Raw genomic sequence first — 99662 nt, 5'->3', positions numbered from 1 at the left:
TAATGACATTGCTCGCCGGGAGGCGAGCGACTGCCGGCACACTGATGAACAATCTAGTTCCAGGGTTGTCCCATCCAAACAGCGCCACCGATACTGTCGCGATCCGCTCCGGTAACAGTAGACATCACATTGACCTCTTCGCGCCAGCGCAATACGCCGATCAGTCCCATGATGAGGGCTTCCTTGAAATCCACCAGCACTTTATCAGGCACAACCACTTCCACATCGATCTCCTGTAACAAAGCAGTAAGACGCTCTATCAGGAATGTATTATGTGCGCCACCACCGGTAACGAGTATGCGCTTTTTTCCCTCTTGACCTTCAAGAAGCGCTACCAGGCTGGCATTGAGCTGCTCTGCCATATGCTCAACGAAAGTGCGCAACCCATCCTGGATGCTGTAGCCGGATTTGGCGGTCATGGGGAAGATCACATCGGTACCGAAATCATTGGCCAGGGATTTCGGATAAGGCATCTTGTAATATTCCAATGCATTGAGCTGTTGCAGCAGTTCCGGCTGCAGTTTTCCGGAGCGGGCGAAATCGCCATTGTAGTCGATGTCCTTTCCCAGTTTTTGCGCCATCATATTCATCACGCGGTTTGCAGGACAAACATCGAAAGCGATATACTCATCCGGTTTGCGGTAGCTCAGGTTCATGATGCCACCGATATTGAGGAAGAGATCATAATCGTTCAGCAGGAGTTTCTCACCAATAGGCACAATAGGAGCGCCATGTCCGTGCAGCGCCATATCGATAGCACGCAGGTCACTCACCACATTAATGCCTGTAGCTGCGGCGATGGAAGCGCCATCGCCCAATTGTGCCGTCATCTTTTTGGAAGGAACATGGAAAGTGGTATGACCATGGGATGCAATCAGCTGCACTTTGAAATCAAGGCCGTGCTTATTGATGAATTTATTCACTTCCCCGGCTGTATAATGGCCGTACTCCACATCCAGCAACTGGTAGTCAAGCGCTTTCAGGTTAATGGCATTCCGGAGTTTTTCCACCCATTCTTTTTCGTAAGGGTAAGTTTCACCCTGAATGATCTCATATTGCCATTTCCCGCCATTCTCCTGGAATTCGACAAAAACAATATCAAGCCCGTCCAATGCGCTGCCACTCATGAGGCCGAGTACTCTGTAAACCATATTTTTAGTATTTTAGAAGAAATTGGGTTGCCCTAATGAATTAGATTTGCTCATCAAAAATAACGCATGGTAATCAATCTAAGTGAACAGGATTCATTGCTCAGTACCTGGGTGAGTGAATTGCGTGACGTGCAGGTGCAGCAAGACAGGATGCGATTCCGCCGGAACCTCGAACGGGTGGGCGAAGTAGCTGCCTGGCGCATCAGCCAGCACCTTCCTTTTACGGAGCGGGAGATCCAGACCCCGATGGGCGTTTCCAACTGCCGCGTTCTGGAGGAACAGCCCGTACTGGCCACCGTGTTACGCGCAGGATTACCATTGCACCAGGGCCTGCTCAATTATTTCGACAAAGCCGATAATGCATTCATCTCTGCTTATCGAAAACATAACAGGGATGGCTCTTTCGAGATCAGTCTCGAATACGTGAGTTGTCCCGAACTGGAAAACCGTGTGATCATTATTGCAGATGCCATGCTGGCCACCGGTTCCTCCCTGGTAAAAACCATTCAATATCTTCGGGACGAAGGCCACCCCAGGGAGATCCATATCGTATCAGCTATAGCCTGTACCGTTGGGATCGAATATGTAAAAAGAACTGAGCCGCATGTAAAAATCTGGTGCGGCGCCATCGATGATGAACTTACCGCAAAAGGTTATATTGTGCCCGGACTCGGCGATGCTGGCGACCTGGCATTCGGTACGAAAGTTCAGATGTAAAGAAATTATTATAAGTCCCTGTAACGATCAAATTTAACCCCGTCATTCTTCTTTTTTTCGTACATTAGGTAGAGTGATTAACTAACACATGCGGATGAGGAAACTTTACACAGCTATGCTTGCAGTGCTACTGATGGAAACAGCCGCAGCACAGGATCCGAATTTTTCCCAGTTTTTCGTTTCGCCTCTTACATTGAACCCCGCCCTGACAGGTAAATTCAATGGCGATTTTCGTATTGCAGGTAACTACCGCGACCAATGGCCCGCTATCAGCAAGGCTTTCATTACTTCCACCGTTTCGCTCGACCTACCGATATTGCGTAACCGCATTTCAGAGCTTGATACCTGGGGAGTAGGCGTGGTAGCGATGACCGATAAAACAGCCAACGGAATTCTCAGCACCAATATGATCTCCCTCACCACCGCTTACCATAAAGGGATCGATGCTGACGGTCTTCACCAGATCGGTTTCGGATTCCAGGGCTCCTATTTCACAAAACGGCTCGATGGCACCAAACTGAATTTCGAATCAGAACTGGACGATCATGGCGGCTGGACCATCCCCAGCGGTGAAGCTGTTGATAACCGTGAGTTCAATATCGGTTACTTCGATCTCTCTGCCGGGGCGCTCTATAACGGCTCCACAGACGGATACAATAATTTCTATGTAGGTGTGGCAGGTTATCACCTCAACAGACCACGAGAATCATTCAGCACAGATAAGATCGAATACACGCTCAACCCAAGGGTCACCGCTCATGCAGGAGGCAGTTTCAGGCTTGCCGATAACACTCGCTATCTCTACCTGAGCGCACTCTTCAGCCGGCAGGCACAGGCCAACAACATCGTTGCCGGTGGCGCAGTGGGTTTCCAGATGAATGACGATGAAGAAAATCCAACCACCTTCTATGCTGGCGCCTGGACGCGCTTCAACAATGTGAATGATGCCGTGATCCCCTACCTGGGACTGGAATTCGGCGGATTCAGACTGGGCGCTTCTTATGATGTAAACATCTCTACATTGAAGACTGCTTCTCAAAGCCGTGGCGGTATTGAGATCTCACTGATCTTTGTGAAGAGACCTCCGGGATATAAAGGCATTCCCTGCCCGAGATTTTAATGAACAAGTACTAACGTTATCGAACATATGAAGATCAGTTCCTGATCTTCCCACTAACGTATTTATTTCCTTTCACATAAAAACGATACAGCCATTCAGCATGTTCACCCGCATAGTCCACGCCGATCCTGGGTGAAATGCCGATACCGGCCTTCTTCAATGTGAATCCATCGTCCCCGATATATACTTCATCTCCCTGAAGGCTGGAACCTGTATGCGTAGTGTACAATCCCAACGCCCGGCCCACATTGCCCGGCCCCTTTGTGAGGAAATACGGATCTGTCCGCTGCCCTTTCTTCACGCCAAAGCGGTTATACATGATCTCCTCTCCTTCCAGTGGTTCCAGCGCCCTGATCAGGATGGCATGAGGCACATCTTTCTGATTGGTGACCACATTGAACATCTGGTGAATGCCATAACAGAGGTACACATACGCAGTTCCCGGAAGTCCATACATCACTTCTGTTCTCTTGGTACGCCTGCCATTCCATGCATGCGAGGCCCTGTCTATAGTTCCGGCATATGCTTCTGTTTCCACAATGCGGCCTGCGGTAAGTTCTCCATCAAATTTTGTGACGAGCACTTTTCCCAGCAATTCTTTTGCAATCTGCACTACATCCGGTCGGTCGTAGAATGCTGCGTTCAACTTTTTCATCACTGGTAGCATCGATTGATTCAATATTTTAGTAGGTTTGAAGGATTATCCTGAAGCTGCGAATCAAAAATAACCATCTTGCTCAAAGAAATCGTAATCGCAATACAGTCCTATTTCAGGGCTCACAAGTTTATCAGCCAGAACCGGCTATGGAAATGGATCCTGATCCCCGGATTCATTTACCTGGTCCTTTTTGTGGTTGGCTTTTACTTTTTCTGGATCTCTTCGGATAATGCAGTCACCTGGCTCAGTCACCGCATCGGCATCGACCGCTGGCTGCACAATCAAAGCAGTGGTATCCTCAGCTTCTTCTTCCTGATGGGAGAGATCATGATCAGGTTACTGCTGTTGTCTTTCTACTTTTCTCTTTTCAAATACATTTTTCTCATCCTTGGCTCTCCGGTATTCGCCTATCTCAGTGAAAAAACGGATGCCATCCTCAATGGAAAGGATTTCCCTTTCAGCTGGCCTCAAGTATTGAGAGATATGGGCCGCGGCATTAAGCTCGCGCTTCGTAACATGCTCTGGCAAACAGTTTACATGGTCTGCCTGCTGATCCTCAGTTTCATTCCCGTGGTAGGCTGGATCGTTCCTGTATTCGCACTCTTTGTGGAATGCTATTATTACGGCTTCTCCATGCTCGATTACAGTTGCGAAAGACATAAACTTTCCGCTTCGCAAAGCATCGAATTCATCGGAAAGCACAAGGGCCTCGCCATCGGTAACGGTATCGTTTTCTATCTCATGCACCTCGTACTATTTGTGGGCTGGGTATTTGCACCTGCCTATGCCGTAGTTGCCGCCACCATCAGCCTTTATCACCAGGACAAGGAACCCGGCGTCTGACGCCCACATTTTTCCTATCTTGCCAGTCATGACTTCGAGCAAGATCTACCTGATCCCTTCTTTCCTGCATGAGTCCGCCACGCAGACCATCCCGGCCTATGTAACGGATGCAGTCCGCCAGTGCCAGTGTTTTTTTGTGGAGAACGAAAGAAGTGCCCGCCGCTTCCTGAAACAACTCTGGAAAGAAATGGTGATCGATGACTACCAGTGGTTCACGATCCACAAAGCCGAGGAAGCAGTACAGCAGGAGTTCAAGCAGGTACTTGCACAAAATAAGAATATCGGGATCATCAGTGAGGCCGGCTGTCCGGGTATCGCCGATCCCGGGCAATTACTCATCGGAGTGGCCCAGGCAGCCGGCGCCACGGTGGTTCCGCTCGTAGGCCCCAGCTCCATCCTGCTGGCATTGATGGCCAGCGGTATGAATGGACAACAATTCCGCTTCAACGGTTATCTCCCCATCGATACTGCCCAGCGCATCAAATCTCTGAAAGACCTGGAATCATCATCCATCCGTCAAAACTGTACAGAGATCTTCATCGAAACACCCTATCGGAACAATCAACTGGTAGAGACTATCCTCAAAACACTTCACCCTAACACACGTTTATGTATAGCCGCTGATCTCACTGCTGCTACAGAGTTCGTTCATACTAAAACAATTGCAGAGTGGAAGAAACAGGTGCCGGAATTGCATAAGCGACCCGTGATCTTTTGTGTCCAGGGGTAGCGGTTCTGGTAGCCGTGGGGGATAGGTGAACGCGGGCTGGAAAACAAACCAACGCGGGAGGATGTTTTTTGAGCATTTAAAGGGAGAGATGGGACGGTGGTAATTCTTTTGAGCTTCTTCGCTTATGTTTTCAAGGCCCTGTTCACCTATCCCTCCACGGCATGGTCACCTTGATGGGGTAAAACTTTTTAGCATTTCTTATTGATGTAACAGCGGGCTCACGGAGATGCAATAGCGCTATTCTTCATGAATTGTTTGTTGTGTGATGCAGAATGGTTGTAATGAAGGACCAGTGATCCTTATTAAAGTTTTCTGAAAGTATGGTAGACTGAATAATTCAAACACAGGGAAGTGAGGCAATATGAATTAACTGTTACATTCTATCCGAGTGACGCACTCTTTCCCCATCCTCCCCCACCAACAGTGTGTATGAAGTCCGGGCGAACCAAAATGTTGCACCCTGAAAGTGCTATGGGCTCAGGGTTATGAATAAACCCGGCCTATGAAATATAAGCGAAGCAGCTCAACAGCATTACTACTGCCCCATCTCTCCCTACAAATGCTCAAAAAATATCCTCCCGCGCTGGTTTATTTCATCAGCCGGTTTTATTCATAACCCTGAGCCCAAAAAAAATCACTGAGGACTGATCACATTCTCCAGGTTCGTCGGGTTCCGCACTTCATACACACTGTCCACAATATACTTCTGCCAGCCACGCCAGGGAAGGGCCCCGAGATAAGATTTGAAATGCACCTGTACGTTCATGCCCGCATTCTCGAGCAGTACCTTCGCCACAGATTCGCTCACTACACTGAACTCGAATTCATTACTTTGAACATTTGTGCGGAAACCGCTTTGGATAAGTTTTCCTTCATAGGTTTTCCATACATATCCTTTCTTTCCAAAAGTGTTGAGTATACCGCCTTTGGTGCCGGTTTCAAACACCCAGTAATAACGCACATATACAAAGATGCCCAAACCGATAAAGAGAACCCAGAAGATAATTTTCTTGACTTTGAACCTTCCTGCCATAAGGACTGTTATTTAGGCTAAAGTTAAACAATTCCTTTACCTTCATACATCTATATACCCATCAACTAATCGGTCTCTATGCGCATTGGAATAGTTTGTTACCCCACGTTCGGCGGAAGCGGCGTGCTGGCCACTGAATTGGGCAAGGCACTGGCTGATAAAGGTCACCAGGTTCATTTCATCACTTACCAGCAACCTGTTAGATTAAGCGAATTCAACGCCAATATATTTTACCACGAAGTACGAGTACCAACCTATCCCCTTTTCGATTATCCCCCTTACGAAACTGCATTGAGCAGTACAATGGTAGATGTGATCGTGAACAACAATATCGATCTCCTGCATGTACATTATGCTATTCCACATGCATCAGCAGCCTATATGGCCAAGATGATCCTGGAAAAGCAGGGCAAACGTATCCCGGTGATCACAACACTGCACGGTACAGATATTACACTGGTGGGCAGGGATAAGACCTTTGCGCCCGTTGTGACTTTCTCCATCAATGAGAGCGATGCCATCACAGCGGTGTCTAACAACCTGCGGGATGAGACCTACAAGCATTTTCACATCGGCAAGAATATTGAAGTGATACAGAACTTCGTGGATGTGAAAAGGTTTAATAAGAAACCAATCGATGCATTCCGCAAAGTGATTGCACCCAATGGAGAAAAGATATTGCTGCATGCTTCCAACTTCCGCAAGTTAAAACGCGTGGAAGACGTGGTGCATATTTTTGCGAAAGTGCTGAAGAAAGTGCCGTCAAAATTATTGCTGGTAGGCGACGGACCTGAAAGACCTGTTGCCGAATCACTCTGCCGCGAACTCGGCATCTGCGATGATACACGCTTTGTAGGAAAACAGGAGCAGATCGAGGAGATCCTTGCAGTATCAGACCTCTTCCTGCTCACTTCAGATTACGAGAGCTTTGGCCTGGCAGCGCTGGAAGCTATGGCAGCAGGGGTTCCCGTGATCTCTACCAATGCAGGTGGTCTGCCGGAGATCAATGTAAATGGCAAAACAGGTTTCCTCAGCAATGTGGGTGATGTGGAAAATATGAGCACACAGGCCATTGAATTATTATCGAACCCTGAGATGCTGAAACAATTCAAGGCTAACGCTTTCGCACATGCGCAACACTTCGATATTGACAGGGTGGTGCCAATGTATGAAGAGCTATACAGCAGATTCCTGAACTGATTTGAAATAACAGTAAAGAAAAATCCCGTTGCGGCTGAACCTGCAACGGGATTTTTTATGAAGTAGTTGACGGATTATCTTTTTCTTAACCAGGATTCCGGATTCTGGTTTGCTTTTTCCAGGGTGATGATGAATTCCACTTCACCATTACCGTCGTCATTATTTCCGGCCCTGCCAATCACCTGTCCCATGCTGATCTTCTGTCCTTTGCTAACCGAAGTGGAAGCCAGGTTACTGTAAACAGAGAAGTATTTACCATGCTGGATCATTACGGCCCAGTTACCTTCGATGTCAAAAACCGTAGTTACCTCGCCTTCATAGATCGCTTTTACGGGCGCTCCTGCATTGGTTTCGAGGGTGATGCCGGGATTATTCCCGCGAATCTTGGTGTCTTCAATGGTATAAGTACCAAAATGTAATTTCACCGTTCCTTTATCTACAGGCCAGGGGAGTTTTCCTTTTTGTTTTTCGAAACCTCCGGACAGTGCCATGCCTTCGGGTGTTGCTTCAAACACGCTCTCGGTACGTGCCGGCTCCTTCTTTGGTTCAGGAACAGGGGTAGTTTTGACCACCTCTGGTTCTGTGGCTGGTTGTGTTGTACCGGTTGCCGGCTGTTCCTTCCTGGCAGCGGCAGCGAGACGGGCCTTTTCCTTTTCACGCTCACGTTCCAGTTCTTTTTGTCTTTCCAGTCTGGCCTTCTCTTCGCGTGCCGCTTTTGCACGGGCCGCTGCGGCTGCGGCTTTGATCTCCTTATCGATCGCGGCGCGGATGGCCAGCCTTAGTTTTTGGTCTGCACGCTTCTTCATATCGATCTCTTTGGAGATCTCACGCTCGCGGGCTTTTATCTTTCCAAGGAACTCATCTTTTTCTTTTCGTTCAACCACCAATACACGCTTTTCTTTCTCTGCATCTTTCAACACTTCATCCTTTTCCCTGCGGCTTGCTTTCAAGCCTTCATTCTTCTCATTCAACAGGGCCTGCGTATTCAGGATGGTGCTGGCCTGTTGTTCCCGGTATTGGCGATAAGACTTCAGGTACTCGATCCGGCGGAGGGCATCGCTGAAACTATTAGCGGAAAAAATGAAATTGAGGAATTCGTAATTGCTGCGGTTCTTATAAGCGTATACCACACTTTTCTTGTATTGCTCCTTGAGCGTATCCAACTCCTTGTTCAGCCTGCTGATCTCATTGTAGTTCTGGGAGATGGTATTTTGAATGGAATGGATCTGATCATTGATATTACCGATGGCCTGTTGACGAAGCTTCAGCTTTTTCTGTATCAGCGCCAATTGACCCAGGCTGGCCTTTTTATTCTTTTTGGTATCGTTGAGTGTATTTCGCAGGTCATCGATCTCCCTCTGGATTTCAGCCTGCTTTTTCTTCAGGTCCTCGCTACTGTTTTGTGCGCTGGCTCCGAAGGCACACAGGAATACCACTGTAAAGGCAACCAGGATTCTTTGCATATCGATCGGATTTATTGATTAATGTGATAAGGTGGTAACGAATTATTGACGCTTATAATTACGTGGAATATTAAAAGGAAAGGTTAAATCTACATTAAAGTCCACCTGCTTGAATTGCATCACGATGTCAACCTTCGTTTTCTCCGATACGGTAATGCCTCTGTAGGTGGGGAACAGGAGTGCATTCTTGTTCACATAATCCCCGTATACAATGTTGCAGGTGCGGGCCCGAAGCACATCCGCATCGTCCAGTTTACTGTGGAGGAGACGGTAGTCATCGTTGGATACAGTGAGAAGATGCTTAAAGATATCGGTAGCACTGAGCAGGGAGATCGTTTTCTCATCCTTTCTGTAAGATACAATATTGCTGTCTATAAACACAGGATTGCCAATCAAAAGGGCCTGGAGCTCCTGGAATGTGAAGGGCACTTTAGCCAGTTCCTGGAGATAGGATACAGAACGAAGCTGTACCAATTTATCCAGTTTGTTGAGCACTTTCACACTATCAGGTGTTACCATGATGCGGAAGGCTTCGATACCAAGCAGGGCAGTAATGCTGACCCAGATGACGCTGTCCTTCTTGATACGGAGTGCAGCAGTGAAGTCTCTTTTCTTTCCATCATCTCCTGAAAAATCCACTTTCAATTTTGCGGAGAAAGTGTTGAAGTCTATCCGGTTTCTTTCGATGGCCTGGTAGATCTCGTGGATGAAGCGCATGGAATCTGCCTTTGCGTCCACAACGGGCACTACTGCTGCAGTATCTTTTTTACTGATGGCTGTCTGGATCCTTTTGGTGGAACGACAGCTGCTGATAGAGCCGGCGAATACCAAGGGAACCAATAACCAGAGAAAATATTTCATCAGATCCGAGAATTAATTATGATTTGCCGGTATGTCCAAAACCTCCGTCTGCACGCTGGGTAGCTGAAATGTTTTCAACAGAATCCCATTGTACTTTCGTATATGCAGCCACTACCATTTGCGCTATACGGTCTGCATGTTGAATGGTTTGCGGTTCTTTGGAAAGATTGATGAGGATCACTTTGATCTCACCCCTGTAATCAGAGTCGATAGTGCCGGGTGTATTGAGGCAGGTCAATCCCTGTTTGATGGCAAGTCCGCTTCGTGGGCGCACCTGGGCTTCATAACCTTCCGGCAGTTCGATGAACAAACCAGTTGGTATCAAAATGCGTTCCATTGGTTGCAGGGTAACAGGAGCTTCCAGGTTGGCACGCAGATCGAGGCCCGCTGCGCCGGGCGTACCGTATTCCGGCAGTTGATTGGAAGATTGATTAATGATCTTTACATTGATAGTTGACATCCGCAAATATACTACCCTTTGGTCAACAACACGTTTGCATAGGCCACCAATCCTTCTTCACGACCAACAAATCCCATCGTTTCTGTTGTGGTGGCTTTTACGGAAACATCGTCCACACTTATTTTCAGAATCCCTGCGATCACTTCCCGCATCTGTAGCGAATAAGGTTTGATCTTAGGAGCTTCAAGGCAGATAGACGCATCCACATTCACTATTTTGTAGCCGCGCTCCGAGATGAGCTCAAAGCAACGGCCCAGGAGGATCTTGCTATCGATATCCTTATATGCAGGATCATTGTTGGGAAAATGCATGCCGATATCTCCCAGCGCCAGTGCGCCAAGCATCGCATCACAGATCGCATGCAGCAATACATCCGCATCACTATGCCCCAGGGCTCCTTTATGATGGGGAATCTTCACCCCGCCAATCCACAAGTCCCTTCCCTCTGTCATCTGATGAAAATCTATTCCGAATCCGATCCTGTACATATCATTTTGATTAAGTCAAAAAAGAAGCGTCCTGAACAAGTCAGGACGCTTCAAATATATCTGATTTTTTGTTCTTACTCTTTATCGAGGTCAAACACGAGCCCGAAGCGGAGCGTGTTGGAGAGCGGATTCCTGTTCACTCCACTTCCTGAAGGGACCAGGTAAGAGAAGTTCAGTCCGAATACATTGTATTTAAGACCGAGGCCGAGTGTGAAATATTTCCGGTTACCCTTATCCTTGTTTTCGTAGAAATAACCTGCACGAACGAAGAACTGTTCGTTGTAGCCGTATTCAGCGCCAACAGAGAACTGGAACTCTTTCAGCTCTTCACTGAATCCATCGGGTGCATCACCGAAGGAGCTGAACCAGCTGCCTACAACGCTTTTGTCGCGGTACTTGGCAAGGATCGCTGAGTCCTGCTGAAAATCACCGGTTGAGATCGGAGGAGTAGGCACCAGCAGTTTATTGATATCGAGGCCGAAAGTAATTTTATTGGTTTCATCGATAGCAGCAGTGTAAGAAGCTCCGATACCAAGGTTGGCAGGGATATAATCTTTCTGTTTTGCATCGTTGGTATAACCGATCTTGGTACCCAGGTTGGAGAGAGCAGCGCCAAAGTTCCAACCCTGGCCATTCTCATTCACGCCAGTGTAGAAGAAGCTCAGATCGCCTGCAACAGCATGACCTGTTTTATATGTTGTACCATCCACTTCCTGGCCGGCAGCGAGATTGGAGTTGATATAACGAAGTGCGATACCCAAACCAATTTTATCAGACAACTTACGGCTATAACCGAAGTCCACACCAAATTCGCGGGGACGGCCTTCGCCGAGATCTGTTCCGCTGAAGTTGGTGAACTGGATATTACCCAGGCTGAAGTAGCGAACGGATGCAGACAACGCCTGCAGTTCATCCAGCTTTACATAGCCTGTAGCGGTAAGCAGGTATACATCGTTCAAACCAAGGTCTTTCAACCAGGGAGTGTACGTGAGACTGATACCGATATCGTTTTTGGTGAATGGAGTTTTGGCCAGGTTCCAGAAAGCCGAGCTCGCGTCTGGTGTGGTAGCTATTCCCAGGTCGCCCATACCGCCGGCTCTCGCGTCAGGAGAGATCCGTAAAAAAGGGACCGAGGATGTAACCGGATTTGGTGGTCTGTATTCTGTGTCCTGCCCCTGTGCCTGTATAGCTCCAACTCCTGTAATAAGAGATAATAAAGCAGCCAGCTTGAAAGTCTTTCGTTTCATAACGTAATAATCTGTTTTAAAGGTCTGTTTGTTTAATACTGCCTTCAACAATGCTGTTCGCAGTTTCTTATATTCAGGATCGGGATCTGTATAGCTTTGGTTAGAAGCTATTGTTGATGCAGTAAAGCGATAAACTAATGTCGGAGTAGAAGTTTTCTCAAATAAGGGAATGCTTTAGAATCTTATTAAAACGGGGCGAAAATACATGATTTTCAGAAAACGAAAAATCAATACATCTTACAATATATACAATTTCTCTAATTTTTGAGCCATTTTTCCATCCTGGGTTTTCACCTGCAGGCGGTAGATATACACCCCTCTTCCGATCTTACTGCCGAATTCATCTCGTCCGTCCCAATTAACTTCACTCGAACGGTTTCCGGTAGAAAATATTGTACGCTTTAGTGTTTTTACCAGCTTGCCTGATACGGTATATACCTGAACAGTAACCGCTAATTCCTCACCGGGTCTGTTATGGTTGAACCAGAAATGAGTATTTGTTGTGAACGGATTCGGGTAGTTCAAAACATGTTCCAGACTGAATTCTGCGTCGTTGACCACCCTGAACTCGAGGATCGTTTCGCTTGAATTATTCACGGCATCCCATGCTTTGATCGCCAGTGAATGTGGTCCCGGCGCCATTTCAGGCAACTGGAATCTTACGATCCCTCTTTTGTAATTATCCGTTTCGCTTTCATAGAACTGATTGAGTACGAAAGTCTTTTTTTGATCATTATCAAGGATGGCCACCAGGTCGTGCCCGATGCCTGTTCCCATAATATTGATACCGGAAGAATCTGCCAGTTTCACCAACAGTATTGGACTGGCATTGCTGATGCTGCCATTTACGAACTTCTCATCATTGAGCCAGGCACGCAGATGCGGGCCTTCCTTATCACCTGTGCCCGTACCCGAACCTCCCACGATGAACTCCCTGAACGCGCCATTGGCATCAGTTTGACCATTCTCAGCGTAAAAACTCATCTTCCCGTTCCCGAACTGATAATTGATATCCCTGGGTACCACAAAGCTGAAACTGAACTGGCCATTGGTCACCCTTGCCTTTCCTTTGAACAGCATATTCTGCTGTGTGAGAAAGGCTACAGGCTGGCTGCCGGGATCATTGCCCAGGGTCTGTTTTGGTTGGGGCTTATCGAATACGATCGGATATACGGTTCCGTTATAATCTGACAACAGGGTCCCGGCAGCATCTGTAACCTGCCCGCTGATGGTGTATTCAGAGAGTGCTTTGAGCGTATCCGGCGTGGCTCCCGGCGGATTACCGTTCACCTGCGTCACCTTTATTTTTTGTTGAGGGAATGCAAGGCGCAGCGCAGGATCCCCCAGGAGCGTGAATTTCCTGTTATTGATCACATCGGAATTGTTGGTATAGGTCAGGTTCTTGGCCTGTTTCACGGCCTCGCCCAACCTAAGGTAATTCCCATCCGGCTGCTGTTGCAAAGCAGTGGAAAGATAGTTCTGGTTCATGATGCGATTGCTGAAGCTCTGCACCAGCCGCGTGGTGGTCATTAAAGCGATGGCCCCTGTTTTTTCACGCAGCAGCAGGTCCTCACCCAGTGAGCTGATCAGCGGATTGTCGAACGAACCGAAATCACAGGTGCCTGTGATGAAGAGCGGTAATTTATCTGCATTGTTGAAACTGTTCACAATGTCCTGGTCCAGCACTGCTTCTTCCGCCAGCCTCCTGTTGCTGCCATGTCCTGTGTAGTTCCAGATCAGGTTGCCGCTGAACATCTTTGCACTGATGGCCTGGTTCACGGCGGGATAGCGGGCGCCTGCGGCATCGCTCTCCTGCGGGTAGGCATCGAGATAGATCTTGTCTGTATTGAAAACCGGGTTGGTGGTCTGAACGGCTTGCGTGATCACTTCCGCATCCTGCAGGTGCAGGTTGCCATCTTCATCATCTGCCACAAAACTGAGTTCGTTGCGCCAGGGCCCCAGTGCTTTCGGTGAGGTATATGCGATCAGTTTGTTGACATAGCGGGCTGCTTCCTGTTCATTGGAGGCGGGAATACGCCCGATGCCGATATCCAGCAGGTGAACACCGGGCTGTGCAATATCATCGCCATCATCCAGGAAGCCGAAGAAATCATCGGAAGTATAGGTGCCGAGCGGCTCCAACGACACGCCGCTTTCCCAGGCAGGAACCAGGTTGGTATTGTTGGTGATGCGGTTCTTATAATCGAAAGAAGCAGCTCCCAGCAATAACAAATAGGCTGGCCTTGCCAATGGATTGCCATTCGAACGGTCGTAGAACATCTTCACGAAATCACGCAGGGCAACAGGATCTGGAATGCCGGAAGAGAACTCTGCATACACCTGGTCTGGTGTAAAGATCCGGCTGCTGATACCATCACGCTGCTGGTGGAAATCCGCGATCCGCTGCGCCTGCCCTGTCATTCCGGGATCAGAGATGATAAGCATGTTCACAGGATCTGCCCCATGCAGGTCCTGGTTAACCACCCTGCCTGCAGCGACGGGTGTTAGCAGGCCACCGGGTTTGAAGGCGGCATATTCCTTTAACTGGCTGCAGGAATTTATGAATCGGACAGCGCTCCCACTAACGCCGCTGTTCATACGAATTGGTTGGGCAGGATCGGTAACATCCCAGACCTGTGTGGATGCATCGGCCTGGTCCACGAAAAACTCACCGGTATTGCCCGCTCCCACACTTGCCCAGTCCCTGAACAATAACTGCCCCCTGCCCTGCAAGCTGAGAGAGGCCGTGCCGAGGACCTCGAACCAATCAAGCCATCCCTGTGCATTGGCACTGCCGGGAGAGTAGGCGACTTCTACGCTCAGACCGCCACCCGATGGAAAAAAGTTTGTATTTGCCTCAACGGTCTGTGCAAAAAGATCGTATGGTCCTGTAGGCACTGCCGGCATGTTCATGTTGAGGATGGGATTTCCATTGAGGACGAAACTGAAATTGCTGCCGTTTCCAAATGATCTTGAAATGCACCTGGCGCGGAAGAGGGCGCTGGCAGGGGTAAGGCCGGGAAGATCAACGGAAAATGTGTGACGAAGTGATTTCCCTGGTATTTCGGAGAAATCATAACCAAACCAGTCTTTTCCGCTGCTGAGGATATTCACGGAATCGAGCTCATAGAAATATCTTTCTGAGAAATTGCGGATGGTAGTGTTGGGAGCTCCGGTGGTTGGCTGCACAGACACTCTCTTTCCGGTACCTCCAACAGTGAGGAAATAAAAAGATTGCTCGCTGTAAAGGTTCTTTACATGCCTGAAAGAGCGGTTGGCGGCATCCGGGACCCACTGGTGGGGTCCATTGGCGAAGAAGAGCAGGTAATCATTGTTATCCAGTACGCCATCGCCTCCATCTTCGGCCCAGAGGGCGATTTCCAGCAGGTCGTCGGGGCGGGGAGCACCAGGGTCTTCAGGGAGCATTCCTCCCCCATAACCGTAAAGCCGGACAGAGCCGGAGGGCATACCCTGCGGATTCAGGCCCAGTGTTTGCAGGAAGGGAATATCCAGCCGGTATACTCCCGGGCCGGGAATGGCAATTTTAAACCAATTGCCGGAAGCGAGTACCGAATGCGGTGCATAGGTCCGCTGGGCCAGTAACCGGGGAGGCTGGATAAGCAGTAATAACAGGCTGAGCAGGAATGTGAAGCAACGGCACATCTGATCAAAAATAGATCGAAATGGCCTATATTCGCAATCGCAGGTTACTGTTCCCTGAAAAATTGTTACCCTGTTAATAAAAACCTGCCTGAACGGTAAAAAAGTTTGCATTTTTTATACTGAAAGTGTACAATTTTTGCGTTGCATCTGCGTTTAACTTAATTGAACCAAAAGGCATAAAAGCTATCTAAAATGAACTTGAAAAACCTATTCATCCTGGCAACCTGCGCCGCTGCTGTAGCCAGCTGTAAGAACGACGCCAAGAAATCGGGTAAATCCGATGTGACCGGCTGGGCATACAACAGCAAGGAACAAGGTGGATACCAGGTATCCCGCGAGAAAGAACAACATACCGGCCCGGGCCTCGTGTTTGTTCAGGGTGGTACCTTCATGATGGGCGCTACGGAAGAAGATGTGATGAGCGACTGGAACAACGTTCCCGCCCGTAAGACGGTTAACTCCTTCTATATCGATCGTACCGAGGTAGCCAATATCCACTACCGCGAATATCTGTACTGGATCAACAATGTGTTTGATGCAGACGAATACCTGGCTGTTCGCGAAGGCGCTCTGCCAGACACACTCGTTTGGCGCAGTGAGCTGGCCTACAACGAGCCTTTGGTTGAGTATTATTTCCGCCACCCGGCTTACAATTATTACCCCGTGGTGGGCGTAACCTGGAAACAGGCATACGATTTCTGTCTCTGGCGCTCCGACCGCGTGAACGAGCTGGCCCTGGTACAGAAAGGATTCATCAACAAAACCACACTGAAAAATATTCAGGGGCAGGGTAGCGAAAGCTTCAATACAAAGTCTTACCTCATGGGTCTGACTACCCCTACTCCCGGCAATTCCGTTCGTTCCAAGAAGAACCCGCTGAAGAACCCCAACGGAACTCCGAGAACTACAGTAACCTTTGAAGACGGCATCCTGCTTCCCAACTATCGCCTCCCAACAGAAGCTGAATGGGAATATGCCGCCCTCGGCCTCGTTGGTCAGAACCCAAGCCCCAGCCGCAAAGAAGGAAAGCGCGGTGAGGAGTTGATCACCAACAAACAGGTTTTCTCCTGGAGCCAGAACGTGAACGGACTTCGTGATACACGCCGCGGCGCCTGGCAGGGTACCTTCCTCGCCAACTTCAAGAGAGGCAATGGTGACAACATGGGTGTGGCCGGTGGTTTGAACGACCGTGCCGTTTACACCGCACCGGTAACATCTTTCTACCCCAATGCATTCGGTCTTTATAATATGTCCGGTAACGTGAACGAATGGGTAGCCGACGTTTATCGCCCGATGAACTCAGTGGATAACGATGACGTTTCTCCTTATCGTGGTAACTACTATCAAAACGATTACAAGAATAAAGACGGCGAATTTGAAAAAGATTCCCTCGGCCGCGTAAAACGCGTTTATGCGACAGATGAAGAAAGCAAAACACGCCGTAACTACCAGAAAGCAAACGTGATCAACTACCTCGATGGTGACTCACTGCTCCTGGGTGTTAAATACGGTTATGGTGTTACTACCCTGATCTCCGACAAATCCCGTGTGATCAAAGGTGGTAGCTGGAACGACCGCGCTTACTGGCTCTCTCCCGGCACACGCCGCTACATGGAAGAAGATCAGGCCAGCAGCACTGTTGGATTCCGTTGCGCCATGGATCGCGTAGGCAGCCCTGAAGGCAACGGCCGCAAAACTGGTATCGACTACCCCACCAGGAGGCAGAACACAAGAAAAAGATAAGTTCATTTAAGATAATAAAAGAGCCGTCTGAAAGGACGGCTTTTTTATTTCCTACATTTGCTACCATCGTATTTTCTTATGATCACTATCCCCGAATTATACAAAATATACCAGCAGCACCCTTCCGTGCAAACAGATACCCGCGCTCTCAAAGCCGGAGACCTTTACTTCGCATTGAAGGGACCCAATTTCAATGGCAACGATTTCGCCCAGGCCGCGCTGGAGGCGGGAGCAGCATATGCTATCGTAGACGAACCACCTGCCACTCCCAATGAGCGCATACTCATTGTGGAGGATGTTCTCTCTGCTTTGCAGCACCTGGCCAAATACCACCGGGAACAATTTGATATTCCATTCATCGCCATTACCGGGAGTAACGGCAAGACCACCACGAAAGAACTGGTAAGCACTGTACTGGCGGCGAAATACAAAACTTATACTACCCAGGGCAATCTCAATAATCATATCGGTGTGCCGCTCACCATCCTGCGTATCAAACCAGACGCGGAGATGGCCGTGATAGAAATGGGCGCCAACCACCAGAAAGAGATCGAAAGTTATTGCGCATATACCCTGCCCACTCACGGCATTATCACCAATGCGGGCAAAGCACACCTGGAAGGGTTCGGCGGCATCGAAGGAGTAAGAAAAGGAAAAGGGGAATTGTACGATTTTCTGCGCGCCAATAACGGCACCGCTTTCGTAATGTGGGATTACGATTACCTGCAAACGATGAGCCAGGGCATTCCTTCCATTATCAAATACGGAACTGCCAACGCCGGCCTGACAGGTAATGTGGCGCAAAGCGAGCCCTTTCTCTCCGTGAATATTACCAGCGGACAGCCATTCACCATTCAATCGAAACTGGTGGGCGCTTACAACCTTCCGAATATCCTGGTGGCTGTAGCTGTTGGGCAATATTTCGGCGTCACCAATAAAGCCATTCAAGCAGCCATCGAAAATTACACGCCCGGCAACAGCCGCTCACAATTAATGACAATCGGCACCAACAGTTTCATCCTCGATGCCTACAATGCTAATCCCAGCAGCATGCGAGCCGCTATCGAGAACTTCGCCTCGTTAAAGGGGGATGATAAAGTATTGATGCTCGGCGGGATGATGGAACTCGGTCCCGAAAGCCTGCAGGAACACCAGCAGATCATCGATCTCATCAAAAAATATGATTGGAAAGCGGTAGTACTGGTAGGTTGGGATTTCAGGAAACTGGAACATCCCTTCATCAGCCTTGAAAATTCAACTGCAGCAAAAGAGTGGCTTGTCCAACAAAATTTCGAGCATACCATACTGCTCATCAAAGGGTCCAGGAGCATGCAGATGGAGAAAGTATTGTAATGTTCAGCCGGAGGCTGGTTTGAAGAAATTATCAAGGCTTCTTACTGCTTCCATGGCGTCAATCATCTTTTGCTTTTTCTCTTCCTCCCATTGTTGACGGATTTGCTGCAGTGCTGTCTTCTCTTCAGGCGGCGCTTCTTCTATTCTTTTCGCATCGAAAAAATTCAGCGCAATATGCGCATCATTCAGATCACCCAACTGCGTGGTAAGCGATTCCATTTTTGCATCATTCTTCCATTCCCAAAATGGATATTTAAAATGAAGGTCTGACTCCAGGATCTTCTTCACATACACCAGATCTTTCAGCACTTTGCGAATTGCATGCAATTCCTCTTCATGTTCCAGCGCCAGCAACAGTATATGAATTGTAGCCACCTTCCGCTGAATGAATTGCCGAACCATCTCTTCAGTGAGTTCAGCTGGCAGCCCTTCTTCAATCTCCTTCACAGACTTCCTCACCGCAATATCTTCAATATGCAGCACCAGCAACTCCTTTGCCGTGAACAGCTCATGATGCAATCCTCTTATGAAACCTGGAATTTCTTCTTTGTATTCTTTCAGTCTTTCAATCACCAACTGAAGGTCTCTAACGGTGCCGCAGGACCGATATAGCAATTTCAAATCATCCGGTATCTGCAATGAACGTACTTCCTCCTGCATCAGCCTCACAAAAGCCCGCAATTTCTTATAAGCCACCCTCAGATCATGGATCAGGCCCACATCAAAGCCACCCGGAATTTTCCGGCTGTTATTCGCTATGATCTTTCCATAGCTTCTCACCACTTTTGCGAGTTTCTGCTTCTTCATGGTGTTACGTTTTATTTCGCAGCCGCCAGTCGCTCGCGTCCCCGCGAGTGACGATTATTCCGTCGCCTCCGGCGACACAGTACTCGCCAGAGGCGAGCAAACAGAAGTCACTCGCCGGGAGGCGAGCGACTGGGCACACCTTGTAAAACTCAATCTTCCAGCGCCTGCAATATATCCGCCAGAATATCATCCACCTTTTCCAATCCAACTGAAATTCGTATAAGCCCCGGCGTTATATTCACTGCTGCACGCTCCGCATCGGTGAGCTTGGCATGCGTAGTACTGGCAGGATGCGATGCAATGCTTCTTGTATCTCCCAGATTGGCCGTCAGCGTCAGCATTTTGAGTTTGTTCAGGAAATTGCGGCCGGCTTCCAGTCCGCCTTTCAGCTCAAAACAAACGATACCACCGCCATTGTGCATTTGCTTTTTAGCGATCTCGTGTTGCGGATGGCTGGGTAACCAGGGATATTTCAGAGAAGCAATGGCAGGATGATGCTCTAATTTCTGTGCCAGGGTCAGTGCATTGGAAGCGTGGCGTTCCATGCGCACGTCCAGGGTTTCCAGGCTCTTGCTGAGCACCCAGGCATTGAAGGGAGACAATGATGGTCCTGTGCTTCTGCAGAACAGGTAAATTTCTTTGATGAGGTCTGCACGGCCTACGATCACACCGCCCAGTACGCGCCCCTGTCCATCCATCCACTTGGTAGCGGAATGCACCACCAGGTCGGCTCCGAATTCAATGGGGCGCTGCCCGATCGGCGTGGCAAAACAGTTATCTACATTGAAAAGAAGATTGTATTTTTTTGCGAGGGCAGACGCCTTCTCCAAATCCACCAGGTCCAGCCCAGGATTGGTGGGCGTTTCCACGAAGATCATTTTGGTATTCGGACGAATCAGCGCTTCCCAGGTTTCTGGCTTGCCCGCATCGAAATAAGTATACTCGATCCCGAATTTGGGAAGATATTTGGTGATCACAGTATGCGTACTCCCGAAAATGGCATTGCAAACAAGCAGATGGTCTCCCTGTTTCATCAGCGCCATGAAGCCGGCGAAGATGGCGCTCATACCGGATGCAGTGGCATAGCCAGCCTCCGCGCCTTCGAGTGCACAAACCTTATCGGTGAATTCCTTTACATTGGGATTGCTGAACCGGCTGTAAATATTGAAGTCGGTTTCATCGGCAAAAGTGGCGCGCATTTCTTCTGCATCATCATAGCAGAAGCTGCTGGTGAGGAACATGGGAGTGCTATGTTCCATTTCATTGGTGCGCTCTGTCTGGATACGGATTGCCTTCGTTATGGGATGTTGGGACATACGTTGATTTTATTGGATGTTTTGATCATTCACACGAACCGACCATTTGAGTGAACCGCCGGCGCGGCGGAGGGTTTCAGCCACTGAACAATATTTGTCCATGGAAAGTTCGGCAGCCTTATAGGCTTTCTGCGGATCGATCTCGCCCTTCAGTTCAAAAACAATATGCACATTGGCCCAGAGTGAGGGTTCTTTTCCTGCTTCTCGCTCTCCTTCTATCTTCATAGAGAATCCTTCCAGGTTCTGGCGCTGTTTCTTGAGAATGGAAACGATATCGATACCGCTGCAGCCTCCCAGGCCCATCAGCAGCAACTGCATCGGACGGGCCCCGAAATCGGATCCGCCGCCTTCCGTGCTGTTATCGATATGAACGGTATGACCATATGCGTCCCTGGCTTCAAAACCGTAATCGCCTTTTACCCTCTCCAATTCAATTTTTATCATGGTAAAGATTTTTGCAAATGTAATTCATGCAGGCATTTACTTTGCAACCTGAATCAGTATTGACCGAATGCAGACTTTTCACTTTAACCAACCGTTTACATTGGAGTCCGGACAGGAACTGCCGGAGCTCACTATTGCCTACCATACCTATGGAACCCTGCAGCCCCACAGCAAGGTGGTATGGGTCTGCCATGCCCTCACGGCCAATTCTGATGTGGCCGACTGGTGGAAAGGTGTTATCGGCCAGGGAGAACTGATCAATCCCGACGAATACTTTATTGTTTGTGCTAATATCATCGGCTCCTGCTACGGCACTACAGGCCCGCTGAGCATCGATCCCCGCACAGAAAAGCCTTATTTCCACCAGTTCCCGCTCATTACCATCCGGGACATGGTGAAGGCGCATATCCTCCTTCGTCAACACCTGGGCATCCAATCCATCTACCTCCTCATGGGCGGCAGTATGGGTGGCTACCAGGCCATGGAATGGGCCGTTGCCGAGCCATCGGTGATCAACCAGCTTTTCCTGCTGGCCACCAGCCCCACCGAAAGCGCCTGGGGCATTGCTGTGCACACCACACAGCGACTGGCCATAGAAACGGATGCCACCTGGAAAGAAGAACGTCCGGACGCAGGCGCAGCAGGCCTCAAAACCGCCCGCGCAGTGGGAATGCTCACTTACCGGAACTACGGCATCATGGTGAAACACCAGACAGATCCCGATCACTCCAAGCTCGATAATTTCCGGGCATCCTCCTATATCCAGTACCAGGGAGATAAACTGGTAAAAAGATTCAATGCATTTTCCTACTGGAGCCTTACCAAATCAATGGATACGCACAATCTTGGTCGCGGCCGTGAAGGCGATGTGGAAGCAGTGCTTCAGCAGATACAACAACGCACACTCATCATCGGCATCAGCAGCGATATCCTCTGCCCCGTAGAAGAACAGCGTTTCATGCAAAGACAATTGCCCAACGCTTCCCTGATAGAGATCGATTCCGCATATGGCCACGATGGTTTCATGGTAGAAGGGAAACTGATCTCGGCCGCATTGGACAATTGGTTGAAAAAACAATATCGATAATATCACTATTCACCTGATGAAAAATTAATAACTGAACTTCGCAGCTTGATAAGCTGTTCCTCTTTTTTTGGTAATTTTATAACATGCCGGCAATTGATCAGCCGGTTCAGCCCAACCAATGAAACCAAACCCGACTGTTTGAGAACGGAAACCTGCGATATCGACAAAGAGCTATTCGTGCGAATTGCGGATGGTGATGAATCGGCTTTCATACAACTCTTCCATCAGTATGTTCCCCAGATAAGGCCAGTCATTGCTACACTTACCAGAACTCCCGAAGTGGTGCCTGACCTGGTGCAGGATATCTTCCTTCGCATCTGGGTCCATCGTGAAAAACTTACAGATGTTCAAAATCCACGCAGTTGGATCTTCTCCGTCGTTTATTACCAGTGCTTCAATTTCCTGAGAAAACAATCCCTGAGAAATAAGGTAGAGCCCAGGCTGGCTATTATACCAGATGATGTATCCGCTGCAAACCTGAAAGAATCTCCTGACTCCCTGCTCCTCTTCAATGAAACCAGGAAATTCATCCAACAAGCCATCGATAGCCTTCCTCCCCAGGCAAAAAAAATATATCTGCTAAGTCGCGAAAAAGGTTTGAAGATCGATGAAATTGCCAACAGCCTCGGGCTGGCGCCCAAAACCGTGAAGAACACGCTTACCCGCGCCTCCGGTTCGATCCGGCAATTCCTGGAACAAAAAGGAGTGTATCTTCCCTTGGTCCTGGTTTATTTCGAAACAAATTTTTTTCTATAGGGACTTTCCCTTCACCCGCGTGTCTACTGAATCAGACTACCCATAATGAACAAGGAAGCAGTAAAAGCCATATTGGAAAAAGTATTCCGCCAAGAAGCAACTCCTGATGATTATTCTATGCTGATGGAGTGGATCCGCTCCGACGAGGGATATGAATTTTCTGATCTGATCACGGAATCCATAGCCGCACATGGCAACAGGAATGCAGCCTCAGATGACATTCCCTATGATCATGAATACTGGAACAGCCTTTGCAAGGAAATCCTCAGCAGGGAGATCTATTCCATCGGACTTCCTTTCCCTGCTCCAGAAAAGAAAGTTGTGAAGCTCAGATCACGCAAATGGTATTGGGCAGCTGCCGCCAGCATACTGGTATTGCTTTCCGCAGCTACCTGGACCTGGTTCAATAATAAAAGAACTGAACCTGTCAAAACAACTCAAATTGCAGCAACTCCGGATTTTCAGCCCGGTAAAAATAAAGCTGTTCTGGTGCTGGCAGACGGAAGCAATATCATACTTGATAGTGCAGGCAACGGAAAGATTGCTGTCGACAGCGGGATAATGGTCAATAAGAATGGAGGCAGACTGGAGTATTCACAGGCAGGTGAAAACAACTATAGGAGCAATCAGTACAATATACTGAGTACACCAAGGGGAGGACAATACCAACTTGTGTTACCCGATGGCTCTACTGTTTGGCTGAATGCTGCTTCGAGTATCAAATACCCGGTTGCTTTCCCCAACAACGAGCGGATAGTAACAATTACAGGCGAGGCATATTTTGAAGTAAAGAAAGATGTAACCAGACCTTTTATAGTGAAAGGTAGTGGGCAGGAAGTGCAGGTGCTGGGAACTGCTTTCAATATGAATGTATATGAAGACGAGCCATTGAAAAAGATCACACTGATCAATGGCTCCGTTCAGGTACAGGGGTTACAAACACACACTGGTAAAGGCCTTCAGCTTCCCGTAAAAAAGGAATTACTTAAACCCGGGCAACAGGCAAAAGTGAACCGTGTAAATAATCAGATGGAAATAGTTGACGTGGATACTGATGAAGCCACAGCCTGGAAGAACGGATATTTTTATACCAGGGAGGTAGATCTCGGAGAACTGATGCGTCAGATAGGCCGTTGGTTCGACGTTGAAGTGGACATCTCACAACTACCCGCGAATAAAGTAAAACCATTACCTACTTTTTCCGGCCGCTTAAATAGAAATCTTACTCTTTCCCAGATAGTAAAGATATTGGAGCTGAGCGATGTAAAATTACAAATAGAAGGGAAGCAGATTACCATACTACCATAGCAATATCAGCAGAACCGGACTCCTTTGGCAATAAAAAAACCAGAAGCGTTAGTGGCGCCTCTGGTAGCGATTTGGCTATTGCTGAAGTTTTTTGAGCATCCTTCAATTATAAACCAAAACAAAGCAAAAGTATGAAACTTTCCTGCAGTTTCCCTGCCAGACTTGCACGCTGGCGGATTAACCATTCATTTCTTCGCATTATGAGATTGACCACTGTACTACTGCTGAGTACCTGCTTGTATGCACAGGCCACAGTGCATGCTCAGCGGGTGACCATTTCCCTGAAGAACTCCACACTGGAACAGGTCTTTAAAGAAATAACCAGGCAAACCAATTACCAATTCTTTTTCCGCGATGAATTCCTGCACAATATGAACAGGGTGAACGTTCAGGTAAAGGATGAAGATTTCAAAAATGTACTGGAATACTGTTTCAAAGACAAACCCCTTAGCTTTTCCATTGTCAATAATATTATTGTTGTACGAAGAGCCCAACCCGTTCATATTCCCAGGATCAGCCTGCATCTCCCCGGAAATGATGAAATCAATGAAGAAGTGCTGCCGGATATCAGGGGCTTTGTCAATGACGCAATAACCGGGAAGCCTCTTGAGGGCGCCACCGTTCAGGTGAAAGGAAGCCCCGTTTCAGTGATCACCAATTTCGAGGGAGAATTCACAATCAAAAATGTAGACAGTAAGGCAACGCTCATTGTTTCATACGTGGGATATGCAACTGCTGTGGTAGAGCTGAAAGGGAAGTTGAACGTAACTATCAACCTCAGCCCGGCAGTATCACAGATGAACGAAACCGTGGTGGTTGCCTATGGCAAATCCAAAATAAGGGATATCACCGGCAGCATCTCCAGCATAAGTACGCAGGACATTAAGAATGCTCCTATGGGCGCTTCGCTCCAAAGCCTTATCCAGGGCCGGTCTGCGGGTGTGAATGTTAATATACAATCAGCCTCCCCTTCCTCTCCCGTAAGCGTAGTGATCAGGGGAGCTTCTTCTATTTCCGGAAGCAACCAACCTCTGTGGGTCATTGATGGCGTTCCCGATTATTCACAAACATCTTCCGGCAATATTTCCAACACTCTCTTCAATCTCAACATCAACGACGTGCAAAGCATCGAGATCCTGAAAGACGCATCAGCAACAGCCCTGTATGGATCAAGAGCCGCCAACGGAGTTGTGATTGTAACTACCAAAAGAGGCGCAGAAGGCGCAAAACCTGCCATCCAGTTTACTACACGTTGGGGACTGCAGGTGCAGAACTTCAATGGATACAAATACATGGAAGCGGAAGAATACAAACGCTTTGCCGATCGAGCCGCCAGGATCGAGGCATTCGGAAGAGGCGCTTTTGATTACTTCACACGCCTCTACCTGGATGAACAGGCTTTCATGCAAACCAACTCCAGTGAGTTTGACAAGAACAGCTTCCAGATCCTGCCCGGCGCCTACTACGAAGGCAATACCAACTGGCAAAAAGAAATGACGCATAACCCCTGGAACAAACAATATGATCTGAGCCTGAGAGGCGGCGCCAAAAACCTCGCTTACTATGTTTCTCTCAATCATAAACAAGAAGAAGGCATCATAAAATCGGGCGATGCCAAAAGCTTTGGCGGACGCATCAACCTCGAAGCCAAATTGCGCAAAGGCATCAAGTTCGGCCTGAATATGAGTGGTAACTCAAGGCAGGTAGACGATAAGGACTATATGCTGGGTGTACTGAAAAAGATCCGGCCGGATATTCCACCCTATAATGAAGATGGTACAATATTCACCAGGGATGCTTATACGGAAAATCCATACACTACATTGAAGAATACAAGGTACACCAATTCACAGGCATTTATCGGGCAGCTTTTCCTGGAACTGGACCTGATGAAGAACCTCGTACTCAGAACCGCATACAGCACCCAGTTTGTAAAAGGAGAAAACCTCAACTATACCAGGAGAGGAAGTACTTTCAATTATGATGGCACCAGAACGCGTGACGACTCAAAGAATACAACCAATAGCTGGGAGAATACACTCACCTATGCAAAAAACTGGGGCAATCATGATATCACAGCTATGGCGGGTTTTTCCATGGAAAAATATTCCGCCAACAATTTCGGGATGACGGCCACCAATTTCCCGGACGATGATGTACTGAACAATTTCACATCAGGCGCTGTACGCGGGGCACTTACCGAAAACAAGAGCGGTAATGCACTTTTATCGCAATATGCGCGGGCACATTATAAATTTAAGGACAGGTATATTATTTCTGGGACCATCCGCCGCGATGGATCCAGCCGTTTTGGCCCGGATAAACGCTGGGGCACCTTCCCTTCAGCTGCCGTTGCGTGGATCATAACAGAAGAAGAATTCTTCAAAAAATCCAAACTCAGCAATTTCATTTCCTATATCAAACTGAGAGCATCCCGCGGTCTGGCAGGTTCACAGAACCTCGGTAATTACGACTGGAGAACAAATGTAGGTTCCAGCCGGTACAATGAAATCCCGGCAATCGCTCCCAGCTCAGTTGGCAACACAGAACTGCAATGGGAAGAAGCAGAACTTACTGATTTCGGGATCGACTTCGGCTTATGGGATGAAAGGATCCGTGGCACTTTTGGAGTATACCGGAAAGTCACCAATCACCTGATCTATTCCCAACCCCTGCCACCCAGCTCTTCCTTCGCCAGCATCAGCTCCAACGTAGGTTCCGTGAAAAACAACGGTGTTGAATTTGATGTAACGGCCGATGTGATCAAAAAGAAAAACTTCAACCTGCAGGTAGATGCAAATGCCTCCACCAATATCAACCGCATCATGAAAATAAACGGAGTGGTGAAAGAATTGCTATTTCCCAGCACCTACACTGTTTACATGAAAGCATTGGAAGGGCAAAGAACCGGTCAATGGTTTGGATACAAAACAGCCGGACGGCTTTTTGTTTCCCCTGAAGAAGTGATTGCACTAAAAGGAAGAAGCGCTACTGGCGGACAAACCAATTACCGCGCTAATTATGAGAATGCAGGCGATCTTATCTTCATTGATCAGGATGGCAATGGTGTGATCAATGCCGATGACCGTACTTATCTCGGAAGTGCAGACCCAAAATACTATGGCGGCTTCGGAGTTACTGCCAACTATAAGGCATTCCGCGTGAACCTTACCTTCACATACGCGTATGGACATAAGCGTTTATGGAAAATGCCGATGGATGATGTGGGTTATGTAGGCAACTACAATCACGCCAACAAGATTGCCGGTAAAAGCGCCACCTTGCTAAGCCCATATGATGCCATCATTCCGCGCATGACGCACTACGGTGATGGCGGCAACGGAACTTTTTCCGATTTCTGGTTGTATGATGCAAGCTATATTCGTTTGAATGCACTCAACCTGGTGTACAGAGTTCCATCCAATCTCTTCAGAAGTTGGGTAATCCAGGGCATCGATCTTTCTTTCCAGGCATCCAATCTCTTCACCATCACCAAATATCCCGGATTCGACCCACAGGGTAACTGGTCTTCCTCTGCCATCGGTACAGGAATGGGCGTAGACAATAGCACCTATCCGTCTGCCAGGAACTTCAACTTTGCTGTACTCTTCACTTTCAAATAGGCGCAGTTCAAAAACTGAAATTGAAATACCAAACTCACTACTAATGACAAAGACCATCTATCATATATTACTCGCCACGCTGGCCACAGGATCTGTGAGCTGTAATAAATTCCTCGACGAAAAACCATATTACGCACTCACAGATGACAATGCCATCACCAGTCTCAGCAAAGCCAGGGCTGCTATCGGTGGCGTATATGCGACCTTCCAGGGAGATAACTGGGCCGGCAGTACCTATATCGCACAGGCTTCTAAATCTGGATTCGTAAAATGGGTAGTTTCCGACTACGATATGGCCTATACGCAATTGAGCAGAACAAGCGCTGAGCCATGGACAAGCTTCTACAAAAGCCTGAATGCGGCCAATTTTGCTGTGAATGGCATCGATGCTCTCTCTTCTTCCATCATTTCGGACGACGAAAAGAAAATGCTCGTGGCAGAAGGCCGTTGCCTTCGCGCCTGGGTACATTCCAATATCCTCTGGAACTATTGCCACTGGTGGGCTGACGATGCAGATGAGTATGGACTCTTGTATAGAGATGAAGTGATTAACCTGAAAAACATTCAGAAGGCAAGGATCTCCGTGGGAGAATCTTACCAGAAAATATTTGAAGACCTGGATTTTGCTATCGCCAATTTACCAGCCTTCAAAAGCTCCAGGTACGTGTCTAAAGAATTTGCACAGGTATTGAAAGCAAAACTTTTACTGTACAGGGGTGGATATCGCAACAATGCTACGGAACTGAACCAGTCGCTTGCCCTGGTGAATGATGTGCTGCAGAATCATGCAGCCGCATTTACCATGGAAGCCGACCTGGCCGAAGTGTACAAACAATCATGGGATTCCAAAGAATGCCTGTTTGCACGCTACCTCGAAAATGATGGCACCAGAACTAATAAGGGTGGATATTATTATACCTACTACCTGTCTCAGATAGCGGGCACTACTCTTCCGCTTGCACCCAATGCCACACTCACGGCGGGTTTAAACTTTGGGCTCGACTGGTTCCTGCAAGATCCCCGCTGGCCTGTTGTAACAGGCCCTGTAAGAGCAGGAGAAACCTGGGATAATACCTACCGGCATACTTTTAAAAAAGTAGCGCGCTATGGCGCTATCGAAGGGAAAACAGTAAACGATGAGAAATATGCAGCCTACTATTTTCGCTTTCCTGAATTATATCTCATGAAAGCAGAATTGATTGCCCGTACCGGTGGCTCGGTAAATGATGCTCTGGCGCCATTGAATGAAATGCGTTCCAAAAGGACCAACCCGGTTCTACCTCCATTGAGCGCAGCCACCATGGATGATTTCATGAACCTCCTGTTCAGGGAGATCTTCACAGAGAACTTCATCGAGAACGGCAGTGAGTTCTTTGCATCGCTCAGGTTCAATAGCCAGGGCAAACGCTGGATTGAAGTGATCAAAGACAAAACGTTGGAGGAAAACAAGATCTGCTGGCCGATTCCGGATGCAGAAGCCACCAACAACAAATTAATGAAACAAAACCCAGACATGTAATCGCTTAAAATTCGAATTTCTATGCGTACAAAAATATTATACAGCAGTTTGTTCCTGGTAGCGCTTGCATTCACATCCTGCTCGGATGAAAAAAAAGAAATGCTATTGCCTTACCCGACTGATATCAATTTTGAAGAACTTGATCCGGGCAGGCTCACTTACAAGATCCCCGACGCGCCATTCACAGCAGGTGACGATAGATCTGGTAAGATCACTATCAATGTAAAAAAAGAATCAGACGGCAGCTTCAAAGGATTCGCCATTTCCACTAAAACCTGGAGGTCCTATCCCTGGAGCCTCAGTTATACCTTCGGCAATCCCGCACTGAGCGGACCTCAGCGGCAGGCAGCCATCGATTCAACTATCTTTTCAGTATATACTGCACCCGCCCCCACTCAAACCGGTACTTACCTGGTGGGTAATACCGATGGCGGCGAGGCCAGCATCTCCTGGGCACAACCCAAAGTAGTGGAACATATCCTTGCAGCCAATAACACTTACCAGTACCTGCTGGCAGCCAATGGCTCCATTTTCTCCGGCACCTTCAACGCAACAACTCAGGAATACAGTACCACCGGCTCCAAAGTGCGCAATCCGAATAATCCGAATACTGCTACAGGTATGTACGGTATATTCTTTTTGCCAGGGCCCAATAATACAATCGTGAAAAGATTATCCGGAGAAGAAGTGCTGGGTAAAAGAGCAGCAGGCCATGATGCAGCTGAAGCCGCCAGGGCAGCCAACAAAACAGAAGAGCAGGCAAAAGCAGACTCTGCCACCGCATATGCAGCTTATGCAAAAGCCAATATCAAATTAACTGTTACTGGCTTTGTTGATACTAAAATAACGGGCTCCGTTGATTTCTACCTGGCTGCCCAACCCAATGTAATTCCATCCAATCCTGCCTGGAATTTTGTGATGGACAACTGGAACAAAGTAACGCTGAGCGGACTGGGCGAAGTGAATAAACTGGTATTCACTGTAACCTCTTCCAATCCAGACATGCCATCTTACTTCTGTTTGGATGGTTTCAGATTCCGCAAATAATTAATAATCCACATAAAAAAATTCCCATGACCAGATACCTTTCGATTCCAATACTCGCTATCCTGATCTGCATTGCAGCATTCAGGACCTCAGCGCCATTGGTGATCAAAGCCCAAATTAACGGTACAACTGATGGCCAGAAAGTTTACCTGAAATACGCAGACGTATCCTCCGATATGATCGATAGCGCAGTGGTTACAAACGGGCAGTTCTCATTCAATACCAAACTAACATCGCCACGGTTCCTGTCAATCATCCTTCAGAACGAAAAAGAGCCCTATCGCAGCAAAGGACTCAACCTCATGGCATCTGAAGGCACAGTTCAGATCAGCGGAAACCTCGATGGACTGAAACAATCTTATGAATTGCGGGAAAGCGGGGCGCTTGCAGACGGCGTTACCATTTCCGGCTCTCCTCTTCATGATGCTTACCTGAAATACTATACACGTAAATGTGTATTCGATAAGGAAAGGGATTCACTATTCATGAAAGCTTATATTCCCTATCTCAATCCCGGCAAAGGAAAACAGAAAGGGCCGATGCAAACTGGTATCGACATTGTAAGCAAGATCGATAAAGTTTCCAACGAGCGAACTGCTTACATCATGCAGTATGTTGGAAAGAACAAACCTTCCGACCTGCTAGCCTTCATTGCTATGCAAGGGATAAATCAAAGCAATATCACCACCGCGGAGATCGACAAACTGGTTTCCCATTTTAAAGGATACTCTTCTGAAAGCCCCTTCTACAAAGGATTCCTGGATAAGGCCGCTATCACAAAAAAGACTGCCATCGGTTCCAGCCTCCTGGATTATACCTTACAGGATATAGATGGAAAAGACCGGAAGATCAGTGAATTTGCTGGCAAGGGAAAATATGTGCTGCTGGAATTCTGGGCATCCTGGTGCGGCCCATGCCGTGCGGACATCCCGCATATCAAAGAAGCGTATGAAGCATATCACCCCCAGGGATTTGATATAGTCAGTGTTTCACTTGATGAAAAACATGATGCGTGGATCAAAGCCATCAAAGAAGAACAACTGGAGAACAAATGGCCACAGCTGGTGGCAAAGGCTGCATTCAAAAGCGATATCGCAAAAGAATACAGGATCAACGGCATTCCCGCCTGTCTTTTATTCGATCCCAACGGAAAACTCGTTACCAGGAATATGCGCGGAAGCTGGATGGATATGATACTGATCAAACAGTACGGCAACCATTTTCCTCATTAAGCTTTGCAGTTTAACCATAAAAAAGAGAGGGCGTACTTGTGACGCCCTCTTCGCTTTTATGGAATGTCCTATTTCTTCCTCAGGTCCAGGTTGTGGAAATAAGCCACACGCGCAATATGATTGGTCCTGTAACTATTTCCCTCCGGCAATTGAATGAACTGGTTCAAATAACCAAATTGTACCTGATCGGATTTCGTTGTATGAAAAGCAAAGCCTGCAAAGAAACGGTTCTGATCAAAATAATTGTTTACGATCTGCTCTCCGAAGTTGATATGGATCTCATCATTCAATATCCAGGAGAATGTTCCGGGCTCATACGGCTTTGCACCGATTGGTCCCTGCAACAGGAAGCTGTACCTCGCCCTCCAGTTGAAATGATATCCATCGGCCAGTTTATCCGGGCTCTCTAATTTACGGCGATACCGCTGTTCCAATCTTGCATACTGCATCACGCGCAGGTTGCCACCATACTTAGTATGCCACTGGATCTGCTGCCAGGGACGATGTTCCGGAACATCGATCCTCTGATTCCCTCCGGTTGAAAAATGATGCACATAGCCATACCCCGCCGTGATCTTCGTATTGTCGTTCACGTAATAGGTCAGACCAACACGTGCAATGCCTGTAGAAAAATTGGAAAAGAAATCTTCTTTCGTTCTGAGCTGCGCTTCGGCCCAGAAACCCCATTTGTTGGAAAGCCGGGTCTGGTTCATGTAAGCAAGCCAGACCTGGTTATCCGAAATCTTGTTTTTCGTTTGAGCATTCAGGCTGGTAGTCAGTGCCATGACGAGCAGGGTCGTGATAGAAATTATTCGCATATAGTTCAAATTGAACCGCTAAAATAACTCAGTTCAGTATACCATCTACAGTTATCGCTGCATAAAATAATGCGCCGATAGTTGGGCCCGCTGCATATTGTATATAACGATTGTTCAAAATATTTGCGCCCCCTGCCTTGATAGTGGTTTTCAGCCCGGGCAATTTGAAGCTCACCTGCGCATCGATAGTGCTGTAGGCAGACACGCGGCCATTGGCCAGCGGGCTCTCCCAATAGAAAGCATCCTGCCATTTCCACACTACATTGAATCCAATATTCTTCACCACTTCACGATTGCCGAAACTCAGATTGGTCACCCATTTCGGAGTATTGAAACCCGTAATGAACACATCCGTTGTTTTGTTGGAAACGATATCGTTGAAATTCACATTACCACCGATGGTGAATTTCTTATACGCAATCCAGGTTACACCCAGTGATGAACCATAGTTACGATATTTGTTCTTTGCATTGGTGTAAACACGATAGCGCGTTTGCTTACTCCTGTTATCAGCCACCATATCTGTCACGCCAGCATCGGTATTGATCTTGCCACTGGTAGGTACAGCCACTTCCACCTGCCCGAGGAACCCATCATACTCATTAAGATAAGCATCGATATCGAGTATCAGCTTATTGCCTGCCAATACACTCTTGTAACCAGCTTCAAAAGAATTGATACGCTCTGGTCTTGTGGGGCTCAGGGCCGTTACTTCCAGCAATGCACGGTTCTTCAGCGCAGCCGCAGGATCAACTGTTTTGGGAGGAAGCGATGGATCGCGGTCCTTGTTATATGCAGCATTGAAGGCATTCACAGAGCTGAGTGTATAGGAGTTCTCCAGGTAACCCAGGCCATCATTGATATAGCTCAGCCCACCTACCCTTCTCACATTACCGTTATTCACGAACGACAATGCTTCAAACAATGCTGGGAAGCGAAAACCATTCTGGAAAGACGCACGGAAATTGTGTTTTTCGGAAAGCGTATACACCAACGCTATACGTGGATTGAATTTTGGATCGAATGCTGTGTTATGATCGAAACGAAGCGACACGAATGCTTTCAGTTTTTCATTGAAGAAGGTTTTTGTGGCCTGCACAAAGGCGCCGTATTTCTTATAATAAACATTCTTACCAAAATCATCCGATCCGGGTTTCACAGGTTGGTTGCGTTCAGTAAGCGGCCGGGAGAAATCAACGAAATTGTTCCCGTCCGGGATCACTTCATAAATGCGCGCATCAGCGCCTACAAGAAGGTTCACCAATTTGATCTTGTTGCTGAGGTCCCACTGCGCATCTGCATGATAAACCCGGCTTTCCTGTTTCAACCAGGCGCCACCGGTTGCAGGAGCCCCGGCAATTCCTGCATTCTGATGGTCCCAGTTATTGATCCGGATGATCTGGTTGAAAAGATCATTGTATGCCTGTGTGCCTGGCTCACCCCTGCCGGCATCAGCAACCTGACGGGCAACACGCATGGCGGAGGCCAGATCATTGGTGGCCAGTGCAGCCTGCAACGCTGTTTTGAATTTATCGCCCCAAACAGCATTTGATGATTGCGTCAATTGAAGGTTATCCGCCAGTGGCTTCAGGTTGTAAGAGTCGCCGGTATTTTCGAGGCTTACGTAAGTGCGCACGAAGTAGTTATTTCCTTTCAGTTCCAGTTTGTGATTTTGTACAATCACATTGTCCAGCTGGATCTTATTTCCGCGTTGGAACACGCCATCCATCTTGCCAAAACGGTAGCTGTAACTCAATTCAGCATTTTCGGTTATACGATAGTGTAATGCAGCATCGAATTTCAGGTTGTCAACTTCGGGCTTTACCAGGTCTTTTTCCCAGTAGCCTGTCCTGCGAAGAATGAAGGTACGCGGACTGCCATTGTAGGTCACCCCCTGGATGGTAACAGCATTGTTGTTCTCATCGCCATAACGGTTCCAGGCATCGTAAGCAGGATTATTGGATGAGGCGTTCAGTTCCCTGAATGCTGGATTGGCAGTATTGAGATTATTGGGATTTTGATCCGTGGCTGTACTGCTCACCCAGTCAGTTCCCCGCAGGTAGCTGGCATTGATCTTGAATGCGAACTTATTCTTCCAGGCATGCGCATATCGTATAGCCGATTCCGTTAGCAGGCTCAGGTCCCTGTCTTTCCCATCCACATGGTTCACACCCGTTTTATGATAGACGCTCAATCCCTGGTGGGTAAACGGGCTCCTGGTGATGAGGTTGGCCATTCCATTGATAGCGTTCATGCCATACAGCGCGGAAGCTGCGCCGGGTGTGATCTCCACGCTGGCAATATCCAGCTCGGTGGGGCCGATGGCGTTTCCCAGCGGAACACCCAGGGTGGCAGCCTGCATGTCTACGCCATCCACCAGTTGCATGAAACGGAAATTATTGGGAATATTGAAGCCGCGGGTATTGGGAACTTTGAAAGTAAGGCTGCTGGTAGTCATCTGAACACCTTTCACATTTTCGAGCGCATCATAAAAACTGGGTGCCGGTGTTTCGCGGATGGCACGGATATCCAGTTTTTCGATGGCCACGGGAGATTTCAAAATGCTCTCCGCTACACGTGAAGCGGTTATCACCACTTCATTGCCGAGTACCGTCTGTGTTACGAGCTCTATTTGCAGCTTGCTGCCGAGACTTTTCACTTCCAGTTCCTGCGGTTGAAAACCCACAGAACTTACCACTAATGTGAAAGGAAGCTTCTGTTTGGTGCGTAATATGAATGCACCGCTGTTATTGGTAATGGTGCCGTTGACGGAACCCTTGATCTGTATGCTTACATCGGGTATTGGTTCTTTCTTTTGCTGATCGATCACCTGACCGGAGATTTCGATGATGGTATTTTCCTGAGCATGCAGATTTGTAAATAGAAGTAAGCTGAAAACAAGCAGCAGTAAAACGTTCAGGCTTCTCCAGCCAGTTTGTTCCTGTCCACTCTTGTTGAAGGATAAAGCAAAAGTTCCGGAATGATTTGAATCCTTTCTCATAAATGTTGATTTGCCTGGTGTTGGTTGTTTGATTGCTTTATAGTCTACCAAATTAGTAGACTATTACGGTCTAAAAAAATCCCTGCTTTGTGCAGAGAAAAAAGATACAGATTTGCTCAGGGGGCGCCCAATCACTCGCCGGAGGCGAGCGATTTTTATTTTGTCGCCTCCGGCGACACGGTGTTCGCCGGAGGCGAACCAATATAAGTCACTGGCCGGAGGCGAGCGACTGGGCACACCCAGTATTCATAGCCACATGCTTCTCAGGCATGTTACAATATTTTCACTAAGATCCTCACGCTCCAGATGATCACAAGGCAGCCCAGTAAAATAAAAGCTGTCTTTCTCGGTAATCTACCCGCAAGCTTAGCCGCCAATGGCGCTGCAATCAGGCCGCCCACTACCAGGGCCAAAATGGTCTGCCAATGGCTCACTCCCAAAAATGTAAAAAAGGTGAAAGCGCTGGCGAGTGTCACAAAGAATTCTGTGAGGCTCACAGACCCGATCACAAAACGTGGACTGCGGCCCTTCGTGATCAGCGTTGTTGTTACAATTGGGCCCCATCCGCCTCCACCAAAGGAATCCAGGAAACCACCAGCCCCCGCTAACGCACCATATCTTTTGAATTTCTTCTGAGGCTTTGGTTTGCGGAAGGCATTCGTTAAAATACGAACACCCAGGAAAAGCGTGTAGGCCGCCATCACCGGACGGATATAATCGGCATATTTCTCTCCCATATAGATCAGTAACACTGCACCGAGAATAGCGCCGATCACCCCTGGTATCAACAATGCCTTGAATAATTTCTTATTTACATTTCCGAACTTATAATGACTATAACCGGAAGCCCCACTCGCAAACATTTCTGCTGTATGGATACTTCCTGAAATAGCAGCAGGGTTCACACCTGCAGAAAGAAGAATGGTGGCACTTGTTACGCCATAGCCCATACCCAGTGCGCCATCCACGAGCTGGGCCAGAAATCCGGCCAGCAACATGATGGGAAAATTCGGTTCCAGTGTTTTGTACAGGTCAACAGTTCCATCCAGGATGCCGCGCCAGGGAACATAGCTGAAAACAAAATGGCCGATCAGCATCAACGCGAATACCTGCAAAGACCTTGTGGCAATCTTCCTCCAATTACGGTCTTTCTCAGCCCCCTCTTCCACCAGCATCCTCGTGAGCTCATTCAATTTTTTCACTTTCTCTGCAAAATTTCCATTGAGCCTGCTGCGTACTGCGTTCAGGTTATTGAGCACATCATTGAGCTCCGAAGGCAATGCATGATTGAGTACTTCCTTTATTCGTTTAGCAGCAGTAGGTGATTTGCCATTGGTGGAGATCGCGATCTTCAACTGTCCTTTCTGTACAATCGATCCCAGGTAGAAATCACAAAGATCGGGTGTATCCGCCACGTTGATCAGCAGATTGTAAGAGCGTGATGCTTCATAGATATGCCTGCTGATATCCTTGTTGTTGATGGCAACAATCACCAGGTCTTTTGCTTCCAGGTCAGTAAGCTCAAAATTCCTTTCCTGCAAATCTACCCGCGGATGATCCGCAGCCAGCTTACGCACTCCTTCACCGATAGTGGGAGCCACAACAGTCACCATGGCATCGGGGGCATTTCCCAGCATCGCTGAAAGCTTCTCCAGTCCTACATTTCCAGCCCCCACCAACAATACGCGAAGCGATTCCAGTTTCAGGAAAACGGGAAAAAGATGATTGCTTTCAGTGGCTGAAGCCGTAGAAGGCAGTTGATCTTTCAATGAAGTTGATTCGCTCATGATACTATTTTAAACCCAATTATTCCTGATAGCAAAATCTCCGAATGTTTCTCCGCTATTTCTTTGCTGGCTGTATGTGCCCAACAGGCTATCCAGCTCACTCAGAATTGCCGGCTCATCCAGGTTTTCTTTATATTTTTTGTTTAGCCTGTAACCATACCTGTCTCCGCCGATATGCAGGTTGTACTGACCATAAGCTGTTCCGATCAATCCGATCTCGGCAGCATAGGGCCTTCCACAGCCATTGGGGCAACCGGTCATGCGAAGTGAGATCTCATCATCAGAAAGTCCGTGTTTCTCCAGTACGGGTTCCAGTTTGCTGATGAGAGTCGGAAGATAGCGCTGTGCCTCTGCTAACGCTAATGGACAGGTGTTAAATGCCACACAGGCGATGGCGCTTTTGCGCACAGCGCCAGCATTGTCTGTATGCGCGATCAGACCAAACCTGATGAGAATGTCTTCCACTTTTTTTCTATTCTCAGGAAGTATATCGCTGATGATCACGTTTTGATTACAGGTGAAGCGGAAATTAGCAACTCCGGATTTAGCCACTTCCAGTAAGGCTGTTTTGATAGCCAGTTTTTCATCATCCAGTACTCGACCGTTCTCGGTGAATACGGTATAATTCCATTTGCCTTCATGGTTCTGGTACCATCCGTAGTCATCGCGTCTTTGTGTGAACTCGTAGGGCTTTTCAGGTTCAAGTGCAAATCCGCAACGCTTTTCCAGTTCAGCTTTGAATTCGGGCACGCCTAATTTATCGATCGTGTATTTGAGGCGGGCCTGCTTGCGATCACTGCGATTGCCGAAATCGCGCTGGATGGTGATGATCTCGTATACTGCCTTGAGCGTATTCTCCTCTCCTGCCACAAAACCCAGTACAGTAGCCAGCCTGGCATATGTGTTGGGATTGCCGTGCGTAGTGCTGAGACCGCCGCCTGCCGCGATATTGAAACCAATAAGTTTCCCATTTTCCACTATTGCAATCAAACCGATATCATTGCTGAACACATCCACATCATTATACGGCGGGATGGCGATACCGATCTTGAATTTACGCGGCAGGTATCTGTCCTGGTACAATGGATCAGCTTCTTCCTCCTTGTTGAGGATTGGTTGTTCATCCAGCCATACTTCGTAATAAGCCCGGGTTTTCGGCAAAGCCAGTTTACTGATCTTGTCTGCGTAATGGAAGATTTCTTCGTGTAACTCAGATTGCCTCGGATGTGCATTGCAGACCACATTCCTGTTCACATCACCGCATGCAGCGATGGAATCCAGCTTCATCGTATTGAATGCTTTGATGGTAGGCTTCACATGCGATTTAAGGATACCATGCAGCTGCACGGTTTGCCTGGTGGTGATCTTGATCACACCGGTGGAGTGTTCTCCGGCAATATGGTGCATGGCTTCCCACTGCTCTCCGGTTAAAAATCCACCAGGAAGCCTGAGCCGGATCATATAGGAATAAAGCCATTCCAGCTTTTTGGCGGAACGCTCTTCACGGCGGTCTCTGTCGTCCTGCTGATACATTCCGTGAAATTTCACGAGGCTTTGATCATCTTCCCGCAATGCTCCGGTAGCGGAATCCTGCAAACTCTCTTTGAGTGTACCGCGAAGTGCATCACTTCTTTGTTTGATCCGTTCTACCGGCGATAAATTATTTTGGTTGCTTGTGCTCATAATAGTTTAGTAAACGTCTTTCAAAAATCTGCCAGCGGCTTTCATGTCTTCCAGGTAATTGATGGCATCCCTGCTGCCCTTGCCTCCGAATCTTTCTATCACCTGCAGGATAGCATATTCTACATCGGTGCTCATGGGATCGCGGGTGCCGCAGAGATAGATCCATGCTCCCTTCTCGATCCATTTCCAGAGCTCCCTGCCTTCTTCGAGGATCCGGTGCTGCACATATACTTTGTACTGCTGGTCTCTCGAGAAAGCGAGGCTCAGCCGGTGCAGTGTACCGGTCTGTAGCCAGTTCTGTATCTCGGTCTGATAGAGAAAATCCGTTACAAAATGTTGTTCACCGAAGAAGAGCCAGTTGCGGCCATCGCCTCCGGCTGCATCACGTTCCCAGAGGAAGGAGCGGAACGGTGCGATCCCGGTTCCCGGCCCGATCATGATCACGTCAGTATCTGTATCGGGCAACCTGAACTGATTATTGCGATGCACATAGAAATCGAATTCGCCATTCTCTGGTTGCTGCGCCAGGTAATCGGAGCAGAGGCCGTATTTGCATTCATCATTCACATAGAAAGTATCCCTGGCCACAGTAAGGTGCACCTCACGGTCATGAGCAGCCGGAGAAGAAGAGATGGAATACAATCTTGGGGTGATGGGTTCCAGCAGGGCCACCACTTCTTCAAACTGGGCAGCATCCCTGACGGGGTAGATCTTCAGCAGGTCCAGCAAACCGATGCGGGTAGCGGGAATGTCCTGCTGTACCAGTTTCGCATATTGGTTCACCACGCGCTCGGGCAGGTACACGATATTGAGGCGTGTGCGGAGGAGCTGTTCTACAGGCAGCGGCTCATTGCGGAAATTGACGATGAGTTTTGGATCGATACCCGTAAGGTTGAGAATGGCTGCTACGGTAACAGCAGGATTTTCCGGAACGATCCCGATGCTGTCGCCAGGCAGGTAGTCCACATCTTCCTCCACACCTATTTCGATATGATAAGTTTCCTTGGCAGAACCACGATCATTTAGGTTCACTGAACTAAGCACTGTACCTGAATACAATTTCTTGTGACTGCTCTTACGGGCAGGAGCAGCGGGCGCTGCAACAATCTGGGGAGCAGGCTGTGCGCCGCCTGTGCTGAGCGACTGCAATACGGCATTGAACCAGCTACCGGCATCGGACTCATAATCAGTATCACATTTTTGCAATGGAACGATACGTTGTCCGCCGAGCTTCTGCAATTGCGCATCCACATCTTCCCCGGCTTTGCAATAGAGCGGGTAGGAAGTATCGCCGAGCGCCAACACCCCGAATTTCATTTGCAGTTTCGCACCGTTCTGGTGGATATGATCGAAGAATTTTTTTGCTGTGGCAGGAGGTTCGCCATCACCCTGGGTACTGATGATCGCAAAGAAATATTCTTCTTTGGAAAGATCGTTCAGACGGTATTGGTCAAGGCTTACCAGCTTTGCATTGATGCCGGCCTTCTTAGCCTGTCCGGCAAAATCTGCTGCCAGTTTTTTACTGTTACCGGTTTCAGTGCCATAAGCGAGTGTGATCTTTTGCACGGCAGGTTTGGCCGGAGCAGCTGACGGCGCGACCAATGGCTGCTGGATGATATTGGCAGCCTGTTGCAAAGCGCCTTCTGCCGCAACCGGTGCAGCAGGACGTTCAAGCAGGCCGGCCAGGTAACCGTTCATCCACACCAGCTCTTCACGGGAGGAAGTTTTCACTAGCTCCAGCAGTGTTTTCAGTTTAGGCTCTACTAACATGTTGATTCGCTTTTTCTGTAGCAACAACTGTTGACGCTGTGAACAATTTGGCTACTGGTTTAAAATATGATTCGCTGGAATTACTGTTGACTATCCAGGCAAACTGCTCATGCAGGGCCACTACTTTTCCGATGATCACCAGCGCCGGGCTTACAAAGCTTTTGTTCTGCCATTTCTGCGCATAGTCATATAGGTTAGTCACCTGTACATTTTGCAGCGGAGTGGTGGCCTGTTCAACAACGGCCAGCAGTTTGTCTGCGCTGATACCATTCTTCACCAGGTTACCCACCAGGCCATCCAGTGTTTCAGAGCTCATGTAGAACACGAGCGTATCATCGGTGGCAGCCAGGTCTTTCCAGTAATTTTCATCGATCACTTCATTCCTGTAGAAAGTGAGAAAGCGAACGGCAGTGCTGTACTGGCGCGCCGTCAGCGGAATACCGGAATAAGCGGCTGCTCCCAGTGCGGCAGTAACGCCTGGAATGATCTCGTAGGGAATACCGGCATCTTTCAATACCTGCAGCTCGTCCAGCACGTTTGAGAAAATGCTCACATCGCCTCCTTTCAATCGTACTACCAGCTTACCTGACAAAGCATGTTCCAGCATCAGCTCATTGATGGTTTCCTGTGGTGTGCTGGCGCCCCTGCGGCATTGTTTTCCTACCGGAATGATCTCGGCTCCTGATCTCACATAATCAACCAGCACCTGCTCGCTGACCAGCCGGTCTGCCAGCACCACGTCTGCCTGTTGCAATGCGCGGAGGGCTTTCACGGTGAGTAATTCAGGATCACCCGGGCCCGCTCCGGCGATGATCACTTTTCCTGTTGTTATGGGTTGGTTTGGCATATTGTCTACTTTTTTAGTAGATTAATTGGGCATAAAAAAAGGCAATGCCCTTTGATTGCTGTTCTTTCCTGTTACTGGATCATACAGGCCCCTACAGTAACATGACTGGTCTCGTCTATCAGGATGGCGCCGCCATTCACCCGCAATTGGCTGTATGTATCGAATGAAACAGGGCCCGCAGTTTTGATGGTGGCTTTGATCACATCGTTCAACACGGCCTGCGATGGATTAGCTTCCTGCTGGAGGGTGTTTACATCCAGTTTGTATTCGATCTCACGAACTGCAGCACGCACCAGCCTGCTGTTGATCTGCAATAAATATTTATTACCTGGTATCAATGGTTTATTGTCCATCCAGCAGAGCAGCACTTCCAGTTCCTGTTCTGTTTTGGGTGCATTGTCGCTAAGCGCTATCACATCGCCGCGGCTCACGTCCACATCGTCTTCCAGATGCAGGATCACGCTCTGCGGCGCAAATGCCTCCTCAACTTCCTTTCCGCCGAGTTCGATGGACCTGATGGTGCTGGAAATACCTGAAGGGTATACAGTTACTTTATCGCCTTTGCGGTAAATGCCGCTGATGATCTTACCGGCATAGCCGCGATAGTCGTGCAGGTCATCGGTCTGAGGACGGATTACGTATTGCACAGGGAATCTCGCCTGACTGAGATCGATATCATCCTCCACTTTTACATCTTCTAAAAACTGTAAAAGTGATGGGCCTTCGTACCAGCTCATCTTATCCGACTTCTCCACGATATTGTCGCCATGCAAAGCGCTCAGCGGGATATAGGCGATATTCTTCAAACCCAGTGTTTGTGCTACATGCGCATAGTCTATCAAAATATTGTTGTAAACATCCTGGCTGTAATCCACCATATCCATTTTATTCACGGCTACCACTATATGTGGAATGCCCAGCAGTGATGCGATGATGGAGTGCCTTCTTGTTTGTTCCACTACTCCGTTACGAGCATCGATGAGAATGATGGCCAGGTCTGCATTGGAGGCCCCGGTGACCATGTTACGCGTATACTGGATATGGCCGGGCGCATCTGCGATGATGAATTTCCGGTTGGGAGTTGAAAAATATTTGTAGGCCACATCGATGGTGATGCCCTGTTCACGTTCTGCGCGCAGGCCATCTGTCAGCAGTGCCAGGTCGATCTCTCCGTCTTCTTTATTCTTGCTTTGCTTTTCGATGGCTTCAAGCTGATCGATCATGATGCTCTTGCTGTCGTACAGCAATCTGCCGATCAGGGTGCTTTTCCCATCGTCTACGCTGCCGGCTGTTATGAATCGCAAAAGGTCCATTACTGTATCTTTATTCGGTTATAGTTATTAGTTAGAAGTATCCATTTTTCTTCCTGTCTTCCATCGCAGCTTCGGATACTTTGTCGTCTATACGGGTTTCACCGCGTTCGCTGGTTTTGGTGGCTGTGATCTCGCGAATGATATCATCGATATTATTGGCGGAAGATTCCACGGCTGCGGTACAGGTCATGTCGCCTACTGTACGGTAGCGGACCTGTTTGGTGAGTATGGTATCTGACTCATCCAGCTGAATGAAATCAGAGAGTGCCACCAGTTGTCCTTCGTGCCGGATCACTTTACGGTCGTGCGCAAAGTAAATGGAAGGCAGCGCGATCTTTTCGCGGCGGATATAGTTCCATACATCCAGTTCTGTCCAGTTGCTGATGGGAAACACGCGCACATTCTCACCTTTGTGGATACGGCCGTTGAAGATATTCCAGAGCTCGGGGCGCTGGCGTTTGGGGTCCCATTGACCGAATTCATCGCGAACAGAAAAGATCCTTTCCTTGGCCCTTGCTTTTTCTTCATCCCTTCTGGCTCCGCCGATGCAGGCATCGAACTTGAATTCCTCGATCGTGTCCAGCAAAGTATAGGTCTGAAGGGCATTACGGCTGGCGAACTTTCCTTTGGGCTCCGTAAGGTGCCGGGCTTTGATTGTGTCTTCCACCTTCCTTACAATCAGTTTTTCCCCGATCTCATCAGCCAGTGCATCCCTGAACTCCAAAGCCTCCGGGAAGTTGTGGCCTGTATCGATGTGTACCAGGGGAAAGGGGAATTTACCGGGACGGAATGCTTTCAATGCCAGGTGCACCAAAGTGATGGAGTCCTTACCACCTGAAAACAATAATGCCGGTTTCTCGAATTGTCCTGCCACTTCGCGAAAAATGTGGATGGCTTCTGATTCCAAATGATCTAAATAATCTAACCTGGGCATACTCACAATTATTGTTAATTAAAATGTACCGGTGGGTGCCGGCTGGATTTTCCTATGCGTTGCTCACGTGCAGTCCGCATTCTTTCTTACTGGCGTCTTCCCACCACCATCTTCCGGCGCGGAAATCCTCACCGGGTCGAATAGCTCTTGTACAGGGCGCACAACCGATGCTCACAAAGCCTTTGTCGTGCAACACGTTGTAGGGGACGTTGTTTTCGTCTATATATTTCCGTACGTCTTCCGTGGTCCAGTGAAGGATCGGATTGTACTTCACTATATTATTTCCTGCATCCCATTCCACCAGTTGATGACCGGTGCGTTCGGGAGAATGTTCGGCGCGCAGGCCGGTGACCCAGATGGCATTGCCCTGCAGCGCACGTTTCAGCGGTTCCACTTTGCGAATAAAGCAGCACTGTTTCCTGTTTTCCACCGATTCATAAAATGCATTGGGACCTTTCTCCGTAATGAATCCCTCCAGGTTACGGTAATCCGGGTAATATGCTTTGATCTGTGTATGGTACCTGCTGTTAGTGCTGTTCCAGGTGGAATAAGTTTCCGGGAAAAGTCTGCCGGTATCGAGTGTGAAAAGTTCAACCGGCAATTGATTGTGCAGTATCTCATGAGCTATCACCTGGTCTTCAAAACTGAAACTGGTAGAGAAAGTGACCTGTCCGGGAAAGCGTTGCACCAACAACTGCAGGAATTCCAACATGTTTAATCTACCTGAGTAGTAGACTAATTCCTGAAGATAATCTGGTATTGTTAAGTTCATATTTGCATCAATTCAAGTGAAACTTTTTAGGAAAAATTACGGCGGAGGAAGCATGCAGTATCAACAATTGCAACAGGTGTTACAACAACAACAGCCATTAATAATATGTGGAGTGAATAGCATAATCATACTGCTTATGAAACAAAGATAACCGGATTGACGCAACCGGAAAAAAATATTTCTACTATTTTAGTGGACTATTCATTTTTCTTTTCTCCCAATCCGGAACGTTCGTTAGTTTTTCAGAGATGTTTGTACTACTTCCCCGGCGCCTTTTTGCGGAAAATGTTTATCTTAACGCCTGTTAGTTTCCCAATATCCCTAAATATCCGGCAATGAAGCGATTAACCTCATTACTGACTGCATTTTTGCTTGCTCAATTGTTTGCTTTTTCACAGGAAAGACAGACGGATTTGCGCATGCGGACGGCCGTTTTTTCTGATGAACAAAATCTCCAGGCGGCCAGGCTCAGCCCCGGGCAACGCCAGCAGATGCAGTTCAGGAACAGGAACTATGTATTGCTGCGGTTCAGCCGCTTGCCAGGCTTTCAGCAAAAGCAGGAATTATTAAGGAAGGGAGTAAAACTTTTCGATTATATACCAGGTAATGGCTTCTTTGCGGAATTACCGGCAGAGCTGGAACTTACTGCATTAAAGCCTTTTGCTGTGAACGGGGTTTTCTTTGCGGATGGATCCGTGAAAATATCGCCATCCCTTGAACTGAAAACAATGGGCCCGGATGAAGCAGTGGCTGTTCATTATGCTGCTGACCTCAGCAGGGAGGATGTACTACAGAATTTACTGGACGCAGGCGCGAAGCTCAGGGATTATCCTGTCCAGCCCGATAATACTATTTTTGTACTGGTAGATACGGCTGCTCTTCACAGGATTGCCAGGATCCCATTCGTTACTTACGTATATGCACAATCGCTGAAGGATATCCCGCTCAATTATCTCAGCCGGAGCTCCAACAATATCAGTTCGCTGGCAGCTTCATCAGGGCGCAACCTGCAGGGCAAAGGCGTTATGCTGGGCATTGGAGATCAGGGAGACCCGACGCATCTTGATTTCACAGGGAGACTTGTGAACAATAATGCTGCCATTGCTTCAGGACATGCCACCCACACACAGGGAACCATGGCGGGCGCTGGTCTTCTCAATCCCAAATACAAAGGCATGGCGCCCAGGGCCGGCATTGTAGCAGAATATTTCAGTGATATACTGGTTCGTACCCCGCAATACATCAGCCAGTACGGCATGGTGCTTACCAACAATTCCTATCATTCCAGTACACCCGGCTGCGATGGTACCGGCACCTACGACGCGCTATCCAACTACCTGGATGCACAAACGGTGAATAATCCATCACTGCTGCATGTATTTGCAGCGGGCAATGATGGCTCCCTTACCTGTGGCATATACCCTCCTTCCTACGCCACAGTCAGAGCAGGCTTCCAGAGCAGTAAGAACGCATTGGTGGTAGGTCAGTACAATAATAGCAACGACCTCATTGGTGGAGGAAGCAGCCGTGGACCTGTCAAAGACGGGCGCCTCAAGCCGGAGATTATGGCTGGCGGCATCGATGTACTGTCCTGTGGACAGAATAATACCTACCTCGCCATTTCCGGCACCAGCATGAGTGCACCAGCTGTTACCGGTTCACTGGCATTGTTATATGAACGGTACAGGCAATTGCATGGAGGCGCCAATCCCTCCGGCGCTCTGATCAAAGCGCTGGCCTGTAATGGTGCAGACGATATGGGAAATCCCGGCCCTGATTTTCTCTGGGGCTTTGGCAGGTTGAATGCCAGAACAAGTATTGAAATGTTGGAACAGGACCAATTCTTCACGGGATCGGTTACTAACGGTTCCAGCTCCACGCACACGATTCTGTCATTACCGGCAGGCGCATCGCAGTTGAAAGTGATGTTATACTGGGTAGACCCTGCAGCTTCACCAATAGCTACCACAGCATTGGTCAATAATCTCGATCTCACTGTCACAGGTGCGGATGCGGTTACTCATCGCCCCCTCATCCTTAATCCTGATCCGGCACATGTAACTGAAGACGCAGCAGAAGGAACAGACAACCTCAATAATATCGAGCAGGTGGTGATCAATACACCTCCTGCGGGAAATGTAAATATTACCATCAACGGCACTAATATTCCTTCCGGTCCGCAGCAATATGTAGTTGTGTACCAGGTATTGCAACCGGAGGTCCATGTAGATTATCCGGCAGGCGGCGAAACCATGGTGCCCGGGGAAGCAGAACAGATCCGCTGGTCTGCATATGATAACAGCAACAACAGTTTCACCATTGAATATTCTGCTGATAATGGTGCAAACTGGGAACTGATCGATAACAATGTGCCTGCAGATGTCAGGTTTTACAACTGGACAGCCCCTCCAGTCGCAGCCAGGCAGGCTCTTATCAGGGTTACCCGGAACACAGTTGGTACAACGGCAACGAGTGAACGATCATTCACAGTTTTAGGGCAACCTGTCATCACCCTCACAAAGGCTTGTCCTAAATACATTCAGGCGAATTGGAATCCGGTTGTTGACGCTGACAGCTATGAAATACTAATGTTGTCCGGCGATTCCATGCAGGTAGTTGGCAATACTAACGCCAATACCTACCTGCTGGAAGGGTTATCCCAGGATAGCACTTACTGGATCGCTGTACGCGCCCGGATCAATGGCGTACCAGGACGACCTTCCGTAGCAGCCAGCCTTCAACCTAATGCAGGAAGTTGCGGGACCGGATTCAATAATGATCTGACAATTGAAACCCTTTTACTTCCTGTAAGCGGGCGCGAGTTCACTGCATCGCAACCTGCCGCTCAACCTTTGCGCATACGAGTCAGGAACAGGGGCGCTGTTGCTATCAGCGCTACCAGTTACGAATTGGGATACCAGATCAATGGAGGAACGCCTGTTACCTTGAACAATACCACCAATATCGGAGCCAATGGATTTATCACTTTTAACTTCACTCCGGTTATCGCATTCAACATCCCTGGTGATTACCTGATCAAAACCTGGGTGAAACTGGCAGCGGACCCATATAACATGAATGATACTTTACAAACATTGATCAGGCACCTGCCCAATCCTCCCATTACCCTGGCCCCGGATTTCGTGGAGAGTTTTGAAGCAGCCACACTACAAACCTATCTGAAAAAAACCTTTGGACTTGATGGCTTGCCCCGGGCAGATTTCGGTCTAACTACCACCAATGGCAGAGGCCGGATCACTGCCGGAGGCTTCGCCAGAACTGGCAACAATGCTTTATTACTGGATCAGTCCAGGTACAGAACACCTTCCAATACTGATAGCGTAACACTCACTTTCAATCTCTCTCAATACAGTTCCTCAGATCAGATCTGGCTTGATTTCTTTTACAGGAATCAGGGCATCGATATAAATTACCCGAACAACAAAGTTTGGATCCGTGGCAACGACAACGCAGCCTGGGTGCCAGTTTTCACACTCCCTGCAACAGTTGATGAAATTGGTTTCTACAAAGCAGCTCCTTCCGTGAACATTACTGAAGCATTGGCCAATGCCTCACCTTCACAAACGATCAGCAGCAGCTTCCAGGTAAGATTGGGGCAACAGGGGATTACTTCTTTCAACACAATATCTCCCGATAATACATTTGAAGATGGTATCAGTTACGATGATATCAAACTCACAAGACCCGGCAACGATGTTGGCGTACGCGCTATTCTCAATCCGCCTGTTCCTGCAGTTTGCACTCCGGGTCCGGCCGAGATCGTCACCGTTGAAGTGAAGAATTACAGCAACATTGCACATTCCAACGTGGAAGTGGCATACGAGCTTAATGGAACAGTAGTGAAAGAATTCATAAACCTCGCAGCGAACGAACTTCTACAACATCAGTTTGCTGTACCTGTTGACCTTTCTGCATTCCAGCAATACACCATCCGTGCATGGGTACATATGGCTGGTGATGATTTTGTGAATAACGATAGCCTCGAAAGCTTCAGCTTCACCACTGCACCGGAGATCAACAGTTTCCCCTATTTGCAGGATTTTGAAACCAATGACGGATACTGGTATCCCGGCGGTATCAATTCTAGCTGGCAATGGGGCCATCCTTCCAAAACCATCCTCAACAGGGCGGCCAATGGCAACAATGCCTGGTTTACCGGACTATCTACTCCATACAATAATTCAGAATACTCTTACCTGTATTCTCCCTGTATCAACCTGACCGGTATGGTGCAGCCTGTACTTTCCTTCAGTCATATTTTCCGGATTGAAGAAACCTGTGATTGCGATAATCATTGGGTGGAATATTCAACAGATGGTATGAACTGGAAAAAAATGGGAGCATTTAACCAGGGTACTAACTGGTACAATCATTCGGGATTTCAGACCTTCATTAGACCAATGCCCAACTGGCATGTTGCCAGCTTAAATTTGCCGGTAACCAGCGGCCGTATCCTCCTTCGATTTGTACTGAAAACAGATGCAGGCACCAATTATGATGGTATTGGTATCGATGACATCCATATTTTCGACAAAGCCGCTGTATACACCGGCGCCGATATCCCCGCAGGAACCACACAACCAGTAAGCGGAAACGACTGGGTACATTTCAGTGTTGGCAACAACAGGATCGTATCCATCAACCCCCAGGGCCAGGACCTTGGCAGCACCACCGTAAAGGTGTTCAGGAATACCGGCGCCATCAGGAACAGCAGTCAGCAATATTACCTCGACAGGAATATCGTGATCAATTCAGCTACAGCACCCATATCCAATGTGCTGGTCCGTTTTTACTTTACCGATACAGAAGCCAAAGCATTGGTGAATGCAACCAATTGCGCCACCTGCACAAAACCCGAAGATCCATACCTGATAGGCATTACACAATACAGCGGCAATGTATCTGAAGAAAATGGAACATTGGCAGACAATACATCCGGACTTTATCAGTTCATTCCACCATCGCAGGTTATTGTGGTGCCTTACGATAACGGCTACTATGCCGAATATGCCGTGAACCATTTCTCCGAATTCTGGATCAGTGGCGGCGGTCCCGGCCAGAATGTACCATTACCTGTTACACTCAGCGCTTTCACTGCTACCCGTCGCAACAATACAGGATTGTTGCAATGGCAAACATCCCAGGAACTGAACAGCAAACAGTTCACCATCGAAAAAAGCACAGATGGCGAATTGTTCATTCCCATCGGAACAGTACCTGCTGCAGGCAATAGCCAGAGCCTGCTGAATTACCAGTTCTCAGATCCGGTGCTGAGCAACGGAATGAATTATTATCGCTTACTCATTACTGATATAAATGAACATTCAGAAAGATCTGTGATCCGCAGTATCCAGGCCAGTGATGCTGGCCTGAATATCCAGGTATTCCCCAATCCCGTGGTGAATGGACCACTGTTCATCAGAAGCTCGGAAGAGATCCGGCGGATCGAGTTTTCCGATATATCCGGAAGAATGCTCCTGCAGCGCAATACGAGTGGAACACAATATAAACTGAACCTGCAGCAATTTGCCAAAGGCACTTACCTGCTCAGCCTTTATACGGCTGGCAGTAAAAAAACACAAAGGATAGTACTCGGTGAATAATTGCTAATTTAGCGGCTCAATTTCCACTATGCATGTAAGTGAAACCAGTCTGAGAACGGTGCGGGTTACACGATATGTTACACCCCTGCGCGAAGGAGGATCACTGCCGGCAATCGCCGAAGCAGATGACGGCTTCCTGTATGTGCTCAAATTCCGTGGAGCAGGACAAGGTGTGAAAGCCCTGGTGGCGGAACTGATCGGCGGAGAAATTTCCAGAACACTGGGCCTGAAAATCCCGGAACTGGTTTTTGCTATGCTGGACAGCGCCTTCGGCCGCACCGAACCGGATGAAGAGATACAGGACCTACTGAAATCCAGTACAGGACTTAACCTGGGACTCCACTACCTTCAGGGCGCCATCACTTTTGATCCCGTTGTGAACTTTGTTGATCCCATCCTGGCATCTAAGATCGTGTGGATGGACTGCCTGCTCACAAACGTAGACAGAACAGCACGCAACACCAATATGTTGATCTGGAACAAAGAGCTCTGGCTGATTGATCATGGCGCTTCCCTCTATTTCCATCATTCCTGGCAAAATTGGGAAGAGCAGGCGAAGAAACCATTTGCCATGGTGAAAGACCATGTACTGTTACCTTTTGCTTCAGAACTTGAAAAAGTGGATGCGTCACTCCGTGAATTGCTTACTCCCGAAAAGATCAGAAGTATCGTGAACCTGTTGCCGGACGACTGGCTCAATACCTGGGGCTCAGGAGAACCACCCCAACAGATACGCGAAGTGTATTATAATTTTCTCATCACCCGTTTGGCCTCATCGGAAATTTTTGTAAAAGAAGCGCAGCATGCAAGAAGCATACTTATTTGAGTACGCAGTACTCCGTATTGTACCAAGGGTGGAACGGGAGGAGTTCCTCAATACAGGCGTGATCCTGTATTGCAGGGATCTGCGCTTTCTGCAGACCATTATTACCATCGATACCAATCGTTTGCTGGCCATCGCTCCGCAACTTGATTTGGAAGAAGTACAGGCGCACCTGCAAGCTTTTGAACAGATCAGCCTTGGCAACACCGCTGCCGGCCCCATCGCAAAACTGGATCTAGCCAGCCGCTTCCGCTGGCTCACCGCTACCAGAAGCACTGTAATTCAATCATCAAAAGTACATCCCGGCCTTTGCAAAGACCCAATGGCCACCCTCCGGAAACTGCACGCACAACTCGTTCTCTGACCCATTGACATCCTTCCGGCAGCTTCGTTACTTTATTGCAACATTTACCACTTCGTGTTATTGAGCCCATATTGTAGAACTGTTTACTCAGGCCATACCTTAACCGGAGACTACAGCAGGCATCAGGTTTGTACCGGAATTTTCATGCCTACGAGGTATATCATGACATTGATCTTCTGTCTCCCTTTTTGCTGGATGCTTTCCGCCTGTAAAAGCAATATGTTCGCAACAGGTAAGAGCCCTCAGGAATCTTATGCAGACAGGCTTAAAAGAATGGGGCTCGACAGCAGCGCAATGGGCGTTCTCTGGTTTGAAGCAGCAGCAAGAAGCCTTTCATCCCCTTTGATCATCCGGCTTCCCTTCCGAGAAACAGGGTTCTTCAGTCCCGACAACCCGCTAGCCTTCGGGTACAGGATCGATCTCAAACAAGGGCAACAACTAACCATCAACGTGAGTGGACGCACCAATCCTTCCGGGAAAATATTCATCGAGCTTTGGGGTCCCGGCAGAAGGAATGATGGACTTGAATTACTGGATTACGCCGATTCCACCGGAAAGCTCGAATATGAAGCCGGTTCAGACATTTCGGTGGTCCTTCGTTTACAAAACGAATTGCTGGCGCCGCTGTCTTATGATCTAGAAGCTACAACCGGCCCATCACTGGCATTCCCTGTTTCCGGCGGCGGCAATAAACATATCGGAAGTATCTGGGGCGATCAGCGGGATGCCGGCGCAAGGCTCCATAAAGGCATCGATATCTTCGGAAAAAGAGGCACTCCTGTTCTGGCCGCAGCAGAAGGGCGGATCATATCCGTGCGTAATGGAGGACTGGGAGGAAAAACTGTCTGGCTTCGTCCTTCAGGAAAAGACATCACACTTTATTACGCGCATCTGGATTCACAACTGGTGGAAGCCGGGCAACGCGTAAGCACAGGCGATACTGTTGGATTACTCGGTAATACCGGTAACGCCATCAACACTCCACCTCATCTCCACTTCGGCATTTATGGCAATGCAGGTGCAGTAAATCCTATCTATTATGTAAAAAAGGAAACAATCAAACCTGCCCCCATCACCGGCAATATTGCCCGGCTGGGACAACCTGCGCGCACAAGCACCAGGCAATCCCTGCTGACTACTACCGGCGCCAAAACAAACAGTTCTGTTCTGGACAAAAGCACGTACCTTGTTGTTACTGCAGTTACAGGCGCATATTACAAAGTGCAACTGCCGGACAGAGCCGAAGGATTGGTCCCTGTAAGCGCTATCACTTCACTTGAACGGAATATACAGACCATTTCAAACCCAGGGCCCGTTCCGTTATTGTTTGAACCCCTTGCGGGATCCGCCATCGTTACAAATAATCCGCCATCCTCTCTTCCCGTTAAAGGAAGGTTCAATGGCTTTGCTTACGTTGACAATGGAACTGTGCGCGGATGGCTGCTCATTCAATAATTCAAACCTACCGATATGGCAACAGCTTCTATCAGCCTTACCAGCACAGCCTTTGACCATGGGGGCCTCATCCCGGATAAGTTCACCTGCGATGGAGAAAACATCAATCCACCACTTATTATCGGTTTATTGCCGGAAGGCACCAAAACACTCGCGCTGATCTTCGAAGACCCTGACGCGCCCATGGGGATCTATGATCACTGGGTAGTTTGGAATATCGCACCAACAGATATCATTAAAGAGAACAGCCGGCCCGGCATCAGCGGCATGAACAGCTCCGGCAAAACAGGATACACTGGCCCCTGTCCACCGGACAAAGAGCATCGTTATTTCTTTTATCTTTTTGCACTCGATACAGACCTGGACCTGCCCGAAGTTTCCACAAAAGGCGACCTCTCTTCCTCCATCGTGAACCATATACTCGGAGAAGGCATACTGATGGGCAGGTATGACAGGAAACGTTGATCCACTCTACCTTTGCAAGATCAGCAAGAATCAGGTGGCGCCACCTGTTCCATCCTCTTACATTTGATCAAAACAAGATCATATGGAATCTATTGCAAACAGGCTGGATACATTGAACTGGAACAACATCAGGCAGGAACTGCACCAGAAAGGATTTGTAACAGTGAAGAATGTTTTGAGTGATGATGAATGCAACGGGATGATCCAAAATTATTCCACTGCCAGCCGCTATCGCAAAACGATAAATATGGAACGATATCGTTTCGGATCAGGCGAATACAAATATTTTGCTTACCCCATGCCCTCACTGGTTCAGACGTTCAGGGAACAGGTATACCGGTTCATTGCTCCCGTTGCCAATCAATGGATGCGCGAAGCAGGAATAGAAAAACAATTTCCCGGCACACATGCAGAAATGATCAGCCAATGCCACCAGAACCAGCAGGTGCATCCCACGCCATTGATCCTGAAATATGGGAAGGATGGTTTCAATACACTGCACCAGGACCTGTATGGCGATGTTTATTTTCCCATCCAGATCCTGTTCCTGCTCAACCAGGCAGGGAAGGATTTCACCGGCGGGGAGTTTGTGATCACTGAGCAGATCCCCCGTGCGCAATCGAAGGCAAATGTTCTTTCCCCTGATAAAGGCGATATGGTTATTTTTACTACCAGCTTCAGACCTGTACGCGGTTCAAAAGGCTTTTACCGTGTTAACATGAAACATGGCGTCAGTCCATTACATACCGGGGAGCGGTATAGTATGGGTATTATTTTTCATGATGCATTGAGCTAAGGATGGTATGAAGAGAAATGCAAGCCTGGAAAACCGATGAACAATTTAACGCTGATCTGCGTTAGAGCCAACAGGTGTTCACCCGAAAAAAGAATTGTATCATGAAAGCAGTAGGATTTAAAACATCGCTACCTATCAGTGAAGCAGAAAGCTTTATCGATTTCGAAACTGACAAACCAGTTCCAACAGGCCGTGAATTGCTGGTGAAGATAACAGCCATTTCCGTGAATCCGGTCGACTTCAAAGTGCGGCAGAATTCAGCCAAAGACAAGGTACTGGACATGCCTAAAGTGATCGGCTTCGATGCCGCCGGCGTGGTGGAAGCCGTGGGAGAAGCAGTTACTCTTTTCAAACCCGGCGATAAAGTTTTCTATGCAGGAGACATCAACAAACCCGGCAGCAATGCAGAGTTCCAGTTAGTAGATGAGCGGATCGTTGGTAGAAAGCCAGCCTCGCTCAGCATTCAGGAAGCAGCTGTGATGCCACTCACTTCCCTCACAGCATGGGAGCTGCTCTTTCATCGTATTCGCATCAATGAAAAAGACAAAGGCAAATCCATCCTTATCATCGGTGGCGCCGGAGGCGTGGGCAGTATCGCCATTCAACTGGCTAAGAAAATTGCAGGCCTTACCGTGATCACTACTGCCAGCCGCCCTGAGACCACTGAATGGGCGAAACAGCAGGGAGCTGATCATGTAGTTAACCATAAAGACCTGGTGAATGAGGTTCGTAAAGCAGGCTTTCAACAAGTGGACTTCATCCTCGATCTCGTTGACACCAACGGGTATTGGGATGCCATGGCCGAATTGATCAAACCACAGGGCAGCATCGCTTCCATCACCGGTTCGCAAACGCCCGTGGCGCTCATCAAACTGAAAACGAAAAGTGTGGCCTTCTTCTGGGAATCCATGTTTACAAGGTCCACTTTTCAAACTGATGACATGATAGAACAACACCATATCCTCAACAAAGTTGCGGAGCTATTGGATAATGGAACCCTGAAAAGCACGCTGAACGAGACTTTGGAAGGATTGAGCGCAGCCAATATCAGGAAGGCGCATCAACAACTTGAAAGCGGAAAAACCATCGGGAAGTTGGCTATCCGGTTTTGATCTTCAATATGATCCAGATAATAGTGCTGGCAGGAAATAAATACAAGCCTTTTTAATATATGCATACCGGAAGACGATATACACCATTGGAGTTTGCTGTCTGGACAAGGAAAGATATCCTGTGGATGCTGATCTTTTTCAACCATCCCAACCATACTATATGTATTGGGATGTAAATTCCTGGCATTGCCCTGGCAACCGATCGCTATAGTAGGCACGGCAGTGGCCTTCCTGGTAGGTTTCAAGAACAACGCCAGCTATAACAGGATCTGGGAAGCAAGACAAATCTATGGTTCCATCATCAATGACAGTCGCAGCTTCGCTTACACAGTTCGTGACAATGCAGGAGGAAAAAATGCGGCAGTTGTCAAAAGAATATTCTACCGGCATTTTGCCTGGCTCACTGCGTTGAGGTTCCAGCTCAGGGAGCCCCGCAACTGGGAAAATCAAACAACCGAAAGGTTTGCTGAATTCCGAAAGGGCCACTACTCCGTACCTGAAGTGAATAGTAAGCTGGAAGATGAATTGAAAGCCTACTTATCTGAGGGAGAACTGGAATACATTCTTTCAAAAAAGAACAAGGCAACCCAACTCACCGCTATCCAGTCAGAAGAGTTGGGACGTATGAAAGCATCAGGAGAGATCAATGATTTCCAGTGGAACCTATTGCAGCAGTCCATCATCAAACTCACAGAAGACCAGGGAAAAGCTGAAAGGATCAAGAACTTTCCCTATCCCAGGAATTTCGCATCCATTACTACTTATCTTCTTTTCATTTTTATAGTACTGGCTCCCTTTGGATTGCTGAAAGAAATGGAAAAACTGGGCGAAGGCAGCTTCCTGGAAGGATACACTATCTGGCTCACCATTCCTTTTGCCACCATCGTTACCTGGGCGTTCCATACACTGGACACTGTTGGAGAAAGCAGTGTGAACCCTTTTGAAGGCAGCCCCAATGATGTTCCCATCACACAGATCAGTCGCATGATCGAGATCGATATGCGTGATATGCTGGATGAGACCTCACTTCCCGAGCCGATCAGTCCCAGGAATAATATAGTACTCTGATAGCATTGATGTAACTTGCTCCGGAAAATAAGCACCACTTACCAATGACATTCGAAGAAAGAATTGCACAGGCCGAAACACGCGTTACCAAAGCAGTGTTCCCGGATACGATGAATCACCACAATACTATGTTTGGTGGACGTGTGATCATGATGATGACTGAAACCGCATTCATGACCGCCACAAGATTCTCCAGGAAAACTTTTGTGATGGTGAGCAGTGGACAAATCGATTTCAAAAAACCTATCCCTGCAGGCACAATGGTGGAACTGGTGGGTAATGTACACAAGGTGGGAAATACAAGTATCCAGGTCCAGGTGGATGTTTTCCTGGAACATCTTCACCAGGATGGAAGGGAGAAAGTTGTGAGCGGCATCATTACGTTTGTGGCCCTGGATGAGAACAGTAAGCCTACTCCCATCCTTGGATGAGCAAACAGGCTCAAGTCAACGAATATCAAGTCAAACCCTGGACATCAAAGTATATTGAGTATAGAGCGAAATATATTTGAAAAGCCTTCAAATCTCAAGGACTTGAAGGCTTTAATTATTTCAGGATATCAATTAGTTAAATTACCTGGAACAATTCGCTGTCCAAACCGCTCCATCTTTTGCATATCCTATCACCAGGCTACTGGCAGTGATCCGGATCGCTTTTGCTTCACCTTCATCAATTGAGATCACAGCATTATCGCCATCCTTTCTGAATCGAACGCCCGTCAGATCAGGTATACCATCGGAGAATGCAAAATTATAGTCGCTGCCAGTTTTTACAACAGTTACACTTCCGTTATCACTTGACTTGTTTTCACCTTCTTTGGTGTAGCTTACACTTCCCCGGTAGGTTCCTACAAAGAGGTCGTTATCTGCCGGATCATCATCTTTACTGCAACCTATGAAGATGAGACCTGCAGTAAGCAAAAAGGATAAGCAAAGAATGTATTTTTTCATGCGAATGTTTTTAATCGTGAATGAAGTTTACAATTTTGTTCATTGCCAAAGCTGCTACAGGTCTTCAATCCATTGAATTACCTGCTCCTTTGTCTGACCGGTCTTCTTTTGCAAGCGGCCAATCAGTTCATCTTCTTTTCCTTCTTCATATAGCAGATCATTATCAGTAAGATCTGCATATTGTTGTTTTGCCTTACCCTTCACTTCGTTCCAGGTTCCTTTCAGTTTCATTTTCCATGATTCCATAACATCAATTTTAAGTTTTAACACATAATCGTATACCGGGCCGGATAAGAAATCAAGAGCCCAACTTCATTGGAGGAATTAAAAAAACTGTGCCAGCCCCATTGATTAAATAACAGAGGTTATATACCTTGTAAAGCACATAAGAAGCTATTCCTCCCCAAAGAAGAAGCTGAACAGCCTAATTATGGCTCATACGTACTGAAGGTTGTGATGCTTGCAGGTCTGCCGGGATAATTCAAAATAAAAATCATGGACAACTCAAAAATTTTCAACAAAGCCGAGAGGAACAAGGCTAATTACCTTGCTGCAAAAAAAGCCTTTAACGAAAAGGATGCACCGTATCCATTTAAAATTTACCTGCCTTGTTGACCTCTGAGCTAATTAGGACGATATGAAAGTTGATGTCTTCGGAAATGGCTTTCGTTCGGCAACATGCATAGCAATTCGGTATAAGTCAATTTTTCAATAAACTCCAAATCTTCCAATCTTTTCGATGCCTTTTCTAAAAACTCTATCACATCTTCAATTTCTGCAAATCCCTCAACTTTTCAACCTGATCCCCCCTAAACCAAAAGAAAATACGTCAAAACAGTTCGAACGCAAAAACGCCTTCAAATCAAAGACTTGAAGGCGTTCCTTTATTTCAGCGGAGAGGAAGGGATTCGAACCCTTGATAGGATTTCTCCTATACACACTTTCCAGGCGTGCCAGTTCAACCACTCCTGCACCTCTCCGGGAAGGGGTGCAAAAATAAGGTTTCCCTGATTACCCCCCGAATATTTTTTCAGCATTTTTTGAAGTAATCCGGGCTACGGTTTCGGGATCGGTGTTTTTCACTTCCGCCAGTTTATCAATTACATACTTCAGGTAAGCTGGCTCATTCCTCTTACCACGGAAAGGTACGGGTGTGAGATAAGGCGCATCCGTTTCCAATACCATATGGTCAAGACTGATATTCGCCAGGGCTTCTGCCAAACCAGCATTCTTATAAGTAATCACACCACCGATCCCCAGGTAGAATCCCAGGTCCACTATCTGCTGCGCTTGTTCCGCCGAACCTGTAAAACAATGGAAGATGCCTCGCAACTTTCCGAACTGGTGTTCCCGCACAATCTGAATGGTATCGTCCATTGCATTCCTGCAATGGATCACGATTGGAAGCTCATACTGCAATGCCCATTTGATCTGCTGATGAAAAGCGTCAGCCTGCTCTTTCAAAAATTTATCACTCCAGTAATAATCCAGTCCGATCTCTCCCACCGCTGCAAATTTCCTTTTGGCCAGCCATTCCTCCACCAATGCAAGCTCCATCTTATAATCGGCTTCCACTGAACAGGGATGAAGGCCCATCATGGCGAAACATTTTCCAGGATAATCGGCCTCCACTTTCAGCATCGCTTCCAGGCTCTCACTGTCGATGGCGGGCAGATAAAATTTCGTCACGCCCTCCGCAGCCGCGCGCTCCATTACCGCCGGAAGGTCCGACAAAAAGCTGTTCACATATAAATGTGTGTGAGTATCAGTAATTTGTATGTTCATAAGAAGTCAAAATTCACGAAAAAATCGAAAACGGGAAAAAGTCGCAAGAGGTCACCCGCAGGCATATAAGAATTATGCAGGAAATAATAAAACTCCATATAAAAAAATAATTCCTCATTTAATTTTAAAAAATTGATTTACGACAATGTGTCGGAAAATGGCTGTCCACGCAAAAATGCGGCCCCGTTAAATTACTTTGGTTAAATCAAAAAAGTTTATACCTTTAATCCAGTTTTCATAGGGTACGGATTAAAAACGGGCCAGGGTTTCTACCCCGGCCCAACTTATTTATAGCCCTTCTCAATCAGCAAATTCTCACGCCGTTCCGACAAATTTTCAGTTCATTAAAAAGAAATTAAACTTTAACTAACAACTGTTCAATTATCATTAGTAACAGGAATTGTCTCGAAACGGAATCCCTGTTCTGAAAAATAATGCAACACTTTGGGAAGCGCTTCACGCATGCGTGGAAATGCCTTCTCGCTGTCGTGGAATACTACAATGGAGCCGGACTCTGCTTTTGCAGTTACATTGAATGCACAACGATCGGCTGTGATGCGCTGATCAAAATCTGCACTCAGCACATCCCACATGATCACCCTGAATTTCCTTCCCGCCTGCTTGTAGGTATCAGTACCGGTCAGCACTTTGGACTGGAACTGTGTGATCCTTCCATAAGGCGGACGGAACAGGTCTGCATCCACATATTTTGCAGTATCAAGAATATCCTGGATGTATTTTGTATCTGGGGTTTTCCAACCGTTGAGATGATTGAATGTATGATTGCCGGTACGATGCCCTTCATCGAGTATGCGCCTGTACAATTCAGGAAACTTGACCACATTTTTTCCGATACAGAAAAAAGTAGCCATGGCATTCCATTGCTTCAGCGTGTCCAGCACATAAGGAGTGGCTTCGGGATGCGGACCATCATCAAAAGTGAGATAGAGTACTTTCTCCTGTTTCTTTACCGGGATCTTCCAGGTACAGCGGGGGTAGAGTTTGCGCAGCCACCACGGTGTTTTTACAAGGTAGTACATACTTGATAGTCTATATAACAAATGTACCTGATTTCGCCGGGATATGCCTGACTGTTATTCTCCAAACCCGGTGATATGGATCACTCTTTTTTCGTGTGTATAGATCTTACCGTTCTTTTTCAGGTGCTCTTTCTGTTCAGCTTCACTGGTGAGTTTGGGAGCGAGATAAGCCGTTACTTTTTCATCGCTGACCAACGGCGTTTGTCCATGCAGGATAGCTTCTTCTATATAACCATGCAACAGCGCATCGAGGGAAGCAGCAAAGAGTCCTTTGCCGGCAAAGATGTCGCAGCCGATGATCCTGTCCCCGCTGATGCAGATCATGCCTACCACACTGGTATCCTCTTTCATGAACTTATTGTGAAAATATTGCTGGTACTCGTTTTGCGGGACCAGGATTTTTTTATCGTGCCGTTGCGCCAGGTAAGCCAGCGACGTGGAATGAAAACCATTCCCCTGCAATTGCCTGTCTATCTCTTTCCACACCAATACCTGGTTATTGGTTGTGCCCAGCACCTTTCTCAATTGCGTATTGGCATAGTTGTTATACACGAACTTCTTTTCTTTTTTGCTCCACCTGCCTTCTTCCACACACATCACCGGAACATACTGGTCTTTTTGCGCAGGCAGCAGTACTGTGTCCCTGGTGATCATCCTGTCCTGCCTTCCTCCCATGATCACTTCGCCTGAGCCGATGAAAACGGGAACGCCTGAATTATTATTGATCCGCAGCCAATGAACATTCTCCGTAGCGGCTGTGCCTCTTTCGGTAATCACCACGGTCCCGGCTGCAATCCCCTGGCTGAGCGAGATGATCGCTTCCCGGTTTCCATTACTTCCGCCGCCTTTCAGCCTGACGGGAATTATTTTTAGATTTTTGTAGGAATGGGCGCTGTCGTAGTCCACTTCCAGGGTTTCATAGGTGAGCTGCGCCCTCAATGTGGCGAAGCAACACATCAAAACCAATATGATCAGCCCTTTTCGCATTGTAGTATTAACGGGGGGAATATCAAAATAGTACCTGAACCGTTATCTTTGTCGCCTATGAAAAAGAATGTTCGTGTCAGGTTTGCTCCCAGTCCTACCGGAGGCTTACACCTCGGAGGGGTTCGTACGGTTCTGTACAACTATCTTTTTGCCCGCCATGCCGGCGGAGAATTTGTACTCCGGATCGAAGATACGGACCAAACCCGGTTTGTGCCAGGCGCTGAAGAATATATCATCAATTGCCTGGAATGGTGCGGCCTCACACCTGACGAAGGCCCGGTAAGTGGTGGCCCATACGCCCCCTATCGCCAGAGTGAAAGAAAAGCGATGTACCGCCAATATGCAGAACAGCTCGTAAAGAGCGGTCATGCTTATTATGCATTCGACAGGCCTGAAGAACTGGAGAGCATGCGTGAGCGATTCAAAACAGATACCAATCCTTCCCCTCAATACGATCACAAATTGAGAATGGAAATGCGCAATAGCTGCTCCCTCACCCTGGAAGAAACAGAAACATTGCTGGAAGATGGAGTGCCCTACGTGATCCGCATCCGCATGCCGGAAAATGAGACCGTTACTTTTCACGATATGATCCGTGGCGATGTCACTTTCAATACCGGACTGGTTGACGATAAGGTCTTACTTAAAGCCGATGGCATGCCTACCTATCACCTCGCAGTGGTGGTGGACGATCATCTGATGAAGATCACCCACGCTTTCCGCGGAGAAGAATGGCTGCCCAGTTCTCCCGTGCATGTATTGCTCTGGAAATACCTGGGATGGGAAGAAGAGATGCCAAAATGGGCACATCTTCCGCTGATTCTGAAACCCGACGGAAACGGCAAGCTCAGCAAACGCGATGGCGACCGCCTCGGCTTCCCCGTATTTGCCATGAACTGGGCCGATCCTAAAACCAATGAACTCACCAAAGGCTTCAGGGAACTGGGTTTCATGCCCGAAGCTTTCATCAATATGCTGGCCATGCTCGGCTGGAATGATGGCACTGACCAGGAAATTTTCACTATCGAAGAACTGATCGCCAAATTCTCTATCGATCGCGTTCACAAAGGCGGCGCCAAATTCGATTTCGAAAAAGCGAAATGGTTCAACCACGAATGGATCAAACGCTCCGATGCTGCCCGCCTCCTGCCTGATGTTAAAAGAGTACTCGCAGATAATGGAACGGCCGTAAGCGATGATGCCCTCCTTTCAACAGTGATCAACCTGGTGAAAGACCGCTGCACCCTCCTTACTGACTTCTATGAACAAACGAAGTTCTTCTTTTCCACACCATTGCAGGACCTGGAAGCAGTGAAACCCAAATGGAATGAAGCGAAAAAAGATTTCTTCCTGGCAGCCATCGCGCAAATGGAATCGGCATCCGATTTCCAGGCTGCAGGGCAGGAAGCTGCATTCAAAGAGCTCGCAACGCAACACAATATCAAACCCGGCGAGCTGATGATGCCTTTACGCATCATGCTGGTCGGCGGTAAATTTGGCCCCGGCGTTTTTGATATCGCCGCTATCATCGGTAAACAGGAAACGATTCACCGCATTCAGTTGGCACTTCAGCAACTGGACCTTGCTTAATATGAAAAATAGAAAAGTATGCCACGCCCAATCAGAGTGTTAGTTGCCAAAGTGGGCCTCGATGGCCATGACCGCGGAGCCAAAGTGATTGCCACCGCCCTCCGCGATTCCGGTATGGAAGTGATCTATACAGGACTTCGCCAAACCCCTGAAATGGTGGTCAGCGCTGCATTACAGGAAGACGTTGATGCTATCGGCATCAGCATCCTCTCCGGCGCCCACATGACCGTTTTCCCGAAGGTGATCAACCTCATGAAAGAAAAAGGAATGGATGATGTACTGCTCACCGGAGGCGGCATCATTCCTGAAGATGACATGCAGGAGCTCAATACCATGGGAGTAGGAAAACTCTTCGCACCAGGGACCACCACTTCAGACATTGCTGAATACATCACCGCCTGGGTGAAAGAACATCGCGAATTCTGATCAATCAAAAAACATCATTATCATGTCATATCAAACCTTGCTTACCTCACTTGAGAACGGGATCTTCACTATTACCATCAACCGCCCGGACAAGCTCAATGCCATCAACAAAACTGTGATGGAAGAACTGAAACTGGCAGTTGATGAGATCTATAAAAACCCGGCTATCCGTTCTGCCATCATTACCGGCGCAGGACCAAAAGCCTTTATCGCAGGCGCAGACATCACAGAATTCATGGGACTGAGCAAGACCGAAGGAATGGCTATCGCGAAGAAAGGTCATGATGTATTCTTTGCCATCGAATGTTCTCCCAAACCCATCGTGGCGGCTGTAAATGGATTTGCACTCGGTGGTGGTTGCGAACTGGCCCTGAGCTGTCATTTCATGATCGCAGCGGAGAATGCGAAATTCGGTCAGCCAGAAGTGAACCTCGGCCTTATTCCCGGATATGGCGGAACACAAAGACTGGTGCAGGTAGCCGGCAAAGGCCGCGCTATGGAACTGCTCATGAGCGGCAGGGCCATCTCTGCACAGGAAGCACTTACCATTGGCATGGTGAATGAAGTGGTTCCCCAGGAAAATCTCATTGCACGCGTTACTGAAATTCTCACGCAGATCAATACCAAAGCGCCGGTAGCATTAGCCAAATTGATCGACTGCGTCAATCATTTTGATCATACCAAAGCAGGTTATGATCATGAGATACAACAGTTCGGAGAATGCTTTGCTACTGAAGATATGAAAGAAGGTGTTACTGCTTTTTTGGAAAAGAGGAAAGCTGATTTTAAAGGAAAGTAAATTACTTCGGGGGCTGGCAGTAGCTCGCCTCCGGCGAGTTACTTCTATTCTGTCGCCTCCGGCGACACTGTGTTCGCCGGAGGCGAACAAATACAAGTCACTCGCCGGAGGCGAGCGACTGCCAGCACGCTGCTCCTGTAATTACTCACTGAAGTCATCACAATTGAATATTTGGATCTCACCCAATACCGGACTGGCTTTGCTTTTGGTGACAGAGATGCGGACCTTCGATGCCGTTTGCCTGGAGAATTGTAAAATTCGTTTATACCCTACCGTTGTACCGCTGGTTAACGGAACATATTTTCCATCGTCAAAAACTTCTATCGTAAACTCTTCGATACGTTGACCAGCTTCAATATATTCCTGTAGCAGGATCGTATTGAATTCCTTTTCCTGGTCAAGTTCCAGTTCAATGGCACAGGTGGTATTTGTTTTATCAGGCGCCCAATGCGAGAACCTGAACCCATCTACCAGCAATGAAGGCAGGTATCCGGCGCGGGAGCTGGATACATTTACACGCGCACGCTTAGCCAGATTCTCACGGAAACTGGATTCACGCAGGTCTTTAAATGCCATGAGTGCAGCTGAATCGTTCGGATGGATCAGTCCCCGTCTGTCAGGAGGCACATTCAACAACAGGTTGGAGCCCCTCCCCACCGAAGTCATAAAAATCTTCATCAGCTCCCTGCCGGATTTCACGGCAGAATCTTCATGCGGATGATAGAACCAGCCGGGACGGATACTCACGTCGCATTCTGCAGGTATCCATGATTTGCCATTTACATTTCCTGTATTGAGCGTATCTGCCGGAGGTGCGCCGATGCCGCGTTCAAAGCCAGCTGTATCCAACAGATTCCAGTTGGTCTTTCCGGCGATGCCTTTCTCGTTGCCCACCCAGCGGATATCAGGACCAATATCGCTAAAGATCACCGCTTCGTCAGCATAGCGACGCGCTATCCGCTCGAATCTTGGAAAATCGTACTCCTGTTTTTTGCCGTTGGAACCTTCGCCATTGGCGCCGTCCCACCACAATTCGAAAATATCTCCATAGCCCCGAAGCAGTTCACGCATCGTCTTCACATAAATATCATTGTAATCATCTGTACCATAATCAGGATGATTGCGGTCCCACGGAGAGATATAAACGCCAAACCTGATCCCATAGCTGCTGCATGCTTCGGATAGTTCCCGAAGCACATTCCCTTTTCCATTTTTCCATGGACTCTGTTCCACAGTATGGTCACTGAAACGACTGGGCCAGAGACAGAATCCATCGTGATGTTTTGCAGTAATGATAATGCCTTTGGCTCCTGCATCGCGTGCGATCCTCGCCCATTGCCGGCAATCCAGTTCGGTAGGATTGAACACAGACGGGTCTTCTGTACCTTTGCCCCATTCAACATCGGTGAATGTATTCGGCCCGAAATGCATGAACAAATAGAATTCCATCTGATGCCATTCCATTTGTTTGGCATTGGGAGCAGGCCCCACAATATCTACCAGTTGGGCATAGCTACCGAGGCTGCCCGTACCAGTCAGCAACAATAGAAGAATTTTGCGCAGATTCATACAGGATGGTTATGGCAGCAATTGAATTGATCAGTTTTCGCGATAGAGCACCACATCAGGGATGCGCATCTTTGGAATGCCCGGGCCTCTCCAGCTCACTTCCAGGTTATCGGTGCCTGTTCTTTCGAAATACTGAACCTTGATCTTATGATACCCTTTTGCCAGTGGGATATCTTTTGATTTTTCTATTTCTCCATGCATTCCATCATTGTCTACGGTAAGAGTATCATTGATGTACATCCGGCTTCCATCATCGGAACTGAGATAGAAAGTATAAACACCGTCGAGCGGAATGCGGATCCAGCCATCGAACACGAACGCATATTCTTCTTTGCCGCGTTTCATGCTGATGTCAAAATTAGCCAGGGTTCCCATGGCAGCGGGCGACAGGCTGGTGAAGTCCGGTAGCTTATCCCATTTCCCTTCAAAGGATGCAAACTGTAGTCCGCCGCTGGGAGGGTTCACATCCTGCGCCGGGATGGGCGTTACTTTCTCGAAGCTGGCCGAAGTCACATCGGAGACCTTTCTTCCACGAAGGAAGCAGGCCGCCCTGATGGTAGCGGTTTTCCGGAGCGTCATGCTTCTCGCCTGGGCCGATGTATTCACGGGATCCCTTCCATTGGTGGTATAATAAACGATTGCGCCGGGAATATTGGTTTTGAAAGCAACGGGCAACTGATCGATAAAAATGGAAGCAGGCGCCTCTATTAACGGTGCTGTATAAGCGATGGGCCTTCCTTTGATCTCGGCCACTATCACCGTTGCATAAGGTTGTTGCTGCACACCCTGGAGCTGAATGATATTATTGGTATTCACCCGGGATGATTTCAGGTTCGTCTTTTCTGCCAGGGTATAAGCTTTCACAATACTATTGCCCATGGGAGGCAATACAAGTTTGTCGCCGGCCGGCCATTTGGTAACGTGGAAGTACAACCGCGTTCCCCCGGGGATCTTTTTCTGCGTACAGTAGCCAAAGTTCAGGTCATTTAGAGGGCTTGCCTCTGTATTATAGATGGCAGTACTGTTGACGCTCATCCACTTGCCAATATCCTGCAAACGTCCAATGCTGGCCTGGGGAAACAAACCGCCGGAGGTTGGCCCCACATTCAGGAGAAAATTGCCGCCTTTGGAAGCTGTTTCGATGAGTTTATGGACCAGGTCTTCCGGGGATTTCCAGTTCTGATCATGACTGTTGAATCCCCAGTTACCGTTCATGGTCATGCAGCTTTCCCAATCAACGCCGGGGAAACCAGTGGCGGGTATTTCCTGTTCGGGTGTACCGAAATCACCTGCAAAATCGCCGGGGCGCGTGATGCCAGCCATGCCGCCGCGGCCTTTATCCACTCTGTTGTTGATGATGATATCCGGCTGCAGGCTCTTCACGTAATTATAGAGATCTTTGCCCAGTTCGTGCGTCCAGGTATCTTCCCATTCCCCATCGAACCAGAGCACACCGATCTTTCCATAATTAGTTAGCAGCTCTTTCAACTGTTCTTTCATGTAAGCAACATACCTGCTGAAATCAGCGCCTTCCGTGGAGCGGTCAGATTCCCAGTCGCGGCGGGGCAGGTAATCCGGATGATGCCAGTCCATAATGGAATAATAGAAACAGAGTTGTACTCCATATTTATTACAGGCATCAGCAAGTTCTTTCAGCGGATCTCTCTTGAAAGGCGTGTTCATCACATTGAAATCGGTGGTGGCGGTGGGCCAGAGCGCGAATCCGTCGTGATGTTTGGTAGTAATCACAAGATACTTCATGCCGGCGTCTTTGGCCATGCGTACCCAGTTGTCTGCATTGAATTCTGTGGGGTTGAATTGTGAAATAAATTTGTCGTACGTAGCGAGCGGGATCTGCGCAGTGCTGCGGATCCATTCGCCGTAACTGGTGTTGCCGTTCCATTCACCTGCGGGGACAGAATAAAGTCCCCAATGGATAAAAAGGCCGAAACGCGCATCGCGCCACCATTGCATTTTCTGTTGGTCAGTTTTGGTTTTGGCCGTTTGGGCCAGGGGTTGCATGAATATACTACTGGTAGTAAGTATGGTTGCGGTGAACAACCAATTCATCATGCGTGGAGCTTGTTGCATATTGATTGGTAAATTATAAACACAGTTATAAATTATCGGATCAGCAAGCATTCAATCGATGTTCAACTAATATCGCAAATTATCCTGATTATTAGCAGACATTTTTTGAAGGAGTTATGCTGCTTCACAATTTTTTCTACCTTCAATAAATACAACCAGCACTGCTAATGGAAAAGAAGCTCCCCACCATCAAGGAAATTGCGAAACGCCTGAACATATCTATCTCAACTGTCTCCCGGGCATTACATGATCATCACAGCATCGGTCTCCGTACCAAACTTGCCGTGAAAAAACTGGCTGCAGAATTGAATTATGAGCCCAATCAAACGGCTATCTTCTTTAAACAACGCAAAACCTTCACTATTGGTGTGATCCTTCCCAATCTGCGTGAAGAATTTTTTTCATCTGCCATCAATGGCATCGAAAAAACCGCGCTGGACAACAATTATATCGTACTCACCAGTCAGAGCCATGATGACCTGGAGCGCGAAAAAAACATTGTGGAGTCCATGAAGAAACACCGTGTAGACGGTATCCTCGCCTCCATTTCAAAGAACACTACCCGCATTGACCATTTCGAACAACTCAAGAACTATGATATACCCGTTGTGTTCTTCGACAGGGTGCCGGATGTGCCGGATGTACATTCCGTCAGCTGTAATCTTTACCACAGTTCAGTGGAAGCCGTGGATTTCCTCGTCAAAAAAGGACATAAGCGTATCGCGTACATCCAGGGCCCGTCTACCCTCAATATCAAGAATGAAAGATTGAACGGCTACTATGATGCACTTGCTAAGAATTCCATCAAGGCCGATGATGCACTGGTAGTGAGCACAGACCTTTCCACCGATGGCAATACCGGCGCACTCGACAAACTGCTGGCCCTGAAAAAACGCCCCACAGCCATCATCCTCTTCAATGATTATGTGGCACTGGATGTGATCCACCATGCCCGTCAGCGCAAACTGACCATCAACAAGGATATCAGCTTTGTGAGCTATGCCAATATCCCCTTCATGCATTACCTGGAAACGCCTCCCATCGCTTCCGTGGAACAGTTCCCCTACGAGCAGGGCGCCAGGGCCACCGAACTGCTGTTCAAGCTCCTCGACCCCAATGCCAGACAAGGCCTCCCCCCTTATGAAAATATTGTTCTGAAAAGTGAACTGATCATTCATTAGAATCCCATGAAATAGCTGCACCAGCCGCGTATTTCCCTACCTTTGCTGCCAAATTTTTAGCAATATGGAATACCGGATTGAAAAAGATACCATGGGCGAAGTGAAAGTGCCTATCGATGCTTACTTTGGCGCCCAAACCCAACGCAGTATTGACAATTTTAAAATTGCGCAGGACATCAACAGGATGCCGAAAGAGATCATCCGGGCATTTGCGTATCTGAAAAAAGCCGCTGCCATCACCAACTTCGAAGCTGGTGTATTGCCCCAGGAAAAATCTGATCTGATCGGACAGGTTTGTGACGAGATCCTCGCCGGCAAACTGGACGATTCCTTCCCGCTCGTAGTTTGGCAAACAGGATCCGGCACCCAATCCAATATGAATGTGAACGAAGTGGTTGCTTATCGCGGCCACGTGATCAAAGGTGGTAAGCTCACCGATAAGGAAAAATTCCTGGCGCCTAACGATGACGTGAACAAATCACAATCATCCAACGATACTTTCCCTACAGCCATGCATATCGCTGCCTATAAAATGCTGCTGGAAGTGACTATCCCTGGTATCGAAAAACTCCGCAACACACTCGCTGAAAAAAGCGCCAAATACATGGAAGTGGTGAAGATCGGCCGAACCCACTTCATGGACGCCACGCCACTCACAGTTGGACAGGAATTCAGTGGCTACGTAGCCCAGCTGGACCATGGCATCCGCGCCATCAAGAATACCCTGAGCCATCTCAGCGAGCTCGCACTAGGCGGCACCGCTGTTGGTACAGGCATCAACACACCGCCCCATTATTCCGAGAATGTTGCGAAACATATCGCTCAACTCACCGGTCTTCCCTTCATTACTGCCCGTAATAAATTTGAAGCCCTTGCCGCTCACGACGCCATCGTGGAAGCGCATGGCGCTCTCAAGACTGTTGCCGTCAGCCTCATGAAGATCGCCAACGATATCCGCATGCTGAGCTCTGGTCCACGCGCAGGTATCGGTGAGCTCTTCATCCCCGATAACGAGCCCGGTTCTTCCATCATGCCAGGCAAAGTGAACCCAACTCAATGTGAAGCCCTCACTATGATCGCTGCACAGGTAATGGGTAATGATGTTGCCATCGGCATCGGCGGCGCTACCGGACACTTTGAACTCAACGTGTTCAAGCCCGTTATGATCTATAACTTCCTGCACAGCGCCCGCCTCATTGGTGAAGGCTGCGTGAGCTTCAATGATAAATGCGCTGTAGGTATCGAGCCTATTGAAGCAAACATCAAAAAGCACGTAGACAATTCACTGATGCTCGTAACCGCTCTCAATACAAAGATCGGTTACTACAAAGCGGCAGAGATCGCGCAGACAGCGCATAAGAATGGCACTACTTTGAAAGAAGAAGCAGTGCGTCTGGGATATGTAACTCCTGAAGAATTTGATCAGTGGGTTATTCCGGGCAACATGGTAGGAAAGCTTTCCTAGTTTTTTGTCGCAACGGGATATCTTTTCTCGCAACGGGATATGATTATTCCGGCTTACGAATTACACCACTGCTGGAGAATCTTTTTTCAACTGTGGCAGGGAAAGATGAGGCTGACTAAAAAGCTACCATCTTAGAATGTCGGGGAGCCCACTCGCTCGCCTCCCGGCGAGTGAGCTTTATTCAGTCGCCTCTGGCGACGCTGTGTTCGCCGGAGGCGAACAAATACAAGTCACTCGCCAGAGGCGAGCGACTGCCAGCTCCCTGACCTTTTTTGCCGGCGAGGGGTATGAAAAAACGGCCTTTGAAATGTAAGCGATGCAGCTAAATAGAATTCCCATCCCCTTATCTCTCCTATCCACAGCGCAATAATTATCCTCCTGCGCCGGTTCATTTCAACAGCCGTATTTTTCATATCCCGGGCCCGGCTACAGCTACTGGAGAATAACCCTTTCTGTGATGACATGATTTGATAAATGCTAACCCTGAAGTACAAATCCCCTTCACTTAAGCAATAGTGTACCCAAATACACGTTTTTCGTAAATATACGATTGTGTTCAAACCAATTTTTTGATAGGTTTACACCGATCAAGTGCAGGCTGGTATTGAATCGCATCATTATTACCCCAGACTCCAAACCGATGAAAAAGCATTTACTCCGGGTAACCCTTATGATGTTTTGTTATGCCATTCTTGGTATGACTAACGGTAACGGACAGACGATCCGTTACGGAAACAGTTATGTAAACCTTTCCAAACGAACCGCTGGCGGGACAGTAGAGGCTGGCGACACGCTCGAAATTCGCACCAACTATTATTTCCCTGGTGGCTATAACAGCGGCAATATCTATTTTGTCCGGTACATGGACAATATCCCCAGCAATACCACCTTAGTGGGAGATAGTGTTTATTTGATCACCAATGAAGGCTTACTGGTAAAAAAATATTCCATCAGTGCAAGTGATGATCAGGCAACTTACAAAGCCACTCCCTCTATTGGAGAATTTAATCTAAGGATCAATATCGGAGCAGGCGCCGCCATTGTGGGCACAGCAGTTACCAATGCAGTAGCAGGTGGTGGTAATGTTAAGCCGGGCACACATCGCCCGATCGTTGCAGGAGGAACGCTGATCACCACAGCATTCAGGGTAAGGGTCACCGGTAGTGTGGGGGATATCATCACACTGGGAGCCGGCGAACTCCGCTACAAAAGGAACAGCAGTTCTTCAACTTTTTTCCAGGATTCTGTAGTGCGCGCAATCAGGTACCGCATCCTTATCTCCCCCAATACACCCATCTGCGCGGATGCAGCAGGTAAGAACTTCGCGGCGGAATTTGGTGGAACTTTCGGATCGGGCGCCACACAAAACAGACCCCTGCTGGGCTCCGACCTGCCGGTTCCGGGTTATACCAGGAGACCACTCAGCCCTTCCACAGAAACCAACGACGGTTATTATACCATCGTTAACAACCTCAGCCCGCGGCAGAGCACTTTCAGAAATGCTATGAAAAAACCCAATTGCGGAAGCCTCAATCCACCAAATATCTATGCCTGCGGCAACCGCATGTTCGGCGGCCACTGGGATATCATCGGCGACCATACCGGCAGCACAACCCCGGCCGGTAATGACCCCACTGCAGCAAATGCTGAGGGTGGCTACATGCTGGTGGTGAACTCAGACTATGCAACGGGTGAAGCCTATCGTCAATCCATAACCGGACTTTGCCCCAATACATCCTACGAATTTTCGCTCTGGGTACGGAACGTGTGTACCAATTGCGGCATCGATTCCACCGGCACACAAACCTGGAAACCAGGTGTACTGCCCAATCTCACATTCGCTATCGATGACCTCGACAGGTATTCATCCGGTATGGTAGATACTGTAGGCTGGGTGAAAAAAGGCTTCATGTTCAAAACAGGGCCTACTCAGGAAGATATTGTGATCTCCATCCGCAACAACGCTTCCGGCGGTGGTGGTAACGACTGGGCCATCGATGATATTGCGCTCGTAACCTGTAACCCCAATCTAACCATGCTGCCTTCAGCCACAACTTCTGTTTGTGTGGGCGATAACGTGCGCATCTCAGCGCTGGTAAGATCTTTCTTCGATAACTATACGGAATGGATGTGGGAACGCAGTACAGATAACGGAGCTACCTGGCAGAATACAGGTGTAACCGGACATACTCCTGCTACAGACAATGGTAGTGGTCAGTACGAATACGAAGCATTCTACCCCACATTCATCAGCAATCCCGCCACCAATGGGCATATTTACCGTTTCCGTGTGGCTTCCACGCCAGGCAACCTCCTGGAGCCCGATTGTTCATTCCTCAATTTCACCACTATCCAGCTTAATGTGGACGATTGCGTTATCCTTCCCACTAAACTGCTGAGCTTCACCGGTCAGCTCAATAACGGAAATGGATACCTGAAATGGGTTACAGATAATGAAACACCTGGCACCATCTATGAAGTGGAACGAAGTAACGATGGCGCCAGCTTCACCAAAATAGTTTCAGTAGCAGGCATTTCTCCCGACACGAAATTCACTTACAATTTCACGGACCCAAAACCTGTAAGCGGTCAGGCTTATTACAGGATCCGGATGGTGGAAGGTGAAACCCACAAATACAGTAAGATCATCCAGCTCAGCAGCAAACTGGAATTTTCCATCCGCAACCTGGTGAATCCGTTTGCCAGCCAGATCAGTTTCGATATCGTAAGCCCTGAAAGAGGTAAGGCCAATATGCAACTGATGGACCTTTACGGTAGAACAGTGAAGCAATCACAACAGAATATCGTACAGGGAATGAATGAGGTCTTCCTCCGTAACCTGGACCATCTCAGCAGTGGAGTATATGTGTTACGCATTCAGATCGGGGAAAAAATAATAACAAAGCAAGTCCTTAAAACAAATCCGGGACATTGATCGTTAATACTACGCAGTCTCAGTTTTACAAATAACAAAAAAGGAAAATAGGGTGGTCCGCGAAATGCAGATCACCCTTTTTCTATCGATATTGTACTACTATTTAAGAGATCTGAACGGTGTCATTTGGTTTTACCGGATCGAGCAGTGTTGATTGTTCTGATTCGGAATCCTTTTTGAAGAACCTGCGCTGGAAGAGCAGGATCACAATAACGCCAACAGAAATACTGGCATCGGCGATATTGAAAATGGGAGAAAAGAAGGTGAATGTTTCACCACCCCAGAACGGAACCCAGGAAGGCATCGTTTTGTTTTCGATGATGGGAACATATAACATGTCTACCACTTTACCATGCAGGAAGCTGGCGTATCCGCCACCCGGTGGGAAGAGCACTGCATTGGGAAGACCATCGGCACTGGCTGAGAAGATCATACCGTAGAACATGGAGTCGATGAGGTTGCCGAGGGCGCCCGCAAAGATCATGGCAACACAAATGATAAAACCGCGATGGTATTTTCTGCGTACGATATTCCTGATATAGAATACACCGAAGATCACAGCCACCAGCCTGAAAAGCGTCAGGGCAATTTTTCCAAACTCGCCACCAAATTTCCAGCCCCATGCCATGCCTTCATTCTCGATAAAGAATAAGCGGAACCAATTTCCCAGCAAATAGATCTGCCCGTTCCAACCATAGGTCATGCTGGTTTTCACCCAAATCTTTAAAGCCTGGTCTATAAATATGATCGCAAGGATCGTTAGGACTACAGTTCTGATCTTCACTGTACTAGATTTTTTAGGAAATCAAAGATAATAGTTATCAGTCGGAGTTCCCAGTGCAATAGCATATCCTGACTGTCGAATTAAGGAGAAAAAGTTTTGTTAAAAGGCAATGGCCTCCTGCTTGATCAATCCTGGAAGTAAACCCGTTTCACTCTTTGGGATATTCCGGTCAGCATCTGGTAAGGAATGGTCTGGGCCCAGTGCGCCACTTGTTCAACAGGCAATTGCTTACCGAAGATCACTACTTCGTCCCCCACTTTCACATGCGGCACATCGGTGATGTCGATCATGGTCATGTCCATGCACACGATACCGATAACAGGAGCCAGATGTCCGTTAACCCACATTTTGCCCAGGCCGGTGCTAAGGCTGCGCGGGTATCCGTCTGCATACCCGATCCGTACCGTGGCAATAGTGGTTTTGCGGGTAACCACCCCTTTCCGGCCGTAACTGACGGTTTCCCCTTCTTCCAAATGTTTGATCTGGGCGATGGTACTCTTGAGCGTACTCACCTCCTGCAGTTGCAGCAAATGTGTATTGCCACTATCGATCCCATACATCCCGATGCCAAGACGCACCATATCCATCTGTAATTCCGGATGCCTGCTGATGCCGGCCGTATTGGAGATATGTTTGATAAACGGATAACCCAGTATCTGCTGCAATTTGCTCACCATCCCGTGGAACCGCTCTGCCTGTTGCTTCGTATAGGCATCCTGTTGAGAGTCTTCACTGGCGGCCAAATGACTGAATACGCTCTGTACTTTGAGCAACTTACTGCGCAGCGATTCCAACAGCACGGGCAACTGGGATTCAGAAAAGCCCAGCCTGTTCATCCCGGTCTCCAGTTCTATATGTACAGGAAATTGCTGGATCCCTTCTCTTTTGAGATAAGCTTCAAAAGCGTGCAGCAATTCTGGTGCATAGATATCAGGCTCGAGATTATACTGCACCAGCACATCAAAAGTAGTAGGGTCTACATTCATCACCATCACCGGCAGGTTGATCCCACCTTTGCGCAGTTCCACTCCTTCATCTGCATAGGCCACGGCCAGGTAATCGATCTTATGGTATTGCAAAACATTCGCCACTTCAAAACTCCCGCTGCCATAGGCAAATGCTTTCACCATGGCCATCAGCTTTGTTTCCGGACGAAGCAATTGCTGGTATTGTTTCAGATTATGCGTCACAGCATTGAGATCGATCTCAAGAACTGTTTGATGTACTTTCTGTTCCAGCAACCGGTCAATCTCTTCCAGTTCAAATACGCGCGCACCCTTCAGCAGGATGGTCTCATCGCGGAATGGAATATGATGGAAGTCCTTCTTGAAAGCATCCACTGTTGGAAAGAAGAGTAGTTCGGCAATGCCGGCTGATTCAAATGCGGCAACATGATGATGGATGGTTTCCCCGATCCCGATCAGCCTGTTCACTTTTCTTTGTTGCATGGCATTGGCCACTTCAATATAAAGTTCTTTCTCGTTCCTGCCTGATTCGGGGATATCTGTGAGGACCACAGTGCGGCGATCATGTTGCGCCTGCTGCGATAAAAAATCCAGTGCAATGGTAAATGAGCTGAGGTCCGCGCTGTAGCTATCGTTGATCACAGTACAGTTGTTGATGCCTGTTTTCATTTCCAGTCGCATAGCCACCCGGGTGAGCAATAGCAAATGCTGTTGTACTTTTTGCATGTTCTGCTTCATCAGCAGCGCTGTACACCAGCAATGCATGGCATTTTCTATACTGGCATCATCGGTGAAAGGGACCACTATTTCATGTGCATCGCCTTCATAGGATGCGGTGACGATGGTATTGTGACCGGATTTTTCGATGCCGGTGATCTGAACGGCCCCATCTTTCTTCCCTCCCCAGGCAAACAGCTGAATACCGCGCGACTGCGCCATTTGCTGAACCGTTTCCTCCACCAGGTCCTGGTCATTACGGTAGACCAGTGTATTCACGGTATGGAACAGTCGAAGTTTTTCTTCCAGTTTTTCTTTCATGGAAGAAAATCCTTCGCTATGCGCTTCGCCGATATTAGTGAGGATACCAATGGTTGGCCTGATGATGGCTTCCAGTTTTTCCATCTCTCCCCGTTTCGAAATGCCTGCTTCAAAGATGGCGAGCTCATGGGATTCATTCATCGGCCATACGCTCAATGGCACACCGATCTGTGAATTGTAACTCTTGGGGCTGCGGATGATAGCGAACTGCTGGTCCAGGACCTGGTTGAGCCATTCCTTCACAATGGTTTTTCCATTACTTCCTGTGATACCAATCACAGGAATGGTGAAGCAACTGCGATGATAAGCTGCCAGCAATTGCAATGCCTGCAATACATCCGGCACCTTTATAAAATTGGCTTCGGGATATAGGGCAAGATCAGGTTGTTCACTCACTACAAAATTCCGTACGCCCTTATGATAGAGATAATCGATGAAAGTTTGTCCATCCCTTCTCGGTCCTTTGAGGGCAAAGAACAGGGATGTTTTTGGGAAGATCAGCCGCCGGCTGTCTGTCAATAATTGCTCGATCCGGCCATTCCTGCGTTCCTGTATCACAGTACCCTGAATGACCGAAGCGATATATTCAATAAAGTATTGCATCAGTGAAGGTCCTTATCTGGTGTGTTCACTTCAGGGGATTTTTCCTCTTTTGCCAAATTCCTCCTTGCTACAGAAATGGAGTAAACGATACTGAGGCTTACACTCATTACGATCACGAGCAATGAGATGGCGATAGGAACATGAATATCGAAGAATGTCACCAGCATTTTGAGGCCGATGAAAATAAGTACGAATGCGATACCCTGTTGCAGATGGGAGAACTTACTGCTGGCTCCTTTCAGAAGGAAGAATAAAGATCTCAGACCAAGCACTGCAAAAATATTGGACGTATAGATCACCAGATGGTTCTGCGAAATGGCGAACACGGCAGGAATTGAATCCACTGCAAAAATGATATCGGTGGTGGCCAGCATGATCACTACCACAGAGAGACTGGTATAATATTTTTTTCCTTCAATCCGCATTGACCATTTCCCATCTCCATCCAGTGGGGTGATAGGCAGACCACGCTTGATGAGCTTGTACACACGGTTCTCTTCCAGGTTGGGGTCTTCATCGTGTTTGGCAGAGAACAGACTGATACCGGTATACACCAGGATGCCTCCGAAAACATACAGGATCCAACTGAATCTCTGCACCAGTTCAATCCCTACAGTAATGAATGCCACGCGGAAAAGAATGGCCATCATAATACCGATCAACAAAACACGGGCAATGAATTTATCTTTAACAGCAAAGAAGTTGAAGATGAGAATGAACACGAAAATATTATCGATACTGAGGCTCCATTCCATCAGGTAAGCACTGAGGTATTCAAGCGCCAACACTTTCCCTTCCTCATACCACATGAACCCGAAAAAACCCAGGGCGAGGCTTACCCAGAAAATTGTTTGTATCAGGGCTTTACGGAGGCTGATATGCGTATTCTTCTTACTCAGTAATCCGAGATCGAAAGCCAGTGCTACAACAATTACGATTCCAAAAACTAGATAAGTGAGCTGGTCCGTGGTCATGACATAATTTAATGGTTGCAAAGATAAGGCCTTGACTGATACATGGCCTTTGTATGCCGGCGGGCTTTTATTGGTATTTCTTATTGCGAAGAGCCTGGTAGATCATACCGAAGAGCAGAATGAGGGCTACCGGTCCGGCAATATTGATCAGCTGCCAGGTGGTTTTGTTCTCTTCCACTGCGGCGGGGTCCAGCAGTCGCAGGGTGTAGTTCTTGGCGCGTGTATCCAGGATACCACTTGGGTTCACCAGGTATTCCACGCAGTTGATGAAGAAATCCCTGTTGGCATACTGGTAATTGGTGAACTGGTTATAGCCCATGGGCAGCGGCCCTTCCTTTTGCGTGAAAACATTGGCCACGATATCTCCATCGGCAATCACGATCATCTTGCTTTCCTCGGCGGTAGCAGCCCGGAACGGTTGTTTGTACAGTCCGGCCATTGTATCCAGCACACCTTGTGAAAGACGGTTGGTATAAAGAGAAGTGAATCTTCCTTCCAGCATCACCGCAATTGGGATATGTTGTCGATTGAAAGTTTTGATATCATCCTCAGTCTTTACACTACTGAGCGAAACAAGCGCAGGGGTAGCCAGTACGCGGGAATTGGCAGAACTGGCCAGCAGTATGGTTTTGCTGATGCCGGGAGCTTTCACGGTATCGATGGAATTGGGGAAGATGCTGAGCACCCTGTCCATATTTCCGGAAACCGGATTGTTATTGTAAGCCGTCAGCAGCGGGAAATATTGCCAGGGTTGCAGGTCCATCTGGGGCTTATCTCCAAAGTTACCAACCACCATGGGTAATTGATCGCACTGGAGGTCCTGCACCAGGTCCCCGTTGATGCGAACGCCATATTTGAAAAGCAGGTCGTCCAGGTTGAGGTTGCGATCGTAGGCAATGAAATCTGACTGCCTGCGCATGAGGCTGTCCATTTCCGCATAGAGCCTGTCGATCATCCAGATGATCTTTCCACCCTGCATCACATATTGATCGAGTTTGAGTTTTTGTTCATCATTGAAGGGGACGGTTGGTTTCACAACTAATAATGCATCGAAGTCGTGCGGAATGAACGGCACACTGTCGATAGGCACAAAACCGAAGCCATAAGAGGGTTTCAGCGTTCTTTCGATCAGGTCGTACACATTATAGCTAAGCGGTTGTCCATTGCCGATAAGGTAGCCAATATTGGGAACTTTATCGGCAGTGAGCTTCTGAATAGCATGTGCGAACTTGTATTCCAATAATGCTTCCGCATTGTTGAGGGATTGAATGCCACCGGTCATGTCCTGCCCCTGCAGCAAATCCACCGCTTCCACTTTATCATCGTAACTGATAATGGCGCCTGGAAAAAGATAACGCTGCTCTTCCGCCTCTCCGGCCTTGGCGCGGACACGCACATTGGTAGGACGCAGGCCCAGCTTCATCAGCGAGTCAGTAGAGATCTCGCCAGCGAGCGCCTGGGATACAGGCTTCTCAAAACTGAACTGGATATTGGTAGCAGACAGCTCTTTGAATTCCTGCAGCATCTCGCGGGTGCTGTTGGCAAGTTTCTTGAAACCGGCAGGCATTTCACCATCGAGAAAAACGGTGATGCTTACCCGATCTCCCAATCCTTTGATCAGCTTTTTGGTGGCGGGCGAGAGTGTATATCTTTTCTCCTGGGTGAGATCGATACGAACCGGGACCGATGTAGCAATATAATTAATGGCCACCAGCGCCAGGATGAAGGCGAGCCACCAGTATTTAGATTGTAGGATCTTTTTCATAATCGTTGTTCAGGGTCTGCTTATCGCTTCAACAGGTTACGGGTGGTACAAACAAGGAAGAAAGCGATCACGCTCAGGAAATAGATAATGTCCCGGCTATCGACCACGCCCCTGCTGATACTGCGGTAATGGAAATCGATGCCCAGCATTTCGATATAGTAATCAGCGCCGGATTCCAATGCAGGAATACGGCTTATGGCATTGAAACCACTATACAAAATGAAACAAAAGAATGCGCCACTGATAAAAGCTACCACGGCATTACTCGTAAAACTGCTGCAACAGGTCCCGATGGCCACAAAAACAGCAGCCAGGAAGATCAGTCCGAAATATGCGCCGATAGTGCCGCCTCTATCGATCCCCCCTTCAGTGGAGAGTTGTTGTACACTGATCACATAAATGATAGTAGGAATGAGCGCAATGAGGACTACACCAAGCGCTCCGGTATATTTTCCCAGCACCAGTTTCCATCTGCTGAGAGGCCTGGTCTGAAGAATTTCGTAAGTGCCAGCTTTGAATTCATCGGAGAAGCTGCGCATGGTGATGGCAGGGATCAGGAGAAGCAGGATCCAGGGCGCTAATTCAAAAAATTTATCAAGTGTAGCGTAGCCAAAATCAAGAATGTTAGTGTCCGGGAACACAAAGAGAAACAATCCGTTAAGTAAGAGGAATACCACTATTGCGATATACCCGGTGAGGCTACTGAAAAACTGCCTGAACTCTTTTTTGCATACGGGCCACATGTTACGAAAATAAGGGATTATCAGTATAAATTAAGAAAAGATGAAATTGTTTGCGCGGTGAATAAATCTATTTGCTTATATTCGTTACTCCCCTTTACCATCCTAATAAACCATTATCCAAAATATTGATTCACGAGTTTATTTGTAACTGTATAACCAAAACCTGCTGCAAGCGAAAACCCTCCCAACGGAGGGTTTTTTGATGTATACAAACGCGGGGAATTGCGTTTTTGTTATGTTACATTTTATTTGTTTTTGTTTTGGAAGCAATGGGATATGATAAACGCTGGCGGACGAAACGAACCAACGCAGTTGGAGTTTTGATGGGCGGTGGAATGGAGAGATGGGACGGTGGAATATGAATGAACTTCTTCGCTTACGTTTCGAAGGCCAGGTTTATTCATATCCCATTGCCAGAGCACCCTGATAATGCTACAGTTTCAAAACGCAATTATCGCGTTTGTTGGAGGGTGGGTGATGGGGAACAGGTGCGTCTGCAAAATGAAATCAAATACTCTTCAATCTTTCTATTACATAGTTGATTTCTTCTTCGGTAGTGAATTTACCAAGACTGAAACGGATGCTGCCGTAAGCAAGTTCGTCGGAGAGGCCCATGGCTTTCAGGACGTAACTGGGCTCCATCAGCGCGCTGGTGCAGGCTGAACCACTGCTCACTGCAAGGTCTTTGGTGAAAACGCGCATCAGTACACCACTGTTGGTGTTGATGAAAGATAAGTTGGTGGTATTGGGAAGACGGTGTTCAACGGAACCGTTGAGCATTACTTTTCCTGTTTGGAGTAATGATGTTTCGAGATGATCCCTGAGCGTTAGTATCCGGCCAGTATCAGCGGCCATCTCCGTTTTTGCGAGTGCCGCGGCTTTGCCGAGCCCAACGATGCCGGGCACATTGAGCGTGCCGCTGCGAACGCCTTTCTCGTGGCCGCCACCATCAAAGAGAGGCGTGAGTTTTACACGCGGTCCTTTTCTTCTTACATAAATCGCTCCGCAACCTTTGGGCCCATAGAATTTATGTGCAGATAATGCGAGAAGGTCTATGTTATCGTTTATCACATTCATGGGAATTTTGCCGGCCGCCTGCGTAGCATCGGTGAAGAAAATAACATTGTGCTTCTTTGCTATGGCGCCAATCTCCCTGATGGGTTGCATTACACCCGTCTCATTGTTGGCATACATGATGGCGATCAGGATGGTATCGTGACGGATGGATGCTTCGAGTTGCTGAAGGTTGATAAGGCCTTCGGCATTGACTGGAAGGTAAGTGATATTGGCTCCAAGCTTTTCAAGGTGAGCACAGGTATCGAGAACGGCCTTGTGTTCGGTGGCTGCGGTGATGATATGGTTGCCTTTGCCTGCATACATGTTGAATACGCCTTTGATGGCGAGGTTGTCTGACTCTGTGGCGCCGGAAGTGAAAAAGATCTCACCGGGTTCGGCATTGATCAGACCGGCTACCTGCTCTCTTGCCAGTTGCACTGCTTCTGCTGCCTGCCAGCCATACATATGCGTAGCACTGGCAGCATTGCCAAACTGTTTTGTAAAGAAAGGCAGCATGGTATCTACCACACGCGGATCGCAGGGCGTGGTGGAATTGTAATCGAGGTATACTGGCAGTGTGAGCATTTGCAGGAATGAAGAATTAAATATCAACCAATGCGCGTAAAAATAGTTCAAATGCGGGTATTTTTAGGCCCGCAAAAACATATGCCATGTTGAAAGTAGAACATATCGGTATTGCCGTGAAAAGCCTCAGCAGTTCAGTGCCCCTGTTTGAAAAATTGTTGAACACGGAATGTTATAAAACTGAAGAAGTAACAGGAGAAAAAGTGAATACAGCATTTTTCCGCCAGGGAGAAACCAAGATAGAATTACTGGAAAGTACCAGTGAAGATGGCGTGATCGCAAAATTTGTAGAGAAGAAAGGAGAAGGTATTCACCATATCGCCTTTGAAGTGGCCGATATCGAGGCGGAAATGAAAAGATTACAGGCTGAAGGATTTGTACTGCTGAACCAACAACCTAAACAAGGCGCTGATAATAAACTGGTTTGCTTTCTTCATCCCAAACATACCAATGGCGTGTTGATAGAATTATGTATGGAAAGATAAAAAACTATTGTACCTTTTACTGTCAATTACCCGTCTGAAAAAACTGCCTGCTTATCTCTCAGTTCAATGTGGATTCGGTCAACATTAAAAACGATTGCCTATGCGACCTCCCAACAGACTGAAAACCTGGATATGGTTGATGCTGGCCTTTGTATTCGTATGCCTGAGGGGCTAGTGAAAGAAGTTATTAGTAACGATCACTCTTCGATCTCTGTTTTATTCAATCCCAGCTTATCGATAGCAATGGCTGCTGCGATCTGGCTGGCGTCTTTTTTATTATAGGCCTTGCCTTCGGCAAGCAGATCTCCATCTACCACTGCGCCGATGGTAAAGAGCCTCCGGCCACCTTCGATCCGCTCATCGAGAGTTTCGAATTCAAGGTTCTTGCCATTCTTATTGGCCCAGCCGTACAATTTATTTTTGTGATTGATCTCGAGATTTTCGAGGTCCTCCATGTAGAGGTGAGGAATGATGATGCATTCGAGTACCCACTTCTTGGTCTTTACGAATCCTTTATCGAGGTAAATAGCTCCCACAACCGCTTCCAGTGTATTGCCAAAGATCTGGCTCATCTTGAGTGAATTGTCGAACTTATTATAGAAGGTGATCTTCTTGAGGCCCATTTTTATGGCGATCTCATTCAGCTTGTTCCTGTTCACCATTTTGCTGCGCATTTCGGTGAGGAAGCCTTCTTCGCGATAGGGATATTTTTTGAAAAGATAATCTGCTACGATGCCGGAGAGGATGGCATCACCAAGGTATTCGAGTCGTTCGTTGTTCTCATCGGCGCTATCCCTTACAGATCTGTGTGTAAGGGCGGCCTGATACAAAGGAAGCTTCCCCGGGATGAATCCCAGTACATTACGAAGGTTCTTTTTGAAAGAAAGATCGTTCCCTTTGCCAAAAAATCGGTCCAGGAGTCCCACTATTATTAAGCTACAATTTTTTCATTAAGCCAAAAAATCATTCATGGGTACGGTACATGATTTCCTTGGAACAGCAAGCAGCAAGCAAATACGCGCAAACTAATTATGCCGGGTATTTCTTCACTATCACACAGGCATTGTGCCCGCCAAACCCGAAGGTATTGGAGAGTGCAGCCCTTACTTCACGCTTCTGGGACTTTCCAAAGGTGAAATTGAGACGTGGATCCAGCTCCGGGTCATCGGTAAAGTGGTTGATGGTAGGTGGCACCATATCATTCACCACGCTCATGATACAGGCGATCGCTTCCACAACGCCGGCGGCGCCGAGGCAGTGACCTGTCATGGACTTGGTAGAGCTGATATTGAGATTGTAGGCGTGTTCACCGAATACATCCACAATGGCTTTTACTTCGGCTACATCTCCCAGTGGTGTGGAGGTTCCATGGGTATTGATATAGTCGATGTCAGTTGCCTTCATACCTGCATCATCCAGCGCGGAAAGCATCACATTCTTTGCTCCCAGTCCTTCCGGATGCGGAGCAGTGATATGGTGTGCATCGGCAGTGGCGCCACATCCTGCGATCTCGCAGTAGATTTTGGCTCCACGGGCCAGTGCATGGTCCAGGTCTTCCAGTACCAGTACTCCTGCGCCTTCGCCCATTACAAAACCATCACGGTCTTTGTCGTAAGGGCGGCTGGCGGTCTTGGGATCATCATTGCGTTCGCTGAGTGCTTTCATTGCATTGAACCCGCCCACACCAGCTTCGCGGATCACACTTTCAGAACCACCAGCGAGAATCACATCAGCCTTTCCGAGCCTGATCAGGTTGAAGGCTTCCATGATTGCATTGGTGGAAGAAGCGCAAGCACTTACAACCGCGAAGTTGGGGCCACGGAATCCGTGACGCATGGAAATATGTCCTGCAGCAATATCAAGAATCATCTTCGGAATGAAGAACGGATTGAAGCGTGGAGTGCCATCGCCTTGTGCAAAGGCAGTCACTTCTTCCTGGAAGGTGATCAGGCCACCAATACCACTGGCAAATACAACACCAACGCGATCTGCATTGATGCCCTCTGCTTTGAGGCCCGCATCATTCACAGCCTGGTCACTTACAACCAATGCTGTTTGTGTGAATCGGTCCAGTTTTCTTGCTTCTTTTTTATCCAGAAATTCTAACGGATCAAAATTCTTGAGTTCACAAGCGAAACGGGTCTTGAACTTTGACGCATCAAATAACGTAATGGCATCAGCGCCGGAAACTCCGTTGATGAGACCATTCCAGTATTCTTCCAAATTATTACCGATTGGCGTCAACGCACCAATACCCGTTACAACAACTCGTTTTAATTGCATAGGACTATTTCCCGGGGGAGTTAAATTAAGTAACAAATCCGCCCCTGCGGCTACTGCCAGCTATTGAAGAGCGGATTTAATTTATTGCACCTGAAACAAGTTTCAGTTTACTTAGCATGTTCTTCTAAGTAAGCAATAGCCTGACCAACTGTTGTTATGGTTTCAGCTTGCTCATCAGGAATGGAAATGTTGAATTCTTTTTCAAATTCCATAATCAGTTCCACGGTGTCCAGAGAGTCGGCACCCAAATCATTGGTGAAAGAAGCCTCATTGGTAACTTCTGCTTCTTCTACACCTAACTTATCAACAATAATCTTTTTTACTCTTGTTGCAATGTCTGACATTTTTGTAAAGTTTAGTTACGGCTGCAAAAATATAGATTTTGGGATTATAACAACAATCGGCTGGTTTTTAATTAATGCTGTGAATATTTTGTTCTTTCGCCGTTTTGTAGTACTATCCGCCATCCCGCTTCCAGCCTTCGCTGACAGCCGGGCGCCGAAGATAATCCACCGGAATGAATCCTGCTTATATTGCATAATTTTATATACTTGAAAACCTCCCGGTAATGGGGTAAATCGTTAAATTGCAGACACCTGTATCATCACCCAAATCCCAGGTATGGCCCTCAAAATAATAGATCACGGCTCTTTTGAATACCAGCAGATGGTTAACCTGCGCTTAGAAATTCTGCGCAAGCCTCTCGGCCTGTCCTTCACCCCAGAAGAACTGGAGTCTGAAAAAGAAGAAATTCTGATAGGAGCTTTTGAAGAAGAAAAGATGCTCGGCTGCTGTATGCTCATTCGCGCAGACGCCCAAACGGTCCGTCTTCGACAAATGGCGGTACTCAATAACCTCCAGGGTAAAGGCATCGGACGAGCCCTTATGCAGTTTGCAGAAAACCTGGCCCGCGACCGCGGTTACAGCAGAATGACCATGCATGCCCGCGCCTCAGCCACAGGCTTTTACGAGAAACTGGGATATGAAATCAGGGGAGACCGATTCGATGAAGTGACTATTCCACACTTTATTATGGAGAAAGTACTTTACTGATTATTTATACCATCCTTATACAGAAAGGATACCGGTAATACCTGCCTTCTGAAGCACGAATGGTGGCAACAATTACCAGTACGATATTCACTACAGGCAATACCCATAAGAAGAGTAATCCCACCAGTACAATGATCAGGATGGCCGAAATAATATAAGCCAGTAAGATCGTGATCTGGAAATTCAGGGATTCACGGGCATGAAATTCTACAAAACTGCCTTCATTTCTTTTTACAAGATAGATCACCAGCGGAGCCAAAATTCCAATCCCCGGAACAATTGCGAGAATATGTGATAGTATCGCCATCGTTTTCTCTTCACTGGCGGGAGGAACCGGAGGCATATCGGCAGTTCCGAAAATAGAGTTCGTATCTTGCGCGTTCATGGCTGTTTGTTTATATTATCAGTCGTATAAACAGTCTAATAATTACAGATTATGTTCAAACCCCTCCATATTCTTGTTGGTGCAGCCATATTGATCAGCTCTGCAGCATCCGCCTGCCTGAATGAATATCAAATCGCAAAGATGCCGCTGGCCAATGAAAAAATATATCTGCATGGACTTCTGCATGCAAACAAAGGTGAAGTGCCATACTGGTGGCATGGATTCGACAATGATGCACTCCGCCGTATGAATGCAATGGCAGAAAAGAAAACAGGCAAAATGGATTACAGGGAACGATCGGACTATGCCGTGGCCCAGATTAAGATTGGCGATAAAGCAGCAGGGCTGAAGATACTTCAGGAGCTCTACCGGTTACACCCAAACGAATACAATATCGTAGCCAATCTCGGCACCGCATACGAACTCAATGGCGATAAAGCCAAAGCGCTGGAGCTGCTACAAAAAGCTGTTGCCATCAACCCGCTCTCTCACTTTGGTTCCGAATGGATCCATATCCGCATCCTGGAAGAACAGCTGGCCGCAACACCCGATTATAAAAAGATCATCAACCTCAACACCGGAAATTTCCAGGACTGGCTGACAGATAAAACTTATCGTTTTCCCCGCCCGGCCGATTCATTGAAGCTTCAGATCGCTTACCAGTTGCATGAGCGTATCAGCTTCATTGCGCCGCCCAATGCGGTGGTTGGACAACTGGTTACCGATTTTGCTGACATCGTTGCCAAAACGGATTCGCTGGGCGCAGCATTAGAATTCTATCAATATGCGCTGAAGTATGATTCAACATTGAAAGACAGTATCGATGTCCGCATCAATGGTGTGAAGGCTTCACAGAAAGAAGTGAAGGATACTTTCAGATGGGCCACTATCGTGTGGGCCATCCCGTTACTGGCGCTGGTGATGATCTTTCTCGCCTGGCTGAGAAGTCTCAGGAAAAATGCACCGTCGGGGAGCAGTCGCTCGCGTCCCCGCGAGTGACGGTTATTCCGTCGCCTCCGGCGACACGGTGTTCGCCAGAGGCGAGCAAATACAAGTCACTCGCGGGGACGCGAGCGACTGCCAGCTCTCCGGTCTTTTTTAGCCCCCGGGCGCTCAGGATTATTTGATAGCTGCTGTTTCCGCACTTACAAAGTCCTGCATCCTTTTCAGGAATGCCACCAGTTTGTTCATGCTTTTGATATCTGTAACGATCAGCAGGAAGGACCTTTCTGTTTGTTTCAGTCTCGCATTGTTCACCTGCGTTTGCACAAAATTGAGGATCTGTTGGAAAACAGGTGATTCAAAATAAGGGGAATCAGGTTTGTTCACGAAATAACAGCGCAGGGTTTCGTCTTTCAATGTCATCTTTTCAAAACCTAATTCCACGCCAACCCTCCGGGCACGTACGGTTTCAAAGAGATCATCCACCTGTGGCGGCACAGGCCCGAAACGATCATTCAGTTCCTGGTGGAATTCCTGCAGGGCTGGTTCATCCTCACAATTGTCCAGCCTGGTGTACAGCGTCAGTCTTTCGGTGATGCTTTCCACATAGCTATCAGGGATCAGTATTTCAAGATCGGTATCGATGGTGCAATCCTGCACATAATCTTCCTGTTTGGCAATCTCTTCCTTGAAGAGATTACGGAATTCGGTACGCTTCAGCTCTTTGATGGCTTCATCGAGGATCTTCTGGTACATCTCGAATCCGATCTCGGCCATAAATCCGCTCTGCTCACCCCCCAGCATATTACCGGCGCCCCGGATATCGAGGTCGCGCATGGCGATCTGGAAGCCGCTACCGAGCTCACTGTGCTGTTCCAGTGTTTGCAGGCGTTTGCGGGAATCGGGGGGCAGGGTGCTCATCGGCGGCGCCAGCAGGTAACAAAAGGCTTTGCGATTGCTTCTTCCCACGCGGCCACGCAGCTGGTGCAGATCACTCAGACCGAAATGGTGCGCATTGTTCACGATGATGGTATTCACATTAGGAATATCCACTCCACTCTCCACGATATTGGTACAGATGAGTACATCGTATTTCTTATTGATGAAGTCCAGGATCTTTTCCTCCAGCTCATGCCCTTCCAACTGGCCATGTGCGAAACCGATACTGAGATCAGGACAAAGGCCCTGCAATTTCATCTTCATTTCAGCCAGCCCCTGGATCCGGTTATGGATGAAGAAGACCTGTCCTCCGCGTTCAGTCTCGAAATAAATGGCATCGCGCAGCAGATCATCATTCATCACAGCCACTTCCGTTTGGATCGGCTGCCTGTTCGGCGGCGGCGTATTGATGATGCTGAGGTCCCGCGCGCCCATCAGGCTGAACTGCAATGTCCTTGGGATAGGCGTTGCCGTTAAAGTAAGGCAATCCACATTGGTCCGGAGGGTTTTGATCTTCTCTTTATGCGCCACTCCGAACTTCTGTTCTTCATCTATCACCAGCAGGCCAAGGTCTTTGAACTTCACATCCTTGCCCAGGATGGCATGTGTGCCAATAACGATATCGATCTTTCCTTCTTCCAGTCTTTTGAAAGTCTCTTTCTTTTCCTTGGCGGATTTGAAGCGGTTCACATAATCGATGGTCACAGGAAAATCCTTGAGCCGTTCACTGAAGGTTTTATAGTGTTGATATGCGAGGATAGTGGTAGGCACCAATACGGCAGCCTGCTTTCCATCCACACAGGATTTGAAAGCTGCGCGGATGGCGATCTCTGTTTTGCCGAAGCCTACATCGCCGCAAACAAGACGGTCCATGGGAGACGGTTGTTCCATATCGCGTTTCACATCGGTAGTGGCCTTACTTTGGTCCGGTGTGTCTTCGTAAATGAAACTGGCCTCCAGCTCGGTTTGCATGTAATTATCCGGAGTATGCTGAAACCCTTGCTGGGCCTTCCTTTGCGCGTACAGTTTAATAAGGTCGAAGGCAATCTCTTTAACTTTCGTTTTTGTTTTTTCTTTCAGCCGGTTCCATGCATCGCTTCCCAGTTTATTCACTTTCGGAACGGATCCCTCCTTGCCGGTGTACTTGGAGATCTTGTGCAGAGAGTTGATGTTCACGTACAGGATATCACTGTCCTTGTAAATGATCCTTACAGCCTCCTGCAATTTTCCATTGGTCTCGATCTTTTGCAAACCACTGTATACGCCTACGCCGTGATCGATATGCGTAACATAGTCGCCGGGCTGTAACTCGCGCAGGGTGCGGAGTGTAATGGCCTTATTCTTATTATAAGCCTGTTTGACCTTGTACTTATGGTAACGCTGGAAGATCTGGTGATCCGTATAACAAACTACTTTGAGATCTTCATCGATGAAGCCTTCATGGATGGATGTAGGTACAGGTGTGAAAGATACCTCCGCCTTCAGGTCTTCGAAAATGCTGTTGAGGCGCTCCAGCTGGCGCGGGTTCTCTGCAAAAAGATAGAGTCCGAAATTCTTTGTGGACCAGCTTTTGAGGTCGCGGATCAGCAGGTCGAACTGCCTGTTGAATGCAGGCTGCGCCTTAGTATTGAAATGAATGTCAACCGGAATATCGTGTGTAGCAGGATCGCCTTCGGGGAAATCTTTACCATGGCCGAAAGCCACGATATGCCTGGATTGCAGTTGTTGTTCTATCCGGAGTGCAGGTACAAAATCTTCAGGCTTTGTATCTGTTTTTTCCATGCGGGTATCTTCATCACCGGCAGCATCACGCGCTTTTTGCGTGGGCGTAACGGTGGTAAGAAAGAGTTCGAGGTCTTCTTCCTGGATGATCAGCCGTTCTTTGGTAAAGGACCAATCCTGCATCCACACAACGGTATTCTCCGGCAGGAAATCGAAGAGGGAGATCTTGTCGGATGTATCGAACTGAGTATCCACATTGGGAATGATGGTCACCTGCAGCAATTTCCGTTCGCTGAGCTGTGTTTCCGGATCAAAGATGCGGATACTGTCCACATCATTTCCGAAAAGTTCCACCCGGTAAGGTTTTTCATTACCGAATGAATAGATATCGAGAATGCCGCCGCGCAGTGCGAACTGCCCTGGCTCATATACGAAATCCGTCCTCTCGAATCCGTAACCCACTAACTTGTCCATAAGCCCCACGAGGTCGAGCGTATCACCTGATTTGAGATAGATGATATTCCCGCTGAGTGTATTGGGCAGCACTACTTTCTCGAAGAGGGCTTCGGGATAAGTGATGAGCATACCTGCCCTGCCCTGTGATTGAGCGGCGAAGCGGGTAAGCGCTTCCGTTCGCAACATCACGTGCGAAGGATTCAGCAACCGGAAATTCTTCCTGTTCTTGAATGAGGAAGGGAAGAAATAAAGATTGAGTGCATTGGTCAGGTTCTCCAGGGAATTATGGAGGTAAGCCGCTTTTTCAGCGTCTTCACAAACCACCAGGTGGTTCAACTGACTGGAAGCGGGATTTTGAAAGATGGTGCTGATCACAAAGCTGGCAGCACTGCCGCGAAGGTGCTCACAATGGATGCGCTGCGGCCGGGCAAAAGAGAGCTTGTCCGCCAATTGAAAAAGGCGGGGGTCTTTTTTAAACGCATCGAGCAACGACTGCAAATTCATAACTGCGGATGCAAAGGTACGAAAAAGGTATGGACTAACACAGGGTGTGGCAGTCGCTCGCCTCCCGGCGAGTGACTTCTATTCCGTCGCCTCCGGCGACAAAAAGTTCGCCAGAGGCGAACAGATACAGGTCACTCGCCGGGAGGCGAGCGACTGCAGCACGCTTATATTTTGTATATTTAGAAAAACACGATTGCATGGTACAACCCTGGCGAACCGGTAAGGTCATCCGCATAGTGAATGAAACCAACAGTACGCGTCGTTTCTGGATCCAGGTCCCTGAGTTGGAATCATTCGATTTTGAACCCGGACAGTTTGTAACACTAGATCTTCCCATCCACGAGAAGCCCAATAAACGCTGGCGTTCTTATTCCATCGCCTCCTGGCCGGATGGCAGCAATATATTTGAATTACTGATTGTACTGCTGGAAGGCGGCGCAGGCACTACCTGGCTTTTCAATGAAGTGCAGGAGGGCCATGAGCTTACATTCCGCGGTCCACAGGGCGTATTCATCTTACCGGAAGTGATCGACCGGGACCTCTTCTTCATCTGTACAGGCACAGGCATTGCCCCTTTCAGAAGCATGTGCCATCATCTCAAAAGGCACCAGATCCCGCACCAGCGGCTATACTTGCTGTTCGGATGCAGAAAGTTCGGAGACACGCTCTATGAGCAGGAAATGAGGGAACTGGAAAATGAGCTTCCCGGCTTTCAATACCTTCCTACCTATTCCCGGGAGGAGCCAGGGAACAGTCATTGCACCGGTTATGTACATACGATCTATGAAGAGATCTGTACCAGTAACAGAACTCCTTCCATTGAAAATCCGGGTGCTTTGGCGGTTAAACCCGCCTGGTTCTACTTGTGTGGATGGAAAAATATGATCGATGAGGCCAAACAAAGAATCCAGTCTCTGGGATACGACCGGAAATCTATTCATCAGGAATTATACGGCTAAACCTGCAACAAATTCATGTTGCTGTTATGGGTATTTCTTGTAAGTGGTTGGTCCGTTTTCAATCATCGTTCCAGGGCCTGGGGAGGTTCAATGAGGATCAGGAATGTTTCTGAACTGACGTAGATTGGGAAGCTACTCTTTTCGCTTCTTTATCTTCTTTCGTCATTGGGATTACCGGAATAGACAATGATTTCAATTTCTTTTCCAGTTCTACATTTTCTTTTTGCAGGTTCAGAATTTCCGCGTGATTTGATACCATTTCAGTTTCGAGGGAACTAACTTTTCTATTGGCTTTGGCCAGATCCCTGGAGCGGATCATATACCCAAGCAGAAAAGCTGCCAAAAGCGCACCACCTAGCAGAAATAAATTCACAGGGATTGTAATAAACATTATCATATGATAAGCTATTTAGCGTGTAAGAACAATAGTTCATACCACTAATCAATTAATAAACGACCTTAACCGGGAATTATTGGTTCCCCATAGGATCAATTATCGGGTTTCTGTGTCGGTTGGGCGGTGAAGAACTGTCAGGCGTGGTGTTATTCGTTACGATAGGCGATCCAAATGTAGCTATAAAATTTGTTTTTCAATCAATTCTTTGATTTTATTTATAGGGATCCGCTCCTGTTGCATTGTGTCCCTATAACGTATTGTAACCGTCTGATCCTCTTTAGTTTGATGGTCTACGGTTACACAAAACGGCGTACCAATTGCGTCCTGCCGGCGATAACGTTTACCTATAGCGTCTTTTTCCTCATAGAAGCAACGGAAGGAGGTTTTGCACTCATCCATTATTTCCCGTGCAATCTCTGGAAGTCCGTCTTTTTTTGTCAATGGCAACACCGCTAATTTGATGGGGGCCAGTTTGGGTGCAAATCGTAAAACTACTCGACTGTCCTGTTTTTCGGGAGTGCTCAGGTCCTCTTCCGCATAGGCATTGCTGATCACCATCAGAAAGCAACGGTCCAGACCGATACTTGTCTCGATCACATATGGAATATAATTCTGATTGATCTCCGGATCGAAGTATTGCATTTTCTTTTTGCTGAACTCCTGGTGACGGCTCAGATCATAATCCGTTCTGGAGTGGATACCTTCCACTTCCTTGAAACCGATAGGGAATTCGAACTCGATATCACAGGCAGCATCTGCGTAATGCGCCAGTTTTACGTGATCGTGAAAACGGTATTTATCTTCAGTGATGCCCAGGCTCAGGTGCCATTTCATTCTTGCCTCTTTCCAGTATTCGTACCACTCCTTTTGTGATCCGGGGCGAATGAAGAACTGCATTTCCATTTGTTCAAATTCACGCATACGGAAAATGAACTGACGGGCTACGATCTCATTACGGAAAGCTTTTCCGATCTGTGCAATACCGAATGGGATCTTCATCCTGCCGGTTTTCTGCACGTTCAGAAAATTCACGAAAATGCCCTGTGCAGTTTCCGGACGCAGATAGATCTCGCTCGCTTCTTCAGTTACGCTACCCAGCTGGGTGGAGAACATGAGATTGAACTGACGCACATCTGTCCAGTTAACAGTACCGCTCACTGCACATTTTACCTTGTTGTCTTCGATGAGTTTTTTCAATCCATCGAAATCATTTGCAGCAAGCAATTTTTCCATGGTAGCCAGGATAGCATCGCCCTCTTCTTTCTTGCCGGCCTTCTCCAGTTCATCGGCAAAAGCTTCTAACAAATGGTCTACCCTGTATCTTTTCTTACTGTCTTTATTATCGATCATCGGGTCACTGAAATTATCCACGTGACCGGAAGCTTTCCAGGTAGTAGGATGCATGAAAATGGCAGCATCGATACCAACAATGTTCTCGTGCAACTGGGTCATGCTCTTCCACCAGTAATCCTTGATATTCTTCTTCAACTCACTACCCCACTGGCCGTAATCATATACGGCACTGAGCCCGTCATAGATCTCACTTGACTGGAAAACAAATCCATACTCCTTACAATGTGAAATGATTGCCTGAAAACGATTATTGTCTGTTGCCATAGCCGGCAAAGATAATGGGTTTCCGCTTTACAGCACTTGCATTTTCCATCTTCCGGAGCTAAATTTGATTCAAATCCCGAACCTATGAACAAGCCAACCACCATGGCATTTCTCACCATCCTGGTTTCCCTTTATTTTATAATCAGTGGGTTGCTCAAAATGAGCAAACATGCAAGCGGTTCCTTCCTGCACAGTTGGGGCATTCTTCTATTACTGGCAGGGGTAGCCGGAACAATTTGGAAACTGGCCGAAATCACAAAAAAATAAAATATGAATCCGGAAGCTTCTGATCATTTCAGTTTCTCATTGTTCTTGTGCCTGTCTGCATCACGGATATTCTTTTTCCCGAAATTCTTTGTAAGTGCATCTGTTAAGTTCACACCGGTTTGATTGGCCAGGCAGATCAGTACCCAGAGAACATCGGCCATTTCATCTGCCAGGTCTTTTTGCTTGTCGGATTCTTTGAAACTCTGATCACCGTATTTGCGGGCCATGATACGCGCCAGCTCTCCCACTTCTTCCGTGAGGATGGCCATATTGGTAAGCTCACTGAAATAACGGACGCCCACGGTTTTGATCCAATGGTCTACCTGGTCCTGTGCCTGTTGTATTGTGATCTCCATAAATTTGGATTATTCTTTGTTCTTTGAATCGATGATAATAGTTACGGGTCCGTCATTCACAAGAGCCACTTTCATGTCGGCTCCAAACTCACCAGTACCGATGGATTTGCCCAGTTCCATTTCCAGACGCTCAATCAGTTTTTCATAGAGTGGAATGGCCACCGGGGGCTTACTGGCTTTGATATAGGAAGGCCGGTTTCCTTTTTTTGTGCTGGCATGTAAAGTGAACTGGCTTACCAGCAGGAGCTCGCCACCAATGTCTTTCAGACTGAGGTTCATTACTCCGTCCGCATCGTTGAAAATGCGCAACTGAACGATCCTGGCCGAAAGCCAGTTGATATCTTCCTGCGTATCGGCATCTTCAATTCCTGCCAGTACCAGCAAACCCTTCCCGATGGAGGAACGTATACTATTATCGATGGTAACAGATGCTTCTGTTACTCTTTGGACCACTACCCGCATAGCCGTATTTTATGATTAACTTTATGGAATGAAGATAGAGGTTTCAAAAGAAATGCAATTCAAAACCGCCCGCAGCGGAGGCAAAGGCGGCCAGAATGTGAACAAGGTGGAAACCATGGTGGAGGGATATTTCCATATCGGTAATTCAATGATCCTGAGTGAAACACAGAAAGAGACATTGATCAAAAAACTGGGATCAAAACTAAATTCGGAAGGATTTTTGCAGGTCAGGAGCCAGGTCCACAGGTCGCAACTCGACAATAAACAGGAAGTGATCAAAAAAACCAATGCCATGTTGGAGCAGGCATTGAAGAAGGAAAAGAAGCGAATTGCCACCAAGCCTTCTGCTCAGTCGAAAGTCAAAAGACTTGACACGAAAAAGAAAGCATCGCAGCAGAAGTCGGACAGACGAAAGATCCGTCAGCAAGATCTTTAACCCAAACCACCAAATCTATGAACCAGAAACCAAGCCGCCTGCCTTATTACTTTATGATACCTCTGCTGGTATCCCTCATCGCCTCTGTCAGCAGTTGCCAGAAAGATGTAAAGAACGAAAACACCGGACAGGAAACCAATCTCACCATCAAATTCACGCCCGTTGTCAAATACGATTCAGTAAGAATGTATTTCGATACCACCACCTATACCAATGTGTGGAACGAAAATTTTGTTGTTACCAGTTTCAAATTCTATATCCGCGCCATCCGTTTATCCAACAGCAATACCGGAAAGGCTTTCGAAATTGCAGCAGACAAATATTTCCTGGTAGATTTCAAAGACTCACTTTCCACCCTGGTGAAAGTTGGGATACTACCGTCTAGCTATAACCGCCTTTCTTTCATCCTGGGAGTAGACAGCACCCATAATGTCAGCGGCGCCCAGACCGATGCGCTGGACCCTGCCAAAGGCATGTTCTGGACCTGGAACACCGGCTATATCTTTGCTAAATTCGAAGGCACTTCTCCTTCATCCACCGCACCGGGTAAACGATTCACTTACCATATCGGAGGTTTCAAAACCGGTGAAGATGTAAACAAGGAAATACAATTACTCTTTCCCTTCGGTACAGGGGTGAACATGGAAGGAGGCAAAAGCGCCGAGATCAATGTTACGGCGGATGTGTACGACTGGTTCAGTACACCTCATGATCTCAGGATCTCAAAACTAAACAGCATCATGACTGCCGGAACTGAAGCCAGGCAGGTTGCAGACAATTACTCTAAAATGTTCACCGTAATGACGGCCAAAACAGAATAGGCATGACAGTTAGATGGACCATATTGATTTCCTTATTCATTACACTGGGGGCAATACTGGTTCAGGCATGTAAAAAATCGGACAACGGCAAGGGCTCAGCCCCCACTCCCATCAGTTTCAATATTCCGCAGGGATGGCCATCGCCCCATTATGATTTTTCCGGCAACCCGCTTACGCAGGAAGGATTTGAGCTGGGAAGGAAATTATTCTATGATGGCCGGTTGTCTAAAGACGGTAATTTTCCCTGCGCCAGTTGTCATCAGCAGTTTGCAGCTTTCTCCACTTTCGATCATCCGCTGAGCCATGGTTTCGATAACCAGTTCACGCTTCGCAATGCACCGGGATTGTACAATATCGCCTGGCAGCCGGCAACACACTGGGACGGAGGCATTACTAACCTGGAAGTGCAACCGCTGGCGCCCATCACGGCCCCCAATGAAATGGCGGAAGACATCAACAATGTGTTGGAAAAACTGAAACAGGATGATCAATATCCATCTATGTTCAGGGCTGCTTTCGGAGACGCCGACATCAACAGCCAGCGCATGTTGCGTGCGCTTACACAGTTTGTAGGCAGCATGATCTCTGCCAATTCAAAATACGACAGGGTAAAAAAGGGAGCAACCCAATTCAGTCCGGATGAACAGACAGGTTATGCTATCTTCCAAAGTAAGTGCACCAGTTGTCATACTGAACCATTGTTCACGGATAACAGTTTCCGCAATACCGGAATTACCGTGGACCCTACCAACAAGGATTATGGAAGGATGAACATCACCAGGAGGCCGGAAGACTCTCTCAAATTCAAAGTGCCTTCCCTTCGCAATGTAGCAATCACAGCGCCATACGGGCATGATGGCCGCTTTCTCAGCATCAGCCAGATCCTGGAACACTACAACAGCGGTGTTCAGGATGGGCCTACTACAGATCCGCTGGTGAAAAACAAAATCCCACTATCGATAAACGATAAATTTTACCTGCTGCTTTTCCTGCGCACACTAACGGATTCCAGCTTCATTGCGGATAAAAGATTCGCACCACCGGAGTGATCTCAATATTGCAGCACGTCTTTCAGTAACCCATTTGAATTATAGGAGTATTCAAATTTTTCCTTGCCTTCCTTCGGTTGAACAAAGATGATCACACGCACCGGGTCTCCATCCGGATCATAGGCAGGCGCATTCACCAGGACCTCTTTAACGTGCAGATCGGACATCCTCAGTTCCGTATTCATTTTAGCAGTGCTTGACCTGATCAGTTCAGGTATCATTTTAAAGGATGCAACAGAATCAAGGGAGAATAAGATGGGTGGCTCAATCAAAGAGCCAATGAAAGTGGAACTGATCTGCGTCCATTTACCCCCGCGCAACTGGCGAACCTCAAGGCTGTCTTGATTCCGTTCGGCCACCCCGGTAATCGTCAGCACCAGTGCAGTTGAGTCTTCATAACGCATATGTATACTGGCATATCTGCCGCCCAGTCCGAACTGGGCCTGCAACTGGTAGATAATAGCGTTTATCCCATTTTCGGACTCATAGGGGTAAGCCTGGCCGGAACGGCAGCCTGTAAGCAGTATCAACGGGATCAGGAGTGTACATAACCCTCTTGCGAACAATTCTCTCATCCTTTCGTTTAAGATTTACGAATGTTTTTTTAGCTACTGCCTTAACAAATTGGATTTAATAGGATGTAGTAAGGAATAAGAAGAAAACTTCCGAACGAAAGGAAAATATTATGCCAAAATAGAAGGAAATTATTTTCGCGAACAGGAATTTTCTGCAAGTATTGACCGCAATCAAGCTATTGATAGGTAGCTGGTGAATATTTAAAAAGTAATTTTGCTTCTTTGCAACTATACAAGATCGATATAAAATGAAAATAGGAATACTGGGTGCCGGCAGTGTTGGTAAAGCGCTGGCCAAAGGATGGCTGGATGCTGGCCATTCCGTGAAGATCAGCAGCAGAGACCCGATGAGTGAAAGCCTTTTCACCTGGAAAGAGCAGATGGGGCCAGATTGCCAGATCGCAACATTTGAAGAATCGGCCGCATTCGGAGAGGTGATTGTGCTGGCCATCAACTGGAGTGGCGTGGAAGCCGTATTGAAACAAACGGGACAACAAGCCCTTCAGCATAAAGTGATCATCGATCTCTCCAATGCTGTTGAATTCAGCGAAACACCTCAACTCGCACTTAAAAATATTTCCGCTGGAGAACTCATTCAGCAATGGTTACCCGAAAGCCGGGTAGTGAAAACCCTCAATATGGTAGGATCAGCTACCATGGTGAATCCCAACTTCAGCCAGGGTATACCCGTGATGTTCCTCTGCGGCAACGATGCAGCTGCCAAGATCACTGTGCAGGAACTGCTCAATGCCATCGGATGGCGCGATGTGATAGACCTGGGCGATATAACCAGAAGTGCATTGCTGGAATCCCTCATGCTCACCTGCCTCATCAGCGAGATCAGGCAGCAGGAATTCGGTTCTGCCTTTGCGTTATTAAGGAAATAATCTCAGTCATTCATCATCGAATTGTATTTACGGCTGAAATACACCCAGGAATAGAACGTACCCGCAATACCGATCACCGAAAACATTATCACACCTTTGGGATAGAACTCAGTCCATGTCAGGCTTACCTGGAATACCTCTTTCGAAAGCATTACAAAGGAGCTGCCAAGGTATCCCCAGGCATCCACCAGGTAAATGAGAAAACCCACGTTGCCGGCTATGCGGAAACTGGCGATCAGGCGTTCGAAAAAGATGCTGTTGAAAGGGATATAGCCCATATACAATCCCAGGCCCACCAGTTGCATCCAGAGCGCGCCGCTGATCCTGCCGGAAATAAAAAGAAAGGATGAAATTCCTGAAAGCAGGAATCCTGCCAGGATTACCCAGTGTATCAGTTTCAATGCCCTGATATTTTTCCTCACCAGGATCAGCAGGCTCATCATGATGAGGATCGAGATGGAAGTGATGGTTTCTGTTTGTGTGAATATCGCGGGCTTCTTTCCATAGCCCAGCTCATTCCAGAGATTGGCCATGAAATTGTCTCGTATATCACGCATGATGGTGAGGAAAAGATAAGTGATGGTCAACGCCAATACACCTCCACCGAATGTTCTCAGGAATTGTAAACGGGCTTCCTTGCTCATAGGCACCCGAACAGTACGTTCCTGTATGTCCTGTTGATCAGGGTCCGGGATCCGCTCCATGAAGTACATGAAAATGATCAGGGGCACTGCAAATACAAGTCCTGTTGCGAATGCCAGCCATTGCTCCGGCACCTGCCAGCTGTCTCTCAGCCAAACTGCCACGGAGCGTGTGAAGCCGCCTGCAAAAACAAAGCTTACAGCTATGGCAGACCCGATCAGGTCGGTGGCCCTTCTTCCTTCCACATAGCTGAACACGATCCCCCACATGAAGCCGAGCATGAAGCCATTCACAAACAAACATAACATGCCCAAGGGTGCAGGCAGCAGGCCGAACAGCAGCAAGGAAAACCATGAAATCCCGATCAGTACAGCACTTGTTTTCCATCGTCCAAATCTTTTCATTTCTGAAATGAACCGGATGCCGGCAAATTTACTCAGCATGTACCCCAGTCCCTGGCTCACAATCAGCAACACCTGATAGCGTATGCCCCAGAACACCACTCCATCAAAAGTGGCTACAGTAAAAGGTTTTCGATAAGCAAATACACAAGTATAAGTAAGGAAGGCTACAATGGCTGCGTAGATCGCAAT

At 47.8% G+C, this 99662-nt stretch carries 82 protein-coding genes, 1 tRNA gene and 1 pseudogene (1 of these 84 running past the window's edge); 38 read left to right on the top strand and 46 right to left on the bottom strand.

Annotated features, from left to right (window positions below; genetic code table 11):
• Positions 1-53: 53 nt before the first annotated feature.
• Complete coding sequence (locus D9Y29_RS13255; RefSeq protein ID WP_127128843.1) at positions 54-1151, bottom strand: anhydro-N-acetylmuramic acid kinase; 1098 nt, start codon at positions 1149-1151, stop codon at positions 54-56.
• 66 nt (positions 1152-1217) lie between these two features.
• Here D9Y29_RS13255 and upp point away from each other — a divergent pair, with 66 nt between their 5' ends.
• Both upp and D9Y29_RS13245 read left to right on the top strand, forming a co-directional pair.
• The gene (gene upp / locus D9Y29_RS13250; protein WP_127128841.1) at positions 1218-1868 is read left to right on the top strand and encodes a uracil phosphoribosyltransferase; all 651 of its coding nucleotides are present in this window, start codon (positions 1218-1220) and stop codon (positions 1866-1868) included.
• A gap of 88 nt (positions 1869-1956) precedes the next feature.
• Entirely contained in the window at positions 1957-2988 is a 1032-nt protein-coding gene (locus D9Y29_RS13245; protein WP_127128839.1) for a PorP/SprF family type IX secretion system membrane protein, read from the top strand.
• A 34-nt stretch (positions 2989-3022) separates the two neighbouring features.
• On the opposite strand, the gene D9Y29_RS13240 is transcribed toward D9Y29_RS13245, so the two are convergent.
• Positions 3023-3643: a DNA-3-methyladenine glycosylase gene (locus tag D9Y29_RS13240; RefSeq protein ID WP_127128838.1), complete on the bottom strand. Its 621-nt coding sequence runs from the start codon at positions 3641-3643 to the stop codon at positions 3023-3025.
• Between the two features lie 78 nt (positions 3644-3721).
• On the opposite strand from D9Y29_RS13240, the gene D9Y29_RS13235 reads away from it, so the two are divergent.
• Both D9Y29_RS13235 and D9Y29_RS13230 read left to right on the top strand, forming a co-directional pair.
• The gene (locus D9Y29_RS13235; RefSeq protein ID WP_127128836.1) at positions 3722-4489 is read left to right on the top strand and encodes an EI24 domain-containing protein; all 768 of its coding nucleotides are present in this window, start codon (positions 3722-3724) and stop codon (positions 4487-4489) included.
• A gap of 28 nt (positions 4490-4517) precedes the next feature.
• On the top strand, positions 4518-5219 hold the full coding sequence (locus tag D9Y29_RS13230) for an SAM-dependent methyltransferase (RefSeq protein WP_127128834.1): 702 nt from the start codon (positions 4518-4520) through the stop codon (positions 5217-5219).
• 634 nt (positions 5220-5853) lie between these two features.
• On the opposite strand, the gene D9Y29_RS13225 is transcribed toward D9Y29_RS13230, so the two are convergent.
• The gene (locus D9Y29_RS13225) at positions 5854-6252 is read right to left on the bottom strand and encodes a hypothetical protein (protein ID WP_127128832.1); all 399 of its coding nucleotides are present in this window, start codon (positions 6250-6252) and stop codon (positions 5854-5856) included.
• Positions 6253-6330: 78 nt separating this feature from the next.
• Here D9Y29_RS13225 and bshA point away from each other — a divergent pair, with 78 nt between their 5' ends.
• On the top strand, positions 6331-7452 hold the full coding sequence (bshA, locus tag D9Y29_RS13220) for an N-acetyl-alpha-D-glucosaminyl L-malate synthase BshA (RefSeq protein ID WP_127128830.1): 1122 nt from the start codon (positions 6331-6333) through the stop codon (positions 7450-7452).
• Positions 7453-7526: 74 nt separating this feature from the next.
• On the opposite strand, the gene D9Y29_RS13215 is transcribed toward bshA, so the two are convergent.
• From D9Y29_RS13215 to porU, 6 genes are all read right to left on the bottom strand, one after another.
• On the bottom strand, positions 7527-8915 hold the full coding sequence (locus D9Y29_RS13215) for a murein hydrolase activator EnvC family protein (RefSeq protein WP_127128828.1): 1389 nt from the start codon (positions 8913-8915) through the stop codon (positions 7527-7529).
• Between the two features lie 42 nt (positions 8916-8957).
• Positions 8958-9776, bottom strand: coding sequence for a lipoprotein insertase outer membrane protein LolB1 (lolB1, locus tag D9Y29_RS13210; RefSeq protein ID WP_127128826.1), 819 nt, complete (start codon positions 9774-9776; stop codon positions 8958-8960).
• Positions 9777-9792: 16 nt separating this feature from the next.
• Positions 9793-10236, bottom strand: coding sequence for a dUTP diphosphatase (gene dut, locus D9Y29_RS13205; RefSeq protein ID WP_206513775.1), 444 nt, complete (start codon positions 10234-10236; stop codon positions 9793-9795).
• An 11-nt stretch (positions 10237-10247) separates the two neighbouring features.
• Positions 10248-10724, bottom strand: a complete 477-nt coding sequence (gene ispF / locus D9Y29_RS13200; RefSeq protein ID WP_127128824.1) for a 2-C-methyl-D-erythritol 2,4-cyclodiphosphate synthase — start codon at positions 10722-10724, stop codon at positions 10248-10250.
• Between the two features lie 74 nt (positions 10725-10798).
• Positions 10799-11971, bottom strand: coding sequence for a type IX secretion system outer membrane channel protein PorV (gene porV / locus D9Y29_RS13195; RefSeq protein ID WP_127128822.1), 1173 nt, complete (start codon positions 11969-11971; stop codon positions 10799-10801).
• A gap of 237 nt (positions 11972-12208) precedes the next feature.
• Positions 12209-15634, bottom strand: a complete 3426-nt coding sequence (gene porU / locus D9Y29_RS13190; protein WP_164735399.1) for a type IX secretion system sortase PorU — start codon at positions 15632-15634, stop codon at positions 12209-12211.
• A gap of 192 nt (positions 15635-15826) precedes the next feature.
• Here porU and D9Y29_RS13185 point away from each other — a divergent pair, with 192 nt between their 5' ends.
• Both D9Y29_RS13185 and D9Y29_RS13180 read left to right on the top strand, forming a co-directional pair.
• Entirely contained in the window at positions 15827-17377 is a 1551-nt protein-coding gene (locus tag D9Y29_RS13185) for an SUMF1/EgtB/PvdO family nonheme iron enzyme (RefSeq protein ID WP_127128818.1), read from the top strand.
• 78 nt (positions 17378-17455) lie between these two features.
• Positions 17456-18730: a UDP-N-acetylmuramoyl-tripeptide--D-alanyl-D-alanine ligase gene (locus tag D9Y29_RS13180; RefSeq protein ID WP_164735398.1), complete on the top strand. Its 1275-nt coding sequence runs from the start codon at positions 17456-17458 to the stop codon at positions 18728-18730.
• Between the two features lie 3 nt (positions 18731-18733).
• Here the strand turns inward: D9Y29_RS13180 and D9Y29_RS13175 are convergent, their stop codons facing one another.
• The 3 genes from D9Y29_RS13175 to D9Y29_RS13165 all read right to left on the bottom strand — a co-directional run bounded on the left by D9Y29_RS13175 (position 18734) and on the right by D9Y29_RS13165 (position 21297).
• The gene (locus tag D9Y29_RS13175) at positions 18734-19537 is read right to left on the bottom strand and encodes a CHAD domain-containing protein (RefSeq protein WP_127128816.1); all 804 of its coding nucleotides are present in this window, start codon (positions 19535-19537) and stop codon (positions 18734-18736) included.
• Between the two features lie 149 nt (positions 19538-19686).
• Complete coding sequence (locus tag D9Y29_RS13170) at positions 19687-20853, bottom strand: trans-sulfuration enzyme family protein (RefSeq protein ID WP_127128814.1); 1167 nt, start codon at positions 20851-20853, stop codon at positions 19687-19689.
• 9 nt (positions 20854-20862) lie between these two features.
• Positions 20863-21297, bottom strand: coding sequence for an OsmC family protein (locus tag D9Y29_RS13165; RefSeq protein WP_127128812.1), 435 nt, complete (start codon positions 21295-21297; stop codon positions 20863-20865).
• Positions 21298-21364: 67 nt separating this feature from the next.
• Here D9Y29_RS13165 and metX point away from each other — a divergent pair, with 67 nt between their 5' ends.
• The 7 genes from metX to D9Y29_RS13130 all read left to right on the top strand — a co-directional run bounded on the left by metX (position 21365) and on the right by D9Y29_RS13130 (position 31869).
• The gene (gene metX / locus D9Y29_RS13160) at positions 21365-22384 is read left to right on the top strand and encodes a homoserine O-acetyltransferase MetX (RefSeq protein ID WP_127128810.1); all 1020 of its coding nucleotides are present in this window, start codon (positions 21365-21367) and stop codon (positions 22382-22384) included.
• A gap of 138 nt (positions 22385-22522) precedes the next feature.
• Positions 22523-23140, top strand: coding sequence for an RNA polymerase sigma factor (locus tag D9Y29_RS13155; RefSeq protein WP_164735397.1), 618 nt, complete (start codon positions 22523-22525; stop codon positions 23138-23140).
• 45 nt (positions 23141-23185) lie between these two features.
• Positions 23186-24448: a FecR family protein gene (locus D9Y29_RS13150; RefSeq protein WP_127128806.1), complete on the top strand. Its 1263-nt coding sequence runs from the start codon at positions 23186-23188 to the stop codon at positions 24446-24448.
• A gap of 200 nt (positions 24449-24648) precedes the next feature.
• Complete coding sequence (locus D9Y29_RS13145; RefSeq protein ID WP_164735396.1) at positions 24649-28071, top strand: SusC/RagA family TonB-linked outer membrane protein; 3423 nt, start codon at positions 24649-24651, stop codon at positions 28069-28071.
• A gap of 43 nt (positions 28072-28114) precedes the next feature.
• Positions 28115-29590: a RagB/SusD family nutrient uptake outer membrane protein gene (locus tag D9Y29_RS13140; RefSeq protein WP_127128802.1), complete on the top strand. Its 1476-nt coding sequence runs from the start codon at positions 28115-28117 to the stop codon at positions 29588-29590.
• A gap of 21 nt (positions 29591-29611) precedes the next feature.
• Positions 29612-30637, top strand: a complete 1026-nt coding sequence (locus D9Y29_RS13135; RefSeq protein WP_127128800.1) for a DUF4465 domain-containing protein — start codon at positions 29612-29614, stop codon at positions 30635-30637.
• Positions 30638-30663: 26 nt separating this feature from the next.
• Complete coding sequence (locus tag D9Y29_RS13130; RefSeq protein WP_127128798.1) at positions 30664-31869, top strand: TlpA disulfide reductase family protein; 1206 nt, start codon at positions 30664-30666, stop codon at positions 31867-31869.
• A gap of 68 nt (positions 31870-31937) precedes the next feature.
• On the opposite strand, the gene D9Y29_RS13125 is transcribed toward D9Y29_RS13130, so the two are convergent.
• From D9Y29_RS13125 to D9Y29_RS13085, 9 genes are all read right to left on the bottom strand, one after another.
• A complete protein-coding gene (locus D9Y29_RS13125) occupies positions 31938-32687 on the bottom strand; it encodes a DUF2490 domain-containing protein (protein WP_127128796.1) in 750 nt (249 codons plus the stop codon).
• A 28-nt stretch (positions 32688-32715) separates the two neighbouring features.
• Positions 32716-35688, bottom strand: a complete 2973-nt coding sequence (locus D9Y29_RS13120) for a TonB-dependent receptor (protein ID WP_127128794.1) — start codon at positions 35686-35688, stop codon at positions 32716-32718.
• 272 nt (positions 35689-35960) lie between these two features.
• Positions 35961-37475: a TSUP family transporter gene (locus D9Y29_RS13115; RefSeq protein WP_127128792.1), complete on the bottom strand. Its 1515-nt coding sequence runs from the start codon at positions 37473-37475 to the stop codon at positions 35961-35963.
• A gap of 9 nt (positions 37476-37484) precedes the next feature.
• Positions 37485-39158, bottom strand: a complete 1674-nt coding sequence (cysI, locus tag D9Y29_RS13110) for an assimilatory sulfite reductase (NADPH) hemoprotein subunit (RefSeq protein WP_127128790.1) — start codon at positions 39156-39158, stop codon at positions 37485-37487.
• A 6-nt stretch (positions 39159-39164) separates the two neighbouring features.
• Positions 39165-40928: a diflavin oxidoreductase gene (locus tag D9Y29_RS13105; protein ID WP_127128788.1), complete on the bottom strand. Its 1764-nt coding sequence runs from the start codon at positions 40926-40928 to the stop codon at positions 39165-39167.
• Positions 40912-41775, bottom strand: coding sequence for a uroporphyrinogen-III C-methyltransferase (cobA, locus tag D9Y29_RS13100; protein ID WP_127128786.1), 864 nt, complete (start codon positions 41773-41775; stop codon positions 40912-40914). The genes D9Y29_RS13105 and cobA overlap by 17 nt, the downstream gene beginning before the upstream one ends.
• Before the next feature lie 71 nt (positions 41776-41846).
• Positions 41847-43088: a sulfate adenylyltransferase subunit 1 gene (locus tag D9Y29_RS13095; protein ID WP_127128784.1), complete on the bottom strand. Its 1242-nt coding sequence runs from the start codon at positions 43086-43088 to the stop codon at positions 41847-41849.
• A gap of 31 nt (positions 43089-43119) precedes the next feature.
• Entirely contained in the window at positions 43120-44022 is a 903-nt protein-coding gene (cysD, locus tag D9Y29_RS13090; protein WP_127128782.1) for a sulfate adenylyltransferase subunit CysD, read from the bottom strand.
• Positions 44023-44074: 52 nt separating this feature from the next.
• Positions 44075-44734, bottom strand: coding sequence for a phosphoadenylyl-sulfate reductase (locus D9Y29_RS13085; protein ID WP_241237917.1), 660 nt, complete (start codon positions 44732-44734; stop codon positions 44075-44077).
• A gap of 395 nt (positions 44735-45129) precedes the next feature.
• On the opposite strand from D9Y29_RS13085, the gene D9Y29_RS13080 reads away from it, so the two are divergent.
• From D9Y29_RS13080 to D9Y29_RS13040, 9 genes are all read left to right on the top strand, one after another.
• Positions 45130-50418: a S8 family serine peptidase gene (locus tag D9Y29_RS13080; protein WP_127128778.1), complete on the top strand. Its 5289-nt coding sequence runs from the start codon at positions 45130-45132 to the stop codon at positions 50416-50418.
• Between the two features lie 28 nt (positions 50419-50446).
• On the top strand, positions 50447-51244 hold the full coding sequence (locus D9Y29_RS13075) for a HipA family kinase (RefSeq protein ID WP_127128776.1): 798 nt from the start codon (positions 50447-50449) through the stop codon (positions 51242-51244).
• Positions 51222-51605, top strand: coding sequence for a DUF3037 domain-containing protein (locus D9Y29_RS13070; protein WP_127128774.1), 384 nt, complete (start codon positions 51222-51224; stop codon positions 51603-51605). The genes D9Y29_RS13075 and D9Y29_RS13070 overlap by 23 nt, the downstream gene beginning before the upstream one ends.
• Before the next feature lie 162 nt (positions 51606-51767).
• On the top strand, positions 51768-53060 hold the full coding sequence (locus D9Y29_RS13065; RefSeq protein ID WP_164735395.1) for a M23 family metallopeptidase: 1293 nt from the start codon (positions 51768-51770) through the stop codon (positions 53058-53060).
• Between the two features lie 15 nt (positions 53061-53075).
• Positions 53076-53525 carry a YbhB/YbcL family Raf kinase inhibitor-like protein gene (locus tag D9Y29_RS13060; protein WP_127128770.1) on the top strand — a complete coding sequence of 150 codons (450 nt, stop codon included), beginning with the start codon at positions 53076-53078 and terminating at the stop codon, positions 53523-53525.
• An 82-nt stretch (positions 53526-53607) separates the two neighbouring features.
• Positions 53608-54321: a 2OG-Fe(II) oxygenase gene (locus D9Y29_RS13055; protein ID WP_127128768.1), complete on the top strand. Its 714-nt coding sequence runs from the start codon at positions 53608-53610 to the stop codon at positions 54319-54321.
• Between the two features lie 101 nt (positions 54322-54422).
• On the top strand, positions 54423-55433 hold the full coding sequence (locus tag D9Y29_RS13050) for a zinc-binding alcohol dehydrogenase family protein (RefSeq protein WP_127128766.1): 1011 nt from the start codon (positions 54423-54425) through the stop codon (positions 55431-55433).
• 165 nt (positions 55434-55598) lie between these two features.
• The gene (locus D9Y29_RS13045) at positions 55599-56501 is read left to right on the top strand and encodes a bestrophin family protein (protein WP_206513774.1); all 903 of its coding nucleotides are present in this window, start codon (positions 55599-55601) and stop codon (positions 56499-56501) included.
• A gap of 44 nt (positions 56502-56545) precedes the next feature.
• Positions 56546-56932, top strand: coding sequence for an acyl-CoA thioesterase (locus D9Y29_RS13040; protein WP_127128764.1), 387 nt, complete (start codon positions 56546-56548; stop codon positions 56930-56932).
• Between the two features lie 141 nt (positions 56933-57073).
• On the opposite strand, the gene D9Y29_RS13035 is transcribed toward D9Y29_RS13040, so the two are convergent.
• From D9Y29_RS13035 to D9Y29_RS13010, 6 genes are all read right to left on the bottom strand, one after another.
• Positions 57074-57451 (bottom strand): hypothetical protein, encoded by a 378-nt coding sequence (locus D9Y29_RS13035; protein WP_127128762.1) that lies wholly within the window; start codon positions 57449-57451, stop codon positions 57074-57076.
• Positions 57452-57505: 54 nt separating this feature from the next.
• A complete protein-coding gene (locus D9Y29_RS13030; protein WP_127128760.1) occupies positions 57506-57697 on the bottom strand; it encodes a CsbD family protein in 192 nt (63 codons plus the stop codon).
• Between the two features lie 647 nt (positions 57698-58344).
• Positions 58345-58431 (bottom strand) — tRNA-Ser (locus tag D9Y29_RS13025).
• 31 nt (positions 58432-58462) lie between these two features.
• On the bottom strand, positions 58463-59236 hold the full coding sequence (locus D9Y29_RS13020) for a TatD family hydrolase (protein WP_127128758.1): 774 nt from the start codon (positions 59234-59236) through the stop codon (positions 58463-58465).
• Positions 59237-59613: 377 nt separating this feature from the next.
• Positions 59614-60276: a polysaccharide deacetylase family protein gene (locus D9Y29_RS13015; RefSeq protein ID WP_127128756.1), complete on the bottom strand. Its 663-nt coding sequence runs from the start codon at positions 60274-60276 to the stop codon at positions 59614-59616.
• Between the two features lie 54 nt (positions 60277-60330).
• Positions 60331-61263, bottom strand: coding sequence for an ARPP-1 family domain-containing protein (locus tag D9Y29_RS13010; RefSeq protein ID WP_127128754.1), 933 nt, complete (start codon positions 61261-61263; stop codon positions 60331-60333).
• A 57-nt stretch (positions 61264-61320) separates the two neighbouring features.
• Between D9Y29_RS13010 and gltX the strand changes: the two genes are divergently transcribed.
• From gltX to D9Y29_RS12995, 3 genes are read left to right on the top strand one after another with little or no spacing between them, the layout of a single operon-like run.
• Positions 61321-62853: a glutamate--tRNA ligase gene (gltX, locus tag D9Y29_RS13005; RefSeq protein ID WP_127128752.1), complete on the top strand. Its 1533-nt coding sequence runs from the start codon at positions 61321-61323 to the stop codon at positions 62851-62853.
• A gap of 18 nt (positions 62854-62871) precedes the next feature.
• On the top strand, positions 62872-63279 hold the full coding sequence (locus tag D9Y29_RS13000; protein ID WP_127128750.1) for a cobalamin B12-binding domain-containing protein: 408 nt from the start codon (positions 62872-62874) through the stop codon (positions 63277-63279).
• Between the two features lie 22 nt (positions 63280-63301).
• Positions 63302-64078 (top strand): enoyl-CoA hydratase/isomerase family protein, encoded by a 777-nt coding sequence (locus tag D9Y29_RS12995; protein ID WP_127128748.1) that lies wholly within the window; start codon positions 63302-63304, stop codon positions 64076-64078.
• 141 nt (positions 64079-64219) lie between these two features.
• Here D9Y29_RS12995 and D9Y29_RS12990 read toward each other — a convergent pair whose 3' ends face one another.
• Complete coding sequence (locus tag D9Y29_RS12990; protein ID WP_241237916.1) at positions 64220-65647, bottom strand: alpha-L-fucosidase; 1428 nt, start codon at positions 65645-65647, stop codon at positions 64220-64222.
• Between the two features lie 30 nt (positions 65648-65677).
• Positions 65678-67738 carry an alpha-L-fucosidase gene (locus D9Y29_RS12985; RefSeq protein ID WP_127128746.1) on the bottom strand — a complete coding sequence of 687 codons (2061 nt, stop codon included), beginning with the start codon at positions 67736-67738 and terminating at the stop codon, positions 65678-65680.
• 167 nt (positions 67739-67905) lie between these two features.
• Here D9Y29_RS12985 and D9Y29_RS12980 point away from each other — a divergent pair, with 167 nt between their 5' ends.
• The 3 genes from D9Y29_RS12980 (at position 67906) to D9Y29_RS12970 (ending at position 73319) form a co-directional block, all read left to right on the top strand.
• Positions 67906-68919 carry a LacI family DNA-binding transcriptional regulator gene (locus D9Y29_RS12980; RefSeq protein WP_127128744.1) on the top strand — a complete coding sequence of 338 codons (1014 nt, stop codon included), beginning with the start codon at positions 67906-67908 and terminating at the stop codon, positions 68917-68919.
• A 64-nt stretch (positions 68920-68983) separates the two neighbouring features.
• On the top strand, positions 68984-70384 hold the full coding sequence (gene fumC / locus D9Y29_RS12975; protein WP_127128742.1) for a class II fumarate hydratase: 1401 nt from the start codon (positions 68984-68986) through the stop codon (positions 70382-70384).
• Positions 70385-71024: 640 nt separating this feature from the next.
• A complete protein-coding gene (locus D9Y29_RS12970) occupies positions 71025-73319 on the top strand; it encodes a T9SS type A sorting domain-containing protein (protein WP_127128740.1) in 2295 nt (764 codons plus the stop codon).
• A gap of 103 nt (positions 73320-73422) precedes the next feature.
• On the opposite strand, the gene D9Y29_RS12965 is transcribed toward D9Y29_RS12970, so the two are convergent.
• The 6 genes from D9Y29_RS12965 to D9Y29_RS12940 all read right to left on the bottom strand — a co-directional run bounded on the left by D9Y29_RS12965 (position 73423) and on the right by D9Y29_RS12940 (position 81883).
• Positions 73423-74103, bottom strand: coding sequence for a lipoprotein signal peptidase (locus tag D9Y29_RS12965; protein ID WP_127128738.1), 681 nt, complete (start codon positions 74101-74103; stop codon positions 73423-73425).
• A 125-nt stretch (positions 74104-74228) separates the two neighbouring features.
• The gene (locus D9Y29_RS12960; protein WP_127128736.1) at positions 74229-76709 is read right to left on the bottom strand and encodes a bifunctional UDP-N-acetylmuramoyl-tripeptide:D-alanyl-D-alanine ligase/alanine racemase; all 2481 of its coding nucleotides are present in this window, start codon (positions 76707-76709) and stop codon (positions 74229-74231) included.
• Positions 76709-77683: a TerC/Alx family metal homeostasis membrane protein gene (locus tag D9Y29_RS12955; protein WP_127128734.1), complete on the bottom strand. Its 975-nt coding sequence runs from the start codon at positions 77681-77683 to the stop codon at positions 76709-76711. Before D9Y29_RS12955 ends, D9Y29_RS12960 begins: the two co-directional genes overlap by 1 nt.
• A gap of 67 nt (positions 77684-77750) precedes the next feature.
• Entirely contained in the window at positions 77751-79448 is a 1698-nt protein-coding gene (gene gldG, locus D9Y29_RS12950; protein WP_127128732.1) for a gliding motility-associated ABC transporter substrate-binding protein GldG, read from the bottom strand.
• A gap of 20 nt (positions 79449-79468) precedes the next feature.
• Positions 79469-80191, bottom strand: a complete 723-nt coding sequence (gene gldF, locus D9Y29_RS12945) for a gliding motility-associated ABC transporter permease subunit GldF (RefSeq protein WP_127128730.1) — start codon at positions 80189-80191, stop codon at positions 79469-79471.
• Between the two features lie 507 nt (positions 80192-80698).
• Positions 80699-81883: a cysteine desulfurase family protein gene (locus tag D9Y29_RS12940; protein WP_241237915.1), complete on the bottom strand. Its 1185-nt coding sequence runs from the start codon at positions 81881-81883 to the stop codon at positions 80699-80701.
• Positions 81884-81918: 35 nt separating this feature from the next.
• Here D9Y29_RS12940 and mce point away from each other — a divergent pair, with 35 nt between their 5' ends.
• Positions 81919-82317: a methylmalonyl-CoA epimerase gene (gene mce / locus D9Y29_RS12935; RefSeq protein WP_127128728.1), complete on the top strand. Its 399-nt coding sequence runs from the start codon at positions 81919-81921 to the stop codon at positions 82315-82317.
• A 197-nt stretch (positions 82318-82514) separates the two neighbouring features.
• On the opposite strand, the gene D9Y29_RS12930 is transcribed toward mce, so the two are convergent.
• From D9Y29_RS12930 to D9Y29_RS12920, 3 genes are all read right to left on the bottom strand, one after another.
• Positions 82515-83243: a ribonuclease III family protein gene (locus D9Y29_RS12930; protein WP_127128726.1), complete on the bottom strand. Its 729-nt coding sequence runs from the start codon at positions 83241-83243 to the stop codon at positions 82515-82517.
• Positions 83244-83346: 103 nt separating this feature from the next.
• Entirely contained in the window at positions 83347-84600 is a 1254-nt protein-coding gene (gene fabF / locus D9Y29_RS12925; RefSeq protein ID WP_127128724.1) for a beta-ketoacyl-ACP synthase II, read from the bottom strand.
• A 107-nt stretch (positions 84601-84707) separates the two neighbouring features.
• Positions 84708-84944: an acyl carrier protein gene (locus D9Y29_RS12920; protein ID WP_038103191.1), complete on the bottom strand. Its 237-nt coding sequence runs from the start codon at positions 84942-84944 to the stop codon at positions 84708-84710.
• 277 nt (positions 84945-85221) lie between these two features.
• Here D9Y29_RS12920 and D9Y29_RS12915 point away from each other — a divergent pair, with 277 nt between their 5' ends.
• Positions 85222-85653 carry a GNAT family N-acetyltransferase gene (locus tag D9Y29_RS12915; RefSeq protein WP_127128722.1) on the top strand — a complete coding sequence of 144 codons (432 nt, stop codon included), beginning with the start codon at positions 85222-85224 and terminating at the stop codon, positions 85651-85653.
• 4 nt (positions 85654-85657) lie between these two features.
• Here D9Y29_RS12915 and D9Y29_RS12910 read toward each other — a convergent pair whose 3' ends face one another.
• Entirely contained in the window at positions 85658-86038 is a 381-nt protein-coding gene (locus D9Y29_RS12910; protein WP_164735394.1) for a DUF4870 domain-containing protein, read from the bottom strand.
• Positions 86039-86089: 51 nt separating this feature from the next.
• Between D9Y29_RS12910 and D9Y29_RS12905 the strand changes: the two genes are divergently transcribed.
• Positions 86090-87037 (top strand): tetratricopeptide repeat protein, encoded by a 948-nt coding sequence (locus D9Y29_RS12905; RefSeq protein WP_127128720.1) that lies wholly within the window; start codon positions 86090-86092, stop codon positions 87035-87037.
• 120 nt (positions 87038-87157) lie between these two features.
• Here the strand turns inward: D9Y29_RS12905 and mfd are convergent, their stop codons facing one another.
• Complete coding sequence (gene mfd / locus D9Y29_RS12900) at positions 87158-90601, bottom strand: transcription-repair coupling factor (RefSeq protein ID WP_127128718.1); 3444 nt, start codon at positions 90599-90601, stop codon at positions 87158-87160.
• A 197-nt stretch (positions 90602-90798) separates the two neighbouring features.
• Here mfd and D9Y29_RS12895 point away from each other — a divergent pair, with 197 nt between their 5' ends.
• On the top strand, positions 90799-91560 hold the full coding sequence (locus D9Y29_RS12895) for a ferredoxin--NADP reductase (RefSeq protein WP_127128716.1): 762 nt from the start codon (positions 90799-90801) through the stop codon (positions 91558-91560).
• Between the two features lie 97 nt (positions 91561-91657).
• Here D9Y29_RS12895 and D9Y29_RS12890 read toward each other — a convergent pair whose 3' ends face one another.
• Entirely contained in the window at positions 91658-91951 is a 294-nt protein-coding gene (locus D9Y29_RS12890) for a hypothetical protein (protein WP_164735393.1), read from the bottom strand.
• Positions 91952-92134: 183 nt separating this feature from the next.
• Positions 92135-93574 carry a glycine--tRNA ligase gene (locus D9Y29_RS12885; protein WP_127128712.1) on the bottom strand — a complete coding sequence of 480 codons (1440 nt, stop codon included), beginning with the start codon at positions 93572-93574 and terminating at the stop codon, positions 92135-92137.
• Positions 93575-93658: 84 nt separating this feature from the next.
• Between D9Y29_RS12885 and D9Y29_RS12880 the strand changes: the two genes are divergently transcribed.
• Positions 93659-93841: a hypothetical protein gene (locus D9Y29_RS12880; protein WP_127128710.1), complete on the top strand. Its 183-nt coding sequence runs from the start codon at positions 93659-93661 to the stop codon at positions 93839-93841.
• 23 nt (positions 93842-93864) lie between these two features.
• On the opposite strand, the gene D9Y29_RS12875 is transcribed toward D9Y29_RS12880, so the two are convergent.
• Together D9Y29_RS12875 and dtd are read right to left on the bottom strand one after the other, a co-directional pair.
• Positions 93865-94197, bottom strand: coding sequence for a nucleotide pyrophosphohydrolase (locus D9Y29_RS12875; protein WP_241237914.1), 333 nt, complete (start codon positions 94195-94197; stop codon positions 93865-93867).
• Positions 94198-94206: 9 nt separating this feature from the next.
• Complete coding sequence (gene dtd / locus D9Y29_RS12870; protein ID WP_127128708.1) at positions 94207-94659, bottom strand: D-aminoacyl-tRNA deacylase; 453 nt, start codon at positions 94657-94659, stop codon at positions 94207-94209.
• A 28-nt stretch (positions 94660-94687) separates the two neighbouring features.
• On the opposite strand from dtd, the pseudogene arfB reads away from it, so the two are divergent.
• The 3 genes and pseudogenes from arfB to D9Y29_RS12855 form a co-directional block, all read left to right on the top strand.
• Positions 94688-95095 (top strand): annotated as a pseudogene (gene arfB / locus D9Y29_RS12865) (alternative ribosome rescue aminoacyl-tRNA hydrolase ArfB); the annotation flags it as partial.
• 17 nt (positions 95096-95112) lie between these two features.
• Positions 95113-95916, top strand: a complete 804-nt coding sequence (locus tag D9Y29_RS12860; RefSeq protein WP_127128704.1) for an MbnP family protein — start codon at positions 95113-95115, stop codon at positions 95914-95916.
• 2 nt (positions 95917-95918) lie between these two features.
• Positions 95919-96965, top strand: a complete 1047-nt coding sequence (locus tag D9Y29_RS12855; RefSeq protein WP_127128702.1) for a cytochrome-c peroxidase — start codon at positions 95919-95921, stop codon at positions 96963-96965.
• A gap of 2 nt (positions 96966-96967) precedes the next feature.
• Here the strand turns inward: D9Y29_RS12855 and D9Y29_RS12850 are convergent, their stop codons facing one another.
• A complete protein-coding gene (locus D9Y29_RS12850) occupies positions 96968-97540 on the bottom strand; it encodes a hypothetical protein (protein ID WP_127128700.1) in 573 nt (190 codons plus the stop codon).
• 248 nt (positions 97541-97788) lie between these two features.
• Between D9Y29_RS12850 and D9Y29_RS12845 the strand changes: the two genes are divergently transcribed.
• The gene (locus D9Y29_RS12845) at positions 97789-98427 is read left to right on the top strand and encodes an NADPH-dependent F420 reductase (RefSeq protein ID WP_127128698.1); all 639 of its coding nucleotides are present in this window, start codon (positions 97789-97791) and stop codon (positions 98425-98427) included.
• A 2-nt stretch (positions 98428-98429) separates the two neighbouring features.
• Here the strand turns inward: D9Y29_RS12845 and D9Y29_RS12840 are convergent, their stop codons facing one another.
• A protein-coding gene (locus tag D9Y29_RS12840; RefSeq protein WP_241237913.1) for a DUF5690 family protein crosses the window boundary here: on the bottom strand, positions 98430-99662 show its 3' portion. It continues 48 nt past the right edge of the window; only the last 1233 of its 1281 coding nucleotides appear in the window; the start codon falls outside the window, past its right edge; it ends in the stop codon at positions 98430-98432.

The sequence above is a fragment of the Pseudoflavitalea rhizosphaerae genome (assembly GCF_003991355.1).
Lineage (GTDB): Bacteria > Bacteroidota > Bacteroidia > Chitinophagales > Chitinophagaceae > Pseudobacter > Pseudobacter rhizosphaerae.
The sequence above is the reverse complement of the archived record's forward strand: the minus strand, read 5'-3'. Positions and strand labels throughout refer to the sequence as shown.

Excerpts from the sequence above, each read along its gene's own strand:
- D9Y29_RS13255 (WP_127128843.1), bottom strand. The coding sequence starts at position 1,151 with ATGGTTTACAGAGTACTCGGCCTCATGAGTGGCAGCGCATTGGACGGG.
- upp (WP_127128841.1), top strand. The coding sequence starts at position 1,218 with ATGGTAATCAATCTAAGTGAACAGGATTCATTGCTCAGTACCTGGGTG.
- D9Y29_RS13245 (WP_127128839.1), top strand. The coding sequence starts at position 1,957 with ATGCGGATGAGGAAACTTTACACAGCTATGCTTGCAGTGCTACTGATG.
- D9Y29_RS13240 (WP_127128838.1), bottom strand. The coding sequence starts at position 3,643 with ATGAAAAAGTTGAACGCAGCATTCTACGACCGACCGGATGTAGTGCAG.
- D9Y29_RS13230 (WP_127128834.1), top strand. The coding sequence starts at position 4,518 with ATGACTTCGAGCAAGATCTACCTGATCCCTTCTTTCCTGCATGAGTCC.
- D9Y29_RS13225 (WP_127128832.1), bottom strand. The coding sequence starts at position 6,252 with ATGGCAGGAAGGTTCAAAGTCAAGAAAATTATCTTCTGGGTTCTCTTT.
- bshA (WP_127128830.1), top strand. The coding sequence starts at position 6,331 with ATGCGCATTGGAATAGTTTGTTACCCCACGTTCGGCGGAAGCGGCGTG.
- D9Y29_RS13215 (WP_127128828.1), bottom strand. The coding sequence starts at position 8,915 with ATGCAAAGAATCCTGGTTGCCTTTACAGTGGTATTCCTGTGTGCCTTC.
- lolB1 (WP_127128826.1), bottom strand. The coding sequence starts at position 9,776 with ATGAAATATTTTCTCTGGTTATTGGTTCCCTTGGTATTCGCCGGCTCT.
- dut (WP_206513775.1), bottom strand. The coding sequence starts at position 10,236 with ATGTCAACTATCAATGTAAAGATCATTAATCAATCTTCCAATCAACTG.
- ispF (WP_127128824.1), bottom strand. The coding sequence starts at position 10,724 with ATGTACAGGATCGGATTCGGAATAGATTTTCATCAGATGACAGAGGGA.
- porV (WP_127128822.1), bottom strand. The coding sequence starts at position 11,971 with ATGAAACGAAAGACTTTCAAGCTGGCTGCTTTATTATCTCTTATTACA.
- porU (WP_164735399.1), bottom strand. The coding sequence starts at position 15,634 with ATGTGCCGTTGCTTCACATTCCTGCTCAGCCTGTTATTACTGCTTATC.
- D9Y29_RS13185 (WP_127128818.1), top strand. The coding sequence starts at position 15,827 with ATGAACTTGAAAAACCTATTCATCCTGGCAACCTGCGCCGCTGCTGTA.
- D9Y29_RS13180 (WP_164735398.1), top strand. The coding sequence starts at position 17,456 with ATGATCACTATCCCCGAATTATACAAAATATACCAGCAGCACCCTTCC.
- D9Y29_RS13175 (WP_127128816.1), bottom strand. The coding sequence starts at position 19,537 with ATGAAGAAGCAGAAACTCGCAAAAGTGGTGAGAAGCTATGGAAAGATC.
- D9Y29_RS13170 (WP_127128814.1), bottom strand. The coding sequence starts at position 20,853 with ATGTCCCAACATCCCATAACGAAGGCAATCCGTATCCAGACAGAGCGC.
- D9Y29_RS13165 (WP_127128812.1), bottom strand. The coding sequence starts at position 21,297 with ATGATAAAAATTGAATTGGAGAGGGTAAAAGGCGATTACGGTTTTGAA.
- metX (WP_127128810.1), top strand. The coding sequence starts at position 21,365 with ATGCAGACTTTTCACTTTAACCAACCGTTTACATTGGAGTCCGGACAG.
- D9Y29_RS13150 (WP_127128806.1), top strand. The coding sequence starts at position 23,186 with ATGAACAAGGAAGCAGTAAAAGCCATATTGGAAAAAGTATTCCGCCAA.
- D9Y29_RS13145 (WP_164735396.1), top strand. The coding sequence starts at position 24,649 with ATGAGATTGACCACTGTACTACTGCTGAGTACCTGCTTGTATGCACAG.
- D9Y29_RS13140 (WP_127128802.1), top strand. The coding sequence starts at position 28,115 with ATGACAAAGACCATCTATCATATATTACTCGCCACGCTGGCCACAGGA.
- D9Y29_RS13135 (WP_127128800.1), top strand. The coding sequence starts at position 29,612 with ATGCGTACAAAAATATTATACAGCAGTTTGTTCCTGGTAGCGCTTGCA.
- D9Y29_RS13130 (WP_127128798.1), top strand. The coding sequence starts at position 30,664 with ATGACCAGATACCTTTCGATTCCAATACTCGCTATCCTGATCTGCATT.
- D9Y29_RS13125 (WP_127128796.1), bottom strand. The coding sequence starts at position 32,687 with ATGCGAATAATTTCTATCACGACCCTGCTCGTCATGGCACTGACTACC.
- D9Y29_RS13120 (WP_127128794.1), bottom strand. The coding sequence starts at position 35,688 with ATGAGAAAGGATTCAAATCATTCCGGAACTTTTGCTTTATCCTTCAAC.
- D9Y29_RS13115 (WP_127128792.1), bottom strand. The coding sequence starts at position 37,475 with ATGAGCGAATCAACTTCATTGAAAGATCAACTGCCTTCTACGGCTTCA.
- cysI (WP_127128790.1), bottom strand. The coding sequence starts at position 39,158 with ATGAGCACAAGCAACCAAAATAATTTATCGCCGGTAGAACGGATCAAA.
- D9Y29_RS13105 (WP_127128788.1), bottom strand. The coding sequence starts at position 40,928 with ATGTTAGTAGAGCCTAAACTGAAAACACTGCTGGAGCTAGTGAAAACT.
- cobA (WP_127128786.1), bottom strand. The coding sequence starts at position 41,775 with ATGCCAAACCAACCCATAACAACAGGAAAAGTGATCATCGCCGGAGCG.
- D9Y29_RS13095 (WP_127128784.1), bottom strand. The coding sequence starts at position 43,088 with ATGGACCTTTTGCGATTCATAACAGCCGGCAGCGTAGACGATGGGAAA.
- cysD (WP_127128782.1), bottom strand. The coding sequence starts at position 44,022 with ATGCCCAGGTTAGATTATTTAGATCATTTGGAATCAGAAGCCATCCAC.
- D9Y29_RS13085 (WP_241237917.1), bottom strand. The coding sequence starts at position 44,734 with ATGTTGGAATTCCTGCAGTTGTTGGTGCAACGCTTTCCCGGACAGGTC.
- D9Y29_RS13080 (WP_127128778.1), top strand. The coding sequence starts at position 45,130 with ATGAAGCGATTAACCTCATTACTGACTGCATTTTTGCTTGCTCAATTG.
- D9Y29_RS13075 (WP_127128776.1), top strand. The coding sequence starts at position 50,447 with ATGCATGTAAGTGAAACCAGTCTGAGAACGGTGCGGGTTACACGATAT.
- D9Y29_RS13070 (WP_127128774.1), top strand. The coding sequence starts at position 51,222 with ATGCAAGAAGCATACTTATTTGAGTACGCAGTACTCCGTATTGTACCA.
- D9Y29_RS13065 (WP_164735395.1), top strand. The coding sequence starts at position 51,768 with ATGACATTGATCTTCTGTCTCCCTTTTTGCTGGATGCTTTCCGCCTGT.
- D9Y29_RS13060 (WP_127128770.1), top strand. The coding sequence starts at position 53,076 with ATGGCAACAGCTTCTATCAGCCTTACCAGCACAGCCTTTGACCATGGG.
- D9Y29_RS13055 (WP_127128768.1), top strand. The coding sequence starts at position 53,608 with ATGGAATCTATTGCAAACAGGCTGGATACATTGAACTGGAACAACATC.
- D9Y29_RS13050 (WP_127128766.1), top strand. The coding sequence starts at position 54,423 with ATGAAAGCAGTAGGATTTAAAACATCGCTACCTATCAGTGAAGCAGAA.
- D9Y29_RS13040 (WP_127128764.1), top strand. The coding sequence starts at position 56,546 with ATGACATTCGAAGAAAGAATTGCACAGGCCGAAACACGCGTTACCAAA.
- D9Y29_RS13035 (WP_127128762.1), bottom strand. The coding sequence starts at position 57,451 with ATGAAAAAATACATTCTTTGCTTATCCTTTTTGCTTACTGCAGGTCTC.
- D9Y29_RS13030 (WP_127128760.1), bottom strand. The coding sequence starts at position 57,697 with ATGGAATCATGGAAAATGAAACTGAAAGGAACCTGGAACGAAGTGAAG.
- D9Y29_RS13020 (WP_127128758.1), bottom strand. The coding sequence starts at position 59,236 with ATGAACATACAAATTACTGATACTCACACACATTTATATGTGAACAGC.
- D9Y29_RS13015 (WP_127128756.1), bottom strand. The coding sequence starts at position 60,276 with ATGTACTACCTTGTAAAAACACCGTGGTGGCTGCGCAAACTCTACCCC.
- D9Y29_RS13010 (WP_127128754.1), bottom strand. The coding sequence starts at position 61,263 with ATGCGAAAAGGGCTGATCATATTGGTTTTGATGTGTTGCTTCGCCACA.
- gltX (WP_127128752.1), top strand. The coding sequence starts at position 61,321 with ATGAAAAAGAATGTTCGTGTCAGGTTTGCTCCCAGTCCTACCGGAGGC.
- D9Y29_RS13000 (WP_127128750.1), top strand. The coding sequence starts at position 62,872 with ATGCCACGCCCAATCAGAGTGTTAGTTGCCAAAGTGGGCCTCGATGGC.
- D9Y29_RS12995 (WP_127128748.1), top strand. The coding sequence starts at position 63,302 with ATGTCATATCAAACCTTGCTTACCTCACTTGAGAACGGGATCTTCACT.
- D9Y29_RS12990 (WP_241237916.1), bottom strand. The coding sequence starts at position 65,647 with ATGAATCTGCGCAAAATTCTTCTATTGTTGCTGACTGGTACGGGCAGC.
- D9Y29_RS12985 (WP_127128746.1), bottom strand. The coding sequence starts at position 67,738 with ATGCAACAAGCTCCACGCATGATGAATTGGTTGTTCACCGCAACCATA.
- D9Y29_RS12980 (WP_127128744.1), top strand. The coding sequence starts at position 67,906 with ATGGAAAAGAAGCTCCCCACCATCAAGGAAATTGCGAAACGCCTGAAC.
- fumC (WP_127128742.1), top strand. The coding sequence starts at position 68,984 with ATGGAATACCGGATTGAAAAAGATACCATGGGCGAAGTGAAAGTGCCT.
- D9Y29_RS12970 (WP_127128740.1), top strand. The coding sequence starts at position 71,025 with ATGAAAAAGCATTTACTCCGGGTAACCCTTATGATGTTTTGTTATGCC.
- D9Y29_RS12960 (WP_127128736.1), bottom strand. The coding sequence starts at position 76,709 with ATGCAATACTTTATTGAATATATCGCTTCGGTCATTCAGGGTACTGTG.
- D9Y29_RS12955 (WP_127128734.1), bottom strand. The coding sequence starts at position 77,683 with ATGACCACGGACCAGCTCACTTATCTAGTTTTTGGAATCGTAATTGTT.
- gldG (WP_127128732.1), bottom strand. The coding sequence starts at position 79,448 with ATGAAAAAGATCCTACAATCTAAATACTGGTGGCTCGCCTTCATCCTG.
- gldF (WP_127128730.1), bottom strand. The coding sequence starts at position 80,191 with ATGTGGCCCGTATGCAAAAAAGAGTTCAGGCAGTTTTTCAGTAGCCTC.
- mce (WP_127128728.1), top strand. The coding sequence starts at position 81,919 with ATGTTGAAAGTAGAACATATCGGTATTGCCGTGAAAAGCCTCAGCAGT.
- fabF (WP_127128724.1), bottom strand. The coding sequence starts at position 84,600 with ATGCAATTAAAACGAGTTGTTGTAACGGGTATTGGTGCGTTGACGCCA.
- D9Y29_RS12920 (WP_038103191.1), bottom strand. The coding sequence starts at position 84,944 with ATGTCAGACATTGCAACAAGAGTAAAAAAGATTATTGTTGATAAGTTA.
- D9Y29_RS12915 (WP_127128722.1), top strand. The coding sequence starts at position 85,222 with ATGGCCCTCAAAATAATAGATCACGGCTCTTTTGAATACCAGCAGATG.
- D9Y29_RS12910 (WP_164735394.1), bottom strand. The coding sequence starts at position 86,038 with ATGAACGCGCAAGATACGAACTCTATTTTCGGAACTGCCGATATGCCT.
- D9Y29_RS12905 (WP_127128720.1), top strand. The coding sequence starts at position 86,090 with ATGTTCAAACCCCTCCATATTCTTGTTGGTGCAGCCATATTGATCAGC.
- mfd (WP_127128718.1), bottom strand. The coding sequence starts at position 90,601 with ATGAATTTGCAGTCGTTGCTCGATGCGTTTAAAAAAGACCCCCGCCTT.
- D9Y29_RS12895 (WP_127128716.1), top strand. The coding sequence starts at position 90,799 with ATGGTACAACCCTGGCGAACCGGTAAGGTCATCCGCATAGTGAATGAA.
- D9Y29_RS12890 (WP_164735393.1), bottom strand. The coding sequence starts at position 91,951 with ATGTTTATTACAATCCCTGTGAATTTATTTCTGCTAGGTGGTGCGCTT.
- D9Y29_RS12885 (WP_127128712.1), bottom strand. The coding sequence starts at position 93,574 with ATGGCAACAGACAATAATCGTTTTCAGGCAATCATTTCACATTGTAAG.
- D9Y29_RS12880 (WP_127128710.1), top strand. The coding sequence starts at position 93,659 with ATGAACAAGCCAACCACCATGGCATTTCTCACCATCCTGGTTTCCCTT.
- D9Y29_RS12875 (WP_241237914.1), bottom strand. The coding sequence starts at position 94,197 with ATGGAGATCACAATACAACAGGCACAGGACCAGGTAGACCATTGGATC.
- dtd (WP_127128708.1), bottom strand. The coding sequence starts at position 94,659 with ATGCGGGTAGTGGTCCAAAGAGTAACAGAAGCATCTGTTACCATCGAT.
- D9Y29_RS12860 (WP_127128704.1), top strand. The coding sequence starts at position 95,113 with ATGAACCAGAAACCAAGCCGCCTGCCTTATTACTTTATGATACCTCTG.
- D9Y29_RS12855 (WP_127128702.1), top strand. The coding sequence starts at position 95,919 with ATGACAGTTAGATGGACCATATTGATTTCCTTATTCATTACACTGGGG.
- D9Y29_RS12850 (WP_127128700.1), bottom strand. The coding sequence starts at position 97,540 with ATGAGAGAATTGTTCGCAAGAGGGTTATGTACACTCCTGATCCCGTTG.
- D9Y29_RS12845 (WP_127128698.1), top strand. The coding sequence starts at position 97,789 with ATGAAAATAGGAATACTGGGTGCCGGCAGTGTTGGTAAAGCGCTGGCC.